103 protein-coding genes, 2 pseudogenes and 1 riboswitch (2 of these 106 cut by a window edge) are annotated in these 115343 nt (G+C 40.6%); of the genes and pseudogenes, 77 read left to right on the top strand and 28 right to left on the bottom strand.

From position 1 onward, the window contains the following. From hisS to BQ2679_RS01410, 12 genes are all read left to right on the top strand, one after another. Positions 1 to 1207, top strand: partial view of a histidine--tRNA ligase gene (gene hisS / locus BQ2679_RS01355; protein WP_075565414.1) — the 3' portion only. Its footprint begins 71 nt before the window's first position; only the last 1207 of its 1278 coding nucleotides appear in the window; its start codon lies beyond the left edge, outside the window; its stop codon occupies positions 1205 to 1207. Positions 1208 to 1482: 275 nt separating this feature from the next. Continuing rightward, positions 1483 to 7998 (top strand): G5 domain-containing protein, encoded by a 6516-nt coding sequence (locus BQ2679_RS01360; RefSeq protein ID WP_075565416.1) that lies wholly within the window; start codon positions 1483 to 1485, stop codon positions 7996 to 7998. Between the two features lie 162 nt (positions 7999 to 8160). After that, positions 8161 to 10497 (top strand): collagen binding domain-containing protein, encoded by a 2337-nt coding sequence (locus BQ2679_RS11020; protein WP_075565418.1) that lies wholly within the window; start codon positions 8161 to 8163, stop codon positions 10495 to 10497. Positions 10498 to 10707: 210 nt separating this feature from the next. Continuing rightward, positions 10708 to 13647, top strand: a complete 2940-nt coding sequence (pgfM1, locus tag BQ2679_RS01370) for a glycosyltransferase PgfM1 (protein WP_075565420.1) — start codon at positions 10708 to 10710, stop codon at positions 13645 to 13647. Positions 13648 to 13824: 177 nt separating this feature from the next. Next, complete coding sequence (locus BQ2679_RS01375; RefSeq protein WP_000916945.1) at positions 13825 to 14028, top strand: helix-turn-helix transcriptional regulator; 204 nt, start codon at positions 13825 to 13827, stop codon at positions 14026 to 14028. After that, positions 14028 to 14231 (top strand): hypothetical protein, encoded by a 204-nt coding sequence (locus tag BQ2679_RS01380; RefSeq protein WP_075565422.1) that lies wholly within the window; start codon positions 14028 to 14030, stop codon positions 14229 to 14231. Before BQ2679_RS01375 ends, BQ2679_RS01380 begins: the two co-directional genes overlap by 1 nt. Further along, a complete protein-coding gene (locus BQ2679_RS01385) occupies positions 14228 to 14578 on the top strand; it encodes a PspC domain-containing protein (RefSeq protein WP_006153140.1) in 351 nt (116 codons plus the stop codon). The genes BQ2679_RS01380 and BQ2679_RS01385 overlap by 4 nt, the downstream gene beginning before the upstream one ends. Positions 14579 to 14592: 14 nt before the next feature. After that, complete coding sequence (locus BQ2679_RS01390; RefSeq protein WP_075565424.1) at positions 14593 to 15294, top strand: DUF3169 family protein; 702 nt, start codon at positions 14593 to 14595, stop codon at positions 15292 to 15294. A 9-nt stretch (positions 15295 to 15303) separates the two neighbouring features. Continuing rightward, the gene (locus BQ2679_RS01395) at positions 15304 to 15945 is read left to right on the top strand and encodes a CPBP family intramembrane glutamic endopeptidase (protein ID WP_075565426.1); all 642 of its coding nucleotides are present in this window, start codon (positions 15304 to 15306) and stop codon (positions 15943 to 15945) included. 18 nt (positions 15946 to 15963) lie between these two features. After that, entirely contained in the window at positions 15964 to 16194 is a 231-nt protein-coding gene (locus BQ2679_RS01400; protein ID WP_075565428.1) for a hypothetical protein, read from the top strand. Positions 16195 to 16327: 133 nt separating this feature from the next. Continuing rightward, the gene (aspS, locus tag BQ2679_RS01405) at positions 16328 to 18091 is read left to right on the top strand and encodes an aspartate--tRNA ligase (RefSeq protein WP_075565430.1); all 1764 of its coding nucleotides are present in this window, start codon (positions 16328 to 16330) and stop codon (positions 18089 to 18091) included. Then, on the top strand, positions 18069 to 19010 hold the full coding sequence (locus BQ2679_RS01410; RefSeq protein WP_075565432.1) for a YitT family protein: 942 nt from the start codon (positions 18069 to 18071) through the stop codon (positions 19008 to 19010). The genes aspS and BQ2679_RS01410 overlap by 23 nt, the downstream gene beginning before the upstream one ends. 60 nt (positions 19011 to 19070) lie before the next feature. Here BQ2679_RS01410 and BQ2679_RS01415 read toward each other — a convergent pair. The 5 genes and pseudogenes from BQ2679_RS01415 to BQ2679_RS01435 all read right to left on the bottom strand — a co-directional run bounded on the left by BQ2679_RS01415 (position 19071) and on the right by BQ2679_RS01435 (position 24598). Beyond that, positions 19071 to 20057 (bottom strand): annotated as a pseudogene (locus BQ2679_RS01415) (LacI family DNA-binding transcriptional regulator). A gap of 9 nt (positions 20058 to 20066) precedes the next feature. Next, positions 20067 to 20867, bottom strand: coding sequence for a DUF1189 domain-containing protein (locus tag BQ2679_RS01420; protein ID WP_075565434.1), 801 nt, complete (start codon positions 20865 to 20867; stop codon positions 20067 to 20069). A gap of 205 nt (positions 20868 to 21072) precedes the next feature. Beyond that, complete coding sequence (locus BQ2679_RS01425; RefSeq protein ID WP_006149195.1) at positions 21073 to 21915, bottom strand: sugar ABC transporter permease; 843 nt, start codon at positions 21913 to 21915, stop codon at positions 21073 to 21075. Between the two features lies 1 nt (position 21916). Further along, the gene (locus tag BQ2679_RS01430) at positions 21917 to 23206 is read right to left on the bottom strand and encodes a carbohydrate ABC transporter permease (protein ID WP_281137565.1); all 1290 of its coding nucleotides are present in this window, start codon (positions 23204 to 23206) and stop codon (positions 21917 to 21919) included. A gap of 123 nt (positions 23207 to 23329) precedes the next feature. Then, positions 23330 to 24598, bottom strand: a complete 1269-nt coding sequence (locus BQ2679_RS01435; protein ID WP_075565438.1) for an extracellular solute-binding protein — start codon at positions 24596 to 24598, stop codon at positions 23330 to 23332. A 382-nt stretch (positions 24599 to 24980) separates the two neighbouring features. Here BQ2679_RS01435 and malQ point away from each other — a divergent pair, with 382 nt between their 5' ends. The 7 genes from malQ (at position 24981) to BQ2679_RS11180 (ending at position 32284) form a co-directional block, all read left to right on the top strand. Next, positions 24981 to 26534: a 4-alpha-glucanotransferase gene (gene malQ, locus BQ2679_RS01440; RefSeq protein WP_316244949.1), complete on the top strand. Its 1554-nt coding sequence runs from the start codon at positions 24981 to 24983 to the stop codon at positions 26532 to 26534. A gap of 23 nt (positions 26535 to 26557) precedes the next feature. After that, entirely contained in the window at positions 26558 to 28816 is a 2259-nt protein-coding gene (gene glgP, locus BQ2679_RS01445; RefSeq protein ID WP_075565442.1) for a glycogen/starch/alpha-glucan family phosphorylase, read from the top strand. A gap of 192 nt (positions 28817 to 29008) precedes the next feature. Beyond that, entirely contained in the window at positions 29009 to 29905 is an 897-nt protein-coding gene (locus BQ2679_RS01450) for a helix-turn-helix domain-containing protein (protein ID WP_075565444.1), read from the top strand. Positions 29906 to 30063: 158 nt separating this feature from the next. Next, positions 30064 to 30285, top strand: a complete 222-nt coding sequence (locus BQ2679_RS01455; protein WP_075565446.1) for a hypothetical protein — start codon at positions 30064 to 30066, stop codon at positions 30283 to 30285. A gap of 41 nt (positions 30286 to 30326) precedes the next feature. Further along, positions 30327 to 31151 (top strand): ABC transporter ATP-binding protein, encoded by an 825-nt coding sequence (locus BQ2679_RS01460; RefSeq protein WP_075565448.1) that lies wholly within the window; start codon positions 30327 to 30329, stop codon positions 31149 to 31151. Next, a complete protein-coding gene (locus tag BQ2679_RS01465; RefSeq protein WP_075565450.1) occupies positions 31144 to 31893 on the top strand; it encodes an ABC transporter permease in 750 nt (249 codons plus the stop codon). The genes BQ2679_RS01460 and BQ2679_RS01465 overlap by 8 nt, the downstream gene beginning before the upstream one ends. Before the next feature lie 184 nt (positions 31894 to 32077). Beyond that, the gene (locus BQ2679_RS11180; protein WP_075566074.1) at positions 32078 to 32284 is read left to right on the top strand and encodes a hypothetical protein; all 207 of its coding nucleotides are present in this window, start codon (positions 32078 to 32080) and stop codon (positions 32282 to 32284) included. Between the two features lie 108 nt (positions 32285 to 32392). On the opposite strand, the gene BQ2679_RS01475 is transcribed toward BQ2679_RS11180, so the two are convergent. Further along, positions 32393 to 33241 (bottom strand): putative RNA methyltransferase, encoded by an 849-nt coding sequence (locus BQ2679_RS01475; protein WP_075565452.1) that lies wholly within the window; start codon positions 33239 to 33241, stop codon positions 32393 to 32395. A gap of 151 nt (positions 33242 to 33392) precedes the next feature. On the opposite strand from BQ2679_RS01475, the gene BQ2679_RS01480 reads away from it, so the two are divergent. Continuing rightward, positions 33393 to 33671 (top strand): DUF6110 family protein, encoded by a 279-nt coding sequence (locus BQ2679_RS01480; protein WP_000910903.1) that lies wholly within the window; start codon positions 33393 to 33395, stop codon positions 33669 to 33671. A gap of 1 nt (position 33672) precedes the next feature. Further along, positions 33673 to 35733, top strand: coding sequence for a heavy metal translocating P-type ATPase (locus BQ2679_RS01485; RefSeq protein ID WP_075565454.1), 2061 nt, complete (start codon positions 33673 to 33675; stop codon positions 35731 to 35733). 78 nt (positions 35734 to 35811) lie between these two features. Here the strand turns inward: BQ2679_RS01485 and tyrS are convergent, their stop codons facing one another. Beyond that, complete coding sequence (gene tyrS, locus BQ2679_RS01490; protein WP_075565457.1) at positions 35812 to 37068, bottom strand: tyrosine--tRNA ligase; 1257 nt, start codon at positions 37066 to 37068, stop codon at positions 35812 to 35814. Positions 37069 to 37356: 288 nt separating this feature from the next. On the opposite strand from tyrS, the gene mutL reads away from it, so the two are divergent. The 4 genes from mutL to BQ2679_RS01515 all read left to right on the top strand — a co-directional run bounded on the left by mutL (position 37357) and on the right by BQ2679_RS01515 (position 41269). Further along, positions 37357 to 39306 carry a DNA mismatch repair endonuclease MutL gene (gene mutL / locus BQ2679_RS01500; RefSeq protein ID WP_075565459.1) on the top strand — a complete coding sequence of 650 codons (1950 nt, stop codon included), beginning with the start codon at positions 37357 to 37359 and terminating at the stop codon, positions 39304 to 39306. Positions 39307 to 39427: 121 nt separating this feature from the next. Further along, positions 39428 to 40021: a Holliday junction branch migration protein RuvA gene (ruvA, locus tag BQ2679_RS01505; RefSeq protein WP_075565460.1), complete on the top strand. Its 594-nt coding sequence runs from the start codon at positions 39428 to 39430 to the stop codon at positions 40019 to 40021. A 9-nt stretch (positions 40022 to 40030) separates the two neighbouring features. Next, positions 40031 to 40591 carry a DNA-3-methyladenine glycosylase I gene (locus tag BQ2679_RS01510; protein ID WP_075565462.1) on the top strand — a complete coding sequence of 187 codons (561 nt, stop codon included), beginning with the start codon at positions 40031 to 40033 and terminating at the stop codon, positions 40589 to 40591. Continuing rightward, the gene (locus BQ2679_RS01515; protein WP_075565464.1) at positions 40592 to 41269 is read left to right on the top strand and encodes a CPBP family intramembrane glutamic endopeptidase; all 678 of its coding nucleotides are present in this window, start codon (positions 40592 to 40594) and stop codon (positions 41267 to 41269) included. It begins immediately after the preceding gene. 30 nt (positions 41270 to 41299) lie between these two features. Here the strand turns inward: BQ2679_RS01515 and BQ2679_RS01520 are convergent. From BQ2679_RS01520 to BQ2679_RS01535, 4 genes and pseudogenes are all read right to left on the bottom strand, one after another. Further along, positions 41300 to 42337 (bottom strand): annotated as a pseudogene (locus BQ2679_RS01520) (S66 family peptidase). A gap of 148 nt (positions 42338 to 42485) precedes the next feature. Beyond that, a complete protein-coding gene (locus BQ2679_RS01525; RefSeq protein WP_049496815.1) occupies positions 42486 to 42749 on the bottom strand; it encodes a SemiSWEET family transporter in 264 nt (87 codons plus the stop codon). A 200-nt stretch (positions 42750 to 42949) separates the two neighbouring features. Beyond that, positions 42950 to 43624, bottom strand: a complete 675-nt coding sequence (locus BQ2679_RS01530; RefSeq protein WP_075565465.1) for a DUF1129 domain-containing protein — start codon at positions 43622 to 43624, stop codon at positions 42950 to 42952. Between the two features lie 11 nt (positions 43625 to 43635). Beyond that, positions 43636 to 44580 (bottom strand): magnesium transporter CorA family protein, encoded by a 945-nt coding sequence (locus BQ2679_RS01535; protein ID WP_075565467.1) that lies wholly within the window; start codon positions 44578 to 44580, stop codon positions 43636 to 43638. Positions 44581 to 44722: 142 nt separating this feature from the next. On the opposite strand from BQ2679_RS01535, the gene uvrA reads away from it, so the two are divergent. The 10 genes from uvrA to BQ2679_RS01585 all read left to right on the top strand — a co-directional run bounded on the left by uvrA (position 44723) and on the right by BQ2679_RS01585 (position 56026). Continuing rightward, complete coding sequence (gene uvrA, locus BQ2679_RS01540; RefSeq protein WP_075565469.1) at positions 44723 to 47554, top strand: excinuclease ABC subunit UvrA; 2832 nt, start codon at positions 44723 to 44725, stop codon at positions 47552 to 47554. Next, positions 47547 to 48608: a M24 family metallopeptidase gene (locus BQ2679_RS01545; RefSeq protein ID WP_075565471.1), complete on the top strand. Its 1062-nt coding sequence runs from the start codon at positions 47547 to 47549 to the stop codon at positions 48606 to 48608. Before uvrA ends, BQ2679_RS01545 begins: the two co-directional genes overlap by 8 nt. A gap of 53 nt (positions 48609 to 48661) precedes the next feature. Continuing rightward, a riboswitch (M-box (ykoK) riboswitch) is annotated at positions 48662 to 48815 on the top strand. A 297-nt stretch (positions 48816 to 49112) separates the two neighbouring features. Further along, entirely contained in the window at positions 49113 to 51773 is a 2661-nt protein-coding gene (gene mgtA / locus BQ2679_RS01550) for a magnesium-translocating P-type ATPase (RefSeq protein ID WP_075565479.1), read from the top strand. Between the two features lie 135 nt (positions 51774 to 51908). After that, entirely contained in the window at positions 51909 to 52307 is a 399-nt protein-coding gene (gene spx, locus BQ2679_RS01555; RefSeq protein ID WP_006149601.1) for a transcriptional regulator Spx, read from the top strand. 66 nt (positions 52308 to 52373) lie between these two features. After that, a complete protein-coding gene (locus BQ2679_RS01560; RefSeq protein ID WP_075565481.1) occupies positions 52374 to 52946 on the top strand; it encodes an SP0191 family lipoprotein in 573 nt (190 codons plus the stop codon). Positions 52947 to 53043: 97 nt separating this feature from the next. Next, entirely contained in the window at positions 53044 to 53310 is a 267-nt protein-coding gene (locus tag BQ2679_RS01565) for an IreB family regulatory phosphoprotein (protein WP_025168751.1), read from the top strand. Positions 53311 to 53313: 3 nt separating this feature from the next. Beyond that, positions 53314 to 53733, top strand: a complete 420-nt coding sequence (gene ruvX / locus BQ2679_RS01570) for a Holliday junction resolvase RuvX (RefSeq protein ID WP_075565484.1) — start codon at positions 53314 to 53316, stop codon at positions 53731 to 53733. A gap of 15 nt (positions 53734 to 53748) precedes the next feature. After that, positions 53749 to 54054 carry a DUF1292 domain-containing protein gene (locus BQ2679_RS01575; RefSeq protein WP_000017622.1) on the top strand — a complete coding sequence of 102 codons (306 nt, stop codon included), beginning with the start codon at positions 53749 to 53751 and terminating at the stop codon, positions 54052 to 54054. Between the two features lie 209 nt (positions 54055 to 54263). Beyond that, positions 54264 to 55514: a bifunctional folylpolyglutamate synthase/dihydrofolate synthase gene (locus tag BQ2679_RS01580; protein WP_075565486.1), complete on the top strand. Its 1251-nt coding sequence runs from the start codon at positions 54264 to 54266 to the stop codon at positions 55512 to 55514. A gap of 86 nt (positions 55515 to 55600) precedes the next feature. Beyond that, on the top strand, positions 55601 to 56026 hold the full coding sequence (locus BQ2679_RS01585; protein WP_075565488.1) for an SP_0198 family lipoprotein: 426 nt from the start codon (positions 55601 to 55603) through the stop codon (positions 56024 to 56026). A 133-nt stretch (positions 56027 to 56159) separates the two neighbouring features. Here the strand turns inward: BQ2679_RS01585 and BQ2679_RS01590 are convergent, their stop codons facing one another. After that, the gene (locus tag BQ2679_RS01590; protein ID WP_075565490.1) at positions 56160 to 56972 is read right to left on the bottom strand and encodes a Cof-type HAD-IIB family hydrolase; all 813 of its coding nucleotides are present in this window, start codon (positions 56970 to 56972) and stop codon (positions 56160 to 56162) included. Between the two features lie 197 nt (positions 56973 to 57169). On the opposite strand from BQ2679_RS01590, the gene BQ2679_RS01595 reads away from it, so the two are divergent. The 7 genes from BQ2679_RS01595 (at position 57170) to BQ2679_RS01625 (ending at position 63640) form a co-directional block, all read left to right on the top strand. Continuing rightward, positions 57170 to 58591 carry an NCS2 family permease gene (locus tag BQ2679_RS01595; protein ID WP_075565492.1) on the top strand — a complete coding sequence of 474 codons (1422 nt, stop codon included), beginning with the start codon at positions 57170 to 57172 and terminating at the stop codon, positions 58589 to 58591. A 91-nt stretch (positions 58592 to 58682) separates the two neighbouring features. After that, positions 58683 to 59126, top strand: coding sequence for a tRNA (adenosine(37)-N6)-threonylcarbamoyltransferase complex ATPase subunit type 1 TsaE (tsaE, locus tag BQ2679_RS01600; protein ID WP_075565494.1), 444 nt, complete (start codon positions 58683 to 58685; stop codon positions 59124 to 59126). Next, positions 59116 to 59637, top strand: coding sequence for a GNAT family N-acetyltransferase (locus BQ2679_RS01605; RefSeq protein WP_075565496.1), 522 nt, complete (start codon positions 59116 to 59118; stop codon positions 59635 to 59637). The genes tsaE and BQ2679_RS01605 overlap by 11 nt, the downstream gene beginning before the upstream one ends. 4 nt (positions 59638 to 59641) lie before the next feature. Next, positions 59642 to 60682 carry a glycopolymer--peptidoglycan transferase LytR gene (gene lytR, locus BQ2679_RS01610; RefSeq protein ID WP_075565498.1) on the top strand — a complete coding sequence of 347 codons (1041 nt, stop codon included), beginning with the start codon at positions 59642 to 59644 and terminating at the stop codon, positions 60680 to 60682. A 130-nt stretch (positions 60683 to 60812) separates the two neighbouring features. Beyond that, the gene (locus tag BQ2679_RS01615; protein WP_075565500.1) at positions 60813 to 62069 is read left to right on the top strand and encodes a competence/damage-inducible protein A; all 1257 of its coding nucleotides are present in this window, start codon (positions 60813 to 60815) and stop codon (positions 62067 to 62069) included. Positions 62070 to 62122: 53 nt separating this feature from the next. Further along, the gene (recA, locus tag BQ2679_RS01620; RefSeq protein ID WP_075565508.1) at positions 62123 to 63274 is read left to right on the top strand and encodes a recombinase RecA; all 1152 of its coding nucleotides are present in this window, start codon (positions 62123 to 62125) and stop codon (positions 63272 to 63274) included. Positions 63275 to 63445: 171 nt separating this feature from the next. Further along, positions 63446 to 63640, top strand: coding sequence for a PspC domain-containing protein (locus BQ2679_RS01625; RefSeq protein ID WP_075565518.1), 195 nt, complete (start codon positions 63446 to 63448; stop codon positions 63638 to 63640). 135 nt (positions 63641 to 63775) lie between these two features. Here the strand turns inward: BQ2679_RS01625 and BQ2679_RS01630 are convergent, their stop codons facing one another. Further along, positions 63776 to 64330 (bottom strand): GNAT family N-acetyltransferase, encoded by a 555-nt coding sequence (locus BQ2679_RS01630; RefSeq protein WP_075565519.1) that lies wholly within the window; start codon positions 64328 to 64330, stop codon positions 63776 to 63778. Between the two features lie 119 nt (positions 64331 to 64449). On the opposite strand from BQ2679_RS01630, the gene BQ2679_RS01635 reads away from it, so the two are divergent. The 15 genes from BQ2679_RS01635 (at position 64450) to BQ2679_RS01705 (ending at position 75526) form a co-directional block, all read left to right on the top strand. Next, positions 64450 to 65820 (top strand): MATE family efflux transporter, encoded by a 1371-nt coding sequence (locus tag BQ2679_RS01635; protein WP_075565521.1) that lies wholly within the window; start codon positions 64450 to 64452, stop codon positions 65818 to 65820. 97 nt (positions 65821 to 65917) lie between these two features. Next, a complete protein-coding gene (locus tag BQ2679_RS01640; protein ID WP_075565523.1) occupies positions 65918 to 66634 on the top strand; it encodes a YebC/PmpR family DNA-binding transcriptional regulator in 717 nt (238 codons plus the stop codon). A gap of 250 nt (positions 66635 to 66884) precedes the next feature. Continuing rightward, positions 66885 to 67388, top strand: a complete 504-nt coding sequence (locus BQ2679_RS01645) for a phosphatase PAP2 family protein (RefSeq protein ID WP_075565525.1) — start codon at positions 66885 to 66887, stop codon at positions 67386 to 67388. Between the two features lie 118 nt (positions 67389 to 67506). Continuing rightward, positions 67507 to 67953 carry a LytTR family DNA-binding domain-containing protein gene (locus BQ2679_RS01650; protein ID WP_075565527.1) on the top strand — a complete coding sequence of 149 codons (447 nt, stop codon included), beginning with the start codon at positions 67507 to 67509 and terminating at the stop codon, positions 67951 to 67953. A 4-nt stretch (positions 67954 to 67957) separates the two neighbouring features. Beyond that, complete coding sequence (locus tag BQ2679_RS01655) at positions 67958 to 68632, top strand: LiaF transmembrane domain-containing protein (RefSeq protein WP_075565529.1); 675 nt, start codon at positions 67958 to 67960, stop codon at positions 68630 to 68632. A gap of 105 nt (positions 68633 to 68737) precedes the next feature. Then, a complete protein-coding gene (rpmB, locus tag BQ2679_RS01660; RefSeq protein WP_001140948.1) occupies positions 68738 to 68926 on the top strand; it encodes a 50S ribosomal protein L28 in 189 nt (62 codons plus the stop codon). Between the two features lie 154 nt (positions 68927 to 69080). Then, a complete protein-coding gene (locus BQ2679_RS01665; RefSeq protein WP_075565532.1) occupies positions 69081 to 69446 on the top strand; it encodes an Asp23/Gls24 family envelope stress response protein in 366 nt (121 codons plus the stop codon). A 2-nt stretch (positions 69447 to 69448) separates the two neighbouring features. Beyond that, on the top strand, positions 69449 to 71113 hold the full coding sequence (locus BQ2679_RS01670) for a DAK2 domain-containing protein (protein ID WP_075565534.1): 1665 nt from the start codon (positions 69449 to 69451) through the stop codon (positions 71111 to 71113). Positions 71114 to 71123: 10 nt separating this feature from the next. Next, on the top strand, positions 71124 to 71669 hold the full coding sequence (locus tag BQ2679_RS01675) for an SP0191 family lipoprotein (RefSeq protein WP_075565537.1): 546 nt from the start codon (positions 71124 to 71126) through the stop codon (positions 71667 to 71669). A gap of 167 nt (positions 71670 to 71836) precedes the next feature. Beyond that, positions 71837 to 72028: a hypothetical protein gene (locus BQ2679_RS01680; protein ID WP_075565539.1), complete on the top strand. Its 192-nt coding sequence runs from the start codon at positions 71837 to 71839 to the stop codon at positions 72026 to 72028. Next, positions 72025 to 72219: a hypothetical protein gene (locus tag BQ2679_RS01685; protein ID WP_075565544.1), complete on the top strand. Its 195-nt coding sequence runs from the start codon at positions 72025 to 72027 to the stop codon at positions 72217 to 72219. Before BQ2679_RS01680 ends, BQ2679_RS01685 begins: the two co-directional genes overlap by 4 nt. Continuing rightward, positions 72206 to 73090 (top strand): ABC transporter ATP-binding protein, encoded by an 885-nt coding sequence (locus tag BQ2679_RS01690; RefSeq protein WP_075565546.1) that lies wholly within the window; start codon positions 72206 to 72208, stop codon positions 73088 to 73090. Before BQ2679_RS01685 ends, BQ2679_RS01690 begins: the two co-directional genes overlap by 14 nt. Position 73091: 1 nt before the next feature. Further along, positions 73092 to 73829, top strand: coding sequence for an ABC transporter permease (locus BQ2679_RS01695; RefSeq protein WP_075565548.1), 738 nt, complete (start codon positions 73092 to 73094; stop codon positions 73827 to 73829). Next, entirely contained in the window at positions 73829 to 74926 is a 1098-nt protein-coding gene (locus BQ2679_RS01700; RefSeq protein WP_075565551.1) for a sensor histidine kinase, read from the top strand. Before BQ2679_RS01695 ends, BQ2679_RS01700 begins: the two co-directional genes overlap by 1 nt. Beyond that, the gene (locus tag BQ2679_RS01705; protein WP_006154868.1) at positions 74927 to 75526 is read left to right on the top strand and encodes a response regulator transcription factor; all 600 of its coding nucleotides are present in this window, start codon (positions 74927 to 74929) and stop codon (positions 75524 to 75526) included. 65 nt (positions 75527 to 75591) lie between these two features. On the opposite strand, the gene BQ2679_RS01710 is transcribed toward BQ2679_RS01705, so the two are convergent. The 4 genes from BQ2679_RS01710 to BQ2679_RS01725 all read right to left on the bottom strand — a co-directional run bounded on the left by BQ2679_RS01710 (position 75592) and on the right by BQ2679_RS01725 (position 80342). Then, entirely contained in the window at positions 75592 to 76347 is a 756-nt protein-coding gene (locus BQ2679_RS01710; protein WP_075565555.1) for a protein NO VEIN domain-containing protein, read from the bottom strand. 70 nt (positions 76348 to 76417) lie between these two features. Beyond that, the gene (locus BQ2679_RS01715) at positions 76418 to 79069 is read right to left on the bottom strand and encodes a valine--tRNA ligase (protein ID WP_075565557.1); all 2652 of its coding nucleotides are present in this window, start codon (positions 79067 to 79069) and stop codon (positions 76418 to 76420) included. 30 nt (positions 79070 to 79099) lie between these two features. Continuing rightward, positions 79100 to 79663 (bottom strand): GNAT family N-acetyltransferase, encoded by a 564-nt coding sequence (locus BQ2679_RS01720; RefSeq protein WP_075565559.1) that lies wholly within the window; start codon positions 79661 to 79663, stop codon positions 79100 to 79102. A gap of 283 nt (positions 79664 to 79946) precedes the next feature. After that, positions 79947 to 80342: a helix-hairpin-helix domain-containing protein gene (locus tag BQ2679_RS01725; RefSeq protein ID WP_075565566.1), complete on the bottom strand. Its 396-nt coding sequence runs from the start codon at positions 80340 to 80342 to the stop codon at positions 79947 to 79949. Between the two features lie 212 nt (positions 80343 to 80554). Here BQ2679_RS01725 and BQ2679_RS01730 point away from each other — a divergent pair, with 212 nt between their 5' ends. The 5 genes from BQ2679_RS01730 to BQ2679_RS01750 all read left to right on the top strand — a co-directional run bounded on the left by BQ2679_RS01730 (position 80555) and on the right by BQ2679_RS01750 (position 86763). Beyond that, on the top strand, positions 80555 to 81313 hold the full coding sequence (locus tag BQ2679_RS01730; protein ID WP_075565568.1) for an undecaprenyl pyrophosphate synthase: 759 nt from the start codon (positions 80555 to 80557) through the stop codon (positions 81311 to 81313). Between the two features lie 8 nt (positions 81314 to 81321). Continuing rightward, entirely contained in the window at positions 81322 to 82125 is an 804-nt protein-coding gene (locus tag BQ2679_RS01735) for a phosphatidate cytidylyltransferase (protein WP_075565570.1), read from the top strand. Positions 82126 to 82146: 21 nt separating this feature from the next. Then, entirely contained in the window at positions 82147 to 83403 is a 1257-nt protein-coding gene (gene rseP / locus BQ2679_RS01740; protein ID WP_075565572.1) for an RIP metalloprotease RseP, read from the top strand. Between the two features lie 16 nt (positions 83404 to 83419). Then, positions 83420 to 85273, top strand: coding sequence for a proline--tRNA ligase (locus BQ2679_RS01745; RefSeq protein ID WP_075565574.1), 1854 nt, complete (start codon positions 83420 to 83422; stop codon positions 85271 to 85273). Between the two features lie 110 nt (positions 85274 to 85383). Further along, positions 85384 to 86763, top strand: coding sequence for a glycoside hydrolase family 1 protein (locus tag BQ2679_RS01750; protein ID WP_075565576.1), 1380 nt, complete (start codon positions 85384 to 85386; stop codon positions 86761 to 86763). A gap of 73 nt (positions 86764 to 86836) precedes the next feature. Here the strand turns inward: BQ2679_RS01750 and BQ2679_RS01755 are convergent, their stop codons facing one another. From BQ2679_RS01755 to BQ2679_RS01790, 8 genes are all read right to left on the bottom strand, one after another. Then, a complete protein-coding gene (locus BQ2679_RS01755; RefSeq protein ID WP_075565578.1) occupies positions 86837 to 87511 on the bottom strand; it encodes a rhomboid family intramembrane serine protease in 675 nt (224 codons plus the stop codon). After that, a complete protein-coding gene (locus BQ2679_RS01760; RefSeq protein ID WP_075565580.1) occupies positions 87495 to 88034 on the bottom strand; it encodes a 5-formyltetrahydrofolate cyclo-ligase in 540 nt (179 codons plus the stop codon). Before BQ2679_RS01760 ends, BQ2679_RS01755 begins: the two co-directional genes overlap by 17 nt. A gap of 3 nt (positions 88035 to 88037) precedes the next feature. Next, a complete protein-coding gene (locus BQ2679_RS01765) occupies positions 88038 to 89168 on the bottom strand; it encodes an N-acetyldiaminopimelate deacetylase (protein WP_075565583.1) in 1131 nt (376 codons plus the stop codon). Positions 89169 to 89225: 57 nt separating this feature from the next. Further along, positions 89226 to 89924, bottom strand: coding sequence for a 2,3,4,5-tetrahydropyridine-2,6-dicarboxylate N-acetyltransferase (gene dapD / locus BQ2679_RS01770; protein ID WP_075565585.1), 699 nt, complete (start codon positions 89922 to 89924; stop codon positions 89226 to 89228). Positions 89925 to 89995: 71 nt separating this feature from the next. Beyond that, positions 89996 to 90922 (bottom strand): DMT family transporter, encoded by a 927-nt coding sequence (locus BQ2679_RS01775; protein WP_075565587.1) that lies wholly within the window; start codon positions 90920 to 90922, stop codon positions 89996 to 89998. 88 nt (positions 90923 to 91010) lie between these two features. Beyond that, positions 91011 to 93593: a penicillin-binding protein PBP1B gene (gene pbp1b, locus BQ2679_RS01780; protein WP_075565588.1), complete on the bottom strand. Its 2583-nt coding sequence runs from the start codon at positions 93591 to 93593 to the stop codon at positions 91011 to 91013. 136 nt (positions 93594 to 93729) lie between these two features. Continuing rightward, entirely contained in the window at positions 93730 to 94629 is a 900-nt protein-coding gene (gene galU / locus BQ2679_RS01785; RefSeq protein ID WP_075565590.1) for a UTP--glucose-1-phosphate uridylyltransferase GalU, read from the bottom strand. Positions 94630 to 94651: 22 nt separating this feature from the next. Continuing rightward, complete coding sequence (locus BQ2679_RS01790; RefSeq protein ID WP_075565592.1) at positions 94652 to 95668, bottom strand: NAD(P)H-dependent glycerol-3-phosphate dehydrogenase; 1017 nt, start codon at positions 95666 to 95668, stop codon at positions 94652 to 94654. A 240-nt stretch (positions 95669 to 95908) separates the two neighbouring features. Between BQ2679_RS01790 and leuS the strand changes: the two genes are divergently transcribed. From leuS to pepC, 9 genes are all read left to right on the top strand, one after another. Then, entirely contained in the window at positions 95909 to 98410 is a 2502-nt protein-coding gene (leuS, locus tag BQ2679_RS01795; RefSeq protein WP_075565594.1) for a leucine--tRNA ligase, read from the top strand. A 110-nt stretch (positions 98411 to 98520) separates the two neighbouring features. Further along, positions 98521 to 99213 carry a GNAT family N-acetyltransferase gene (locus tag BQ2679_RS01800; protein ID WP_075565596.1) on the top strand — a complete coding sequence of 231 codons (693 nt, stop codon included), beginning with the start codon at positions 98521 to 98523 and terminating at the stop codon, positions 99211 to 99213. A gap of 12 nt (positions 99214 to 99225) precedes the next feature. Further along, entirely contained in the window at positions 99226 to 99648 is a 423-nt protein-coding gene (locus tag BQ2679_RS01805) for a GNAT family N-acetyltransferase (protein WP_075565597.1), read from the top strand. A gap of 276 nt (positions 99649 to 99924) precedes the next feature. Further along, complete coding sequence (locus tag BQ2679_RS01810) at positions 99925 to 100788, top strand: ABC transporter ATP-binding protein (protein WP_075565600.1); 864 nt, start codon at positions 99925 to 99927, stop codon at positions 100786 to 100788. Next, positions 100788 to 101642, top strand: a complete 855-nt coding sequence (locus tag BQ2679_RS01815) for an ABC transporter permease (protein ID WP_075565602.1) — start codon at positions 100788 to 100790, stop codon at positions 101640 to 101642. The genes BQ2679_RS01810 and BQ2679_RS01815 overlap by 1 nt, the downstream gene beginning before the upstream one ends. Before the next feature lie 166 nt (positions 101643 to 101808). Continuing rightward, positions 101809 to 102807 (top strand): Holliday junction branch migration DNA helicase RuvB, encoded by a 999-nt coding sequence (gene ruvB / locus BQ2679_RS01820; RefSeq protein WP_075565604.1) that lies wholly within the window; start codon positions 101809 to 101811, stop codon positions 102805 to 102807. After that, positions 102788 to 103360 (top strand): nucleotidyltransferase family protein, encoded by a 573-nt coding sequence (locus BQ2679_RS01825; protein WP_075565605.1) that lies wholly within the window; start codon positions 102788 to 102790, stop codon positions 103358 to 103360. Before ruvB ends, BQ2679_RS01825 begins: the two co-directional genes overlap by 20 nt. A gap of 164 nt (positions 103361 to 103524) precedes the next feature. Continuing rightward, positions 103525 to 104247, top strand: coding sequence for a pseudouridine synthase (locus BQ2679_RS01830; RefSeq protein WP_075565608.1), 723 nt, complete (start codon positions 103525 to 103527; stop codon positions 104245 to 104247). A 108-nt stretch (positions 104248 to 104355) separates the two neighbouring features. After that, positions 104356 to 105690: an aminopeptidase C gene (gene pepC / locus BQ2679_RS01835; protein ID WP_075565610.1), complete on the top strand. Its 1335-nt coding sequence runs from the start codon at positions 104356 to 104358 to the stop codon at positions 105688 to 105690. A 53-nt stretch (positions 105691 to 105743) separates the two neighbouring features. On the opposite strand, the gene BQ2679_RS01840 is transcribed toward pepC, so the two are convergent. From BQ2679_RS01840 to BQ2679_RS01850, 3 genes are all read right to left on the bottom strand, one after another. Further along, positions 105744 to 106655 (bottom strand): PTS system mannose/fructose/sorbose family transporter subunit IID, encoded by a 912-nt coding sequence (locus BQ2679_RS01840; protein WP_075565612.1) that lies wholly within the window; start codon positions 106653 to 106655, stop codon positions 105744 to 105746. Positions 106656 to 106669: 14 nt separating this feature from the next. After that, positions 106670 to 107482 (bottom strand): PTS mannose/fructose/sorbose transporter subunit IIC, encoded by an 813-nt coding sequence (locus BQ2679_RS01845; protein WP_075565614.1) that lies wholly within the window; start codon positions 107480 to 107482, stop codon positions 106670 to 106672. Positions 107483 to 107559: 77 nt separating this feature from the next. Then, the gene (locus BQ2679_RS01850) at positions 107560 to 108549 is read right to left on the bottom strand and encodes a PTS sugar transporter subunit IIB (protein ID WP_075565616.1); all 990 of its coding nucleotides are present in this window, start codon (positions 108547 to 108549) and stop codon (positions 107560 to 107562) included. Between the two features lie 321 nt (positions 108550 to 108870). Between BQ2679_RS01850 and BQ2679_RS01855 the strand changes: the two genes are divergently transcribed. The 6 genes from BQ2679_RS01855 to BQ2679_RS01880 form a co-directional block, all read left to right on the top strand. Further along, the gene (locus BQ2679_RS01855; RefSeq protein WP_075565618.1) at positions 108871 to 110148 is read left to right on the top strand and encodes a glutamate-cysteine ligase family protein; all 1278 of its coding nucleotides are present in this window, start codon (positions 108871 to 108873) and stop codon (positions 110146 to 110148) included. A 74-nt stretch (positions 110149 to 110222) separates the two neighbouring features. Next, a complete protein-coding gene (thrC, locus tag BQ2679_RS01860; protein ID WP_075565620.1) occupies positions 110223 to 111707 on the top strand; it encodes a threonine synthase in 1485 nt (494 codons plus the stop codon). Positions 111708 to 111767: 60 nt separating this feature from the next. After that, on the top strand, positions 111768 to 113048 hold the full coding sequence (locus BQ2679_RS01865) for an MATE family efflux transporter (RefSeq protein WP_075565622.1): 1281 nt from the start codon (positions 111768 to 111770) through the stop codon (positions 113046 to 113048). A gap of 3 nt (positions 113049 to 113051) precedes the next feature. After that, positions 113052 to 113699 carry an HAD-IA family hydrolase gene (locus BQ2679_RS01870; protein WP_075565625.1) on the top strand — a complete coding sequence of 216 codons (648 nt, stop codon included), beginning with the start codon at positions 113052 to 113054 and terminating at the stop codon, positions 113697 to 113699. Between the two features lie 143 nt (positions 113700 to 113842). Continuing rightward, the gene (locus BQ2679_RS01875; RefSeq protein ID WP_075565627.1) at positions 113843 to 114982 is read left to right on the top strand and encodes a LysM peptidoglycan-binding domain-containing protein; all 1140 of its coding nucleotides are present in this window, start codon (positions 113843 to 113845) and stop codon (positions 114980 to 114982) included. Positions 114983 to 115246: 264 nt separating this feature from the next. Continuing rightward, positions 115247 to 115343, top strand: the start of a protein-coding gene (locus tag BQ2679_RS01880) for a MarR family winged helix-turn-helix transcriptional regulator (protein WP_075565629.1). The gene runs 329 nt beyond the window's last position; 97 of the gene's 426 nt are visible here — the first part of the coding sequence; its start codon is at positions 115247 to 115249; the stop codon falls past the right edge of the window.

Below are 115343 nucleotides of genomic sequence, written 5' to 3' on the forward strand. Positions count from 1 at the left end.
AGGCTTTGCGCGTGAAATCTTCAAACGCTACAACTACGCAGAAGTACGTACCCCTATTTTCGAGCACTACGAAGTCATCAGTCGTTCTGTTGGAGACACAACCGATATCGTAACCAAGGAAATGTATGACTTTTACGACAAAGGCAATCGCCATATCACGCTACGCCCAGAAGGAACTGCTCCAGTCGTTCGTTCTTATGTGGAAAACAAACTCTTCGCACCAGAAGTTCAAAAACCAAGCAAGTTCTACTACATGGGCCCAATGTTCCGCTATGAGCGCCCACAAGCAGGTCGTTTGCGCCAATTCCACCAGATTGGTGTGGAGTGCTTTGGCTCTAGCAATCCAGCTATGGATGTGGAAACTATCGCTATGGCAGCCCACTTCTTGAAAGCAATCGGCATTCAAGGCGTCAAACTACATCTCAACACTCTTGGAAATCCTGAAAGTCGTGCGGCCTATCGTCAAGCCTTGATTGACTACTTAACACCGCTCAAAGATAGCTTGTCTAAGGATAGCCAGCGTCGTTTGGAGGAAAACCCTCTTCGTGTCTTGGATTCGAAGGAAAAAGAAGACAAGGTGGCAGTGGAGAATGCACCATCTATCTTGGATTACCTGGATGCAGAAAGCCAAGCTCACTTTGATGCTGTTCGTCAGATGTTGGAGAATCTAGGAGTAGACTATATCATCGATACCAATATGGTACGTGGTCTGGACTACTACAACCACACCATCTTTGAGTTTATCACAGAGATTGATGGCAATGACTTGACAGTTTGTGCAGGTGGTCGCTACGATGGCTTGGTTGCTTACTTCGGTGGTCCTGAAACTGCTGGATTTGGTTTTGGACTTGGTGTAGAGCGTCTTCTTCTAGTCCTTGAAAAACAAGGGGTGGCACTTCCTATTGAAAACGCCCTCGACGTCTATATTGCTGTTCTTGGTGAAGGAGCTAATCTCAAAGCCTTGGAGTTGGTACAAGCTCTCCGTCAGCAAGGCTTCAAAGCAGAGCGTGATTACCTCAATCGTAAACTTAAAGCTCAGTTTAAGTCAGCAGATGTTTTTGGAGCTAAGACTCTTATCACTCTGGGAGAGAGCGAAGTCGAAAGTGGACAAGTCAAGGTTAAGAACAACCAAACTCGAGAAGAACTAGAAGTTTCGCTTGAAGCTATTAGTAAAAATTTCTCAGAAGTATTTGAAAAATTAGTCTAAAAGAACCCAAAAAAGCTAGGATAAAATTCCTAGCTTTTTTGAATAAAAAGTACCAAAAAGACACAAATTTTAGAAATTAACTTCTTATGTAAAATATTAGTTGGATAAATAAAAATTTCGGTTAAAATTTATTGACTTTCACCTCCTGTCACTGTATTATTGTATAGTATAGAATAAATATTTTGCGCCCTAAAACAAGGATGCTAAGGATATTTATGCATAATTCAAATCTTATAAAGAGATGATAGCTAAATGAGAGTTTGGAGAAAAAGAAAATGAACATTAGAAAATCAACAAAATATTCACTGTTGACAATTGGGATTTTAACCACTTTCCAATTAGGTCAAGTGCATGTTAAAGCTGATACAACTGATTTCTCAAATAACACTGTTGTTCAAAATCAGGATGAAAAAGCAACTTCATTAAATAAGAACACAAATCAAAAGAGTGAAGCCACTGCTAATGATAAGAAAGAGCCGGTTGCTAATGAGGAAAAGCCTGCAGCTTTAACGCCGGAAAACTCTACTTCTACAACGGAAGTGGCAGAAAAGGAAGCAGACAAGTCTCCTGCTGAGAAGGAAGTTGCTGAAGAAAAACCAGCAGCAGAACAACCAAAAGCGGAACAACCTGTCCAAGAGCAATCAACAGCTGAACAGCCAAAAGCAGAACAACCTAAGGTAGAAAAACCAGCAGCTGAAACAACACCTGAAGAAGAACTGAAAAAGTTGTTAGAGACACCTCAAGAGGGGGTAACGACTCCTAAAGAGGAACCGAAAGCTCCTAAAGATGAATCAGCAGCTCCTAGAGCTCGTCGTAGAAGAGCTGCAGCTAGCAATACAAAAGTATATGAAGATGCAACATACGGTAAGTATGTAAAAGCTACGGACTTCGGACTAGATACAACTGGTAAGGTTGAAGCAAGTGATGCTCTTCAAAAAGCTCTGAAAGCAGCCAATGAGGTTGAGGGTGGAGCTGCCGTAATGGTTTCAGGGAATGTCCTCTTGAAGAAAACCTTGGTTATCGATGAGAACTATGCCAATGTAAAAGGTTTGATCGGTAGTGGTCCAAGTCGTAACAATACAAAAATCTTGTTTAACAAAAAGCAAGATGGAGAGCACGATCCTGAAACAAACTTGACGGATAACCGTTACGAGTCTGCAATCCTCATTCAAAATCAGAAGGACTTTACTGTAGGTCGCTTGACTGTTGAACATACCTATGATTCATCAGACTACACTAAGGATAATGAGTTTTACCGTAAAGGGAAATCTTACTTTGGACGTTCAAACGGGATTTACGTAAACGATTCTTCAAATGTTACGATCAATGACGTTCGTGCTATGAAATTCAACAGAGCTGGTGTCTTCTTTAGTTCAAGTAAGGCAACGGCTCAAGAGTATGATGCTAGCGGTAGACCAATCCGTTACAGCAGTATCTCTGAGAAGGTTTCAAATGAAGTCAAGTCTATCGGAGATCCAGATGTTCCTATCATGGACGGTAACAAGGTAACCAATTCTTTCCTTCATAACAACCGTGTTGCTGGTGTTATGTTCGGTTACCAACGTAATTTTGTTGTTGACAATAATATCTTGTCATACAACGGGCATGTGTTGGATGGTGGTACTGGATATGGTGCAGCCTCAATGGCAGGATCTTATAATGATGGTATTACCTATACTGGAAACTATACAAACTACAACTACCGTAAAGGTTTGGATATTCACGACGGGAATAAGATTCTCATTGAAAACAACGTCTCGCTTGGAGACCGTTTGAATGGTATCGAGGTCTATAACCGTGCCAATCCTATGACAGATGTCATTATTCGTAACAACAAGGTAACACAAGATCCAAACTCTAAGTTGGAAAACGATGATGATGATCCAGCTCGTTACCGTGGTTACACAGCCATCTCTATCCTGACAAATGAGAAAAACCATAAATGGACTAAACCTCTTGATAAAGGCCGTTACGTTATTTCAAATAATACCATTGAAGGTTTGACAAAACCATTTGAAAATGGACAACTAGGAACCTTTGGGATTCTCTTTAGAAATAACGAAAGTTCAAATGATTATAGTCTAAACATTGAAGGAAACACCATCACTGGTGATTCGACAGACTATATCATCTCTGTCAACAACAATACTGCTCAAGCATCTAGAGGTGTTGAAGGTGGCGGTTCAGGTGACATCACTATTTCAAGAAACAAGATTGAAGTAGATGACATCAAGCAGTTACCGATTTATATCAATGATGATACAACTTATGTAGCAAGTGTTATTGACCGTACTACTGGAAAACGTGTCAACAAGGTTACAAAAGTACCATTTACTAAGACTAGAGGAAGCATCAATATTGACAACAATGAGTTGACTGTATCGAAAATCAAATCAAGATGGAAGAATGCGGTCGCTATTGAAAGCACAAACGCAGCTTCTATTGATGTCAATAGTAATACCTTTAAGTATAAAGACAATGAGCCGTGGCAACGTTATGATGTTACCCGTAAAACGGACGGTAGAGTTATCAAAGACATAATGCAAGCTTTCTTTGGTATCAACCGTCTAAACGACACTGTTAAAGTAACAGCTACAGACAATAAATTCATCGCCGACACACCAAACAAGAATGGTTTCTTTAGACTATACAATGGTGATTGGGTGAACTTAAATGCCAAGAGTAATAATGTCTTCCTTGGACGTAACACTCTAGATGGTAAGCCGCTAGCTCCAGTAGATATCGTTGGTGATAAAACGGTTGAAACACTTCGTACAACAACAACGACAGAGTACATCATCGAAACTCGTGAGACAGATGAACTTCCTATCGGATTTAAAGAAACTGTACAAAAAGGTGTACCTGGTAAGAAAGTTAATGTTTATAAAATTACCAAGGTCGGGAATACAATTGTAGGTCGTCAGATTGAATCTGAGGAAGTAATTCAAGAGCCTAAGAGAGAAATCGTCTTGATTGGTACAGCTACAGAAACATTTGAAACTGTTACTGAGAAAGAAACTGTTGCATACGAAACAGAAATCAGAACTGACCCAACAAAACCAAAGACTTATCAATTTGAAAATCAAGCTGGTAAGAATGGTTCTGTTGAAAAAACTTATCAAATCAGAAAACTGAATGGTAAGGAAGCTGGTAAGACTTTGACGTCTGAGACAGTGATTGATCAACCAGTCAAACGCATTATCACAGTTGGTAGTGCAGTAGAAAAAGTTGAATACACTACTGAGGTTAAGGATGTTGACTTTGAAACTGTAGTTGAATACGACTACACGAAACCAAAAGGCTACGAAGAAGTCCGTCAAGAGGGTGAAAAAGGTCGTATTGAAAGTCAATATAAACTTACCTACCTCAATGACGAACTTGTTGATCGTACCTTGGTCAATGAAAATACCCTCAAAGAGAAGAAGAACAAAATCGTTGTTAAAGGTCTAGGTGTGGTTGTATCAATCAGATCTGTAGTTGTTGTCGAAGAAAAAGACTTCAACAAGGTTATCGAAAAAGATGAAACCCAACCAGAAGGCTACAGCAAGATTACTCAAGTCGGATCTCCTGGTACCATCACAACAACTTATGAAGTGACCTATGAGGACGATGTAGAAGTTTCTCGTAAGGAAATCTCGAAAGTGGAAGATCCAAAAGCTGTTGACGAAATTACAGTAATCGGTACTTCTAAGATGACAGAACGTACATTGGATGAGCAGATTGATGTTCCATTCAAGACGGTTTATGTCTCTGACAATACACTCCCAGCAGGAGAAAGTGTTGTTGATGTCGAAGGTACTCCAGGACAAATTGTCCGTACGTTCTTGGTAAGCTATAGAAATGGTAAAGAGATTGGTCGTACCATCATTTCTGAACACCAGATTAAAGATGTTGTCAACCGTGTCATTCGTGTTGGGAATGCGACACCTATTGTTGAAACCACTGAGCTTGTAGATGAGACAGAGTCAATCGATTACAATACTCTCAAAGAGTTTTCAGATCAACTTCCTGCAGGAACAACGAAGGTTATCCAGCCAGGTAAGAAGGGTCAGAAAACAAATCGCTACTCTGTAACCAAGGTGAACGGTGAAGAAACTTCTCGTACATTTGTAGAATCTAACATCACTATAGATCCAGTGGATGAAATCATCCAAGTCGGAACTCGTGTCAAAGAAATTAGAGAAGCAAGCGAGACAAGTCCAATTCCATTTACCGTTAAGGTTCGTAAAGACATTACTAAACCAATCGGTTATAGAGTGACTGAGGTAGAAGGTCAAGACGGTGAGAAGTCAGACCTCTATAAAGTAACCTACATCAATGGTACAGAAACAAAACGTGAACATCTCAAGACAACAGTCGTTAAAGAGGCTGTTGACAAGGTGATTGTCGAAGGTGCCGGAGTAGAACGTGCCCTCTTTGAAATTCAAGAAGATAAGATTACAAGCTCAACTGAGTATCGAAATGATGACACTCTTCCAGAGGGTGAAACTAAGATTTCTCAAGTTGGTGAAGATGGGCTCCTTCGTAAGACGATCGAAAAACGATACTTCAATGACGAATTGCGTTCTACAAAATTAGTAGACAGCAAATTGATTAAAGAAGCAACTCCAACGATCATCTTAGTAGGAACAAAACATGTACCAACTATCAAGGTAGAGCAGGATACTCAAACTGAGAAGATTGCTTATAAGACTCAAAAAATCGAAGATCCAGACCTACCAAAAGGTGAAACTAAGGTAGTTCAAGTAGGAAAAACTGGTCTCATTGAAAAAGTTTACCAACTAACCTACAAAGACGGAGTCTTGATTAAGACAGACTTGATCAGTAGCAAGGAAGTTCAAAAAGTTCAAGATGAGATCATCCATATCGGTACGCAAGTAACTGAAACTAAGGAAATCAGCGCAACAAGTCCAATTCCATACAATGTTATTATTCGTAAGGATAGAACCAAGCCAGTTGGCTACAGCCTTGTTGAAGTTGAGGGTCAAGAAGGAACTCAAACAGACTACTATCAAGTAACTTACGTCAATGGTAAGGAAACTAAGCGTGAGCACCTAAGAACGGTGATTACTGCTCAGCCTGTCAATAAGGTCCTAGTTGAAGGTTCTGGAGTTGAGCGTACAATCTACGAAATTCAAGAAGAGAGAATTACAAGTCCAACTGAGTTCCGTAACGACGATACTCTGCCAGAAGGTGAAACGAAGATCATTCAGGAAGGTCAAGAAGGACTTATCCACAAGACTATTGAGAAGCAATACTTCAATGACGAAGAACGTTCTTCAAAACTAATTGAAAGTAAGGTTGTCAGAGAAGCAGTCCCAACCATCATTTTAGTAGGAACAAAACATGTTCCAAATATTAAAGTGAAGCAAGAGAAGCGAATCGAAGAGACTAACTTTAGAACGGTTACTGTCATTGATGAAAACTTACCGAAGGGTGAACGTAAGCTTGTTCAAGAAGGTCGTCCTGGTCAAGTAGAAAAAGTTTATCAGCTAACTTATAAAGATGGAGTTTTGGTCAAGACAGATTTGATTAGCGTCAAGGAGTTGCGTCCAGCTCTAGAACAGATTATCCATATCGGTTCTCAAGTTACTGAAACTAAGGAAATCAGCACAACAAGTGCGATTCCTTACAGCATCATCGTTCGCGAGGACAAGACTAAGCCTGCTAGCTACCGTCTGGTCGAAGTAGAAGGCCAAGAAGGAACTCAAACAGACTACTATCAAGTAACCTATGTCAATGGTAAAGAAACTCAACGTGAGTATCTAAGAACTGTTATCACGACTCAACCAGTCAACCAAGTTGTTGTAGTGGGTGTTGGAGTTGAGCGTACAGTCTTAGTAACTGAGGATGAAGTCGTTACTCATCAAACAGAATATCGCAATGATGATAGCTTGCCAGAAGGTGAAACTAGAGTATTCCAAGAAGGTCAAGATGGACTGATCCACAGAACATTTGAGAAACACTACTTCAATGATGAAGAGCGTTCTTCTACCTTGGTAGATACCACGGTTATCAGAAAAGCAGTGACTCGTGTAATCTTAGTTGGAACAAAACGAGTTCCTACGATTACAACAGAAGAACTCATCCAAGTAGAAGAAGTAGCCTTTGAGAAACAAACAGTTGAAAATGCAGAACTGGCACAAGGAACTGTGAGAGTTTTACAAGAAGGTAAGGTAGGTAGACGACAAGATGTGTATCGCTTGACCCTACAGGATGGAGTTGTGATCAAGAAAGAATTGATTCGCTCAGAAATCCTAGAAAAACCACAAGCAGAGATTACTGAGATAGGAACCAAGCAAGTCTCTCCTATTATAGAAGAAAACATCCAAGTAGAAGAAATTGACTTTGAGAAACAAATAGTTGAAAATCCTAAACTTGCTAAGGGTACACAAGTTCTTCTACAAAAAGGTAAACCAGGGAAACGACAAAATATCTACCGCTTGACCCTGCAGGATGGAGTTGTGATCAAGAAAGAATTGATTCGCTCAGAAATCCTAGAAGAACCACAAGCAGAGATCGTTGAAATCGGAACACTGGTTGAACAACCAAAACAAGAACCATCAGCACCAGCTGAAATCATCCCAACAGTTCCATCTCCTAAACAGGAGGAGGAGATGAAGCCATTAGCAGTTTCAGCTCAAGAACCTCAAATGGCTGAAGCGCCAGTTGTCCAAGACCAGCTCTTACCAGAGACTGGAGAGCATTCAAACTGGTGGATTAGCCTACTTGGTATCTTGATGATGATCCTAACTTTGGTCGGAATTCGAGAGAAAAAAGACGACCGTTAAAAACATAATTCGTATAAAAACGACGATAAAAAACAAAAATAAGAACAATTCTAGCATATAAACAAAAATTTTTAAAAAAACCTTAAAAAAACCTTTAAAGGGCTTGTAAAAGGATTTAAAAAATGCTATGATATGTCTGATTAAATTAAAGGAGTTTATGTGATGAAGATTTCACAAAAGAGCGTAACACGCATCTTGGCGCTTGTAAGTATCTTTGTTCTTTCATTGACAACATTGACGACAGTCTTTGGTGCTGAAGTAACAAACTATACTAACAACACTACAATTACCCTCAATGGTAAAGCTATTACTGCTGATACAAAAGTAGGTAGAGGCCAAGCCATGGAGGCTACAAACAGCATTACTTTCCCAGATTCTCAAGCAATCAATGCAGGTGATACACTTGTTCTTGACTTGCCAAAAGAATTGAGCTGGCCTGTTAAGTCAGAATTCCCAATCAAAAATGGATCTGACATCGTTGGTAATGCAGTTGCAGACCCAGCTACTGGTAAAACAACAGTAACATTCACTGACTATTTCTCTAAAAACCCACAAAACAAGAGAATGTCATTGAAATACGATATCGTTGTAAATGCTGGTAATGTTACTGATCCTGGTAAAAAGACATTCAAGTATGGTCAAGAAACATACAACTTGACTTACGAGCCAGATTCTACTGCGATCGGTCAATACGAGTACAAGTATGGATACCAAGACCCACAAAATCCTAAACGTATCAAGTGGAAAGTTATCTTGAACGCTGCTCAAGATAAATTGAACAAGATGGTTATCACAGATGAGCTTGCTGACGGACAAGTATTGGTAGAAGGAAGCCTTCGTGCCGTTCGTTACGCAACTCAACCTAAAGCTATCGAAAGTGAAGAGCAACTTACAAAACTTAGCCCAACTGACAACTTCTCTAAGAAAGCTGTATACACTAAAAACTCTGATGGTAAAATCACTGGTTTCACGATCAACTTTGGTGACAACTGGAACTGGCCAATGTTCATGGAGTACACTACTGAGTTGACTGAAACTAAGAAAAAAGGTGATGTAGTTAACAACGTCATCAAGTGGAAAGCTGAAAACTTCCCTAACGAACGTAGCTACCCAGCTAAAACCCTAATCTACAATGCGTCTGGTGAAGGTGAAGGTGAAACTACAACCACTACAACCACTACAACCACTACAACAACTACAACCACTACAACAACAACTGAAGCTCCAACAACAACTGAAGCTCCAACAACAACTGAAGCTCCAACAACAACTGAGGCTCCAACAACAACTGAAGCCCCAACAACAACTGAAGCCCCAACAACAACTGAAGCTCCAACGACAACTGAGGCTCCAACAACAACTGAAGCTCCAACAACAACTGAGGCTCCAACAACAACTGAGGCTCCAACGACAACTGAAGCTCCAACAACTGAAGCTCCAACAACAACTGAGGCTCCAACAACAACTGAAGCCCCAACAACAACTGAAGCCCCAACAACAACTGAAGCTCCAACGACAACTGAAGCTCCAACAACAACTGAAGCTCCAACAACAACTGAGGCTCCAACAACAACTGAGGCTCCAACGACAACTGAAGCTCCAACAACAACTGAAGAAACTACAGTATCTACAACTGAAGAAACTACAGTATCTACAACTGAAGAAACTACAGTATCTACAACTGAGGAAACTACAGTATCTACAACTGAGGAAACTACAGTATCTACAACTGAGGAAACTACAGTATCTACAACTGAAGAAACTACAGTATCTACAACTGAGGAAACTACAGTATCTACAACTGAAGAAACTACAGTATCTACAACTGAGGAAACTACAGTATCTACAACTGAGGAAACTACAGTATCTACAACTGAAGAAACTACAGTATCTACAACTGAAGAAACTACAGTATCTACAACTGAAGCCCCAACAACAACTGAGGCTCCAACAACAACTGAGGCTCCAACAACAACTGAAGCCCCAACAACAACTGAAGCTCCAACAACAACTGAGGCTCCAACAACAACTGAAGCTCCAAATAACCAAGGAGATGCTTCAGGCGAAACAACTACAACAACTGAGGCTCCAACAACAACTGAAGCTCCAACAACTGAAGGACCTACAACAACACCAGAACGTCCTACAACACCAGAACGTCCTACAACGCCAGAACGTCCTACAACGCCAGAACGTCCTACAACGCCAGAACGTCCTACAACGCCAGAACGTCCTACAACACCAGAACGTCCTACAACGCCAGAACGTCCTACAACACCAGAACGTCCTACAACGCCAGAACGTCCTACAACACCAGAACGTCCTACAACAACTCCAGGTAACCCAGGAGGAGATGCAAGTGGTTCTCGTTCAACAACTACAACAGATAATGGATCAGTTCTTCCATTTACTGGTGAAGCTACTGGTGCCGTACTTGTATTGGCAGGTGTGGTAATCATGTCAGGAACTGTTGTTATGAAACGTAAATTTACTAAATAATATTAGATAAATTACTTTAGAGAGGAGAGAGCATTGCTCTCTCCTTTTTTAAATGTTAAAATGATGGAGTAGATAGATACCGATCTTTCCCCTTTCAAGGAAGAAAACAATCTATCACGAAGTTACAAAGCCAACTTTTCAATACTAGCTAGCATGGCTGGTAGCCATTAGCAAAAAGAAGTGGCTAAAAACATAGAGGAGAAATCAATAATGGAAAATTGGTTGACACATTGGCAGAAATTAAAGGAAAAATATCCGAAGGGTGTCCTTTATGTCAGTAGTGCCTTGCTACCGATGACAATCATGCTGGTTGTATGGTTTTTCATGGGGAGTTATCCTTTTGGAAATAAAAGTTTAATGGCCGTGGACTTTGATCAGCAGTACATTAGTTTTTATGGCTTACTAAAGAATGCCATTCTATCTGGTGATTTAAGTAGTCTGTCATACTCCTTTACTAAATCTATCGGTGGAGATATGATTGGAGTGTTGGGTTATTATTTGATGAGCCCTTTCAATATTATTTACGTTCTTCTGCCTTTAAACTATATAGGATTGTCTGTTTTTCTAACAATCTGGCTCAGATATGGAGCCTTTGGACTTTCCTTTGCTCATCTCTTAATTAAACGTTATAAGGGTGCAGAGTCAAAACGATGGATGGTTCCCTTGTTTGCGACAGCTTATGCCCTGTCTGGTATGTTGGTAGCCTACCAGATGAATGTCATCTTTTATGATGCTATGTTTATGCTTCCCCTCGTCATCCTATATTTAGAGCAGTTATTAGATGGCAAAGCAGCCTATCCTTATGCCTTTGTACTCGGTCTGACGATCTTCCTTCAATTTTACATGGGCTATATGATTTCGATATTTGTGGTCTTGTATGCCTGCTACTATCTATCACCCCGCCTTTCAGTAGAAGGGACATGGAAAGTAAAACTCAAACATTATGCTCAACCTTTATGGGATGTCTTTCTTTACTCAGTTTTAGGAGCTGCAGCAGCTTCTGTCTTATTTGTTCCAGTATTCTTCAATTTACTTGAAAGTAAGGGACAAGTCGGAGGGGCCATGACATTTTCTATGGCTTTCCAGATCAATCCCTTAGATATTTTGTCAAAACTAGCTATTGGGGGCTATGATGCTCAATCAGGATGGTCAGCTGGGCCAAACCTACCAAATATCTATATTGGAGCTCTCGGCTTTATCGGCTTTATCTTGTACTTTGTATCAAGAAAGATCGTCAGAGAAAGAAGATGGGCCGCCGGAGTGATGACTCTCATTTTCTTTACTTCCTTTGTAAACGAATTTGTGAGTAAGATTTGGCATATGGGACAAAACCCTGCAGGATTCTTCTTCCGCTTCTCATGGTTATTCTCTTTCTTCATGCTACTTCTAGCCTATCAAGCATTGAAAGAGCCATTTAAAATCTCTCGCCGAGGGAAATTACTGTCAGTTGTATCCCTAGTCTTATCGGCAATTTACCTCTATACTAAAGACTTTACTTATCTGCCAAAGAAACAACCTGAGGCTCTAACTCTGTTTATCAATAGCCATTTTATTGCCATTGTGACACTGCTTGTATCGGCTACAGCTACAGGATTTTATATATACTGGGAACGCTCTGCCAAGTCCCAGAAAGAAAAGGAAAGGGTATTGGTGATTGCGGCTGGATCTGTAGTGGTATTGCTGTTATTATTACAAACAGGTTATCTCTTTACTCGTGTAGTCTTAACTCTACTCACTTACTTAGCTGTATTGGCCTTGCTTCGTCCACGAATGATTCGTTTAGCTGTTATCTTGTTATCAACTCTGACAGTATTTGAGCTGGGATACAATGCCTATCTATCACAAGTGACCTTTAGTTATGCAAACGTTGATAAATTTGTCGATGGAACTATTTCTGTTAAACGTGTGACGGATAAAATCCAAGAAAATGCAGATCAGCCTTTCTATAGAATTGCGACGACCTTTGCCTATTCTCGAACAACTCCATCTCTGATAGGTTATCCAGGTTTGAGTACTTTTAGTTCGAGTTTGGAGAGGTCCACTATGAATCACTTTGCTTATATGGGTGATCAAGGAGTCAATGCAGCAACTGAATACGAAAATGGAACTCCTCTGACGGATGCCTTATATGGAATTCGCTATTACATGGATATTAAAGATATCGATCAAAAGGAGAAAGACAGCCATCCTGAGAAGATGTACTTTTACCGTTTTGCCAGCCGTTTTGACATGAATCGTTACTTCTCAGAGAAAGTCTATGAAGATGATCGCTATCTAGTTTATAAAAATTCTAATTCCTTCCCTATTGCTTTTGGAGTAAATGAATTGGTTGCAAATTTACAGCTTGACTTTAATAACGCTGTAAAAAACCAAGATAAGATCCTCAACTCTATAGAGGGTATTGAAAAAGGCCAGGAGAATTACGTAGATTACTTTAAGCCCCTAGCTTTTGGCGCAATTGAAACTGAAAATCTAGTAGCAGAAGATGTGAATAAAGAAAAGGGGACAGCAGTCTATAAACGTGAGGATACAAGTAAGGAAGCGATTGTACGTTATCGCATTACTCCTCAGACGGATTTGACCTATTATTTCTTAGCACCAGATTCACTCAATTTTGTAGATGAATATTCTGTCTTGTTGAATGGGCGTTGGTTTACTCATTCCAAGAAAAATATGCAACGTCAACTGTGGCAGATTGCAGATAAAGCAGCAGGAAAAGAATCTGTCTTAGAATTTCGCTTTAAGTCTGATAAGGTAGACATCTCGCATGCAGGGGTGTTTCGTGCAGATGTGGACCAAATCCAGAAAGTCCTAGAAAAGAGAAAAGCCCAAGGGCTACAAGTTGAGAAGTTTTCAAATACTCATATCATTGGTTCAGTTGATATCACCGATGATAGTCAGTTTATGATGACTTCGATTCCCTATAGTGCTGGTTGGAAAGTAAAAGTAGACGGGAAAGACGTCCCGACTTCAAAAGCTTGGAATAGTCTCTTGTCCTTCCCGATTACTTCTGGACAACATAAAGTTGAATTTGTATTCTCGCAAAAAGGGACCTTGCTTGGACTCATCCTAAGCTTGATAAGTGTAACAATCTTATACATAGATAGAAAATTTTATCAAAAGAAAGCTAAGCTTACCTCTCAAGATTAAAAAACGGAAGAAGGACGATTTTCTTCAAGCTTAGCTAAAAACACGGTCAGGATACCATTCCTGACCGTTTTCTTTTACAAAATGACAAAAATATTAAACTTTTTGACAAATATGCTTGTCAAAAATAAAAAGATGTGTTACAATAAAATCAAGTTAAGAACAAAGGAGAAAAAAGACATGCTAAAAAATCGTCTAAAAGAGCTTCGGGCTCGCGATGGCCTGAATCAAACAGAGCTGGCCAAACTAGCAGGCGTGTCCAGGCAAACCATCAGTTTGCTGGAACGGGATGAGTATACGCCATCCATCGTCATTGCCCTGAAGATTGCTCAGATATTCAATGAGCCAGTCGAATCAGTCTTCCGCTTAGAGGAGGATGAGTGATGAACAAGTATAAAGTGATTTATTATCTATGTATAGTTGTGTTTATCGTTAATCTTTTGGCAATGATTGGAACCCTATTTGGTTGGTTTACAATTGTTGGAAGTAAATACCTCTTCTGGGTTAACATAGTTTTACTATTAGTTTTTAGATGGGTAGAGAGAAAGATAAAGTTTAAAGAGATCGTAAAAGGAGAAGAATTATGAAAGAGTTTTTAGCGGGTTTTCAAGTCGATACAGAGAACAAAGCACTTGCAGGTGTTTGTGCAGGTTTAGGAAATTATTTTAACATTCAAGCCAATATTGTTCGTTTGGTGACAGTCTTGTTGTTTCTCTCTTCTACAGAGATTGGTATTTTAACAGTTACAGCCTATGCTTATCTAGCAGGTTGGCTTGGCAATGAACCCTTGGGGGATGGAGCAAAAAAAGCTAGAAACCAAGCTATTCTCTTACTTGCTGTTTGTTTGATTTTGGTGTCACTTGGAACAGAAGGCTTGACCGCTATCTTCGAATCAGGTAAAGCCTTTGGTCAATGGTTGTCTGGCTTGTTTTAGAAAGAGGTTGAAATATGGAAAAGAAACAAATCATTTTTGCACTGAAGATTATTATTGCAGGATTTTTATTAGGAATATTTGCTGGTTTCCTTGATGTTAATCCTTTAGGTATCACTCAAGCTCAAGTAGTCGTTGCCTTGAAATCATTCTTTCTTGGTTTAGGGATGCTTACGGTGATTCTAACCTTTTATTTCACTAGAAAAAGCCATCAGGCCTATCAGAGTTATCAAAGAGAAGAGGAGGACGAAGAAAACGAACAAGACTACCTTGCCATGTATCGTTTCTTAGATTATGGAACAGTAGCTTGGAATGTTTGCCAAATTAGTATGCTTTCCTGCCTACTGATAGATTTGGGAGCTTTAGGCCCATCAGCAGCGTCCTTACTTTTGATAGTTTTAGGTATCTGGGTGGGTGCTTACTGTCTAAAAATCACTAGCAAGATTCGTAACTACAAACTTTCTGTTACGGCGACACCTAAGGAAGTTTTGGACTACCTTGATACTTATGATGAGGGAGAAAAACAGGCTGAAATGGAAGAAGCTTACTTGATCTTGTTCAAGGTCAATCAGATCCTCATTCCTGGTATCTATGTTGTCCTAGTAGTTCTATCTTTAGTATTAGGTCAAGTACAGTTGGTTGCTCTGCTGGTGGCAGTTGTCATCCATTTGTATACCAATGTTGCACAATTGCGCAAAACAAAACGTTATTTCAAATAGGAGAATATTATGAAAATACTTAAAAATATTGGCTGGTATAGCCTTGCCTTCTTATCATTTCTTATGGTCTATAGTTTTATTCAGGGCGTAGGTTTAGCTGCCTTGATAATGGGAGCACCTAACTACGTTGCTGTCCCTGTTTATGTCTTATTAGCAGGAATTTTCACCTTCTTTACCTACAAGTGGTATAAGACAGGAACTGTTACAATAGAAAAAACGGCCCTTAACAAATACATCTGGCTGCCTGCCTTGGTATGGGTCCTTGTCATTGTTGTAGAAAATTTTTTACCAAATGATCCATCAGCCAATCAACAGATGGTAGATCAATTGGCTCAAGAACAACCTCTCTTCACTTTCTTCATGGCAGTCGTCTTTGCACCCCTGACAGAAGAGTTAACTTTTAGAGGGATGTTAGCACGCTATGTCTTCCCTCAACAAGATAACGTCAAGAAGACAGCTCTCTTTCTTCTTGTAAGTACTATTATTTTTGCGCTTGTTCATTTTCCTACTACTCCACAACAATTTCTAGTCTATAGTGCCCTTGGTCTTAGTATGGGCTTGGCTTATATCAGTAAGGGTGGTCTGGCTTATAGTATGGGATTGCATGCCTTAAATAATTTAATTTCATTTGTGATGATAATGATGCTATAATAGACTCAGGAGGAAGTCATGAAACGAGTATTATTATCAGCAGTGATACAGGCTGTGGTTATCTTCTTTATCATTGGTGGACTAGCCTATGTTTTTAAAGGAGACTTCTTTTATAAAAATATAGCGGTTGCTCTTGCACCTATCGCAGGCTTTATGCGTTTTGCGACAGCCTATGCAACAGAACTTTTTCTGTCAAAACAGGAGGCAGAGCTAGCTAAAAAAGGTAAAAAAGACAGAAAAACCAACTAAGAATGAATCCAGTAAAATGATTTACTGGATTTTTTGGTTTAGATGAGGATTCTAGCAAACTTTTCTGATGATTTTCATGAAGAGCTAGCGCTTTTATGGTAAAATAGTAACAGAATACAAGAGGAGAGAAGAAATGAAACGTAGTATGTATGCTGGTCGTGTTCGTAAGGAACACATCGGACAAGAAATTACCTTGAAAGGCTGGGTTGCCCGTCGTCGTGACTTGGGTGGATTGATCTTCATCGACCTTCGTGACCGTGAAGGGATTATGCAGTTGGTTATTAATCCTGAGAAGGTTTCTGCAGAGGTGATGGCAACGGCTGAAAGCCTTCGTAGTGAATTTGTCATCGAGGTTACTGGACAAGTTGCAGCACGTGAACAGGCCAATGATAAATTGGCGACTGGAGCGGTTGAACTGAATGTAACGGCTCTTACTGTGCTTAATACAGCCAAAACAACACCATTTGAAATCAAGAATGGCATTGAGGCTAACGATGATACGCGTCTACGTTACCGTTACCTTGACCTTCGTCGTCCAGAAATGTTGGAAAATCTTAAACTTCGTGCTAAGGTGACACATTCGATCCGCAACTACTTGGATGAGTTGGAATTTATCGATGTGGAAACACCATTCCTTTCTAAGTCAACACCAGAAGGGGCGCGTGACTATTTGGTACCATCTCGTGTCAATAAAGGGCATTTTTACGCACTTCCTCAAAGTCCGCAGATTACAAAACAGTTGTTGATGAATGCGGGATTTGATCGTTACTACCAAATCGTCAAATGTTTCCGTGACGAGGACTTGCGTGGTGACCGTCAGCCTGAATTTACTCAGGTCGACTTGGAAACTTCTTTCCTTACTGAGCAAGAAATTCAAGATATCACAGAAGGCTTGATTGTGCGCGTGATGAAGGAAACAAAAGGGATTGAAGTAACGCTGCCATTCCCTCGTATGAAGTATGATGATGCCATGGCTCTTTATGGTTCTGACAAGCCTGATACTCGTTTTGAGATGTTGCTTCAGGACTTGACAGATCTTGTCAAGGGAGTTGATTTCAAAGTCTTCTCAGAAGCACCTGCTGTTAAAGCCATTGTGGTCAAAGGTGCAGCAGACAACTACTCACGTAAAGACATCGACAAAATGACAGAAGTAGCCAAACAGTATGGTGCTAAAGGTCTTGCTTGGGTCAAGATTGTTGATGGAGAATTGAACGGACCTGTTGCTAAATTTTTGACAGCTATTCAAGGAGATTTGACAGCAGCTCTTGGCCTTGAAGATAAAGACTTGATTCTCTTTGTAGCTGATACGCTTGACGTAGCAAATGTAACACTTGGGGCTCTTCGTGGACGTATTGCTAAAGAGCTTGGCTTGATTGATAATGACAAATTTAACTTCCTCTGGGTAGTTGACTGGCCAATGTTTGAATGGTCAGAAGAAGAGGGGCGCTATATGAGTGCCCACCATCCATTTACGCTTCCTCAGGCAGACACTGTTCATGAACTCGAAGGTGAATTGGCTAATGTCCGTGCCATTGCTTATGATATCGTCTTGAACGGTTATGAACTAGGTGGTGGGAGCCTTCGTATCAACCAAAAAGAGCTTCAAGAACGTATGTTCAAGGCTCTTGGATTCTCAGCAGAAGAAGCAAATGACCAGTTTGGTTTCCTATTGGAAGCTATGGACTATGGATTCCCACCACACGGTGGATTGGCTATCGGACTTGACCGCTTTGTAATGCTCTTAGCAGGCGAAGAAAACATCCGTGAAGTCATTGCCTTTCCTAAGAACAACAAGGCGACAGATCCAATGACCCAAGCGCCATCAACAGTAGCTCTTAAACAACTAGAAGAACTCAATCTACAAGTAGAACAAGATGAAACAAACGAAACTAACTAAAAAGTGGCACTATTATTTGCGCCGCTTTGCTCACCGGGTGAAGATTTTGCGTGTTTTGCAAAATATCTCCCGAGAAAAATACGATGAAAAAATTTCAGCTTCTCTAGTATATGGTTTTCTATCAGCAGTAGCTGTCAATTTTTTCTTCCAACCAGGACATGTTTATTCAAGTGGAGCAACAGGTTTGGCTCAGATCATTTCTGCGCTTAGTAATCACTGGTTTGGCTTTCATTTGCCAATCTCTGTAGCTTTCTATTGTATCAATATTCCCTTAATGATTTTGGCCTGGCGTCAAATTGGTCGGAAGTTTACCATCTTTACCTTTATTACGGTATCTATGAGTTCACTCTTTATCCAGTTTGTGCCAGCGGTAACTCTAACGGAGGATCCCATTATCAATGCTCTATTTGGAGGCGTAGTGATGGGACTTGGGATTGGTTTTGCTCTACGTCACAATATTTCCAGTGGTGGAACGGATATTGTCAGTCTCACTATTCGTAAGAAAACAGGGAAAAACGTCGGTAGCATTTCCTTCCTAGTCAATGGGACTATTATGTTGATTGCAGGTTTGACCTTCGGTTGGAAATACGCCCTCTACTCTATGATTACCATTTTCGTATCAAGTCGTGTTACAGATGCCGTCTTCACCAAGCAGAAAAAGATGCAGGCGACGATTGTAACCAGCAATCCCGATGCCGTGATTGAAAAAATCCACAATAAATTGCATCGTGGAGCAACGATCATTCATGATGCAGAAGGGACTTATAACCACGAGCGCAAAGCTGTTTTGATTACAGTCATCACGCGTGCTGAGTTTAATGATTTTAAACTCATCATGAAACAAGTCGATCCAACAGCCTTTGTATCTGTCTCAGAAAATGTTCATATCCTCGGACGATTTGTAGAAACTGAAAGTTAAGACTTTCTATAGCAAATAAAAAAAACCAACTCTTGAATTAGATTCAGAGTTGGTTCTTTTTTATTTTTCAATAATTTCATGTGCAATCAATTGACGATAGCAGATTTGTCGATTTTCTTTGGTATCAGTAATGATTTGAAGAATGGTTTCAAATGAAGTACGGCCAAGAGCCAGACTATTGATATCAACATAGGCAGCTAGATTCAATCTTGGATTGACTGAGTCAAAGCTGAGAACAGGAACATTTAGCTTGTGTTCGTTGATATAGTCGCAAACTCCCTCAGCTAAGAGGCTATCGGTTGTGATAATAGCGTCTGTTTGAGGATCGTGATTAAAGAGTTTCTTGCTAAATTTATAGCCCTTTTCTTCTAAAAATTCATCTGCAAAGAAGGTACGTTGGTTATCGAAAGGCAATTGATGTTCTTCAAGCGCTTGTTCATAACCTGTCAAGCGGTCTTTGGTAACGAATAGTTTCTTGGTACCACCGATGAAGGCAATGCGTGAACAACCTTTTTTAATGAAATATTCTGTCGCATCAAAACCAGCTTGAACATTATCATTATCAACAAGTGGTATGAAAGGCGAAAGTGACTTTCATAGAATGAGGAAAGGGAATTGTTCTTCAACGACTAGATTGACCAAAGGATCATCTTCTTGAGCATAGAGGAAGATAAGTCCATCCACGCGTTTACCATAAACCATTTGGGAAATGGCATTTAAACGCTCCTTTTCGTCCTTTCCAGTTGCGATTTGAATGGCATAATGGTTTTCTGAAGCCACTTGTGCAATTCCTCTAAGGACTGAGGGGAAGAAAGGATTTTGATAAAAGGCATCTGAGTCGTCTGGAAGGACCAATCCTATAACTTGTGAATAGCTACTAACGAGACTTCGAGCGTTCAGATTAGGATGGTAGTTGAGATCCTTCATTGCTTTTCGCACTCGTTTTTTAGTTTGATCACTAATGGTTGATTTATTCTGAATAACACGGGTTACGGTTGAAGGCGAAACGCCCGCAACCTTGGCCACGTCTTTAATCGTAACTGGCATAAGAATCTCCTACTTATGATAGTCTGGGTCACGGAAATGTGTTTTGTAAAAGATAGTGACTAGATATAAAACAAAGAAAATATTTTGAACGGTAATCAGGGTCGGCATATTTTGACCTAAGAGACCTAAAATCATGGCTATCAAGGTTGGTACTCCTAAACAGTTCAATATAAAATGATAGCATTCTTTGTAGGTCTTAAATGAGAAGAGACGAGATTTTTTCGTGAAGTAGAGCAAAAGGCTAGCACCTAGAGCTACAATGAAAAAATTAAGTCCAAAGAGGAAACTAGCACCTAAGACCAGGAAGAGGCTGATGTAGACACGATTCTGTTGATACCAGTCTTTTGAAATAGCCTGAGTCAAACTTTCCTTGCTTTGGAAACTATCAGTTGTGATAGCATGATAGCGAATGCTGGTTAACTCTTTTCCTTGCTTGCTGATGACGAGTTGCTCGGGTTCAAAGCTAAGAAGTAATTCTTCAGGGAAACTTGAACTAGCAGTAGCCCCGATTTGTACAGAAGCTTGATGAGGAGTCGAACCAGTATAGCTTAGTTTTCCATCTACAATCTGAGCATTGGTAGCTAGATCCTGAACGACTTCGTCCGTCAATGGAGCATAGACATCATCGATGAACGTCTCTAAAGGATAGGTTTCCTGAGAACTGTTCTGGATAGCAATAGGCACCATGGATAAGCTAATCAAGAAAATACTGGTAAAAATCAGTTGAAACCAGTTTAGACCAAAACGATGAGAGAGGGGCTTACGAAATCCCCAAATACTATTAAAATAAGAAAATGGATATGGTAACATAAATCTCTTTCTATAGGCATTTTTCTATACGAGTATTATATAGAGAAATGTTTTTTATTTCAAGTGGGGATAGTAGAATCCTTGGTAAAAGTGAATGTTTGTTATGATTTGTCCACTAACTAACAAGGTAATCTCAGCAAGCTCTTATTTCTCACCAGACAATCGATGTACAAGATCAAAAATGAAAAAGGGTGGCGGGGGTATATTACCCCTTGTCGCCACCGCTTGTAAGTCCTGAAACGAAGTTCTTTTGCAAGAAGAAGAAAAGTGTACAGATTGGAAGAGCGATGAGGATAGCACCTGCTGAGAAGTAGGCGATCTTCAAGTTCTTCGCATTGCTGACGAAGGTTTGTAGACCAACGGCAACTGTATAGTATTCTTTTTCACGAAGCAAGAAACTAGAGAGGATATAGTCTCCGAAAGGTCCCATGAAGGCCCAGAGTGCTTGTACAGCAACCATTGGGCGAACAAGAGGGAGAACGATTTGCCAGAAGCGGCGGAAATGTCCTGCACCATCAAGTTTTGCAGACTCATCAAGAGACATTGGCACGGTGTCAAAGTAACCTTTCATCAACCAAGCATTCATCGGGATACCTCCACCAACGTAGAGGAAGATGAGGAACCAGCTTTGGTTAAGGGCGTTCAACATGAGGGCCATAACGAAGAAGGCAGTCAAAGCGGCCATTGTTGGCACCATTTGGATAATCAAGAAGAAGACCAAACTTTGTTTACGAGCCAAGAAGTTGTAACGGCTATAGGCATAACCAGCAAGTACGATAATACTTGTCTGAACAACCATAGTGATCAAAGCGATGATCAAAGTGTTGAGATACCATGTGCCGTACAAGGTTTCTGTAAAGAGCCCTTTGAAGTTATCAAGACTGAAATTGACATTGCTGTCGAGCTTGAAGGCCACAACGTTACCGGCCTTAAAAGCTGACATAATCGTGATTAAAAGAGGATAGATAATAACGATTGAAAGTCCAATTAAGTAAAGATAAGTAAGGGTTTGAGTCAGTCTACGTTTGATTCTGATTGAGTTATTCATCTTAGACGTCCTCCATATCAAATGCGTGTAGTTTCTTGAATGCAATCATAGAAATAGAGATGACAATGATTGAAATAATCAAGGTAACGGCAGCTGCCATAGAGTATTGAGGAGCTGTACCAGTTGTCAAACGGTAGATCCATGAGATCAAGATATCGGTTGAACCAGCTCCACCACCGACGCTACCAGGACCACCGCCATTGAAGAGGTACATGATAGAGAAGTTGTTGAAGTTGAAGGTGTATTGGCTGATCAAAGTAGGTGCCGCAACGGCCAAAATCATTGGGAAAGTGATGTTGCGGAATTTTTGCCAAGCGTTTGCACCGTCGATATAAGCTGCTTCATACAAGTCATTTGGAATAGACTGTAGGATACCGAGAGTCAAGACGTAGATATAAGGGAAACCAAGCCATCCTTGCATCATAATCAAGGCAATTTTAGTCCAAGTTGGATTTGTCTTCCAAGGGATAAGAACGCCATCTAAGAAAGGAAGAACCTTAGCAAAAAGTGGTAAAACTTGAGTATTGATAGCACCAACACTATCGTTGAACATGTTTGAGAATGTCAAGATAGTGATGAAGGCTGGAACCGCCCAAGGTAGAAGGAAGATAACACCAAAGATACGTTTACCCTTGATGAATGGTTGGTTAGCAATAATAGCTGTAAAGATACCGAGTACGATTTGCAAAGTAGACGCAGATAAAGCCCAGATAATAGTCCAAGAAAGAACAGAACCGAAGGCTGAACGGAAGGTACTCAAGCTCCAGATATTTGTGAAGTTAGTCAATCCAACCCAATCCAATAATTTATTTGGTGGTAAGTGTTGGAAATCGTAGTTAGTAAAGGCAATCATCAAGGTTACAATAACCGGGAAGATGATGGCAAATGTCATGGCAACGTAAGATGGAATGATAAGCAAGTAAGGGAATCCATTTTCATAGATACCTTTAATCATATCCTTAAGTGTCGATGGGACAGGGATGCCATTATTGATACGTTTTGCAATAGTGTGAGCGTCTTTAATATTGAGAATATAAAAGGCTAGATAAACAATTACAAAAATAGAGTGGAATGCACCACGAATCAACATGAAGAGAGAGTTGTCACGGCCAGGTTTTTCACCAAGCGTGATTAAGTTGCTCAATTCAGGTGCTGCAAGTACTATAAAATAGAGGACAAAAGCCACTGTTACAGCAAGGAAGATAAAACCTTTAGCTTTTTGTTTGTTGTAGATTTGTCCCAACCCAGGAATCAATGAAAGCAAGGCTGCTTTTTTTGGTTGTTGTTCCATGAGTGCTCCTTTCATAAGATACGAGCATTGAGCTCGATGCTAATCAGCAAAATCGCTGAAAACATTGTCAATATATCTAAAAATCAAGGGAGATGTTTAAATTATCTCCCTTGAATCAATCAATTAGTTACCAAATTTTTGTTGGATTGTTTCTTTGATCAATGTTACAGCATCATTAGCAGCTGTTTTAGCATCTTTCTTACCGCTTACAGCGTCAAAGAGCATTGTTTTAGCTGGGTCCCAAACTGTTGACATTTGAGAGATGTTTGGCATTGGTTGTGCGTTCTTGAACTGCTCGATAACAGCTGTAGTCAACTCATCTTTTTTACCTTCAGCGTAAGCACGGGCTTCAGTGTTAGCTGGGATTTCGTTAGTAGCATCGTAGAATGCTTTTTGTTGTTCAGTTGAAACAAGGAAGTCTACAAATTTTTGAGCGCCTTCAAGGTTCTTAGTACTTGATGGGATGACCCAAGCTTTACCACCACCAAAGGCTGCGTAGTTTTTACCGTTTGGAAGAGTTGGGATAGTTGCAACACCGTAGTTTACTTTAGCATCTTTGAATGCTTGAGCTTTCCAAGGACCATCGATGATCGCAGCTGTTTTACCTTCTTGGAATTGAGTTTGGATCAAGTTTCCAGCACCTTCAGTGTCTTGCATACCTTTAGGCCATTTATCGTACCAAGTTTTAGCGTATTCGATACCTGCGATAGCACCATCGTTAGCAAGACCGATATCTTTAGGATTTTTACCATTGTCACCAAATACGTAAGCTCCGTTACCAGCAAGAAGTCCGTATGCGTAGTAGAAGTTAGTCCAGTCAGCTAGGAAAGCAGTAGTTTTTCCATCTTCACCAGCGAAGGCATATTTGCTATCTTTAGCAAGATTTTCTAAGTCAGCAAATGTTTTTGGAGCTTCTTTGATCAAGTCTTTGTTGTAGTACAGAACAAGTGACTCGATAACAGCTGGAGCACCGTAAACTTTTCCACCAACAGTCACAAGAGATTTAGTAGTATCGTCTGTTTTAGCACCGTCGCTTAGTTTAACTTCTGAAAGTTGTCCATCAGTACCAAGGCTACCTACACGGTCGTATGGTGCCATCATAACGTCAGCAGCTTGACCTGATTGGTTGTCAAGTGAAAGTTTGTCAAGTCCGCCAAGTTGGTCACCAGATTTGATGTTAACTTTTGTTCCTGATTCTTTTTCATAAGCAGCAGCAACTTTCTCAGCGTAAGCTTTATATTGGTCTTCAACGTAGAAAGTGATTTCTTTTGCTTCAGATGAGCTAGTATCAGCAGCTTTATCAGCAGTTTTGCTTCCGCAAGCTACCAAAAGTAAGCTAGCAAGAGTAGCAGTTCCAAGCACAGCAGCGCTCTTCATGAATTTAGATGACATAGTGTATTCCTCCTAAAGAATAACAAGTTTTATAGTCTAGGGAACGCAAACGTTTTCCCTTATGACCTTAGTATAACACAAATAGAAAACGGTTGCAATAGTTTTTTTTAAAAAAAGTAAAAAAAGTTACAATCTCAACATCTTTGATTGGAATTATATAATAAGAAGAAAGTTCATGATTTATAAACTTTATTCTAAAAAGTAAAGAATAGGCAAACGATTGCATCAAAATAAGCCGAATGAAAATCATTTCAAAAATTAAAATATAGGGAATTTCAAAATTTAACCAGAAAAAAGTTGGAAAAAGTTTTTTTACAAACGCTTGCAATTATTTTAGAAATGGGTTATACTTTAGTTGACGCAAACGTTTGCGCATATAAATATGAAACTCTTAACTACAAACACGCGAGGTGCTATTATGAAAAAACGTCAAAGTGGTGTGTTAATGCACATCTCATCTCTTCCTGGAGCATACGGGATTGGATCGTTTGGTAAAAGTGCGTACGACTTTGTTGATTTCTTAGTTCGTACCAAACAACGTTACTGGCAAATCCTTCCATTAGGAACAACTAGTTACGGTGATTCTCCTTACCAATCATTCTCAGCTTTTGCAGGGAATACTCACTTTATCGATCTTGATATCTTGGTTGAGCAAGGTTTACTAGATGCTAGTGATCTTGAAGGGATTGACTTTGGTAGCAACCCAGAAGAAGTAGACTACGCGAAGATTTATTATGCGCGTCGTCCTCTTCTTGAAAAAGCAGTTAAACGTTTCTTTGAAATCGGGGATGTCAAAGACTTCGAAAAATTTGCTCAAGAAAATCAATCATGGCTTGAACTATTTGCAGAGTATATGGCAATCAAGGAGCATTTTGATAATCTTGCTTGGACAGAATGGCCAGATGCAGATGCTCGTGCTCGTAAAGCTTCAACTCTTGAAAGCTACCGTGAGAAATTAGCTGACAAGCTTGTTTATCACCGCGTAACCCAATACCTTTTCTTCCAACAATGGTTGAAGTTGAAAGCATACGCTAACGAAAACCACATCGAGATTGTGGGTGATATGCCTATCTATGTAGCGGAAGATTCAAGCGACATGTGGGCAAATCCACATCTTTTCAAGACAGATGTCAACGGTAAGGCGACTTGCATCGCAGGATGCCCACCAGATGAATTTTCTGCAACTGGTCAGCTTTGGGGTAACCCAATCTATGACTGGGAAGCAATGGACAAAGACGGCTACAAATGGTGGATTGAACGCTTGCGTGAAAGCTTCAAAATCTACGACATCGTTCGTATCGACCACTTCCGTGGATTTGAATCATACTGGGAAATCCCAGCTGGTTCAGAGACTGCAGCGCCTGGTAAATGGGTGAAAGGTCCAGACTATAAACTCTTTGCAGCTGTTAAGGAAGAACTCGGTGACTTGAATATCATCGCAGAAGACCTTGGATTTATGACTGACGAAGTTATTGAACTACGTGAGCGCACTGGATTCCCAGGAATGAAGGTTCTTCAATTTGCCTTCAACCCAGAGCACGAAAGTATCGACAGCCCACACTTGGCACCAGCCAACTCAGTTATGTACACAGGAACACACGATAACAACACTGTTCTTGGTTGGTATCGTAATGAAATCGACGATCCAACTCGTGAGTACATGGCACGTTATACAAACCGCAAGGAATATGAAACAGTAGTACATGCTATGCTTCGTACAGCCTTCTCATCAGTAAGCTTTATGACTATCGCTACTATGCAAGATTTGCTAGAGTTGGATGGTTCAGCTCGTATGAACTTCCCATCTACTCTTGGTGGAAACTGGTCATGGCGTATGACAGAGGATCAATTGACTCCTGCTGTCGAAGAAACTTTGCTTGACTTGACTACAATTTATCGCCGAATCAATGAAAATTTGGTAGAATTAAAGAAATAAAACATTATCAGGAGACACAAAAAATGTTACCATTACAAGAATTTGTACAAAATCGTTACAATAAATCTATCGCAGAATGTAGTAACGAAGAGCTTTACCTTGCTCTTCTTAACTACAGCAAAATTGCTAGCAGTCAAAAACCAGTCAACACTGGTAAGAAAAAAGTTTACTACATCTCAGCTGAGTTCCTTATCGGGAAACTCTTATCAAACAACTTGATTAACCTTGGTCTTTATGACGATGTTAAGAAAGAACTTGCTGACGCAGGTAAAGAGTTGATCGAAATCGAAGAAGTAGAATTGGAACCATCACTTGGTAACGGTGGTTTGGGACGTTTGGCAGCCTGCTTTATCGACTCAATCGCTACACTTGGTTTGAACGGTGACGGTGTTGGTTTGAACTACCACTTTGGTCTTTTCCAACAAGTGCTTAAAAACAACCAACAAGAAACAATTCCTAACGCTTGGTTGACTGACCAAAACTGGTTGGTTCGCTCAAGCCGTAGCTACCAAGTACCATTTGCGCACTTCACATTGACATCTACTCTTTACGATATCGATGTACCTGGTTACAAAACAGCTACTAAAAACCGTTTGCGTTTGTTTGACTTGGATTCAGTTGACTCTTCTATCATCGAAGATGGTATCAACTTTGACAAGACAGATATCGCTCGCAACTTGACTCTTTTCCTTTACCCAGACGATAGCGACAAACAAGGTGAATTGCTCCGTATCTTCCAACAATACTTCATGGTTTCAAACGGTGCTCAATTAATCATCGATGAAGCAATCGAAAAAGGAAGCAACTTGCATGACCTTGCTGACTACGCAGTTGTACAAATCAACGATACTCACCCATCAATGGTGATTCCTGAATTGATCCGTCTTTTGACTGAACGTGGTATCGAACTTGATGAAGCAATTTCTATCGTTCGTAGCATGACTGCCTACACAAACCACACAATCCTTGCTGAAGCCCTTGAAAAATGGCCTCTTGAATTCTTTGAAGAAGTGGTTCCTCACTTGGTACCAATCATCAAAGAATTGGACCGTCGTGTTAAAGCAGAATACAAAGACCCAGCTGTTCAAATCATCGATGAGAGCGGACGTGTTCATATGGCTCACATGGATATCCACTACGGATACAGTGTTAACGGGGTTGCGGCTCTTCACACTGAAATCTTGAAGAACTCAGAGTTGAAAGCTTTCTACGACATTTACCCAGAAAAATTCAACAACAAAACAAACGGTATTACTTTCCGTCGTTGGCTCATGCATGCTAACCCAAGATTGTCTCACTACTTGGATGAGATTCTTGGACACGAATGGCACCATGAAGCTTCTAAATTGGAAGACCTTCTTTCATACGAAGACAAGGCTGCTGTCAAAGAAAAATTGGAAAGCATCAAAGCTCACAACAAACGTAAATTGGCTCGTCACTTGAAAGAGCACCAAGGTGTGGAAATCAATACAAACTCTATCTTTGATATCCAAATCAAGCGTCTTCACGAGTACAAACGTCAACAAATGAACGCTTTGTATGTGATTCACAAATACTTGGACATCAAGGCTGGTAATATCCCTGCTCGTCCAATCACAGTATTCTTTGGTGGTAAAGCAGCTCCTGCCTACACAATCGCCCAAGACATCATCCACTTGATCCTTTGCTTGTCAGAAGTGATTGCAAACGACCCAGCAGTAGCTCCACACTTGCAAGTGGTAATGGTTGAAAACTACAACGTTACTGCAGCAAGCTTCCTCATCCCAGCATGTGATATCTCAGAACAAATCTCACTTGCTTCTAAAGAAGCTTCAGGTACTGGTAACATGAAATTCATGTTGAACGGAGCTTTGACTCTTGGTACTATGGACGGTGCTAACGTGGAAATCGCTGAGTTGGTTGGCGATGAAAACATCTACATCTTCGGTGAAGATTCAGAAACTGTTATCGACCTTTACGCAAAATCAGCTTACAAATCAAGCGAATTCTACGCTCGTGAAGCGATCAAACCTTTGGTTGACTTTATCGTGAGCGACGCTGTTCTTGCAGTTGGTAAGAAAGAACGCTTGGAACGTCTTTACAATGAATTAATCAACAAAGACTGGTTCATGACTCTTCTTGACTTAGAAGACTACATCAAAGTGAAAGAGCAAATGCTTGCTGATTACGAAAACCGTGATGCATGGTTGGATAAAGTGATCGTCAACATTGCTAAAGCAGGATTCTTCTCATCTGACCGTACAATCGCTCAGTATAACGAAGATATCTGGCACTTGAACTAAGATATAAAATTTAATAGTTATTACACTATCTAGCAAAAAAGCGAGTTTCAATTGAAATTCGCTTTTTTATTTGAACAATTTATAGTAGAAATAGTATAGATAATCACTAATATAAAGAATCATTTTTAAAATAAAATATGTTAAAATAAATACATATAATTAGTTTATACCTAATATTTACAGAGGGATGCTATGAAAAATTTAGAGATTGGGAAACGAATTCGTACATTACGGACTGAAAAAGGATTGAGTAGGGAAACCTTTTGTGGAGATGAAAAAGAACTTACTGTTCGTCAGTTGGGCCGAATTGAAACGGGAAATAACTTGCCCAGTTTAGCGAAACTAGACTATATAGCCAAAGTATTAGGAGTTTCAATATCTCAGCTAATTGACGAGGGCTTGTTAATTGTTCCTAAAGAGTATTTAAAACTAAAAACGAAATTGATTCGTCAATCTATTCATGGAGATGAAGAAAAAATTCTTCAACGTGAGGAAATCTTTGAGGAAATTCAGGAACGCTTTTATGACCAACTGCCTGAAGATGAGCAAGTAGCAGTTGAAGTCCTACAAGCCATTGATGATGTATATGTTTCTGAAAACGCTGAATTTGGGGAAGGTTTAATTGAGGAGTATTTTGAGCAAACAATGCTGCGAACAGAATATTCGACAAATGATCTACTACTATTGTACTTGTATTTTTTATCTTTAGCGGTTAATGCAGAACGAGATGAAATAACTTTAAAAAAAGTTTGTCTAAATATTGTATCTCAAACAAATTATGATGATACAAACTATATTCACTTGCTTCAAAGGGTGCTAATAGGTTTAGTACTTTATCAGCTTGACATCGATTATCATGAATTTATACCTGAAATATTGAGCATTTTAAGAGAAATTATGATTGACATCGGAGATACTAGTTTAAAACCAACTGTAGACTTCATTGAAGCAAAATATTACTTATACGGAGAAAAAGATAAAGAAAAAGCCCTGCAATACTATGAAAAAGCTATCAATGGGGCAGAATTTTTGAATGACATGAATTTTAAAAATCGAGTGATAGAAGAAAAAAATAAGGACTTTCCATAATTTCAATTTAAAAACAGGACATAAATGTCAGTGGACATAAATGTCCTGTTTTTTTACTCTCGTAAGGTATATACTGTTATTGTAAATAAGTTAAGAAGAGCGCAATGCTAGAAACATTTCTATTTAACGGGATGTAGATTAGCAGGCGGGAGAAAAATATGGTAAAAACAATTGACTATTATATGGATGAAAAGTTTGTCAAAAAGGATTATCTGATTATCAAAAATAGTCTAGATAGCAGACGACTATGTAAAGTAACACTTGATGAGAAGCTACTAAAGTTAGTTCTCTTGCTTCCAAATGAAGTGAAAGAAATCAAAATGGACTCCAACTTAAATCCGAGAATTAGAGTTGATGACATAACCGATGGGAGTGAGTGAAGTTTCTAAAATAGAAATTAAAATTAGAAAGAGGTAATAAAATGATTAAGGTAGAAAGAGTTATAAAGCGATTTGGAAATAATATTGCTTTAAATCAAATTAGTTTTTCAATAAACGAAGGAGAAATTTTTGGATTTCTAGGTCCATCTGGTTCAGGGAAGACAACAATGATCAATATTCTGACAGGACAGCTACAGGCTAACAGCGGAAAGACAGAATTATTAGGGAAAGATTCTCAAAAATTACTTCCGTCAGATTTTGAAGAGTTAGGTTTAGTAGGTGACACAAGTGGTTATTACGAAAAATTAAGTTTGTACAATAACTTGTTGCTATTTGCAAGACTATACGGAGTTTCAAAATCTCGAATTGAAGAAATTCTAAAACAAGTTGGTCTGTATGATAGTAAAGACACTCCAGCTGAGAAACTTTCTACAGGAATGCGTCAACGAATGCTTTTAGCTCGTGCTTTAATCAATTATCCTAAAGTTCTATTTTTAGATGAACCTACAAGTGGGTTAGATCCCACCACCTCAAAGAAGATTCACAAATTACTACAGGAGTTAAAAGAAAGAGGAACAACCATTTTCTTAACTACTCATGATATGAATGAGGCGACTTTATTATGTGATAACCTAGCTCTTTTGAATAAAGGCGATCTTATTGAACAAGGAAGCCCAAGCGAAATTATCCAAAAATACAACATGGAAAAAAAGGTTACAGTAACCTATAGTGACTATACTAAAAAAGTAGTGCGCTTCGAAGACTTGCAGCAAGAAGATTATAAAAAAATGATGACGATTCACTCATGTGAACCAACTTTAGAAGATATTTTTATTAAATTGACAGGAGAAAAATTAGATGTTTAAGAGAATTTTAGCCCTTATCTGGTTGAGGACACAAGTATTATTAACAAACAAAAACACTTTGGTACAAGTAGTATTCCCATTCTTTCTTGTTCTACTCTTCCAAAATTTTATGAATACAGATGGCACTCAAGGGAAAACACTATTGTTCAGTTCTTTAACAATGGCATTCTCATTTTCTTCTGGATCAATGATTTCAAACTCTATTGCAGAGGAAAAAGAAAAAAGAATTTTTAAAACTCTTATCTTAAGCGGAGTTCGCCGTGGAGAATATCTTGTTTCCGTTTTGTTTTATCCTGTAATCTTTGCCTTGGCTTCAGTTATTTCCTTCCCTATTATGGTTGAAGTGGATTTCGCAAAAGATTATCCTGTATACTTTGTAGTAGCTTCTCTGGTAGCATTATGTACATTTCTCTTAAATCTAGTGATTGGAGCTATTTCAGAAACACAAACTCAGGCTCAGGTTTATGGTTTGATTCCAATGCTTGGTCTTTCATTCTTACCGATGTTTTCTCAAGTTAGCTCAGAGGTTAAGAAATTTATGGATACAAGCTTCTTAGGAGTTTATGTAGATTTCTTTAATAAACCAGATTTCAAGTTGGATTTTGACAGTTTAGGGATCACTTTTGCTTGGGTTGTAGCATTACTTGCCCTTAGTTATTGGGGTTTAAAAAATAAAAATAGAGTACAGTTTGGGAAATTAACAATCGCTAAACTTCATAAACTAACTTTTTTTAAAGCTTAGTGTTCAGTCCCCATAACCTAGTCTTTTGGATGGGGTATAGCGTCAGACAAAAAACCAGCACTTAACAATGCTGGTTTTCACTACATTTAAGCCTCGGAACTTACTTAGAAATCACCTCAAGTTTCTTAGACTCGTTTACAAACAGTATTATAATAGTAATGTGGTAAAGAAAGAGGGTGTTTTTATGTGGAAAAAATATTTTTCAAAATATAAATGGACTAATTTGTTTTGGATTCTTTTTGTAATTTGGTCATGCCTTTATAGGGGTAATAGTTCTTCGTTTCCGCTCACTCATCAAGAAATCTCCTTTCATGGATGTTGTTATGGGGCAGCACTTGCCTTATATCACTTGCTATTTATTGATAAATTTGTCATTTCGAATCGAAAATAAATGGAGAGGTCAAAATTTTTTATACTTTTCGGAAAGACAGTTAAAAATCGTGTTTTAAACCCGCATCTCAAGAAGAGGTGTGGGTTTTGTATTATTTCAAAAATTTATTTACAGTGCTTTCCCAACGAGAATCTCTGCTTCGATGGTGATCTCTGTCAGTTGGCTCCAATCAATCTTGCTTTGGTCAACGTGAAAAAGGAGGGGTGTCATGCTGAGCAGTGCTTGGCGTTGCTCTGCTGTGATAGACTTGGTCAAGGAAGCAATCTGACTAGATTGGATGCTGAAGTGTTCTTGGAAGTGTTCTTTGATATCTTGGTTTGAATAATCCTTCTTAGTCAGCTGATCCTGTACCATCTGACGGATTTCCTTGAGGTGGTTTTCAGTAGGAATGACCTTGATTAAGATGCCGTCCTTTGATAAGACTCGTCGGAATTCTCCGTAGTTGGCAGGTGAGAAGATATCAAGTAGGATATCCATGCTGGCATCTTTTATAGGAAGACGAGCCAGGTCACCGACAAACCAATTGACCGCCCAGTTGGGTTCGCTTTTGGCAGCAATCTGGATCGAGTCTTTCGAGATGTCAAAGGCGTAAAAGGTTTTTTCAGGGTGCACTTCTTGGAGTTTGCGAGAGTAGAAGCCTTCGCCACAGCCAATGTCCAAGATGGTTTTTGCGGATGGATTAGTGGCTAGTATGTCTGAGATACCTTCTAAGATAGCCTGATAAAAGCCAGCTTCTAGGATTTGCTGGCGATTCTGAAAGTTTTCCTTGTCGTAGTTGGCAGATTGCTTGATTTGCGGAGCTAGATTGACATAGCCGAATTTTGCCAGGTCAAAAGAATGGCGATGATCACACTTGAGACTAGACTCTACCAAGGTCAGATTTTCTTGGCAGATAGGGCAGGCAAAGGCACTAGCAGAAGCAAAGCGCTGGAGTTTGGGTTTGAGGTTTGTATTCATAGTTTAAGTGTATCAAAAGAGGCAAATGAAAGCAACTTTAGGAATAAGTAGATGGGAGATTCAGTAGAAATGAAACTAATTCTCCAATTTATAGAATGAAATTGCTTTTATATCTAAATTGCTTTATAATAATGATAAGGAGGAAATAAGTATGTTAAAAGAAGTATTAAGCGTCGCAAAAGTTGCGAAAAAATCATCACTCTTTTTGGGTGGTGTCGCATTTGGTACCCTTGGTTTGAAAATCTTGGCAAGTAAGGAAGCTAAAAAAGGTTATTCTAAAGCTTTGGCTAAGGCTTACAAGTTGAAAGACGAACTAGATGCATCTGTTTCTGTTGTGAAGCAACATGGAGACGATGTCTTGCAAGATGCCAAATATTTGTACGAGCAAGAGAAAAAAGAAGAGCAATTAGATAGCCTTATAGGTGAATAATATGTCTTTTAAAGTGCTACATAGAGGATACCAACATATCCGACTATCATCTTCTTTTTCACTCACCTTGGATATTCAAGACTATCTTCGTTCCTTGGCGAGAGATGAAAAGGGGATTGAGTCTATCCAGTTTTACATGGATCAACAGCACTTTACTCTACGTATAAAAGAAGGCTTTTCTGTATTAGATAATGCAGAAGCCTTTTTAAAAAGAATTGATAAAGGAAAAGTTTCTGAGTTGATGACTCTTCCCATTCGTAGAGAAGAGAGTGCTTATTCTATTGTTTCAGGTGCAGCGATTAAGCGTATGATTTTTCGTAGTTTTGTGCCATATCCTATTCGCTATATATGGACTTGTTATCAGGCTTTGGGTTATATCAGAGAAGCCTATCAAACACTAGCGCGTAAGGAACTAACGATGGAAGTCTTGGACTGTTCGGCGATTTTATTGTCCTTGTTTATGAGCCAATCCAAGACAGCTAGCAATATCATGTTTATGCTTGATTTGGGGAATCATTTAGATCAGTGGTCTTTGAAAAAAACTGCAACAGATTTAGAACAAAGCCTTCTTGCAAAAGAGAGCGACGTATTCTTAGTACAGGGGGATACGGTTGTTAGTATCAAGAGTTCCGATGTTCAAATAGGAGATGTCTTGATCTTATCTCAAGGAAATGAAATTCTGTTTGATGGACAAGTAGTTTCAGGTTTAGGTATGGTCAACGAAAGTTCCTTGACGGGAGAGAGTTTTCCAGTTGAAAAAAGAGAGTCTGATTTGGTTTGTGCAAATACAGTATTAGAAACTGGAGAGTTGCACATTCGTGTAACCGATAATCAGATGAACAGCCGTATTTTACAGCTGATTGAGTTGATGAAGAAATCTGAAGAAAACAAGAAAACGAAACAACGCTATTTCATCAAGATGGCGGATAAGGTCGTCAAATATAATTTCTTGGGGGCTGGGCTGACTTACCTATTGACAGGTTCTTTTTCTAAGGCTATTTCTTTCCTATTGGTCGATTTCTCCTGCGCTTTGAAAATCTCTACTCCTGTAGCTTATTTGACAGCTATCAAGGAGGGGTTGAACCGTGAAATGGTGATTAAGGATGGAGATGTTCTGGAGAAATACCTGGAAGTTGATACCTTCTTATTTGATAAGACTGGAACAATCACAACTAGCTATCCTATAGTTGAAAAGGTGTTACCTTTTGGAGATTATAGTGAGGAAGAAATCTTAAGAATCAGTGCCTGTCTTGAGGAACACATCTATCATCCTATCGCTAATGCCATCGTCAATCAAGCTGAGATAGAGGGGATTGAACATGAGGAAATGCATGGGAAACTCCAATATATCACAAGTAAGGGGATCAAATCTCATATAGATGGGCAACCAGTTCTTATTGGGAATTATGTTTTGATGCAGGATGAGCAAATTCATATCAGTTCAGAACAAAATGCTTTAATTGAAGAGTACAAGAGTCACTACAATCTCTTATTCTTGGCTTATCAGAATGAATTGATTGGAATGTTCTGCATTCATACTCCTTTGAGAAAAGAAGCAAAAGCAGCCTTGGAAAAACTTAAGGCACAAGGGAAAAAATTGATTCTGGCAACAGGGGACACCTTGGTTAGAACAGAGGAATTAGTCAAAGATTTGCCCTTTGATCAGGTCTATACAAACTTGAAACCTGATGGAAAATTTGAGTTAGTAGAGGAACTGCAGAAAGCAGGTCACACTATTTTGATGGTTGGAGATGGCTTGAATGACTCAGCGGCTCTAACCCTATCAGATATCGGTGTGGTGATGAATGAGAGTGCAGATATTTCTAAGCAGATGAGCGATATCTTATTGTTAGATAATCGTTTGGATTTCTTCCAAGAGTTGGATTCGCTATCATCATCTTTGCAAACACTCATCAAGAAGAATATTCAAGATACCGTTGTCGTAAATAGTAGTTTGATTGGCTTTGGCTTGTTTAATTGGCTCAGTCCTTCAAATCTCTCTATCTTACATAATCTAACAACCTTACGTATTGTACTGCGTAGCCTGTCTATTAAGGGATAGGTGGGGGACTATTAACAGCAAAAAGGAGTTACCTTTCTCGAGGTTAACTCCTTTTTTCATAGGTAAATGTTGAACAGTTTAGTAAGTCAATACAAAATATTTTTTCTTACCACGTCGGATAACAGTGAGTTCGTTCTCTAACTTATCTGCATCTCCTAAGACATAGTCCAGGTCTTGGATACGGTCACCGTTGACGTAGATAGCTCCGTTTTGTACGTCTTCACGGGCTTGGCGTTTTGAGTTAACCACGCCAGAAGATACAAGAAGTTCAACGATGTTGTGATTTTCGTCTGCTTGTACTTGGTAGTTTGGCACGCCACGAAGTCCTTGTTTGAGTTCTTTGACAGAAAGGTTTTTGATATTTCCAGCAAAGAGTTGCTCAGTGATGTTAAGGGCTTCTTTGTAGGCTTCTTCTCCGTGTACAAGAGTCACAACTTCACGAGCGAGGACTTTTTGAGCCAAGCGTTCGTGTGGTGCTGCTTCGAATTGTTTACGGATGTCTTCAATCTCATCCAGTGACAAGAAAGTAAAAATCTTCAAGAAGCGAACAGCGTCAGCGTCCATGACGTTCATCCAGAATTGGTACATTTCGTATGGAGAAGTCTTTTCAGGGTTGAGCCAAACAGCATTCCCTTCAGATTTACCAAATTTCTTACCAGTTGCGTCTGTAATCAGTGGAACAGTGATTACGTGACCAGTCTTATCAGCCTTACGGCGCATCAACTCAGTACCAGCTGTCATGTTTCCCCATTGGTCAGATCCACCGATTTGCAGGGTAACATTGTGATCTTGGTTAAGGACAAAGAAGTCGTATCCTTGCATGATTTGGTAGGCAAACTCAGTGTAAGAAATCCCTGTTTCAATACGTTTCTTCACAGACTCCTTGCTCATCATGTAGTTGACAGTGAAGTATTTTCCGATATCACGGAGGAAGTCAATGAAGCTGATGCTGCCAAACCAGTCGTAGTTGTTGACCATGACAGCTTTATTTTCACCATTTTCAAAGTCAAGAAAGCGAGAAAGTTGTCCTTGGATAGACTTGACCCAGCCATCTACTGTGTCTTTTGTTTGGAGACTACGCTCAGCATCTTTGAAGGACGGATCTCCGATGAGACCTGTAGCACCGCCAACGAGCGCATATGGTTTGTGACCTGCTAACTGCAAGCGACGACTTGTCAAGATTGCGACAAGGTGACCTAGGTGAAGGCTGTCAGCAGTTGGATCGTAGCCAGTATAATAAGAAACTTGACCTTCTTCTAGGGCTTTACGCAAAGCTTCTTCATCAGTCGTTTGAAAAATCAAACCACGCTCTTTTAGCTCATCAAAAATGTGCATGTGTCTTTTCTCCTTTTTAAAATATTGTTTCTACCTATTGTACCACAAAGTCAGGAAATAGCCTAGTATCTTAGGGGAGAAAGTTGCTGCTTGGACTTTTTTGGAAACGAGTGAAATATGGTATAATAGCACTAGCTTATAATCAATGAAAATCAAAGAGCAAGCGAGGAAGCTAGCCGAAGGCTGTACTTGAGTACGGCAAGGCGAGACTGACGTGGTTTGAAGAGATTTTTGAAGAGTATTGTTTTCAGAGAAATAGATAAAAATAGTTAAGAAAGGGGCTGAAAGATGTCTCATATTATTGAATTGCCAGAAGTCTTGGCCAATCAAATCGCGGCAGGAGAAGTAATAGAACGTCCTGCTAGTGTGGTTAAGGAGCTAGTTGAAAATGCCATTGATGCTGGCTCTAGCCAGATTATCGTAGAGATTGAAGAAGCTGGACTTAAGAAGATCCAAATCACAGATAATGGACATGGAATCCCCCACGATGAAGTCGAGTTGGCTCTCCGTCGTCATGCGACCAGTAAGATTAAGAATCAAGCGGATCTTTTTCGGATTCGGACCCTCGGTTTTCGTGGTGAAGCCCTGCCCTCTATCGCATCTGTCAGTGTTTTGACTTTGTTGACAGCGGTGGACGGTGCCAGTCACGGGACCAAGCTAGTGGCTCGTGGGGGAGAAGTTGAGGAAATCATTCCAGCGACCAGTCCTGTGGGGACTAAGGTTTGTGTGGAAGACCTCTTTTTCAATACACCGGCTCGTCTCAAGTATATGAAGAGCCAGCAGGCAGAGTTGTCTCATATCATTGACATTGTCAATCGTCTAGGGCTAGCCCATCCTGAGATTTCCTTTAGTTTGATTAGTGATGGCAAGGAAATGACACGAACAGCTGGCACGGGTCAACTGCGTCAAGCTATTGCTGGGATTTATGGTTTAGCTAGTGCCAAAAAAATGGTTGAAATTGAGAATGCTGACCTAGATTTTGAAATTTCTGGTTTTGTCTCATTGCCTGAATTGACACGGGCTAATCGTAACTACATCAGCCTCTTCATCAATGGCCGTTATATCAAAAACTTCCTGCTTAATCGTGCTATTCTTGACGGTTACGGCAGCAAGCTCATGGTGGGGCGTTTTCCACTGGCTGTGATTCACATCCATATCGACCCTTATTTAGCAGATGTCAATGTGCACCCAACCAAGCAAGAGGTGCGGATTTCCAAGGAAAGAGAACTGATGGCGCTGGTTTCAGAAGCTATTGCAAAGAGTCTCAAGGAACAGACCTTGATTCCATATGCCTTGGAAAATCTGGCAAAATCTACTGTTCGCAATCGTGAAAAGGTAGAGCAAACGACTTTGCCACTGAGAGAAAATACGCTCTATTATGAAAAAAATGAGCCGACCAGACTAGCTCAAGCTGAGGTGGCAGACCATCAGGTGAATCTGACGGAAGAAAGACAGGATTTGAATCTGTTTGCTAAGGAAACTTTAGACCAGATAACCAAACCAGCTAAACTGCATTTTGCAGAGAGAAAGCCAGCTAGCTATGACCAACTAGACCATCCAGAGTTAGACCTAGCTAGTCTGGATAAGGCTTATGATAAGCTGGAGCGAGAAGAATCTTCAAGCTTCCCAGAATTGGAATTTTTCGGTCAGATGCATGGAACCTATCTCTTTGCCCAAGGGCGAGATGGGCTCTATATCATAGACCAGCATGCGGCCCAGGAGCGAGTCAAGTACGAAGAGTACCGCGAAAGCATTGGCAATGTTGACCAGAGCCAGCAGCAACTCCTAGTGCCTTATATCTTTGAATTTCCTGCGGATGATGCCCTTCGTCTCAAGGAAAGAATGCCTCTCTTAGAGGAAGTAGGTGTCTTTCTAGCAGAGTACGGGGAGAATCAATTTATATTGCGCGAACATCCTATTTGGATGGCAGAGGAGGAAATCGAGTCAGGTATCTATGAGATGTGTGATATGCTCCTCTTGACCAAGGAAGTTTCAATCAAGAAATACCGAGCAGAGCTGGCCATTATGATGTCTTGCAAGCGGTCTATCAAGGCCAATCATCGTATCGATGACCACTCAGCTAGACAACTCCTCTATCAGCTCTCTAAATGCGACAACCCATACAACTGTCCCCATGGACGCCCTGTTTTGGTACACTTTACCAAGTCAGACATGGAAAAGATGTTCCGTCGCATTCAGGAAAATCACACTAGCCTACGAGAACTAGGCAAATACTAATACTCTTCAAAAATCAAATTTAAACTGCATCAGCCTTACCTTGCCTAACTCAAGTTATGCCTACGGTTAGCTTCCTAGTTTACTCTTTGATTTTCATTGAGTATAAATTGAAGGGAAAATTATGTACGAATATCTAAAGGGTATTATTACCAAAATTACTGCTAAATATATCGTCCTAGAAGCTAACGGTATTGGCTACATTTTGCATGTAGCTAACCCTTATGCATACTCAGGGCAAGTTAACCAAGAAGCACAAATCTATGTGCATCAAGTTGTACGTGAAGATGCTCATCTACTTTACGGTTTTCGTTCAGAAGACGAGAAAAAGCTCTTTCTCAGCTTGATTTCTGTATCAGGCATTGGTCCTGTTTCCGCTCTTGCCATCATCGCAGCTGATGACAATGCAGGCCTCGTTCAAGCTATTGAGACTAAGAACATCACCTATTTGACCAAGTTCCCTAAAATCGGTAAGAAAACAGCCCAACAGATGGTATTGGATCTAGAAGGTAAGGTGGTTGTGGCAGGGGACGACCTCCCTGCTAAGGCTGCAGTTCCATCTAGCAGTGACAACCAAGAATTGGAAGAGGCTATGGAAGCCATGTTGGCACTGGGCTACAAGGCAACGGAACTCAAGAAAATCAAGAAATTCTTTGAAGGAACGACTGATACAGCAGAGAACTATATCAAGTCGGCCCTTAAGATGTTGGTCAAATAGGAGATTTCTATGCCAAAACGTTGTGGCTGGGTTAAAATGAACAACCCTCTGTATATAGCTTACCATGATGAGGAGTGGGGACAACCTCTCCACGATGACCAGGCCCTTTTTGAGTTGCTCTGTATGGAGACATATCAGGCTGGTCTTTCTTGGGAAACAGTGCTTAACAAACGCCAATCCTTCCGAGAGGTTTTTCATGGTTACCAAATTCAAGCAGTCGCAGAGATGTCGGATGAAGAATTGGAAGCTTTGATGGATAATCCAGCCATCATCCGCAATCGTGCTAAGATATTTGCGACGCGCACAAACGCTCAAGTATTTCTACAAGTACAGGCAGAATTCGGAACTTTTGATGCTTATCTTTGGAATTTTGTAGATGGGGAAACCATGGTCAATGATGTCCCTGACTATGCTCAAGCACCAGCTAAAACGCCATTATCTGAGAAAATATCCAAAGATCTCAAAAAACGAGGTTTCAAGTTCACAGGTCCAGTCGCTGTCTTGTCTTTTTTACAAGCAGCAGGGCTAGTTGATGACCATGAGAATGATTGTGAATGGAAAGGGATATAAATTATGTCAAGACATCATAAGGGAGTCCTTGGTTTTTCGATTCTCTATACAGTTCTCTTTGTGTTTGATGGCGTTAGATGGTTGTCTTTCTTGATACCATCTGCCATTGCAAGTTATCTAGTTTATGTAGTATTAGCTTTGTACGGCTTTTTCTTGTTCAAGGACAGATTAATCCAACAATGGAATGAAATTAGAAAGACTAAAAGAAAATTTTTCTTTGAAGTTTTAAAAGGCTGGCTTCTTCTCTTTTTAATAACCATCCTTTTTGCTCTCCTTTCGGAAATATTGAAACAAGTTTTGGGATTGAGTGGTCAAGGGCAAAATGAGGCTAGTATACAAAGTGCTTTTAAAGAACACCCCCTACTGATAGCAGTTTTTGCTTGTGTCATAGGTCCTGTGGTAGAAGAAGTCTTCTTCCGACAGATTTTTTTGAAGTATCTGAGAAAGTACCTATCAAGCTGGTTGAGTATCTTTATAGTCGGACTTGCCTTTGCCCTAACCCATATGCACAGTTTGGATTTATCCGAGTGGATCAATGCAATTTATTACTTGGGTGGAGGCTTAGCCTTTTCTATCATCTATGTGAAAGAAAAAGAAAATATCTACTATCCCTTGGTCGTCCATATGATAGTGAACAGCCTCTCCTTTATCATTTTAGCTATCAGTAGTATCCAGTAATGATAATGAGAAAAAGCTGAGAAATTCATCTCAGCTTTCTTTGTTATAGTCAAAGCGAATGACTTGCTCCGTTGCATCTACATACGCGTGGACTCCAAAGGGAACAATTGCTCTTGGTGTGGCATGGCCAACGTTTAGATTATAGATAATCGGGATATTGCTATCAATGGTGTCCATTAAAGTCTCCTTATAGTCGTCATAGAAGGTTTCATCCATAGGTTTTCCGACCAAGAGTCCACTGACGACCTCAAATATCCCCGTTTCTTTTAAAGCCTGCAACATTTTTTTGAAATCATCAGGTTCAGGCTTTTCTTGACTTGTTTCTAGCAATAGAATCTTTCCTTCCCAGTCGGATAAGTCAGGGAAAAGTTTGTATTTTTGGCAGAGGTCTGTGCTATCTGCGTGTAGAGAGTTGTCAAAAATATCATAGAGAGACTCAAGACAACCACCGAGGATTTCTCCCTCAAACTGAGCATTGCCTTGTAACAAGTCAAAACCTGTATTTGCATGGCTGACACGAGGTGTTCCCAAGGCTTTGGGACTAAAATCAGTCCGTTCCTCATACCAAACGTCACTAGGCCGAATTTCTGAGATTCTTCCCGTCTCAATCAATTCTTTGAAGTAGTGGAGGCTATATGACAACATTTCTTTGTCTAATTCACAAATGTCTGCTAGAAAGGATTAGCCGTAAAAAGTCTTGATTCCTAGTTTATGCAACATGAGATGGTTCATGGTCGTATCCGAGAAACCGAGAAAAATCTTTGGTTTGATAACCTTTTGTAGTTGGTCATTTTCAAAAAGATAGGGTAGCAGGCGATAGGTATCGTTTCCACCAATGGCGCATAGGATCATGTCGATACTATCATCAGAAAAGGCCTGAATCAAATCCTCTGCACGAGCTTCAGGATGTTCTTTGATAAAATCTAAGCCTTTTAGCGAATGATGTAAAAAGATAGGATTGAGTCCGAGGTCCTTGAGACGTTGAATACCCAAGTCCACTTCGTGCTTGACAAAGTCTTCACCCATAGTCCTACTAGATAAACTTATAATACCAATAGTAGAAGTCATATATTATCCTCCTAGAAAAAATTGATGCTATTGTATCACAAAAGATGAGGGAAAACAACAAGAATTAGAGTCAGAAGAAGACTTTTAGACCAAGAAAGTAGTAAAAAAGCAACCAATGATGTGGTTGCTTTTTATAGTAGTTGCATTCTTATAGAGCAGTAAGGAAGGTCAGTCCGCCAAGAACAACCCCAGCCGAGTTTGGAATGATTAGAATCCAGTCTTTCTTAGGCTCTTTTGTCCATCCATAAATGACCCAGATTAAGCAAGAGACTGCTGCTGATAAAGGTTGAAATGGTTGAGCTTTGTTTCCTTGTAAATTGGCAAAAATTTGAGGGATGTAGGCTATAAATACAATAATTCCGATAAAGGCACCAATTGAACCAACAATTTGATTAATTCTCTGTTTAGTCATATATATTTCTCCTTATTACTTTATTAGTATAACAGAAAAACAACTTGGATTCAAGGATAAAACCTCGGGATTCTAAGGGAGGCCTTTATATTAGAACGTTTTTAGAAAATGTAGCTACTTTTCTTTGGAGAATCGAAAAATGCTTTGGAGCCATAATAAAAGTAGTCTGTCTACAAAACACACTACTTTTATTGTTTATCTTAATATCTAGCAGGTCCTGCACTTGCGCTCTTGATGTTGAAGCGTTTTTTGAGGTAGAAACGTAGGGCAAGAAGAACTCCTCCGATAACCATCAAAACAAGAGGTGGTAGACTGATGTTAATAGCTTGTGGAAGGAAGTTACTGAAGAAGAGGATGATGACCCAAGCAAACATGGTTGCTAGCATGACCAAAAGTGATTTCCAAAATGGAGGACGTTGGCTACGGTCAACATCTGGACTATAGTAGCGGTAGATGAAGTGGTAGAGGAGATAGAAGGCTACTCCACCAAAAGCCCCTACACAGAGGAGTGTTACCAAACCGTAGGCTACTGGTTGGTTTGAAAAGAGACTCATTAAGGCACTGACTACGGCAAACAATCCTGTGATGAAGAGAGCTGAATCCATGATCATGAGTTTTGGATCCTCATTCTCTTTTGGGTGCTCTTTTTCATATTGCTCTTTCTCAGTGTAGCTGTGAGCCCAGTGAGTTGGTGCTCCGTAGAGAGAACGAGCCGTCAATCCCTTTGGTTGTTCTTCAAGGATACGAGGAATGACTTCTTCAAGGATGGCCTTGATTTCAGCATCTGTCTTTCCGTCCTTTAGAAATTGCTGGGTTGCAATATGGATAAATTCCTGGTTTTTCTTTGTTAATTCTTTTAAATCAATCTGTGACATAGTAACTCCTGTTAGAACCATTTTTTATGGATGAGATAGAGAGTGAGAGAAACACTCAGAGCGAAGGCGATGAAGACGATAAGCCAGAAAGCGTTTGGTTCCCCGTTTAGAGGGATTTCATTGTCTTTAAAGTTCATACCGTAAGCCGAGAAGATCATGGTTGGGATAGACATAACGATGGTCACAAGGGCCAAGGTTTTCATGATATTATTCTGATTGTTTGAAATAATTGATGCAAAGGTATCTGTCATTGAGTGCAAGATATTTCCATAAATGTCTGCCATCTCAATGGCCTGTTGGGTTTCAATCAAGGTATCTTCCAGCAGGTCTTCGTCCTCAAGGTATTTTTTAATATTACTAGTTGCGCTGGTCAACTTTTTAATCACGCGCTCATTTGTTTTAAGAGAGGCTTTAAAGTAGACGATGGTCTTTTCCAACTCCATGAGTTCAATCAATTCTTCGTTTCGAGTGGATTGATGTAGCTGGCTTTCAATCTGGTCACTCTTACGTTCAATCGAACGAAGGGCTGTCAGATAAATTTCAGCGTTTCGGTAGAGGATTTGAAAGATAAAGCGAGAACGCATAAAGGTGTAGAAATTCCGAAGTCTCCGGTTGATGAAGATATCTAGAAGCGGTAGAGGTTCCAAACAAGTGGTAATAATGGCCTCTTCTGTGATGATAATCCCTAAGGGGATGGTCACATAGTAGGTACGGTTATTTCTCTCTTCAGTAATGGGAACGTCCACGATGATCAGTGTGTATTCATCTTCAATCGTGATACGAGACATTTCTTCCGCATCGAGTGGTGCACGGAGGTCCGCGATATCAATATCAAATGCAGAAGCAATTTCCATCGATTCGCTTTGGGTAGGATTGACGAGATTGATCCAAGTGCCCGGCTGGAGCGTATCGATCTCTTTAAATTCTGTTGTTGTTGAGAGAAAGACTTGTTTCATATCTCCTATCCTTTCCTAATCTATTCTGTGTTTAAGTGATTTTTAGCACCGTACTATTATACTACAAATTCGGCTTTTTTGGTAATAGAATTTCACTTTTTTTGGTATAATGGAAAGCAACAATGGACTAGAAAGAAGTAACATGCAAGATAAGATTGTCATCCATGGGGCACGCGCCCATAATTTAAAAAATATTGACGTGGAAATTCCACGTGACAAGCTAGTTGTGGTGACGGGGCTGTCGGGTTCGGGCAAGTCCAGTCTTGCCTTTGATACCCTGTATGCAGAAGGGCAACGTCGCTATGTTGAGAGTCTATCAGCCTACGCTCGTCAGTTCTTAGGGAATATGGAGAAACCAGATGTGGACTCTATCGATGGTCTTAGTCCTGCTATTTCCATTGACCAGAAAACGACTAGTAAAAACCCTCGCTCAACTGTAGGAACTACGACGGAAATCAACGACTATCTCCGTCTCCTCTATGCTCGTGTAGGAACACCCTACTGTATCAACGGACATGGGGCTATCAAGGCTTCGTCTGTAGAGCAGATTGTCGACAAGGTTTTGGAATTGCCAGAGCGCCAGCGTCTGCAGATTTTGGCTCCTGTTATTCGTAAGAAAAAAGGGCAACACAAGACGTTGATTGAAAAGATTCAAAAGGATGGCTATGTTCGTGTCCGTATCGATGGGGTTGTCTATGATGTGACCGAAGTTCCTGACCTTGAAAAGAATAAACAACATATCATCGATGTGGTGGTAGACCGTATTATCATTAAAGAAGGTATCCGTAGTCGTCTCTTTGATTCCATCGAAGCAGCCCTTCGTATCGCAGAAGGTTATGTGGTTATCGATACTATGGATGATTCGGAGTTACTCTTTTCAGAACATTATGCCTGCCCAGTCTGTGGTTTTACAGTTCCAGAACTAGAACCTCGTCTCTTCTCCTTCAATGCACCATTTGGTTCTTGTAGCGAGTGTGATGGTTTGGGGATCAAGCTAGAGGTTGATACGGACTTAGTCGTACCAGATGCTAGCAAAACCCTTCGTGAGGGGGCCTTAGCACCTTGGAATCCTATCTCTTCTAACTATTATCCAAATATGCTAGAACAAGCCATGACAGCCTTTGGAGTGGATATGGATACTCCTTTTGAGGACTTGTCTGAGGAGGAGAAACTTCTCATTTTCTATGGTTCAGATGGTAAGGAATTCCATTTCCACTATGAAAATGAATTCGGTGGAGTTCGCGACATCGACATTCCTTTTGAAGGTGTTATAGGGAATATCAAGCGTCGCTATCATGAAACCAATAGCGACTATACCCGCACACAAATGCGTCTTTATATGAATGAGCTAACTTGTGGCACGTGTCACGGATATCGTCTCAATGACCAGGCCTTATCTGTTCGAGTAGGAGGAGAAAAAGGACTCCATATCGGAGAAGTTTCAGACCTCTCTATCGCAGACCATTTGGAGGTTATTGATCAACTAAGCCTATCTGAAAATGAAGCTATCATCGCTCGTCCGATTCTAAAGGAAATAAAGGACCGCTTGACCTTCCTCAATAATGTCGGTCTCAACTATCTGACCCTTTCTCGTTCTGCAGGAACATTATCAGGTGGGGAGAGCCAACGTATTCGCTTAGCGACCCAGATTGGTTCCAATCTCTCAGGAGTCCTCTATATCTTAGATGAGCCGTCTATCGGTCTTCACCAGAGGGACAATGACCGTCTGATTGCCAGTCTGAAAAAGATGCGTGATATAGGGAATACTCTCATTGTAGTAGAACATGATGAAGATACCATGCGAGAGGCAGATTATCTAATTGACGTCGGTCCTGGTGCAGGGGTCTTTGGTGGAGAGATTGTTGCGGCAGGAACTCCTAGACAGGTGGCTCGCAACAGTAAGTCAATTACAGGTCAGTACTTGTCAGGCAAACGTGCCATTCCAGTGCCGTCAGAACGTCGTGTAGGAAATGGTCGCTTTATTGAGGTGACAGGTGCGCGTGAGAATAACTTGCAAAATATCACCGCTCGCTTCCCACTCGGGAAATTTATCGCGGTGACAGGTGTCTCTGGTTCAGGGAAGTCGACACTTATTAACAGCATTCTCAAAAAAGCCATTGCTCAAAAGCTTAACCGCAATTCAGATAAGCCTGGAAAGTTTAAGACTATCTCAGGGATTGAGCATGTAGATCGTTTGATTGACATCGACCAGAGTCCTATCGGACGAACTCCAAGGTCCAATCCTGCAACCTATACAGGTGTCTTTGATGACATTCGGGACCTCTTCGCTCAGACAAATGAAGCCAAAATTCGAGGCTACAAGAAGGGTCGTTTCAGTTTCAATGTTAAGGGTGGTCGCTGTGAGGCCTGCTCAGGTGACGGGATTATCAAGATTGAAATGCACTTCTTGCCAGACGTATACGTAGCTTGTGAAGTCTGCCACGGGACCCGTTATAACAGTGAGACCCTAGAAGTTCATTATAAGGAAAAGAATATCTCGCAAGTTTTAGATATGACCGTTAACGATGCGGTAGAATTTTTCAAACACATTCCGAAAATTCAACGCAAACTCCAAACGATCAAAGATGTTGGTCTAGGCTATGTGACCTTGGGACAACCAGCCACGACACTTTCTGGTGGAGAAGCGCAGCGTATGAAGCTGGCTAGCGAGCTCCATAAACGCTCGACCGGTAAATCTTTCTACATTCTAGATGAACCGACAACTGGTCTTCATACCGAGGATATCGCGCGTCTACTGAAGGTCTTGTCTCGCTTTGTAGATGATGGTAATACAGTTCTCGTGATTGAGCACAATCTAGATGTCATCAAAACAGCAGACCATATCATTGATTTAGGTCCAGAAGGCGGTGTTGGTGGTGGTACCATCATTGCAACAGGAACTCCAGAGGAAGTAGCTGCTAATGAAGCTAGCTATACAGGACAGTATTTGAAAGGAAAGTTACATCATGAATAAACGTGTGCAAGCATTTCTCGATAAAATGCAAGAAAAAGAATTAGATGGGATTATTATCAACAACCTTAAAAATGTCTACTATTTGACAGGATTTTGGGGTTCAAATGGAACAGTCTTTATCAGTCGTGACCGTCAAATTTTGGTGACGGATGCCCGCTATATCATCGCTGCTAAGCAGGAAGTTACTGGTTTTGAGATTTTTGCAGAACGTGACGAGTTGACTACTATCGCAAAAATTGCTAAAGACATGGGTCTTTCTCGTATCGGGTTTGAAGATGAAATCTCGGTTTCTTATTACCACCGCATGCAAGCCGCTTTTGAAGGTTTGGAATTAATTCCTCAGACACAGTTTGTTGAAGCTCTTCGTATGATAAAGGACGAGACAGAGATTGCGACTATTCGCAAGGCTTGTTCAATATCAGACCAAGCTTTCCACGATGCCCTTGAATTTATCAAGCCAGGGAAGACTGAAATTGAAATTGCCAACTTCCTTGATTTCCGTATGCGTGAGCTGGGAGCGGCAGGTTTGTCTTTTGACACAATCTTAGCGAGTGGTATCAACTCTTCTAAACCCCATGCCCACCCAATGCACAAGCCAGTAGAACTAGGCGAAGCTATCACTATGGACTTTGGGTGCCTTTACGAGCATTATGTAAGTGATATGACTCGTACCATCTACCTAGGCCATGTCAGCGACGAACAAGCAGTAATCTACAACACTGTTTTAAAGGCTAACCAAGCATTGATTGACCAAGCTAAGGCTGGCTTAGGTTTCCGTGACTTTGACAAAATCCCTCGTGATATCATTGTGGAAGCAGGCTATGGACAATACTTTACACACGGTATCGGACACGGTATTGGACTTGATATCCACGAAGAGCCTTACTTTAGCCAAACTTCCAAAGAAGTTATCAAAACTGGTATGGTCTTGACTGATGAACCCGGTATTTATATCGAAGGTAAATATGGAGTTCGTATCGAAGATGATATCTTGATTACAGATACCGGTTGCGAATTATTAACCCTTGCTCCAAAAGAATTAATCGTAATCTAAGAAAAATGAGATAAATCGTTGACTTTTACTAGTTAAAGGTTTATACTGAAAGGCGAAAACGGTAGGTGAGGCTACCATAGGGATACGGATGACTACCGCAAAGCAGTGGAGACACTACTCGTTGGTCAACAGTCCTGGTCGCGAAGGTCAAGACTAAGCTCATTACATCGCCCTATGGAGTTAAAGCTTGAACGAAAACAGATAATAAGTTTTTAGTCCTGCCATTTTATGGCAGGGCTTTCTGCTGTTTCAAAACAAAGAAAGGAGACAAACGATGCAAATTGACGATCATCCAGAACCGCACATACACAGCCAATCGCTGATTTGTGTCGTTTTGTCCCTATAAAGTGATTGGTCTCTGTGTATGATACTCTTCGAAAATCAAATTCAAACCACGTCAACGTCGCCTTGCTGTACTCAAGTACAGCCTGTGGCTAGTTTCCTAGTTTGCTCTTTGATTTTCATTGAGTATGAAATCACTATTCATACAGATAGGAGAAACCAATGAAAACTACAAAAGAAAGATTAGCAGCAGCTATTCAAACTCCATTAAAAGATAGTTTAGCTTTTTACCATACAAGTCTAAAAGGCTTAGACCAAGAACAAGTCGAAGAAAACCGTGACCTATATGGTGGAAACACCATCACAAAAGGTCAAGAGGATTCCATCTTTAAAAAGATTTATGAGTCCATTATCAATCCTTTCACAATCATTTTGCTTGTGATTGCCTTTATATCTCTCGTTACAAACGTCTGGCTTGCCAAACCTGGTCAAGAGGATCCAACTACCTCTATCATTATTGTTGTCTTAGTCTTGATATCAGGAGGCATCCGTTTTGTCCAAGAGTTGCGGAGCGACAAGGCGACAACCAATCTTTCAAAAATGATTGTCAACACTGCAACTGTTATTCGCGATGGTCTTGAGCAAGAGTTGCCAATCGATGAGTTGGTTGTGGGAGATCTCGTGAAATTGAGCGCTGGAGATATGATTCCAGCAGACGTCATCTTGTTCGAATCCCGCGACTTTTTCGTTCAACAGTCAGGCTTGACTGGAGAAAGTGATGCCATTGAAAAGTTAGCTTTAAATAAAGCCACTGGTCAAAATATAGATAGCCTCTTAGAAGCAGAATCTTTGGCCTTCATGGGAACAAACGTTATCTCAGGAAGTGCTACAGCTATGGTCCTAGCAGTTGGGGATGATACCATGATGGGAGCTATCGAGCAAACTCTTAATACTTACGATGAACCAACTTCTTTTGAGCGTGAAATGAATAGCATTTCCTGGCTCTTGATCCGCTTGATGCTTGTCATGGTTCCAATCGTGTTTTTCGCAAATGGTTTGACCGATGGAGACTGGCTAGAGGCTGGAGTATTTGCCTTGAGCGTGGGTGTCGGACTGACACCAGAAATGCTTCCGATGATTATTACAGCCAGCTTAGCAAAAGGTTCCATTATCATGGCCAAGGAAAAGGTAGTCATCAAAAAACTCAATGCTATCCAAGACTTAGGAGCAATCGATATCCTTTGTACGGATAAAACTGGAACTCTAACGCAAGATGAGATTGTCTTAGAATACCCTTTGGATATCCATGGTGATTTGGATATGGCAGTCTTAAGAAGAGCTTATCTAAATTCACATTTTCAAACAGGCTTGAAAAACTTGATGGACCGTGCCATCATCAGTAGAACTGAAAAAGAAGCCAAGGAACATGTTATCCTACAAAATCTAGACACCAGCTTCCAAAAAATCGACGAACTACCATTTGATTTTGAACGTAGACGCATGAGTGTTATCGTCAAAGATGATAGCAATGTTGTTAGTATGGTGACCAAAGGCGCCTTGGAAGAAATGTTGACCATTTCGACACATGTGGAATATCGTGGAGAAATAATCCCTATTACGGAAGGTATTCGCCAAGAAGTACTGGCAGAAGTTAGTCAATTAAACCGTCAAGGTTTACGTGTATTAGGTGTTGGTTACAAGTCAGGTCTACGTGAAGATTATGCCTATGCTGTGACTGATGAAAGTGACATGATCCTTACAGGTTACCTTGCCTTCTTGGATCCACCAAAACCATCTGCAGCACCCGCTATCCAAGCTTTGCTTGAGCATGGTGTCAGAACAAAGATTTTAACTGGGGATAATGAAAAAGTAACTCAAGCCATCTGTGAAAAGGTTGGTTTGGATGTTGAGCTGATGCTTTTGGGAGCTGATATCGACCAAATGACAGACCAAGAATTAGCAGAAGCGGTTGAAAGTGTAACAGTCTTTGCCAAATTGTCTCCTGACCAAAAAGCTCGAATTATTCTACAATTGAAGAAAAATGGTCATGCCGTTGGTTATATGGGTGACGGTATTAATGATGCCCCATCTATGAAGGTGGCAGATGTTGGAATTTCCGTTGATACAGCAGTAGATATCGCAAAGGAAACAGCTGATGTTATTTTGCTGGACAAGGATCTCATGGTTCTTGAAACAGGTATCGTTGAAGGCCGGAAGGTCTACGCCAACATGACCAAATATATTAAGATGACAGTTAGTTCAAACTTTGGGAATATCTTCTCACTATTGGTTGCAAGTATCTTCTTGCCATTTTTACCAATGGCTCCTGTTCATCTCATTGTCCTAAACCTAGTCTACGATTTATCTTGTGTGGCATTGCCGTTTGATAACGTGGATCAAGACTTCCTAAAACAACCCCATACATGGGAAGCAAAATCTATTACTAGATTTATGGTTTGGATGGGTCCAATCTCATCTGTCTTTGATATTTTGACCTTTATCTTCCTATACTTTATCATTGTACCTTTGGTGACAGGCCACCATTATGTTCACGGGGCTGAATCTGCCCTTCAGTTTATTATCTTATTCCAAACAGGATGGTTCATTGAATCTATGTGGTCTCAAACCATGGTTATTCATATGCTCCGTTCTGCTAAAATTCCTTTTGTACAGAGTCGTCCAGCTTGGGTTGTGGTATTTATGACTTTACTTGCTGCAATTTTTGTTACTAGTCTGCCTTATGGAGCATTAGCTGGCGTCCTTCGCTTAGCACCATTGGGAATTCCTTACTTCTTATTCCTAGTCCTCATTATTTTCTTGTATATGATAAGTGTCACAACAATCAAGAATTTTTATATAAAAAAATATAAAGAATGGTTATAGTTCGTAATTTGTCAAGAAAAAAGTTCGAAAATCTCAAAAAAAGTTAATTTTTTTCAAAAATAGGTCGCAAGTCGGATGTTTTTTATGGTATAATAGATTATACTGATAGAAACATGTAGCGAAAGGGGTAGGTACATGATCAAAATTTATACAGTCTCAAGTTGTACTAGCTGTAAAAAAGCTAAAACCTGGCTCAATGCCCACCAGTTAAGTTATAAAGAACAAAACCTTGGAAAAGAAGGAATTTCGCGAGAAGAACTACTTGATATTTTAACCAAGACTGATAATGGAATTGCTAGCATCGTATCATCGAAAAATCGCTATGCTAAAGCCCTAGGTGTTGACATCGAAGATTTGAGTGTCAATGAGGTGCTCACCTTAATCATGGAGACACCACGTATCCTAAAAAGCCCAATTCTGGTTGACGAGAAACGTTTGCAAGTTGGCTATAAAGAAGATGACATTCGTGCCTTCTTGCCACGCTCTGTCCGTAATGTAGAAAACGCTGAAGCACGTTTACGTGCCGCACTATAAAACATGAAGGCTGGGATAATTCCTAGCCTTCTCTGCTATTTAAACAAGGATAAAATGTGAGGAATCATGAATAAAATTCTTATTGGGACATTAGCCTTCCTATTTTTACTGGTTGGATGTGGCCAGAAAAAAGATTCTGGAACATCGACTACTGAAAATAGTCAAGAGGCTCTCCAGTCTACCTTACCAGTTCTAGAAAATGCGACTAAAAACACAGTGGTCACCAAGACATTGGTATTGCCAGTTGATGAAAATGGAGTTCAACAGACTCAGACAATTACCTATAAGGGAAAACAATTTTTGTCGATGACCATTCAACTAAAACGTCCAGTTTCACAAGAGTTGAAAGATTACATTGCTGAACATGGATTGGAAGAGGCGAAAAAAGCACTGAAAGAAGCTGAAGATAAGGACGAGTCGGTTCAAGAGACTCGAAAATTCACTGGATTTAGTCTAGAGTCCAATCTCTTAAGTGAAACGGAGATGGAAACAAAGACAAGTTATGACTTCCAAGTGATGGATATTAAAAAAGCTAGTGAAGACGAATATTTTAAAAATATCGGCCTTGAAAACCTGCTAAAATACGAACCAGAGGAATATATTGAAAATCGGGTTGCAAGTGGCGCAACTGTCCAGTAAGAAAAAGGCAGAAAATCAAGCAAATCAGGTTGTGTCATTTGTAGAAAGACTGGGAATATGCTATAATAGTAGTATTCTAAGGAAAGAGGGTGTTAGAATGGGATTTACTGAAGAAACCGTACGTTTTAGATTGGACGATTCCAATAAAAAAGAGATCAGTGAAACATTGACAGATGTCTATGCTTCATTGAATGAAAAAGGGTATAACCCTATTAATCAAATTGTGGGCTATGTTCTCAGTGGAGACCCAGCTTACGTTCCTCGTTATAACAATGCACGAAATCAAATTCGTAAGTATGAACGCGATGAAATTGTTGAAGAGTTGGTTCGCTACTACCTTAAGGGACAAGGAGTCGATCTATAATCTATGAGAATTATGGGATTGGACGTTGGTTCAAAAACGGTAGGTGTAGCAATTAGCGATCCGCTAGGTTTTACAGCACAAGGGCTTGAAATTATCCAAATCAATGAAGAACAAGGTCAATTTGGCTTTGATAGACTTAAGGAGTTGGTTGATACATATAAGGTGGAGCGTTTTGTTGTTGGATTACCTAAAAACATGAACAATACCAGTGGACCACGAGTGGAAGCTAGTCAAGCCTATGGTGCAAAGCTAGAAGAACTTTTTGGTTTGCCAGTAGAGTATCAAGATGAACGCTTGACTACGGTTGCTGCAGAGCGTATGTTGATTGAGCAAGCTGACATTAGTCGCAATAAGCGAAAAAAGGTTATTGATAAATTAGCGGCTCAGTTGATTTTGCAAAATTATTTAGATAGAAAATTTTAAGACAGAGGAGAAACTATGTCACACGATCACAACCACGATCACGAAGAACGTGAACTTATTACACTTGTAGATGAGCAAGGAAACGAAACTTTATTTGAAATCCTATTGACTATTGACGGAAAAGAGGAATTTGGTAAAAACTATGTTCTTCTTGTACCAGTTAATGCAGAGGAAGACGAAGATGGACAAGTGGAAATCCAAGCTTACTCATTCACTGAAAATGAAGATGGGACAGAAGGCGAATTACAACCAATCCCTGAAGATTCAGAAGATGAATGGAACATGATTGAAGAAGTCTTCAACAGCTTTATGGAGGAGTAAAAACATCCGGGGGATGTTTTTAGCCCTGCGCTAGAAAATAGAAACGCAGGTAGTCTGGGAGACTGTATCACCCCAACTCCCAGAAACTGGAGAGAGTTGGAACGTCCAGTGGACGTTTTTAGCCCCCACTAAAAATAAAGTTTAGCTAGTATCTAGCAAAATCAGTAAAAAGCGAAGAGAATCTTCGCTTTTTTATTAAGGAGATCAGCATGTTTGAAGTTGAAAAATGGCTTCATAGTCGGATTGGCTTGAATTTTAGATCAGGATTGGGACGGATGCAAAGAGCAGTAGATTTACTGGGAAACCCTGAGCAAACCTATCCGATCATCCATGTAACGGGTACTAATGGCAAGGGTTCTACTATTGCCTTTATGAGGGAACTCTTTGTTTCTCATGGCAAAAAGGTTGGCACCTTTACTTCGCCCCACATTGTTAGTATCCATGATCGCATCTGTATCAATGGTGAACCCATATCGGACGAAGATTTTATTCGTTTAGCAGATCAAGTCAAAGCAATGGAGCAAAGACTTCTAGAAACTCACGATCAGCTATCTTTTTTTGAGTTGCTGACCTTGATTGCTTTGCTTTATTTTAAAGAGCAAAAAGTAGATTTGGTCCTACTGGAAGTTGGGATAGGTGGACTTCTTGATACTACCAATGTCGTGACAGGAGAAATTGCAATCATCACATCAATCGGCCTCGATCACCAGGAGACCTTGGGCGATAGTCTGGTAGCAATTGCAGAGCAGAAAGCAGGAATTTTTAAGCCCGGGAACTCAGCTGTGATTGCAAATTTAGCACCGGAAGCCCAACTCGTTTGTAAAAAAACTGCTACTAATTTGGGTGTAAGTCTCTACCAAGCTAATAAAGATTTTTCTTTCCGAAGTGGGAACTTCTATTCTTCTCTAGCTGACTTTAATCACCTAATATTGGGATTAGAGGGAGCCTATCAGGAGGAAAATGCAGCTCTTGCCTTGCAGGCTTTTCTACTATTTATGGCACAAAGAAACGAGAAAGTAGATCAAGAAGCGGTACGTGCTGCCTTGCAAGCTACTAAATGGGCTGGAAGGCTAGAAGCTGTCACTGAGCACATCTATTTGGACGGCGCTCACAATTTACCAGCTCTAGAGCGTTTGGTTGAGTTTATCCAAGAAAAAATCCAGCAAGGGTATCAGCCTCAAATTCTTTTTGGTGCGCTAAAGCGGAAAGATTACAGTGGGATGCTTGCTTATTTAACAGAGCATTTACCTGACGCGGATCTCTATGTTACGAGTTTTAACTATCAGGGCTCCTTAGGCGAGCAAGACTTGAGTGGTTATAGAATAGTTAGTTCCTATCAAGAATTTATAGATACTTTTGAAGCTTCTGCAGGAGATAAAGCCCTGCTATTTGTGACAGGATCTCTCTACTTTATATCTGAGGTTCGCGCTTGTATTATGAAACAAAAGTCATTTGATTGACCCTCCTATCTTTATTTGTTATAGTAAAGGTGTGGTGGCTCAGCAGGGTTATTCTGATTTTAAGCCACTAAAAGAAAGGAGACATTATGTCACTAAAAAAATTCACACTTTCTCTTGCTTCTTTGGCAAGTCTTAGTCTCTTAGTTGCATGTTCGCCAAAAGAGCAGGCAACTCCTTCAACTCAAGCAAGCACCAGTACGGAAGTAACAACTGGTCAGCAAGCGGAAACGACTATTTCTAGTTCGACGGCTAGTTCAGTAACTAACATTGATGGAACCTATAAAGGGCAAGATGAGGGAGACAGCATTACTCTCGTTGTTACTGGTAATACTGGAACATGGACGGAAGTAGAGCCTGATGGTGATCAGGAAATTAAGAAGGTAACTTTCGAACCAGAAAACCAGAGAGTCTATATTGGAGATGACATCAAAGTTTATGTAGCAGATGGTAATCAAATGATCATTGATGATATGGATCGTGAAATTTCTGATCGTATTGTTTTAAAGAAGTAGAACATTAAGTAAACTATTTTTTAAAAATCTTGAATCTGTATTCGCAGGTTCAAGATTTTTGTTTGTAGCAAAAAAAATCCATACTTTTATGCTAGAATTTATCTAGCTCAAAAGTATGGAAGGTATTTAATAGTTAAAGAAATAATTCCCTTAAGAAGTGAGCAACTCCGTCTTCCTCGTTGGTCAATGGAAGCTGTTCATCGGCGAAAGGAAGTAGAGCTGGATTGGCGTTTTTCATGGCATATCCGGTGCCTGCAAAGGCTAGCATTTCTGTGTCATTATGTTCGTCACCAAAAGCAATCAAATTCTTTCTATCCACATTCATGACATCAATAAGATATTCAAGGGCAAAGGCTTTATGAACTCCTTTCGGTGTACACTCGAGGATATTCAAGGGACCACCCCAAGTATTGATATTAAGCTGGTGCTTGTAAAAACTGTTCATTTCTTCTGCCAGAGCATACTTGTCGCTTACTCGAGTCTGCAATAAAATACAGTTGGGATCCTTGGTAACCAGGTCAGAATTAAATTGGTTTTCAGGCTGGAAGTTCTTAACACCAAATAGTCTAGGGTCTGCAATTTCTTGGTCAGGCGCTGTAATATAGAATTTTTTACGGTACTCTCCAGCTATAAAGTCTGCTTCAATTTCTTCTGTACGTTCAACCATATCTAGGAGATACTTTTTATCAACAGTCAGACATTTTTCGTATTTCCAGACCTTACCAGGTAGATGAGTCAGAGATCCATTGAAGTTAATCATAGGTGTTTCTAACTCTAATTCACGATAAAAATCTTTAGCCATGCGGTAAGGGCGTCCGGTTGCAATGATGATCTGATGCCCTTTTTTTGAAATTTCTTTGATAGTTTTTTTTGTGAAATCAGATAGTTTACTCTCCCCATTGAGTAAGGTTCCATCTAAGTCAACGGCAATTATTTTTTTAGTCATAAGATCCTCCCGAATCTAGTTTCAGATAAGATGTTTTCTATTATATCAAAAATACACAAGAAAAGCAGACTATAAATGGAAATAGAAAGAACTGATTCTAGTAATAGTCTTCAAATTATTTTAAAAACAGCTTGAAAAACTGAATGATTAATGATATAATTTTATCATTGTTCGTAAAAAACAAAAGGAGATTAAACATGGACAAACTATTTAAACTCAAAGAGCACGGGACAGATGTCCGTACAGAAGTGCTTGCTGGTTTAACAACATTCTTTGCAATGAGTTACATTCTCTTTGTAAACCCTCAAATGCTTTCACAAACTGGAATGCCAGTTCAAGGGGTATTCCTTGCTACGATTATTGGTTCTGTTGTCGGAACTTTAATGATGGCTTTCTATGCAAACTTGCCATATGCACAGGCTCCAGGTATGGGACTTAATGCCTTCTTTACCTTTACGGTTGTATTTGGTATGGGCTATAAATGGCAGGAAGCTTTAGGTATGGTCTTCATTTGTGGTATCATTTCTTTGATTATTACATTAACCAATGTTCGTAAAATGATTATTGAGTCTATTCCTACGACACTTCGTTCAGCAATTTCTGCTGGTATTGGGGTATTCCTTGCTTACGTTGGTATTAAGAATGCAGGTCTCTTGAAATTCTCTATCGATCCAGGTAGTTATACAGTAGCAGGGGAAGGTGCAGATAAGGCTCAAGCAGCAATCACTGCTAATTCAGGAGCTGTTCCTGGATTGGTTGATTTTAACAGTCCGGCTGTTCTAGTAGCTCTTGCAGGCCTTGCCATTACGATTTTCTTTGTTGTTAAAGGAATCAAAGGTGGAATCATCCTTTCAATCTTAACAACTACAGTTCTTGCCATTGCAGTTGGTGTTGTTGATTTGTCTAGCATTGATTTCGCAAGCAACAACCTTTCAGCAGCGATTAACGATTTAGGAACTTTGTTTGGTGCAGGTCTTGGATCAGAAGGTTTAGGGTCTTTGATTTCAAATACTTCTCGTTTGCCTGAAACTTTGATGGCTATTCTTGCCTTCTCGTTGACAGACATTTTTGACACAATCGGTACTCTTATTGGTACAGGTGAAAAAGTTGGTATCGTTGCAACAAATGGTGAAAACCATGAATCAGACAAATTGGATAAAGCACTTTACTCTGACTTAGTAGCGACTTCAGTTGGTGCCATTGCAGGTACTTCAAACGTTACGACTTATATTGAGTCAGCAGCAGGTATTGGTGCTGGTGGACGTACAGGTTTGACAGCTCTAGTAGTTGCTATCTGTTTTGCCCTATCTAGCTTCTTTAGCCCACTTCTTGCTATTGTTCCTTCAGCTGCAACAGCACCAATTTTGATTATTGTCGGAATTATGATGCTGTCTAATCTTAAAAATATTCCTTGGGATGATATGTCAGAAGCAGTTCCTGCCTTCTTTACTTCTATCTTTATGGGATTCAGCTACTCAATTACTCAGGGTATTGCTATTGGTTTCCTCACTTATACTTTAACGAAAATTGTTAAAGGTCAAATTAAAGATGTCCATGCAATGATTTGGATTTTAGATGCTTTATTTATCTTGAACTACATTAGTATGGCTCTAAATTAATGAGAAATTTTTTCAAAAAAGAGGGAGGGTTTCCCTCCTTTTTTGTTGTTAGGAATGTCACAATCGAAAAAATTTTTGGTATAATGGATGCATGCGCACAAAAAATGAAGATGAGCTTATGGCTTTTGGAAAAAAGTTGGGCAATATACTAGAAAAAAATGATGTTTTAATTTTAACTGGTGAATTAGGTGCTGGAAAAACCACACTTACAAAGGGTCTAGCCAAGGGTCTAGGAATTAATCAGATGATTAAAAGTCCCACTTATACCATCGTTCGAGAATATGAAGGGCGTTTGCCTTTGTATCATTTAGATGTCTATCGCATCGGAGGAGATGCCGACTCTATTGATTTAGATGAGTTTCTGTTCGGAGATGGTGTTACTGTCATTGAGTGGGGACATTTACTGGGTGAAGATCTTCCTTCAGACTATCTAGAATTAGAAATTCTCAAAAAAGATGAGGGACGAGAAATTAGTTGTCATGCCCATGGTCAAAGAGCAAGTCGCCTACTAGAGAGGTTGACGAATGGAGTATGAACTTTTAATCCGCGAGGCAGAAGTTGAGGATGCTCAAGTTCTGCTAGCTCTTTTAGATCAGATAGGACAAGAGTCTACGTTTACGAGTTTGGATGAAAATGGCATTTCAATCAGTCAGTCTGAAATGGAAATGTTTATCGACAAGCAGGCTCAGTCTGATAACCAGATTACTTTGCTCGCTTTTTTGAATGATGAGTTAGCAGGAGTTATTAATATTACAGCTGATCATCGACCAAGAATCAGACATATCGGAGATATTTTTTTGGGTATAAAAAAATCCTTTTGGGGATTTGGTTTAGGCAGTGTTTTAATGGAAGAGAGCATAGAATGGGCTAAATCTAGTGGAGTCATTCGACGCTTGCAATTGACCGTACAAAAACGAAATACTGCTGCTATCCATTTATATAAAAAAATGGGTTTTATCACAGAAGGGCTACAGGAACGTGGTGCTTGTACAGAAAGAGGAGAGTTTCTTGACGTTTACCTAATGGGATTACTGATAGACGAATGAGTGTATGATAAAAAAAATATTAAAAATGTTTTTAGGCTTCCTTCTTGTATCTATTTTAGGTGTGGGAACATATGCCTATACGATTTATAATCAAGGAACAAGTTCCTTGGCAAAAACTTATAAAAAAATAGGGGAAGAAACAAAGGTTATTGAAGCAACACAACCATTGACAATCTTGCTTATGGGAGTGGATACGGGGAATATCGAACGTACAGATCCCTGGGAAGGTAACAGTGACTCAATGATATTGTTGACAGTCAATCCCAAGACCAAGAAAACAACAATGATTAGTTTGGAACGGGACATTTTGACAAAAATTCAACACAAAGATGGTACTGTTACTGAGGAAAAACTGAATGCCGCCTATGCGGGTGGTGGAGCCGAACTAGCTATCTCGACGATTCAGGATATGATGAATATCCACATTGACCGCTATGTTATGGTAAATATGCATGGCCTTCAAAGAATGGTTGATGCTGTAGGTGGTATTACGGTCAACAATACTTTAGGTTTTCCAATCTCCATTCAAGACCAGGAACCTTTTAACAAGATTTCCGTCGGAGTCGGACAGCAACACCTAAATGGTGAAGAAGCTCTAGTTTATTCACGCATGCGTTATCAGGATCCAGAAGGAGATTATGGTCGTCAGAAACGACAACGTGAAGTTATCCAAAGAGTGATTGAAAAGATTTTAAGCTTAAATAGTGTAACCCACTACCAAGATATCTTGAAAGCTCTTAGCGACAATATGCAGACAAATATTGAGATTACGACTTCTACTATTCCACAATTGCTAGGCTATCAAGAATCCTTTAAAAATATTGAAACTCATCAGTTACGAGGTGAAGATACCACGATTGAGGGAGGCTCCTACCAAATTGTTACTTCAGAACATATGTTAGAGATTCAGAATTTATTACGTACTTCATTGGGCCAACCTAAAGTAACTGAGTTAAAAACAAATGTGGTCTTGTACGAAGAAATCAATAATCAAAATCCAGGAGTCCTCTCAGAAGCAACAATTATTGAAGAAGAACAAGAATGAGTGATGATGACTCAATAGAGTATAGTTACAAAAGAAGCCAAATCGTCTGGCTTGCCATAGATTTATCGAATCGTAGGATTTTTCCTGCGGTTTTTTCAAAGAAATTCGAATTGATAAGTAGGAGGGAGAAATGAAAGCGGAAATTATTGCTGTTGGGACTGAGATTTTGACAGGGCAAATTCTTAATACTAATGCTCAGTTTTTATCTGAAAAACTAGCTGAAATAGGTGTGGATGTCTATATTCAAACTGCTGTTGGAGATAATGAGGCTCGTCTTTTGTCCGTGCTAGAGATAGCTCGAGAACGGAGTGAGTTAGTGATACTAACAGGAGGATTGGGACCTACAGAAGACGACTTGACCAAACAAACGGTGGCAAAGTTCTTAGGAAAAAATTTAGTTTTTGATGCACAAGCACAGGCGAAATTAGATGACTTTTTTGCCCAGAGACCTGATTATGCCCGGACTCCAAATAATGAGCGTCAAGCTCAGATTATTCAAGGAGCAACCCCTCTAGCCAATGAGACGGGTTTAGCAGTGGGTGGCATGATTGAGGTGGAAGGGGTAACTTATGTTGTTTTACCTGGACCACCTAGTGAATTGAAACCGATGGTTCTAAATGAGTTGTTGCCAAGATTGATGACAGGCGCTAAATTATACTCAAGGGTCCTGCGATTCTTTGGGATAGGAGAGAGTCAGCTAGTCACGATCTTAGCAGATTTAATTGAACAACAAACGGATCCAACCTTGGCGCCCTATGCAAAAACTGGGGAAGTTACCTTGCGTTTGTCGACTAAGGCTAAGAGCAAAGAGGAGGCTGATGCGGCCTTGAATACTTTAGAGGAGCAGATCTTAAGTCGAGATACTTTCGAAGGTACTTCCCTTCGAGAGCTTTGCTATGGCTATGGGGATGAGACAAGTCTAGCTAGTCTTGTAGTGGAAGAGTTAAAAAAGAGACAAATAAGTATTACCGCTGCAGAAAGTTTGACAGCAGGTCTCTTTCAAGCAAGCATAGCAGATTTTTCAGGAGTATCTGCTATCTTTAAAGGTGGTTTTGTGACTTATAGTCTGGAAGAAAAGGCTAAAATGCTAGATATTCCACAAGCAGAATTAGAAATCCATGGTGTTGTTTCAACCTATACAGCAGAGAAAATGGCTGAGCAGGCACGAGAAAAAACTGCATCCGATATTGGGATTAGTTTGACAGGAGTGGCAGGACCTGAAAGTTTAGAAGGTCATCCGGCAGGTACAGTTTTTATAGGACTGTCTCAAGAATCGGGTACAGAAGTCATACGTGTCAATATAGGAGGACGGAGTCGAACAGATGTTCGTAAAATTGCTGTTATGCATGCCTTTAACTTAGTTCTCAAAGCTTTATTAAGTAAGTGACTTTTGATATAATAGAATAAGGTCTAGGGACCATTAAAATACAGGAGAATAAAATGGCAAAAAAACCAACAAAAAAATTAGATGAAATTGGTAAAAAATTTGGTGCTGATCGTGAAAAAGCTTTGAATGATGCTCTTAAATTGATTGAAAAAGATTTTGGTAAGGGCTCAATCATGCGCTTGGGTGAACGAGCAGAACAAAAAGTACAAGTCATGAGTTCAGGTTCTTTGGCACTTGATATTGCACTCGGTTCGGGTGGTTATCCAAAGGGACGTATCATCGAAATCTACGGTCCAGAGTCATCAGGTAAGACAACAGTTGCCCTTCACGCTGTAGCGCAAGCTCAAAAAGAAGGTGGAATTGCAGCCTTTATCGATGCTGAACATGCTCTAGACCCAGCTTATGCAGCAGCTCTTGGCGTTAATATCGATGAATTGCTCTTGTCACAACCAGACTCAGGTGAGCAAGGTCTTGAAATTGCAGGGAAATTGATCGACTCAGGTGCGGTTGACCTTGTCGTTATCGACTCTGTTGCAGCCCTTGTTCCTCGTGCGGAAATCGATGGAGATATCGGAGATAGCCACGTTGGTCTTCAAGCTCGTATGATGAGCCAAGCTATGCGTAAACTCGGTGCTTCTATCAACAAGACAAAGACTATCGCTATTTTTATCAACCAATTGCGTGAAAAAGTAGGAGTTATGTTTGGAAATCCAGAAACAACTCCTGGTGGACGCGCCCTTAAATTCTATGCTTCAGTCCGTTTGGATGTTCGCGGAAGCACACAAATCAAGGGGACTGGTGACCAAAAAGATACCAATGTAGGTAAGGAAACCAAGATTAAGGTTGTGAAAAATAAGGTGGCTCCACCATTCAAAGAAGCTCTTGTCGAAATCATGTATGGAGAAGGAATTTCTAGAACTGGTGAACTCTTGAAGATTGCAAGTGATCTTGATATTATCAAAAAAGCTGGAGCTTGGTACTCATATAATGATGAGAAGATTGGTCAAGGTTCAGAAAATGCTAAGAAATACTTGGCAGATCATCCAGAGGTATTTGACGAGATTGATCATCAAGTGCGTGTTCACTTTGGCTTGATTGAAGAAGAAGCAGGATCTAAAAAAGCAGCATCAACTGAGAAAGAAGCTGCTAATCAAGAAGTGACACTTGATCTTGGCGATGATCTTGGAATCGAAATCGAAGAATAAACAGTAAAAGTGGAGTTTCTCCACTTTTTTTAATTTTTAATCATTTGAAATTTAATCTTTCTGAAAAGCGAATAAAAGGCCTATTTTCTTAGAAAAAACCAGGAAACTATTGCTTTTTGATTAATTTGATGATAGAATAAACGGGAATAACAAAAAAAGGAGATTTCTAAAATGGAAAAACGTTTAGTTCGTAACGTTCAAGATAAAAAAATCGGTGGTGTTTGTGCAGGTCTTGCTGACTACTTTAACATGGACCCAATGTTAGTTCGTGTTCTTTGGATCTTGTTCACTTTAGCTGGTGGATCAGGTTTACTTGCTTACGCTATTCTTTACTTCATTCTTCCAGAAGGCGGAGCAGAAGCTTAAGCTACATTGTAACTAAGAATAAAAACATGCATGTAATCTTATAGATTGCATGCATTTTTTGTATGTTAAAAATCGGTAGAGTTTTAAAGCTCACCAGCTTAAAAATGACTGTCAGTGTATATGGAATTAACTTGTTTAATGGTCACTGAAACGACGGTATTCGATGTGGAAGTCGAAGTAATTCTCGTCTTGCAATTTTTGAAAGATATTACGATAGGCTTCTTCGTCAAAGTGTTCCCCGCGATAGAGAATTTCGAAACTAAGACCCTCATACTCTAAAAAAGCGTTGGCTGTTTTGAAACCATTTTGTTTATAGAACTCCATTCGGGCTTTTCTCTGTTCTAGGTTATCGCAGTCTTCATCCAGTCTTTCCACTTCAAGAATCATGGTCCGCTGATAAAAGTCAATCAACTTTTCAATAATTTCTTTTCCATAACCATGGCTACGTAAATGAGGCATGATAGCGAAAAAACTGATGTAGAAAGCTTTTTGATTAGAAATGGCAAAAGCAAAGCCAACAAACTCCTCCTCATTATAAAAGGCGAAAAAGTGAGCTTCATCCCTATCTTGATACAGTAAAAATTCGTCTAAGGGCACCCTTTCTTCCTCAGGGAAGGCCTCCTTGTTTAATTGTTCCACTTTCTCAAGGTCTGGGAATATATCTGTAATTAACTGGCTTGTTAAGCTCATACATAGCCTCCTTTTCAGTCATGATTATATCAAATTGGTTATTAGAAGGCAATCGCTTTCTTAGAAGAGATACCGTTCTTGACCTTGTTCAAGCTCTTGAAAGCTGATATAATAGCCTTATGAATAAAAAATCAACGGTGGACCTAATTCATGGTCCCATCCTTCCTTCACTGATTAGTTTCGCATTACCGATTCTATTGTCCAACATCTTTCAGCAACTATACAATACAGCTGATATTTTGATTGTTGGGCGTTTTTTAGGACAGAATTCCTTGGCGGCAGTCGGAGCTACGACAGCTATTTTTGATTTGATTATTGGCTTTGCTCTCGGAGTCGGAAATGGGATGGGAGTTGTTATTGCTCGGCTTTATGGTGCTCGTAATTTTACAAAGATTAAAGAGGCTGTCGCAGCGACTTGGATTTTAGGTGCAATCCTGAGTGGTCTTGTGATGCTGATGGGTTTCTTCGGCCTCTATCCACTCTTACAGTACCTAGAAACTCCCATAGAAATTCTCCCCCAATCTTATGAATACATCTCTATGATTGTCAGCTGTGTGGGAGTTAGCTTTGCTTATAATCTCTTTGCAGGATTACTACGCTCGATTGGTGATAGCCTTGCGGCGCTTGCCTTTCTTATCTTTTCAGCCATTGTTAATGTCATTCTAGATTTATATTTTATTACACAACTGCAGTTGGGTGTTCAGTCTGCAGGTCTTGCAACCATCATCTCGCAAGGTTTGTCCGCTATTCTCTGTTATTTCTATATCCGAAAAAGTGTTCCAGAGCTTCTTCCAGAACTTAAACACTTCAGATGGAATAAGGATCTCTATGTTGATCTCTTGGAGCAGGGGCTAGCCATGGGGCTGATGGGTTCAATCGTCTCTGTCGGAAGTGTCGTCTTACAATCCTCTGTTAATGGCTTTGGAGCAGTTATTATCAGTGCCCAAACGGCAGCACGTAGAATCATGGCCTTTGCCTTATTGCCAATGACGGCAATTTCGGCTTCTATGACGACTTTTATCTCTCAAAACTTTGGGGCAAAACGTCCAGATCGTATCGTCCAAGGTCTTCGTTTAGGTAGCTATTTGAGTATGGCTTGGGCAACCTTTGCTTGTGTGTTCCTATTTTTTTCAAGTCCTAGCCTAGTTTCTTTCTTAGCGAGTTCAACAGATGGTTACTTGATTGAAAATGGAACCTTGTACCTACGTATTAGTTCTGTTTTCTATCCATTTTTGAGTCTTTTATTGATTTATAGAAATAGTTTGCAGGGACTCGGTCAAAAACTCTTACCCCTCATATCTAGTTTTATCGAGTTTATCGGGAAAATTGTTTTCGTCGCTTGGATTATTCCATGGGCAGGTTATACAGGTGTGATTCTATGTGAACCGCTACTTTGGCTTGTTATGACTGCACAGCTTTATATCTCACTCTCTCAGCACCCTTGGATAAAAGAAGGCAAGAAAATCTTGGCTGTCGGCGGACAATCCTAGCTTCATTTATAAAAGAAAAATCCATTTCCTCTAGTGAAAATCGACTAGACTTGTGTTATAATAAGAAAGATCAAAATGTGAAAAAAGGAGATTCCTAATGGGACGTAAATGGGCCAATATCGTAGCCAAGAAAACGGCTAAAGATGGAGCTAACTCTAAAGTATATGCAAAATTTGGTGTAGAAATCTATGTAGCGGCTAAAAAAGGTGATCCAGATCCAGAATCAAACTCAGCTTTGAAATTCGTTATCGACCGTGCTAAACAAGCGCAAGTGCCAAAACACGTTATTGATAAGGCAATCGATAAAGCAAAAGGAAATACAGACGAAACCTTTACAGAAGGACGTTACGAAGGCTTTGGGCCAAATGGTTCAATGCTCATCGTAGATACCTTGACTTCAAACGTTAACCGTACAGCTGCCAATGTACGTGCTGCCTTTGGTAAAAACGGCGGAAACATGGGAGCTTCAGGTTCAGTATCTTACCTCTTTGACAACAAGGGTGTCATCGTATTTTCTGGTGACGACGCTGATGCTATCTTTGAACTCTTGCTTGAAGCAGATGTCGATGTAGACGATGTAGAAGCAGAAGAAGGAACAATCACTGTTTACACAGCTCCAACTGACCTTCACAAGGCTATCGTTGCTTTGCGTGAGTCTGGTATCGAAGAATTCCAAGTAACAGAACTTGAGATGATTCCTCAATCAGAAGTGGAATTGTCAGGTGATGATCTTGCAAGCTTTGAAAAACTCTACGGCGTTCTTGAAGATGACGAAGACGTACAAAAAATCTATACCAACGTTGATGGATTTTAATTAGAACAGTTGATTTTCATCCTGAGGAGTCACTCGGGATGATTTTTTATCTCAAATATCATCGCCCAAGGCTTGTCAACTATCCATAATGCAGATCTCTACAATAGTCAATTTACAGAAGACCAAGCAGAAGAATAAATCTCAGAAGGCTTGACGGCCTTCTTTTTCTGCACTATACTAGAGTAGGAGATGCTAGCAGACTCGTTCTGTCAGGCTTCTTGTGTAAAATCTAGAAACAACGAGAAAACAGATGAAAAACTATCAAGAGTGGTACGATAAGAGGAAATCAGGTCTTCTTCGACATCCACAATTATTGCAATTGATGCGAGTCTTTAATCGTATGATGACAGTTCTGATGCCCTTAGCTTACTTGACCTTGTTGGGAACAAACTTTGTAAGTAAAGGGGTTGGGAAAGAACTTTCTGCTTATATTTTAGTTCCAGCTTTAGGCTTTCTCCTATTGACGCTAGTTCGTAAGTGGATCAATCAACCCCGTCCCTATGAAACTTGGGAAATTGTCCCGCTTCTAGACAAGGATAGTTCCGGTAATTCAATGCCTAGTCGCCATGTCTTTTCAGCAACCATCATTTCCATTGCTTGCTTGCATGCAAATCTCCCTGTGGGGTTGGTTTTGTTGATCTTATCAGCTTTTCTGGGCTTTGTGCGGGTTTTAGGTGGTGTTCATTATCCCAAGGATGTTTTAGTTGGCTACGCCTGTGGCCTCCTCTTGGGAATCCTTTTCTTTATTTTGTAAGAAGCAAAGCAAGTGGGCTTGGCCTCGTAACCACTTACGGGTCAAAAGTGACCACTTGCTTTTTTGCCCTTGTAAAGTCTTCTGGCCTTTGGTATAGTAGATGCAGAAAGGAGATAGGATGAAGTTACGAATCGAGATTGATAGTGAATTAGCTGAGACAGAGATTGTCATCAAGGCTGCAGCCCTGACAGATGAGATAGCTGACTTGCAACGACTCTTGCAAGAAACCAAGGCTCCTAGGTTGATCTTTTACAAGGGGACGGGTGAGTATTACTTAGACTTGGCAGAAATTCTCTTTTTTGAGACAGAAGGTAGCAAGATTTACGCCCACACCCAGAAAGAGGCCTACGAGGTTCGACTCAAGCTTTATGAGTTAGAGTCCATCCTGCCCCGCTATTTCAGTCGGGTATCCAAGTCGACCATAGCCAATCTTCGGCAGGTCTACTCGGTGGACAAGTCCTTCTCAGGGACAGGAACTATTTCCTTTTATCAGACCCACAAGGAGGTGCACGTGTCACGACACTACCAATCCCTCCTAAAAGAAAATCTAAGAAACATGAGGTAAGAACATGAAAAAGAAAGTATTTGGTATTGTGTTGCTAGTATTGGCAGCTTTAGTATTGTTACAGGGAAATTTTGGTATTCCTTCACTTGAAGGGGAAATTTGGCCCTTGATCGGTATTGGATTTTTTGCCTATCAATCAGTTGAGGCAATCCTTCGTCGTCATTTCACTTCAGCCACCGTTACAGCCCTAGTGGCCCTCATGATTGCTAATCATTTTTATGATATTTTACCGATTCCCAATCAGTCATTGTTCTGGGCTAGTATATTAATCGTAATGGGTGTCAGCGCACTCACTCATTCTAACAGAACTTGGAATGGGAAAAAATGGTGGTATGATGGTGAAAAGACCATCCTTACAGATAAGGAAGTTGCATTTGGTAGCGGGACTTTCTACAAGCAAGATCAAGAATTGGTAGAAGACGAGTTTGAAGTCGGTTTCGGAAATGCCAAGATCTATTATGATAATGCAGAGATGTTAGGTGATACCGCAACCTTAAAAATAGAAGTTGGATTTGGGAATGCAGTCATATATGTTCCTCAACACTGGAGAGTCGATCTAAAGGTAGAAACTTTTTGTGGTGCAGCTAAGGCAGATGCTTCAGTAGCTCCTACAAGTAAGACCCTGATTGTCCGTGGAGAGGTGGCTTTTGGAAAACTAGAAGTTGTCTATGCTAAATAAAAAAATCTTCCAATTCCCTTGCCAAAATGGAGAAAGTGTGATAACATAGTACGGTATGTGGTGCTAGCACATCCGCTATATTAGATCTAATAGGAGGAAAACACAATGGCTAAAGTATGTTACTTTACAGGTCGTAAGACTGTATCAGGAAACAACCGTTCACACGCGATGAACCAAACTAAACGTGCCGTAAAACCAAACCTTCAAAAAGTTACTGTTCTTATCGATGGTAAACCTAAAAAAGTTTGGGCTTCAGCTCGTGCATTGAAATCAGGAAAAGTAGAACGCGTTTAATAAACATGAAAAGACCTACAGGGTCTTTTTTGTTTTACTCGACAGCTGAAATCATTTGAAAAATCAAGCAAATATCCGATGATACATCATTCTGCTTTTACAGTTGGGCTGAAATATGATAAAATAGAGTATCAACTAGTTGAGGTAAAAAAAGATGACTGTAAAAATTAATACAAAAGATGGTCAAATCGAACTAACAGATGATGTGATTGCTACTGTTGTAGGCGGAGCAGCAACTGAGATTTTTGGTGTGGTCGGTATGGCTAGTAAAAATGCCCTCAAAGATAATTTCCAAGCCCTTCTTGGTAAGGAAAACTATTCTAAAGGTGTAGTCGTTAAAGCGGCTGAAGATGGTAGCATTGCAGTTGATGTATACACTGTCTTGAGCTACGGAACAAAAATCAGCGAAGTATCAAAAAACATCCAAGAGCGTGTACGTTTTAGTTTGGAAAATCAACTTGGAATCACTGCTCAGACTGTGAATGTCTTCATTCAAAATATCAAAGTTGCAGGAGAATAATCGTGTCAAATATTACTACAAGCCTATTTCAAGAAATGGTCCAGGCTGCTTCTACTCGATTAAATAAGCAAGCCGAATATGTCAATTCATTAAACGTCTTCCCAGTTCCAGACGGAGATACAGGAACAAACATGGGAATGACGATCGAAAATGGTGCCAAAGAAGTAGCAGACAAACCAGCTTCAACTGTTGGTGAGGCTGCAAGTATCTTGGCTAAAGGTCTTTTGATGGGTGCGCGTGGGAACTCTGGAGTTATCACTTCTCAGCTTTTCCGTGGATTTTCGCAAGCTATCAAGACAAAAGAAGAGTTAACAGGAAAAGACCTAGCTCTTGCCTTCCAATCTGGTGTTGAAGTAGCCTATAAGGCTGTTATGAAACCTGTTGAAGGAACTATCTTAACTGTATCACGTGGTGCTGCCATCGGTGCTAAGAAAAAAGCAGAGCAGACAGATGATGCCGTTGAGGTTATGCGTGCAGCCTTGGAAGGAGCTAAAGCGGCCCTTGCTAAAACTCCAGAAATGCTTCCAGTCTTGAAGGAAGTTGGCGTTGTGGACTCAGGTGGTCAAGGTTTAGTCTTCATCTATGAAGGATTCCTTTCAGCTCTTACTGGTGAATACAGTGCGTCTGAGGACTTTGTAGCGACTCCAGCTAATATGGGTGAAATGATCAATGCAGAACACCATAAGTCTGTTGCTGGACATGTGGCAACAGAAGATATCACTTTTGGTTACTGTACGGAAATCATGGTTGCCCTTAAGCAAGGTCCAACCTATGCTAAAGAGTTTAACTACGATGAATTCCGTAACTATTTGAACGACCTTGGGGATTCATTACTCGTTGTTAACGATGATGAAATCGTTAAAGTTCACGTCCATACAGAAGATCCAGGACTTGTTATGCAAGAAGGTCTCAAATATGGTAGCTTGGTCAAGGTTAAAGTCGATAACATGCGTAACCAACACGAAGCACAAGTAGAAAAAGAAGCTCAAGTCAGCAAGCCAGCTGAAGAAAAAGAATATGCCCTTATCGCAGTAGTAGCTGGTCAAGGATTGGCAGATATCTTCCGTGCTCAAGGTGTGGACTATGTCATCGAAGGTGGACAAACCATGAACCCTTCGACAGAAGACTTTGTCAAGGCTGTTGAGAAAGTTAATGCTCGTAACATCATCTTCTTGCCGAACAACAAAAACATCTTCATGGCAGCTCAATCTGCAGCGGAAGTATTGGAACAACCAGCTGTTGTGGTAGAAGCTCGTACCCTTCCTCAAGGATTGACTAGCCTTCTAGCATTTGACCCAAGCAAGACTATCGAAGAGAATAAAGAACGTATGACTGCAGCTCTTGGTGATGTGGTCAGCGGTAGTGTAACAACAGCCGTTCGTGACACGACTATCGATGGTCTAGAAATTCACGAAAATGACAATCTTGGTATGGTAGATGGTAAGATCCTCGTATCAAACCCTGACATGCACCAAACCCTGACTGAAACCTTGAAACATATGTTGGATGAAGATAGTGAAATCGTAACCTTCTATGTTGGAGAAGACGGAAGCGAAGAATTGGCTAACCAAATCGCCCAAGAAATCGCAGAAGAATTCGAAGATGTCGAAGTAGAAATCCACCACGGTCAACAACCGGTTTATCCATATCTCTTCAGTGTGGAATAGGAGATTCAAATTGAAGAAGATCTTTGGATTAACGCTTGTTTCGGTAACTCTACTTGTGGGTTGCAGTAAATTGTTGCCTCACCGCTCAAATGACAAGAGTAAAGCGAGTGATACAGCTACAAGTCAAACGACAACCAAACAAGCAAAAGAAGAAAAAACTAAAGTTCTTAAAGGGAAATGGGATGATTTTGATATCACCATGACCTTTGTTTATACAGATGTTGTTAAGCAGTTCAATATGGAGATGCTCGGGAAAATGAACGAGGAGATTCCTGGTGGAGTTACTCCAAAAGAATTCCAAGAAATTTTCCGTGAAGCTATGGAAGATAGTCCAGAATATGCTGAAATTAAGGATGAGCCAGGTGTTAATGTAGAATATTTTATCACCGAGGACAAAAAGATGAGAGTCGTTACGGAACTCGATCTTGAAAAAGCAGATTTGAATAAAGTAAAAAATACATATTTCTTTAAGCCACTTGCGGATAGTATAGAAGACTTTAAAAAGCCTAATACACTAATCGCTGCACTAAAATTACATGGATTTAAGGAAGAATAAAAAAGAGAGGCCGGGATTTTCCCGACCTCTTTTTGATTTTCAGAGAATTCTATTTTCATAGCGATTAGACTTTTTGTGACATTTGTCATATTACCTCATGACAGAAGCTTCTAGTGGTTCTACCTTCAAAGAATTATACTAGATGTATCAAATGGAGGAAGAAAAAAATGAAACATAAAGTAATTGTCGCAATGAGTTTATTAGCAGCAGGAGTCATGACTTATCTCATGTTTTCAGGATTGGATGAAAGCTTCTATCATTTTCCTTGGGAGCTATTTGCAGGATTTGGCATGATGTCTTGGCTTATCCGAGAAGGTTTGAAATTGGTCTCAGATGTGAAAAAGGAGTTTGAAAAATGAAAAAAGCGATTCTCTATCTTTTTATTGGACTATCACTAGTGGTATGGTTGGTAGAAATGTTTACAGGTTGGTTTGATCAAGCCTTCCTGCACCAAGCCATTCGCGGTGCCTGGGGTATAGTATTTATGATTTTTATCGCCTTTCCGATGGGAAAGGAGTGGCTGAAAGGAGAGTATCATGAACATGATTAAGGTAGAAAGCCTAAATAAAAACATCAAGGGCAAGGCTATTTTGAAGGGTATTTCCTTTGAGGTAGCTGAAGGTGAATGCGTCGCCTTGATTGGGCCCAATGGTGCTGGGAAGACCACACTCTTGGACTGTTTGCTAGGAGATAAACTGGTTACAAGCGGTCAAGTATCTATCCAAGACTTGCCAGTGACGAGTTCTCAGTTAGACTATATCAGAGGTTACTTGCCTCAAGAAAATGTCATCGTTCAGAAATTAAAGGTCAAAGAGCTGATTGCTTTCTTTCAAAGTATTTATCCAAACCCCTTGAGCAACCAGGAAATCGATCAACTATTGCAGTTTGACCAGCAACAGAAAGAGCAATTTGCAGAAAAATTGTCAGGTGGGCAAAAGCGTCTATTCTCTTTTGTCTTGACCTTGATTGGCCGACCAAAACTTGTCTTTTTAGATGAACCGACTGCGGCCATGGATACCTCAACCCGCCAACGCTTTTGGGAAATTGTTCAGGAGCTAAAAGCTAAGGGAGTTACCATTCTCTATTCGTCCCATTATATCGAAGAAGTAGAGCATACAGCTGACCGGATTTTGGTCTTGAATAAGGGAGAGTTGATTCGCGATACAACACCTCTAGCCATGCGCAGTGAGGAGATTGAAAAGCACTTTATCCTTCCTCTAGCATACAAGGAAGTCATTGAGCAGTCTAACTTGGTTGAAAACTGGTCACAAAAACAAGATGCCCTGCAAGTAGTCACACGAGAGGCAAATGCTTTTTGGGAACTGTTAGTTCAAGCAGGATGTAGCATACAAGAAATCGAAGTTAATAACCGTAGTTTGCTAGATACAATCTTTGAAGAAACACAAAAGGGAGATGACTAAGATGAAACGATGGATCGCACTAAACAAGATAGAATTTCTATTGACTAAACGACAATTAGTCTATTATCTATTATCCGTAGGGATGCCGACAGCCTTCTATTTATTCTTTTCAGGCATGTACCAGGACACACCAGGTGGGCCCGCGAATTTTATGCGCGACTACCTCATCTCCATGACGGCTTTTTCCATGATGTCGACAGCTATGTTTTCATTCCCAGCTGTCTTACATACCGATAAAATCAACAACTGGCAGAAAACATTGCGCCATACCCCTGTAAATATGGTAGAATATTATCTATCAAAGATAACAAGTATGATGGTTGATTATTTGGTCTCAATTCTGGTTGTTTTCTCAGTTGGGCATTTTGTAAGAGGTGTGGATATGTCTCTTGGAAACTGGATTGGGGCTGCGTTCTTGCTGATAGTAGGAAGTGTTGCCTTTGTAGCACTTGGCTTAACCCTGACTCTCTTACCGTCCAGTCAGCTGATGTCTGTCGTGGGCAATCTTCTTTACTTTGGCTTGGCTGTTTTAGGCGGACTCTGGATGCCTGTCTCTTTATTTCCAGACTGGATGCAAGCAATCGGGAAGCGCCTACCAAGCTATCAGTTGATGGAGTTGCTCAAGACCTTCTTAAACGAGGGTGGCATCAATTTATCAGCCACAGTTTATCTACTTGTTTTTTCAGCAGTTTTGTTTGGTTTGACCATTTACCTTCAAGGTCATAAGGAGAATGCTTAATGCTTGAAAGACTAAAAAGCATACACTATATGTTTTGGGCCAGTTTGATTTTTATGGTTTTCCCTATCCTACCTGTAGTGACTGGGTGGCTTTCTGCCTGGCATTTATTGATTGATATTCTATTTGTAGTGGCGTATTTGGGTGTTTTAACAACTAAGAATCAGCGCCTATCTTGGCTATATTGGGGCTTCATGCTGGTCTATGTAGCTGGGAATACCGCCTTTGTTGCTGTAAATTATATCTGGTTCTTCTTTTTCCTTTCCAATCTCTTAATTTATCATTTTGGTGTACGTAGTTTAAAGTCTTTACATGTCTGGACTTTTCTCCTTACTCAAGTGCTTGTTGTGGGCCAACTTTTGATTATTCAGAGAATCGAAGTTGAGTTTCTATTCTATCTACTTGTAATTCTTACTTTTGTCGATTTAATGACATTTGGTATGGTTCGGATTCGGATTGTGGAGGATTTGAAAGAAGCTCAGGCTAAGCAAAATGCCCAGATAAATCTATTGCTTGCTGAAAATGAACGCAGTCGTATCGGTCAGGATTTGCATGATAGCTTGGGACACACCTTTGCTATGCTGAGTGTCAAGACAGATTTAGCCTTGCAGTTATTTCAGATGGAGGCTTATCCACAGGTGGAAAAGGAATTAAAAGAAATTCACCAGATCAGCAAGGATTCCATGAATGAGGTGCGAACCATTGTGGAAAATCTGAAATCACGGACCCTAGCTTCAGAGCTTGAGACTGTTAAGAAGATGCTAGAAATTGCTGGGATTGAGGTTGAGGTTGATAATCAATTAGACAAGGCTAGTTTGACCCAGGATGTAGAGTCGACGGCTGCTATGATTTTGTTAGAACTGGCGACCAATATCATCAAGCATGCCAGAGCTGCAAAAGCCTATCTAAAACTGGAACGTACAGATCAGGAGTTGGTCCTGACAGTTAGAGATGACGGGAAAGGATTTGCAACTGTAAAAGGAAATGAATTCCATACAGTCCGTGACCGTGCAGCAGCCTTCTCTGGTCAAGTAGAGCTGGTCAGTTTGAAAGATCCCACAGAAGTGCGCGTGCATCTGCCTTATAAGGAGAGAAAGTAGATGAAAGTATTAGTCGCAGAAGATCAAAGTATGCTTAGAGATGCCATGTGCCAGCTCTTAAGCTTTCAACCAGATGTGGAGACCGTCTTGCAGGCGAAAAATGGAGCTGAAGCTATTGAGGTTTTGGGGAAAGAAGCAGTAGATATTGCCATCCTTGACGTCGAAATGCCAGTCAAGACAGGACTAGAAGCGCTCGAGTGGATCAAACAAGAAGTGCCTGAAACAAAGGTGGTTATCGTTACAACCTTTAAACGTCCAGGTTATTTTGAACGAGCGGTCAAAGCAGGAGTCGACGCCTATGTCTTGAAAGAGCGGAGCATCGCCGAGCTCATGCAAACCCTGCATACGGTGTTAGAGGGACGCAAGGAATATTCTCCAGAGCTGATGGAAGTCATGATGACCCATCCCAATCCCTTGACCGAGCAAGAAGTCGCTGTTTTGCATGGAGTTGCACAGGGGCTGTCCAACCAAGAAATTGCGGATAAGCTCTACCTCTCAAACGGCACCGTCCGTAATTACATGACCAATATCCTCTCCAAACTAGGCGCAAGCAACCGAACCGAAGCAGCCAAAACTGCCGAGGAAGAAGGCTGGTTGTGAGGAAATAAATAAAAACCTCCTGAATAAATCAGGAGGTTTTTCAGGAGTAGGAAAATTGTAAAATTCTAATATAAATCTTCAAGACTTCTGTATTCTATGACTTCGTTTTTTATGATACTCTTTTTGAATTCAAAATGATTCAAAGGATTATCGATTAACACTAGCTTTGGAATGTCATCTAGGTTAGTGACCAAGGATAAAATAAAATCTGATTGAAACTCTTTTGCTTTCTCAAATTCTCTGGCAGTCAAACGAATCCGTCCTTTAGGTTTTCGAATACCTTTAACTTCAGCAAGGTAAGAATGTTCTTGAACATCTACTTGGAAATCATATCCATCGCCATAAAGGCGGGCATCGGTTAATTGTCCACCTTGAAATTTTTCTTCTTTATCAAAATGGAGTATAAAGTAATTTTCTGCTTCCATTCCAGTTTCTTGTAGACGTTTAAATTTAGTTCGGACTATTGGCTTTTCAATGACTGCTATGCCTGTTTTCTTCCCTTCGCTTGCAAGTAGCATTTTAACGATTTCTGCAAAATTATGAACATCTTCATTTCCAAACATCATGTCAATTAAATCTTTTCTAAAACGGTAGACCTCAGCTTTTTGCCACCAGCCTTTTCTATTGTTATCAAAATAAGGGTCGAATAAATCCATTCTATTTTTAACTACCCCAGTTGTTTCTGCGATACCCAAAGAGACTATATAACGATAAAACTCAGATTTACTAGAGCATTGAAACTCTTTTATAAATAACTTATCAAATTTGGCAAGACCATAGCCAATTAAATTTAACAATTCATAATGAGGGTGTTTGGACATAACTTTCTCCATCAATAGATATTGATTTCATTATACCAAAAAAACACGGCTTGCCACCGTGTTTCTGTGTTTATTTCACCAACTTCTTCATCTCATCAATACGTGCGACTGTCGCATCGTATTTCGCTTGGTAGTCGGCTTGTTTGTCGCGTTCTTTTTGGACGACTTCTGGTTTAGCATTGGCTACGAAGCGTTCGTTAGAGAGCTTCTTACCGACCATATCCAGTTCTTTTTGCCATTTAGCCAGTTCCTTGTCGAGACGAGCCAGTTCTTCTTCGACATTGAGGAGGTCTGCCAGTGGCAAGTAGATTTCTGCTCCTGTGATGACGCTTGACATAGCGAGTTCAGGTGCAGGGATGTTTGATGCGATTTTCAGGTGTTCTGGATTTGTGAAGCGTTTGATGTAGTTGACATTGCTATTAAAGAAGGCATCCAAGTTGCTATCGCTTGTCTTAATAAGAATCGTGATTGGCTTACTTGGTGCTACGTTTACTTCAGCACGCGCATTACGAACAGCACGGATCAAGTCTTTAAGACTTTCCACACCTGTGTGAGCCGTAAGGTCTTCAAAGGCTGGGTTGACAGTTGGATACTCTGCTGTAACGATAGAACCTTCTGAGATTTGTCCAAAGATTTCCTCTGTCACGAATGGCATGATTGGGTGAAGGAGACGAAGGATCTTGTCCAAAGTATAAATGAGAACAGAACGTGTGATGACTTTCTCTTCTTCGTTATCGCTATAAAGCACTTCCTTGGTCAACTCAACGTACCAGTCCGCAAACTCATCCCAGATGAAGTTATAGAGAATGTGCCCAGCTACACCAAACTCAAACTTGTCAAAGTTAGCAGTAGCTTTTCCGATGGTTTCATTGAGGTTGTGGAGAATCCAGCGGTCTGTAACATTTCCAGCTTCCTTGTTGGTAACTTTTTCGACATTGGCAGTAGCTTGCTCTAGGGTCAAACCTTCATTGTTCATGAGGATGTAGCGAGAGATGTTCCAGATCTTGTTAATGAAGTTCCATGAAGCATCCATTTTCTCGTAAGAGAAGCGCACGTCTTGCCCTGGTGCAGATCCGTTTGAAAGGAACCAACGAAGGGCATCGGCACCGTATTTCTCAATAACATCCATTGGGTCGATTCCGTTACCGAGAGATTTAGACATCTTGCGTCCTTGTTCGTCACGAATGAGACCGTGAATCAGAACGTTTTGGAATGGCTGACGGCCAGTGAATTCCAAGGATTGGAAGATCATACGAGACACCCAGAAGAAGATGATGTCGTAACCTGTAACCAAGGTTGAAGTTGGGAAGTAACGTTTGAAGTCTTCTGAGTCGACATCAGGCCAGCCCATAGTTGAGAATGGCCAAAGGGCAGAACTGAACCAAGTATCCAAGACGTCTTCGTCCTGAGTCCATCCGTCACCTTCAGGAGCTTCTTCACCGACGTACATTTCACCCTCAGTATTGTACCAAGCAGGGATTTGGTGACCCCACCAGAGCTGACGAGAGATTACCCAGTCGTGGACATTTTCCATCCATTGAAGGAAGGTATCGTTGAAACGAGGTGGGTAGAATTCTACCTTATCATCTGTGTCTTGGTTGGCAATAGCATTTTTGGCCAATTGGTCCATCTTGACGAACCATTGTGTAGACAAACGTGGCTCAACCACTACACCTGTACGCTCTGAGTGACCAACACTGTGGACACGTTTTTCGATTTTAACGAGGGCACCGATTTCTTCCAACTTAGCAACGACTACCTTACGAGCTTCGAAACGGTCCATGCCTGCAAATTCGAAGGCCAAGTCATTCATGGTTCCGTCGTCGTTCATAACATTGACTTGTGGCAAGTTGTGACGTTGACCAACTAAGAAGTCGTTTGGATCGTGGGCAGGAGTGATTTTCACGACACCAGTACCAAATTCAGGATCTGCGTGTTCATCTCCAACGATTGGGATGAGTTTATTAGCGATTGGAAGGACGACGTTTTTACCGATCAAGTCCTTGTAGCGTGGGTCTTCTGGATTGACCGCAACGGCAACGTCCCCAAACATAGTCTCAGGACGAGTTGTCGCCACTTCAAGAGCGCGTGAACCATCTTCCAGCATGTAGTTCATGTGGTAGAAGGCACCTTCAACGTCCTTGTGGATTACCTCGATATCAGAAAGGGCTGTGCGAGCTGCTGGGTCCCAGTTGATAATAAACTCACCACGGTAGATCCAACCTTTCTTGTATAGGTCCACAAAGACCTTACGAACGGCTTTTGACAAACCTTCGTCAAGAGTGAAACGCTCACGAGAGTAGTCTACAGAGAGCCCCATCTTGCCCCATTGTTCCTTGATGGTAGTGGCATATTCGTCTTTCCATTCCCAGACTTTCTCGAGGAATTTCTCACGACCGAGGTCATAACGCGTAATGCCCTCACCACGCAAGCGCTCCTCAACCTTAGCCTGAGTGGCAATACCTGCGTGGTCCATCCCTGGGAGCCAAAGTGTATCAAAACCTTGCATGCGTTTTTGACGGATGATGATATCCTGTAAAGTCGTATCCCAAGCGTGACCAAGGTGAAGTTTCCCAGTCACGTTTGGTGGTGGAATCACGATTGAATAAGGCTTAGCCTTTTGATCGCCTGAAGGCTTGAAAACATCCGCATCAAGCCATTTTTGATAACGACCAGCCTCAACCTCGGCTGGATTGTATTTAGGTGAAAGTTCTTTAGACATGTGTGTGTCCTTTCTAGTTATTTCTATTCTTTAGTGTTGAGCTTCCCACTCACTCTTCAGCAAGCCATATATCAGACTGTCACATCGGTTACCTTGAGCATCTTTGCGGTCTCTTATGCGAGCTTCAAGAGTGAAACTGAGTTTTTCAGCGACGCGTTGACTTTGGACATTGTATCCAAAGCAAGCCAGTTCTATCTTGTGAAGTCCTAAATCTTTAAAACCTAGATCAATCAAGGCACGCGCTGCTTCTGGAACATAGCCTCGTCCCCAATAGTCTGGGTGCAAGGTATAGCCAATCTCCAGCACATCGTCTTCGTGGCGATGGTTGAAATCAATAGAGCCGATAATCTTATCAGTCTCTTTGACCACAATCCCATAACCATCTGGGAGATTGTCCTTTTGATTGCGCTCGGGAAGGATATGCTCTAGGTAATAAATCTCATCTTCCAAGGTCTTGACGGGTGGAAAGCCAGCTGGGTAAGAAACCTCTGGACGACTCGCATAGTCAAAGATAACCTCGGCATCCGCCACGGTACGGACTCGTAAGACCAGACGCTCCGTTTCGATTTGTTCTGGCAACTCTGCTCTTGTCATCTTCCTACCTCGCTTTCTACAAAAAATCGCCCCTGTCATTAATTTGACAGGGACGAATGTGTTTATCCGCGGTACCACCCAATTTCGGGCAGAGCCCGCAACTTTAATCTTTATAGGAAACAAAAAGATTATTCTAATATTCCATTTTCATCCATTAGCAACCAGTTTTGACACATTTGTGGACTTCTCAGCTCCGCCACTTTCTGTAAAATGTGGGACTCAAAACACCTCTAATGGCTTTATTTTAACAAGTTTTTCACGGAAATGCAAGGGACAAGAAAGATTACTTGAACTTGATGCCGTTTTCTTTTAACTTCTTGATAGTAGCTGGACCGATTCCTTTCAAAGCAAGGAGTTCATTTTCTGTCCAGTTTTTGAAGTCAGCAGCAGACTTGATCCCTTCATCGTAGAAAGTTTTAGCACGGTCAAGTGGAAGTCCGCCTAGGTCAGCTGCGAAATCTTCAACAGAAGTTGTAAGCTTGTGGGCTTGCTCTTTAGTTGCTTCTACAGCTTTTTCTACTTGCTTAGAGACAGCTTTTCCAGCCTCGCTTGCTGCATGCTCTGCCTGTTTAACAACTTTCTTTGTCTCTTCGACAACCTTGTTTATAGCATTTGAGAATGCACCTGAACGACGAAGGCTGTTTCTTAATTGTTTTTTACGTTGTAGTTTCTTTGACATGGTAAAATCCTTTCAATAAAAAACCCCTGTGATTGAACAAGGATAAATCTTTATGTTTTATTGTATCAACTTTCTTTTGAAAATGCAAGGTTTGAAATGATGCTCTTATTTGTAAACTATAGTAAATACCCTCTAGAATAAGCTATGAAGATAGAAGAAAAGCGAAAAATATGGTATAATGAAACGATAGATTTTTGAATAGGAATACAAGCATGTTTGGATTTTTAAAAAAAGATAAACCAATAGAGACTCCAGTACCAACAATGGTACCGTCTCATATCGGTGTTATCATGGATGGAAATGGTCGTTGGGCTAAAAAACGAATGCAACCTAGAGTTTTTGGACATAAGGCTGGGATGGATGCTTTGAAAAAAATTGCAATTGCAGCTAGTGATATGGGAGTTAAGGCCCTGACTGTTTATGCCTTTTCGACCGAAAACTGGGCTCGTCCAGACCAAGAAGTTAAATTTATCATGAACTTGCCAGTTGAGTTTTATGACAAATATGTGCCTGAATTGCATGAGAGAAACATGAAGATTCAGATGATAGGTGAAACCAATCGCTTACCTAAAGAGACTTTTGAAGCTTTGAAAAAAGCGGAGGAATTAACGCAGTCAAATACAGGATTGATTCTTAATTTTGCCCTCAACTATGGAGGAAGAGCTGAAATTACACAGGCTCTCAAGTTGATTGCAGAGGAAGTTTCAGAAGGTAAGATAAGTTCTGCAGACATTGACGAAGAATTGATTGGAGACTATCTTTTTACAGGTCATTTACCTAAAGATTTTCGTGATCCAGATTTGATTATTCGAACTAGTGGTGAGCTTCGTTTGAGTAACTTCTTGCCTTGGCAGGCTGCCTATAGTGAGCTTTATTTCACAGATGTCTTGTGGCCGGATTTCGACGAGCAAGCTTTGAAGGAGGCTATTGCAGAGTTCAATCGTCGTAACCGTCGATTTGGAGGAGTTTAGGAGAAATTATGAAAAAGGATTTACTAAAGAGAACCATCTTTGCCGCTTTGGCTTTGGCTATCTTTATACCGCTCTTAATCTTGGGTGGCCTATGGTTACAGATTGCCATGGGATTGATTGCTATGTTAGGGGTTCATGAACTACTTCGTATGAGAGGTTTAAATACCATGACACCCGAAGGACTCTTGACCTTATTAGCGACATTTGCTCTTACTATTCCCTTGGAAAATTATTTGACCTTCTTACCAGTAGATGGGAATGTTGTTGCCTATAGCGTCTTGATTTTTATCATGTTAGGTTGCACAGTATTTAGTAAGAATTACACGATTGAAGATGCGGTCTTTCCAATTGCCATGAGTTTTTACGTCGGCTTTGGATTTAATGCCTTAGTCGATGCTCGTGTAGCAGGTCTAGATAAAGCCCTTTTGGGACTTTGTATAGTTTGGGCAACAGATAGTGGTGCCTACCTAGTAGGAATGAATTTTGGTAAGAAAAAGCTAGCTCCGAGAGTCTCTCCAAATAAAACAATTGAGGGATCATTGGGTGGAGTTGTCGCTGCTATGATAACAACAGCCATCTTTATGATGGTAGATAGTACCGTCGCCCTACCTTATGGGATTTACAAAATGACTGTTTTTGCTATCTTCTTTAGCTTGGCAGGTCAGTTGGGTGACTTGATTGAGAGTGCCATGAAACGCCACTTTGGTGTTAAGGACTCAGGAAAGTTCATCCCTGGACATGGTGGTGTATTGGACCGCTTTGACTCTATGTTAGCTATTTTCCCTATTATGCACCTATTCGGCTTATTTTAAGGAAAGGGAATCAGAAACTAAATGATTGGATTATTAACGTTTATCCTGGTTTTTGGAATTATCGTGGTGGTCCACGAGTTCGGGCATTTTTACTTTGCCAAGAAATCCGGGATTTTGGTTCGTGAGTTTGCCATTGGTATGGGACCAAAAATTTTTGCCCATATCGGGAAAGATGGTACTGCCTATACGATTCGTCTCTTGCCACTAGGTGGCTATGTCCGTATGGCAGGTTGGAGCGAGGATGCTACAGAGATTAAGACAGGAACTCCTGTTAGCTTGACTCTTGATCAAGATGGCAAGGTTAAGCGGATTAATCTCTCTGGTAAGAAAATTGATCAGACAGCTCTTCCTATGCAGGTAACTCAATTTGATTTTGAAGACAAGCTCTTTATCACAGGTTTGGTCTTGGAAGAGGAGAAGACCTTCTCAGTGGACCATGATGCGACCATTGTGGAAGCTGATGGAACGGAAGTTCGTATAGCTCCGCTGGACGTCCAATATCAAAATGCGACTGTCTGGGGTAAATTGATTACGAACTTTGCTGGACCGATGAACAACTTCATTTTGGGAGTCATTGTGTTCTGGATTTTGATTTTCATGCAAGGTGGCGTTCGTGATACGCAAACGAATAACTTCAGTATCATCCCTGATAGCGTGATTGCTAAGGCCGGTGTTGAGCATACTGCTCAGATTACCAAGGTAGGAAATTATGAGATTTCAAACTGGTCTGATTTGATTCAGGCGGTTGAGGCGGAGACAAAGGATAAGACTGCCCCTGTTTTGGATGTGACTATTTCAGAAAATGGGACTGAAAAGCAAATAACTGTGACACCGGAGGAGAATCAAGGACGCTATATTCTAGGTGTTCAGCCTAGTCTCAAGTCTGATATCTGGTCTATGTTTATGGGTGGATTTACCAGTGCTGCTGATTCAGCCTTGCGCATTCTCAATGCCTTGAAAAGTTTGATTTTCCAGCCTGATCTAAATAAACTGGGTGGCCCCGTTGCTATCTTTAAGGCAAGTAGCGATGCTGCTAAAAATGGTCTTGAGAATGTCTTATTCTTTTTGGCTATGATTTCTATCAATATCGGGATTTTCAATTTGATTCCTATCCCGGCATTAGATGGTGGTAAAATTGTGCTCAACATCATTGAAGCCATTCGCCGCAAACCACTAAAACAAGAAATTGAAACCTATGTGACTCTAGTTGGAGTTGTGATTATGGTTGTCTTGATGCTCGCCGTAACCTGGAACGACATCATGCGTACCTTCTTTTAAGAAATAGGGGAAAAATATGAAACAAAGTAAAATGCTTATTCCAACGCTTCGCGAAATGCCAAGCGATGCTCAAGTTATTAGTCACGCACTTATGTTGCGTGCTGGATATGTTCGCCAAGTATCAGCAGGAGTATACTCTTACCTGCCACTTGCCAACCGTGTTATTGAAAAAGCCAAGAATATCATGCGTCAAGAGTTTGACAAGATTGGTGCCGTTGAGATGTTGGCTCCTGCCCTTCTCAGTGCTGACCTTTGGCGTGAATCAGGACGTTATGAGACCTACGGTGAAGATTTGTACAAATTGAAGAATCGTGAAAAATCTGACTTTATCTTGGGTCCGACTCACGAAGAAACGTTCACAGCAATTGTCCGTGATTCTGTCAAGTCTTACAAGCAATTGCCTTTGAATTTGTACCAAATCCAGCCTAAGTATCGTGATGAAAAACGTCCACGTAATGGCCTTCTTCGTACGCGTGAATTTATCATGAAAGATGGTTATAGCTTCCACGCTAACTATGATAGTTTGGATCTTACTTATGATGAATACAAGACAGCTTACGAACGTATTTTCACTCGTAGTGGCTTGGACTTTAAAGCCATCATCGGTGACGGTGGAGCCATGGGTGGTAAGGATAGCCAAGAGTTTATGGCCATCACACCTGCTCGTACAGACCTGAATCGTTGGGTAGTCTTGGATAAATCTGTCGCGTCGTTTGATGAAATCCCTGCAGAAGTGCAAGAAGAAATCAAGGCAGAATTGCTTAAATGGATGGTTTCTGGTGAAGATACTATTGCCTACTCAAGTGAGTCAAGCTATGCAGCTAACTTGGAAATGGCAACTAACGCCTACAAACCAAGCAACCGTGTTGTGACTGAAGATCAAGTAGCTCGTGTGGAAACACCAGGTGTCAAATCGATTGATGAAGTTGCTGCTTTCTTGAATGTCTCTGAAGAGCAAACAATCAAGACCTTGGTTTATATCGCAGACGAGGAGCCAGTTGTTGCCCTACTCGTTGGCAATGACCAACTCAATGAAGTCAAATTGAAAAACTACCTTGGAGCAGACTTCTTAGAACCTGCAACCGAGGCGGAAGTGAAAGAATTGTTGGGAGCGGACTTTGGTTCACTTGGACCAGTCAATCTTCCAGAAAATGTCAAGATTATCGCAGACCGCAAGGTGCAAGATAGTCGTAATGCTGTTGCTGGTGCCAACCAAGATGGCTACCACTTGACTGGTGTGAATCCAGGTCGTGATTTCACTGCTGAGTATGTAGATATCCGTGAAGTGCGTGAGGGCGAAATTTCACCAGATGGAAAAGGTGTTCTCAACTTTGCGCGCGGGATTGAAATTGGTCACATTTTCAAACTGGGAACTCGCTACTCAGCAAGTATGGGAGCAGATGTCTTGGATGAAAATGGTCGTGCGATCCCAATTATCATGGGATGCTATGGTATCGGTGTTAGTCGCCTCCTTTCAGCGATTATGGAGCAACACGCTCGCCTCTTTGTTAACAAAACTCCAAAAGGCGAATATCGTTATGCTTGGGGAATCAACTTCCCTAAAGAATTGGCGCCATTTGATGTGCACTTGATTCCGGTTAATGTCAAGGATGAAGAAAGTCTTGCATTGACAGAACGTATCGAAGAAGCTTTGGTAAATAAAGGCTACGAAGTCTTGACGGATGATCGTAACGAACGTGTCGGTGTTAAATTCAGTGATAGCGACTTGATTGGTCTTCCAATCCGTATCACTGTCGGTAAAAAAGCAGCTGACGGCATCGTAGAAGTCAAGATCAAGGCGACAGGGGATACAATCGAAGTTCACGCAGATAGCTTGCTTGAAACCCTTGAAATCCTAACAAATAAATAAAATCTATAATCAGAAGAAAAACAAGACAAAAATGTAACTAGTTTTTGCCTTGTTTTTTCTTTATAATGAGGTAAAATAAACATAAAAAGAGTAAATAAAGAGGTAGTGCTATGCTAAAATTTCCAAAGGATTTTGTCTGGGGTTCCTCAACTTCTGGGCCACAGACAGAAGGGCGAGTGCCTGGTGACGGCAAGGGAGATAATCTCTGGGATTATTGGTACCAAGTAGAGCCAAATCGCTACTACAATGGGATTGGACCAGATAAGACATCGACCTTCTATGAAAATTGGGAAAAAGATATCGAACTATTGTTAGAAACAGGTCATACAGCCTTTCGGACCTCTATCCAATGGTCTCGTATTTTCCCACAGGGTCGTGGAGAGGTCAATCCTCAAGGTGTGGCTTTCTACCGTCAGGTCTTTGAAGCTATTAAGGCCAAGGGAATCCGTCTCTTAGTCAATCTTTATCATTTTGATCTGCCTTTTGCCCTTCAAGAGGATGGCGATGGTTGGGAAAACAAAGCGACCATTAAAGCCTACGAAGAATATGCGCGTTTCTGTTTTGAGAACTATGGAGACTTGGTAGACCAATGGATTACCTTCAATGAGCCTATCGTTCCTGTTGAGTTTGGCTATTTCTATGATGCCCATTATCCTCATAAGGTAGATGCCAAAGCAGCAGTTAAGGTTGCCTATCATACCCAGCTAGCCAGTACTCTTGCGGTGAAGGCTTGTCACGAAATATTGCCGGGTTCTAAGATTGGGATTGTCCTAAACTTGACACCAGCTTATCCACGTAGTCAACATCCTGCGGATGTCAAAGCTGCACGCATTGCTGATCTATTCCAGGCTCAATCTTTCCTAAATCCATCTGTCTTGGGAACTTATCCAGAAGAATTGGTGGAGATTTTAACTGAGCATGATTTGCTGCCAGATTCTTCAGCAGAGGAATTGGAACTGATTCGCCAACATACAGTAGATTTCCTTGGAGTCAACTACTACCAACCTTTGCGTGTCATGGCGCCACGTTTTGCTAAGCATCCTGACAGTCCGCTCTTGCCAGAACATTTCTATGAACCTTATGTCATGCCTGGTCGTAAAATCAATCCCCACCGCGGTTGGGAAATCTATGAGCAAGGGATCTATCATATTGCTCAAAATATCAAGGAAAACTATGGCAATATCGAGTGGATGTTGACAGAGAATGGGATGGGCGTTGAAGGTGAAGACAAATTCCGTGAGAATGGCATGATTCAGGATGATTACCGAATCGACTTTGTCAAAGGGCATCTGGCTGAACTTCATCGTGCCATCGAAGATGGCGCTAACTGTAAAGGCTACTTGATCTGGACATTTATCGATTGCTGGTCATGGCTCAACAGCTATAAAAACCGCTATGGTTTGGTCGAGCTTGACTTAGAAACACAAGAACGCCGTTTGAAAAAATCAGGCCACTGGTTCAAAGAACTCAGTGACAATAATGGATTTTAAACTACTTTTCAAATAGATTCAAAAAACTATTGAAACTTCTCAATTTGAGAACTTCCAATGGTTTTTCTTATTCTTAGAATAGTCCGCTAAAAAGTAGTAGAGCTGATAAAGCAATAAAGGCTAGGGTTGCTAGACCACGTTGGCCTGGGCTGTAAATCTTTCGTTCGCCTCGAACTGGGAAGACGATAGCCAGCAATGCACCACCGACAGCTCCACCTAGATGTCCAGCAAGGCTGATACCAGGCATTAAGACACTACCTACTAGGTTGATGACTAAGAGGGAGAGATAGGATTGACCAAGCTGTTGGAGGTAGGGATTGCGTGTAGCATACCGAAGTACGACAATAGATGCGAACATTCCGTAGAGGGCAGTTGAAGCACCTGCGGTAATGGCATCAGGGCTAAAAACTAGGACAAAGAGATTCCCCATCATACCTGATAAGAGGTAGATAAAGAAAAACTGCTTGGAGCCAAAGATTTGCTCCATCTGACGCCCCAAAAAGTAGAGGGATAGCATGTTGACTAAAAAATGCTCTAAGCCAATATGAACAAAGGTTGCTGAGAATAAACGCCATATCTGTTCAGGCATGGCTTTAATAGCAGGAGGATAAATAGCTCCAAACTGATATAAGGTTGCTGCGCTTGTGTAGTTGAAACCACTGGTTAGAAACATGAGTATGAAAACCAGGGTTGTCACAAGAAGAAAGAAGCTTGTGACTGGATAACGACGATCAAAAATCTCTTTCATACATGATTACCTCCTTAACGGGAACATCGTGTGGTTCAGGATGGAAGTCCTGAATCTGACATGGATAAAGTGTGCTAATGGAGTTGCCAGAATAATTGCTCAAATATCTGTCATAGTAGCCTCCACCATACCCAATCCGATAACCAGAAGGATTGAAAGCTAAACCAGGGACATGAATCAGGTCAATCTGAGAGGGTTCAAGGATTGTGAAGTCTCCTTGAGGTTCAAGAAGTCCAAAAGAATTCCTCTCAAGTTGTTCTGGTTTATAGACGACAAAGTCCATTTTTCCATGTGAATAAGTCTTTGGAATAACAATCTCTTTGCCATCTTTTAGAGCTTCTTCGATGAATTTAAGAGTTTGAAATTCATGGGGAAAAGACAGATAGGTAGCGATGGTTTTTGCTTCCTTGTAGAAGGGATGTAGAAGTAGTTGCTCAGTCAACCAAGCGTCCATGACTTCCTTTTCTTCGGCTGACAGAGATTTGAGTTCTTGCAAGGTCTGCTTGCGTAGGGCTTTTTTCATCGTTTACTCCACAGCTTTCTTTGCTAAAAAGCTTGATACAGCCTCGACTCCAATTGCCAGAGCTTCTTCTTTAGGACTCATCTGAGGATGGTGAAGAGCATAGGGACTATCAATTCCAAGCCAGAACATGACACCAGGAACCTTGGAGAGAAGATAACCAAAGTCTTCTCCTGTCATGGCAGGTTCGATGTCGATTAGTTCAATTCCCGCTTTTTCATCAAAGAAGGCCATCAATTCCTGGGCTATTTCAGGGTTGTTTTCGACTGGTAAATAACCTCCCTGCTTGAGTTCAACTTCTACCTCCATATCAAAAGCAGCTGCTACACTTTCTGCAATGGCTTTGATACGTTTTTGAACTAAGAGGCTCATACTATGTGTGAGAGCTCGAATGGTTCCATGCAAAAAGGCCTTATCAGTGATAACATTATTGGCAGTGCCGGCTTGAAAGACACCAAAAGTTACAACCGCTCCCTCGATAGGATTAACATTACGGCTGACGACTGATTGGACTTGAGTTACAAAATAGCTCGCAGCAACTAAGGCATCTTTGGTTTCATGAGGAAAGGCTGCGTGTCCACCTTTTCCCTTAAAATGAATCTTGACCTCGCAAGTTCCTGCAAACAAAGTGCCTGTATTGGTAGCAATCTGTCCAACTTTTAAGTCTGGTCGAACGTGAAGAGCGTAAAATTGGTCAGGCAACCAGTCTCCAAAAGCATCATCTTCATACATGAGCATACCACCTGCTTCGTTTTCCTCGGCAGGCTGGAAGAGAAAGAGAAGGTTATTTTTGGGTTGTTTTTCTAAGGCACGCTCCAAGCTTCCGAGAGCAATTGTCATGTGGAAATCATGTCCGCAGGCATGCATTCTTCCTTGGTGTTTAGAAGCAAAGGTTAATCCAGTTTCTTCAATGATGGGAAGACCGTCAATATCTGTCCGCCATCCTATAGTGCGTTCTGGCTGACTTCCTTGCAAATAAACCAAGATACCGGTTTGCCAAGTTCGAACATGGGCAAAATCCTTACCTGCAATCAAGTCTTCTATAACTTTTAAGAGGTAGGCTTGGGTTTTATATTCTTCTAACCCAATCTCAGGGATTTGGTGAAGATCTCGTCGAATCTGAATCAAATCTAACATACTTAGATCCTTTCTACTAGACAATAAAGAGGCAGGAAATTCCGCCTCTGTTCACTTTTACAAGGTACGAAGCGCATCTTCAAGCGCTGTTTTTTGTTGAGTTTGGCTATCAATTTTCTTAATAATACGGGCTGGAACTCCAGCGACAACAACATTTTCAGGAACATCTTGAATCACGATAGACCCTGCAGCAACGACAGATCCGCTACCGATTTGAACACCTTCGATAACAACTGCATTGGCTCCAATCATGACATTGTCTCCAACACGGACAGGCTCTGCACTTGCCGGTTCAATGACACCCGCAAGGACTGCGCCTGCACCAACGTGGCTATTTTTACCAACAATAGCACGTCCCCCAAGAATAGCGCCCATGTCAATCATAGTACCAGTACCGATTTCAGCACCAATATTAATGACGGCCCCCATCATGATAACAGCGTTGTCACCAATTTCAACCTGGTCACGAATGATAGCACCTGGCTCGATACGAGCATTAATAGCACGTTTATCAAGGAGAGGAACAGCAGAGTTACGGGCATCTTGCTCGACAACATAGTCTTTGTTTTCAGTTAAATTTTCGAGGAGGGGAGCGATGTCTTTCCAGTCTCCGAAGAGGACATTTCCAAGTTTAACAACTGAAGCAGGAATAACTCCAGTCAATGGACCTTCAAAAGTTACCTTAACACTTGTCTTTTTCTCAGCATTTGCGATAAATTGGATAATTTCTTGTGCATTCATTTTTGTAGCGGTCATGGGGCCTCTCCTCACTCTTTGTAATGCTTACTATTCTACCAAAAAAGACTTCAAAATAGAAGTCTAAACTATTAAAAGGAGGAAGATTCATTTCCTTCTTTCGCTTTTTCAACAGATAGAAAAATCATAGGAATAATAATTAAAATCATGGATATCACTAAAAAACTATCCAAAACAAGGCCTAGAAATAGGACGCTGAGAATTGCAGATGACAAGGGTTCACTGGCGCTGACAACAGAGACTACTAGCGGAGAAACCATTGATACAGCTTTCATAGATAGGAAAAAGGCAAAGGCAGTTCCTAAAAATGCAATCGTTAAACAGATAGCGATACTAATCCAATCAAGTTGAAAGCTTATTTGATAGACAGGATAGAGAAAATTACTAAAAGTACCAGCAACAATCATTCCCCAACCGACAGTCGGAACAAATCCATATTCTTTGGCAAATTTTTGTGGCAAAATCACATTAAACATGACTCCTAGAGCACTGAGTAGCCCGGTGACTAAGGCTAAGGGTGTGATTGATAAAGTTGACAAGTCCCCTTTTGTCGTCATCAAGAAGACTCCGACCATGGCAATTAAAACATATAGGATTGCATTCCTAGAAGCCTTCTTTTTATGGATAATCCAATCATAAACTAAGATAAAAATAGGACTAATGAATTGGAGGATAGTAGCAGTCGTTGCATTTGAGTATTCGACGCAGAGATAAAAGAAAAACTGAACAGAGAAAATTCCCAATATAGCATAAGCAAGAAAAGAAAGATAATTCTTTTTTTTACGCCAAATATCGAATAAGTGAAATTTAAGCTTGTAAAATGCCAAAATGAGTACAGAGCTACCAGCTATTAGAAGCCTCATAGAAGTAATCCAGCCTGAAGAAACCTGATAATGTGTAAAAAAGTATTCCCCTAAAATACCACATATTCCCCAAATTAAGCCAGATAAGAGAGAATAGATGGTTCCCTTAAAGATATTCTTTTGATATTTATTCATGAAGCTATTGTACCATGAATAAGAAAAAGAAAAAAGAGAGCGAGAATTATCATTTCTCGCTCTCCTATCGGTAAGAAACTTAGCGTTGTTAGTTATTTCTGTTATTACTATTATTATTGTTCCTATTGTTATTACCGTTATTGTTGTTACTTCTATTATCGTTATTATTGCTGTTTCTGTTATTATCGTTGTTTCTGTTATTATCGTTATTATCGTTATTATTGCTGTTATTGTTATTGTTATTGTTACCGTTATTGTTGTTATTATTTTTATCTTTATTATTTTGTTCAATTAGATTTCCAATAATAACGTTCCAAGCATGTCGATAGTCAGCATCAGTACCACCAATTGCAAAGCGGAAGGTCGTAGTTGGAGCTCCAGCTTTATTGGCCCAGTAACTTGTAACAGTTTCCCCACCGACTTCATAATCTTTTCCGTTGAGGTTAACTCGTCCAGGTTTTTGACCAGTTGATCTAAGAACTTGGGAAGAGGTTACACTAGGATCAAGGCTAAACCTCTCGGTTCCCCAAGCTGATGGGGAAGCTTGCTGGATAGCATTTACTAGGTAGGCCATATATTTAGAGTTACGGTAATATCCTGCTAAATTTTCTAATGATCGATTATCGTCGTGCCCCATCCAGCCTCCTAGAGTTAGTCTTGGAGTAGAAAGCATCAACCACATGTCACCATTTTCATTAGTTGTACCAGTTTTCCCAATCCAGTCAGCACTTGCTAAACTTGGGTTAATAGCTGCAAGGTTGTTTGCAAATGTTGTTGTGGCACGTGATGAAATAACATCTCGCAACAAACTTTGCATGATAGTTGCAGTTGCTTTAGAGTATACCTGAACAGGCTCGTCTTTATGCTCATAAATGACATCGCCATTGGCTTTTTCGATTTTTGAAATCATATGCTTCTTATGGTAAACTCCATTATTAGCAATTGTTTGGTAACCATTTGTATGTTGAGCTACAGTAACATCAATTCCTCCCCCCATAGGAAGACTTTCGATATCATACTCTGGGATATCATAGCCCATCTTTTCCATATAGGAACGAACATCAACCCCTTTTTCTCGAAGCATACGGTAAGTCCAGTAGGCTGGGATATTCCAAGAGTAATTGAGAGCTTCTCTCAGACTCATCATACCTGTACCAGGACTATTGACATACATGATTGGATTTCCATTAGCAAATTTGGTTGGATAGTTGGACAAAACGCTAGCACTACCCATTAATCCTTGGTCAATGGCAATACTGTAAGCCAAAATCGGTTTCGTAGTCGAAGCAGGAGAACGCTTAGTATCAAAGGCATGGTTATTTTGGTTACTTTGATAATCTCGACCGCCTACAAATCCCAGAATAGCACCAGTTTGGTTATCCATTAAGACATTTCCAACTTCTGGTTGTCCTGTACTATCATTTAGTACGTAACCATAATCTGCAACTGCTTTTTGCATAGCTGCATGGATATTCTTATCAATAGTTGTAGTGATAAGATAGCCACCATTCTTAATTTCTTTTTCTGCTAATTCACGGTAGGATTTTTGAATGGATTCATTTTGTAGTTCTTGCGTAGATACATTATCTTTTTGAACTAGATAATCATACATGAGGTTAGTGGCCTCATTAAGTGAAGCAAAGTAGAGGAAGCCTTTTGAAGCGACATCCACATTTTCTGCAGGCAAGAAATCCTGTTTGATATCATAGTCTCTATAGGATTCGTAGTCTTCCTTGCTTAGAAGACCAGTTCTATACATATTGTAGAGGACATCTTTAGAACGTTTAACACCTATAGCCATATCTTCCTCGCTCTTTTGTTCACCAGTAGATTCATATGGAGAGTAAACGATAGGGCTTTGAGGTAATCCGGCAATGAAAGCGGCTTGGGGAACACTAAGTTGGCTAGCATCAACTCCAAAGATACCCATTGCTGCTTGTTGAGCTCCTGCGATGTTTTGCCCCTTATTATTACGACCAAAAGGTGCCACGTTAAGATAAGTTGTTAAGATTTCATCCTTGCTCATAGCACGTTCGAGTGCTAAAGCATTAACGATTTCATTAGCTTTACGGGCTAAAGTAGGAGCGTCTCCAACAACTTGCTGTTTGATAAGCTGTTGGGTTAGAGTAGATCCACCACTTGATGATCCAAGCCCGATAAAGTTACCTAGACTAGCACGAATGATAGCCTTTGGAACAACTCCATTATGTTCAGTGAAATGTTCATCCTCTGTAGCAATAACTGCATTTTTAAGGTTGTCGGAAATACCTTCTGATGTAACTGATGTTCTTAGGAGGTCACTTTCGATAGAAGCAATCAAGGAACCATCTGCATAGTGAATTTCAGATATGGATGAAATATTATTAACTTGTTTGATCAAATCTTCCGTCTGAGGGACGCTAACTTTATCAAAAAGCGAAACGGCATAACCAAAAACAATACCTGTACCTAAAAGGCCACCAATAAAAGCTATAATGAATAAGGTATTGAAGGTAGCTTTTATCCCAAATAAAATTTTAGACAAAATAGTCCAGATATTGGAACTAGTATTGGAGTTTTCATTTGAGGCTTGGTTAGAATCCTTCGCTTGAATTTTATCAGTAATTTTTGATTTTAGAGACTGGAGTAAGGCCAGTCCTTTTTCTTTGAATTCAATTAATTTATTCTTCATTTCTTTCCTCACTCTTTTTATTATACCATAAAAGCTTTTATTGCAAGAAATTAGGCTTATAATAGGACTATATAGCAGTTTGTATCTAAGATTTCAAAAAAGTCAGATTCTATTAGAATCTGACTTTTCACATAACTTACTTTTCTCCTGACAGTTCTTTTCCGAGATCAATCAAGTAGTCTTTCAAGTGGTCTTTAACTTGTGGATGTTTCAGTGCGTATTCAATTGAAGTCTTCATAAATCCAAATTTATCACCGACATCATAACGTGCCCCAGTAAATTCACGTGCAAACACTCTCTGGGTTTTATTGAGTGTATCGATTGCATCTGTTAATTGAATTTCATTTCCTGCACCTGGTTTTTGAGTTTCTAAGATATTAAAAATCTCAGGTGTTAGGAGGTAACGACCGATGATTGCTAGATCGCTTGGAGCATCTTCGGGTGCTGGTTTTTCAACAAAGGTTTCTACACTGTATAGGCCATCGATGCCTTCTCCTTGTGGAGCAATCACTCCGTAGGAGGAAACTTCTTCGTGTGGTACAGGCATAACAGCAATAGTAGATGCATGAGTTTTCTCATAATCATTCATGAGCTGTTTAGTCAATGGGATAGCCTTGTCATCGTTGATATCCATGAGATCGTCTCCAAGCATAACAACAAAAGGTTCATTCCCAACAAATGCTTTAGCTTGTAAGACGGCATCTCCAAGACCACGTGGATGCGTTTGACGAATGAAGTGTAGACGCATACCAGTTGTTTCGTCTACTAGTTTCAAGAGATCATTTTTCCCTTTTTCTTTGAGGTTATATTCTAGTTCAAAGTTTGAGTCGAAATGGTCTTCAATAGAGCGTTTCGATTTACCAGTGACAACGAGAATGTCTTCGATACCAGACTTAAGGGCTTCTTCAACGATAAATTGAATTGTTGGCTTATCTACGATTGGCAACATTTCTTTTGCCAATGCTTTGGTTGCAGGAAGGAAGCGAGTTCCAAGTCCTGCAGCAGGAATGACTGCTTTTCTGACTTTCTGTGTCATATATTTCCTTTCTAACAATGGCTTAAGACCACTCGTTTTCCGCTTTAAATTCATTACTCATGAGTTCAGCTACAGCTTCTTTGATATCGACATTTTCATAAATAACTTTATAGATTGCTTGAGTGATTGGCATATAGACATCAAGTTCTTTTGCCAATTCAAAAGCTGCCTTGGTTGTTGAAATACCTTCGATAACCATTCCCATATTAGCTTCGATATCCGCTAAAGCTTCGCCCCGACCGAGGGCATCTCCTGCTCGCCAGTTGCGTGAATGGACAGATGTTCCTGTAACAATCAAATCCCCAACTCCTGAGAGACCGCTATAGGTAAGTGGATTTGCTCCAAGTTGAACACCTAGACGTGTAATTTCTGCAAGACCGCGCGTGATAATCGCAGCTTTTGCGTTATCTCCAAAACCAAGACCGTGAAGAGCCCCTGCCCCAACAGCGATGATATTTTTTAGGGCTCCAGCTGTTTCAACTCCAATAACATCCGTATTTGTATATAGACGGAAGTAGTTGTTGCTAAAGAGAGATTGAACATACTGTGCTGTCTGGAGATCTTTTGAAGCTGCCGTAATCAGGGTAATGTCACGGACAATGGTTTCCTCAGCATGGCTAGGTCCAGAGACGACGACAATATCACTTCTTAATTCAGCAGGAATTTCTTCTTCCAAAACAGTAGAGAGACGTTTGTGGCTATCTGGTTCAAGCCCTTTGGAGGCATGCATAACAACCACTTTATGATTGAGAACTGCAGCGACTTGCTGAGCTACCAATCTGGTTACCTTAGTTGGCACCACAAACAAGATAGCATCAACACCAGTCAAAGTTTCTGCCAAATCGTGATAGGCAACAATTTTTTCGTCTAATATAGCTTCCTTAAAATAACGTTTGTTAGTATGTTGTGTATTGATTTCATCAATTTGATCAGGAATATTTCCCCAGATACGCACTTGGTGTCCGTTGTCATTGAGGACTTGTGACAAGGCAGTACCCCAAGAACCAGGACCTAAAACAGCGATGGTTTGTTTTTTCATATTTTCCTCCTTTGAGAAAGCACTTTCCTATATTTTACCATAAAAAAACCCATGATGCACCTATATAACAGACTAAGTTCTTTTTGAAAATTTGATAGGAATATTTGTCGTCATAGATTTAATAAGAGAATTGATAAAAGCAATGATTTTAAGACTTTCATCATCAAATTAAAGAAAAGAAGAGCCTAATTTCTCTCAAAAATGGTATAATAAGAACATCACGAAAATTGGAGAGATACCATGAGTTTTTACAATCATAAAGAAATCGAGTCTAAGTGGCAAAAACACTGGGCTGACTATCACACTTTTAAGACAGGAACAGATGCCTCAAAACCTAAGTTTTATGCATTGGACATGTTCCCTTATCCATCTGGAGCAGGTCTTCACGTAGGACACCCAGAAGGTTATACAGCGACAGATATCCTCAGTCGTTACAAACGTGCCCAAGGCTACAATGTCCTTCACCCAATGGGATGGGATGCTTTTGGTTTGCCTGCAGAGCAATACGCTATGGATACGGGGAATGACCCAGCAGAATTCACCGCTGAAAACATTGCCAACTTCAAACGCCAAATTAATGCGCTTGGATTCTCTTACGACTGGGATCGTGAAGTCAACACAACAGATCCAAACTATTACAAGTGGACGCAATGGATCTTCACCAAGCTTTACGAAAAAGGCTTGGCCTATGAAGCGGAAGTGCCAGTAAACTGGGTGGAAGAATTAGGAACAGCCATTGCCAACGAAGAAGTTCTTCCAGATGGAACATCTGAGCGTGGTGGCTATCCAGTTGTCCGCAAACCAATGCGACAATGGATGCTTAAAATTACTGCCTATGCGGAGCGCTTGCTCAATGACTTGGATGACCTGGACTGGCCAGAGTCTATCAAGGACATGCAACGCAACTGGATTGGTAAATCAACTGGTGCCAATGTCACTTTCAAAGTGAAAGGAACAGACAAGGAATTCACCGTCTTTACGACACGTCCAGATACTCTTTTCGGGGCGACCTTCACTGTTTTGGCGCCTGAGCATGAGCTAGTAGATGCCATCACAAGTCCAGAACAATCAGAGGCTGTTGCTGAATACAAACACCAAGCCAGCCTCAAATCAGACTTGGCTCGTACAGACCTTGCCAAGGAAAAAACAGGGGTTTGGACTGGTGCTTATGCTATTAACCCTGTCAATGGTAAAGAAATTCCAATCTGGATTGCGGACTATGTTCTTGCTAGTTACGGAACAGGTGCCGTTATGGCCGTACCTGCCCATGACCAACGTGACTGGGAATTTGCCAAACAATTTGACCTTCCAATCGTAGAAGTTCTTGAAGGTGGAAACGTTGAAGAGGCTGCTTACACAGAAGACGGTCTTCACGTCAACTCTGATTTCCTAGATGGACTGAACAAAGAAGAAGCGATTGCTAAAATTGTAGCTTGGTTGGAAGAAAAAGGTTGTGGTCAAGAGAAGGTTACCTACCGTCTCCGCGACTGGCTCTTTAGTCGTCAACGATACTGGGGTGAACCAATCCCAATCATTCATTGGGAAGATGGAACTTCGACAGCCGTTCCAGAAAGTGACTTGCCACTTGTCTTGCCAGTCACCAAAGACATCCGCCCTTCAGGTACTGGTGAAAGCCCACTAGCTAACTTAACAGACTGGCTAGAAGTGACTCGTGAAGATGGGGTCAAAGGTCGTCGTGAAACCAACACTATGCCACAATGGGCTGGTTCAAGCTGGTACTACCTCCGTTATATCGATCCACATAACACTGAGAAATTGGCCGATGAGGACCTCCTTAAACAATGGTTGCCAGTCGATATCTACGTGGGTGGTGCAGAGCATGCCGTGCTTCACTTGCTTTACGCTCGTTTCTGGCATAAATTCCTCTATGATATCGGTGTTGTTCCAACTAAAGAACCGTTCCAAAAACTCTTTAACCAGGGAATGATCTTGGGAACTAGCTACCGTGACCATCGCGGTGCTCTTGTAGCAACTGACAAGGTTGAAAAACGTGACGGTTCCTTCTTCCACGTGGAAACAGGAGAAGAATTGGAGCAAGCACCAGCTAAGATGTCTAAATCCCTCAAGAACGTGGTGAACCCAGACGATGTGGTGGAACAATACGGTGCTGATACCCTTCGTGTCTATGAAATGTTTATGGGACCACTCGATGCTTCTATCGCTTGGTCAGAAGAAGGTCTGGAAGGAAGCCGTAAGTTCCTTGACCGTGTGTACCGTTTGATTACAAGTAAAGAAATCGTTGCGGAAAACAATGGTGCTCTAGACAAGGTTTATAACGAAACCGTTAAAGCTGTCACAGAGCAAATCGAGTCCATGAAATTCAACACAGCCATTGCCCAACTTATGGTCTTTGTCAATGCGGCGAACAAGGAAGACAAACTTTATGTGGATTACGCCAAAGGCTTTATCCAATTGATTGCCCCATTTGCGCCTCACTTGGCAGAAGAACTCTGGCAAACAGTGGCAGCAACAGGCGAGTCTATCTCTTATGTAGCTTGGCCAACATGGGACGAAAGCAAATTGGTTGAAGATGAAATTGAAATCGTCGTCCAAATCAAAGGAAAAGTCCGCGCCAAACTCATGGTCGCTAAAGACCTGTCACGCGAGGAATTGCAAGAAGTTGCTCTCTCTGACGAAAAAGTCAAAGCAGAGATCGAAGGTAAAGAAATCGTGAAAGTAATTAGTGTACCTAATAAGCTTGTAAATATCGTAACGAAATAAATTTAAAAGTCCTTCAGAGTAGAATCTGGAGGATTTTTTGTAGATTACCTGTGAGATGTGATATACTATTCACATCTTTAAACTTATAAGTGGGAGACAAGGAGAAAGTTATGCCAGTAAATGAATACGGTCAGATGATTGGTGAACCTGTAGATGATACACTTGGAGTTTTGCCTTCACTTATACGGATAGAAGGGCGATATACGATTATAGAAGCTCTATCGGTGGAAAAGCATGCAGAGGATTTATTAGCTGTCTATGGCCCAGATAGTCCTCGTGAGATGTGGACCTACCTTTTTCAACCACCTGTGGCTAATCTAGAAGAGTTAATGGTAGCTTTAAAGCAGATGATTGAGCAAAAGGATCACTTTTACTACGCGATTATCGATAAAGCGACTGGTAAAGCACTGGGTACTTTTTCGCTCATGCGTATTGACCAAACCAATCGCACCATTGAAGTTGGCGCGGTGACTTTTTCTCCGGCTCTCAAACAGACCAGGATGGGAACAGAAGCTCACTATTTGCTAGCCCGTTATGTCTTTGAAGAACTCAACTATCGACGCTATGAGTGGAAGTGCGACGCCCTCAATCTTCCATCTAGAAAAGCAGCAGAACGTTTGGGCTTTGTCTATGAAGGCACCTTCCGCCAAGCTGTTATCTATAAAGGTCGCACCAGAGATACGGATTGGTTGTCCATGATCGATAAGGACTGGCCACAAGTCAAAGCTCGTTTGGAAGCATGGTTGCATCCTAAAAACTTTGATAAAAATGGGCAGCAGATAAAATCGCTTAGGCAATATTAGAAAGGTTCTACTATGATAAAATTTACAAAAGAATCCTCTGTTTCAATTGATGACGTTTTACATCTCTATCAGGCAGTTGGTTGGACAAACTATACCAATCAGCCACAGATGTTGGAGCAGGCCTTGTCTCATTCGCTAACGACTTATCTTGCACGTGATGGTGAGGAAATCGTTGGTTTAGTGCGTCTGGTTGGAGATGGTTTTTCATCCGTTTTTGTCCAGGATTTGATTGTTTTGCCTAGCTATCAGCGCCAAGGAATTGGTAGTAGCTTGATGAAAGAAGCCTTAGCTGACTATAAGGATGCCTACCAAATACAACTAGCGACTGAACAGACAGAAAAAAACTTGGGTTTTTACTGTTCTCTGGGGTTTGAAACCTTATCTATTTATGATTGTACAGGAATGATTTGGGTAGATCGAAAAAAATTTAAATAATTCTTTTATCTTAAGTTAACTTTAAGTTTACTCATGTATCATGTAATCATTAAGTAAAGACCTCCTAACTTTATTTAATAGAAATCCTAAACTTTTCTTTTTCATAATAATCTCCCTAAAGAAGCCACCAAATCAGGTGGCTTTTTTTATGTTCAAATGCAGAAGTTTTAAGGTAGAATTGACCACATAATCATCCATTTCGACCACATAGCACCAAACTATATTTTTTCTTTTTCCTTTTTGTTAAACTGAAGGTGTAAAAAGGAGGAAGGAAATATGATTTTACAAGCAAAAGGCCTCACTAAGAACTATGGAAACCATACAGCAGTAAAAGATATAAATTTAGAGTTTAAAAAAGGAAGTTTTAACGCAATCTTAGGACCTAATGGGGCTGGCAAATCGACCACGATTTCAATGTTAATCGGACTTAAACGAGCAACTAATGGTCAAATCATCTATGCTCCCAATACTAGGATTGGAGTTGTTTTTCAAGCAAGTGTATTGGATGAAAAGTTGACGGTCAAAGAAAACCTAGCCATTCGTGCTCAGCAGTATAAGGGGATTAAGGGTGGTCGTGTGGAAGATTTAATCAATCAACTAGGGTTGACTGCTTTTCAGAAACAACTTTATGGAACTTTATCAGGAGGACAGAGACGTCGAGTTGACATTGCTCGGGCTCTCCTATCCAATCCCGATATTTTATTTCTAGATGAGCCTACGACTGGACTAGATATTCAGACTCGCAAATCCATTTGGGATTTATTGTATCGTCTACAAAGAGATGAAGGGATGACCATTATCTTAACGACTCATTATCTGGATGAAGCAGATGAGGCAGATCAACTTTATATTATAGATCATGGAAAGGTTATTGCCCAAGGTTCTGCTGCTGAAATTAAAAGTGAGTACGCTTCCAATCTTTTAAAAATTTGTTTTAAAGACAAGCAGATGGAGAAATTCTTACCTAAAAATATGCCTGTGGAAAAGGAAAATGAGTTTGAGTATAGTCTTTATCCTAAGAGTCAATTGGAAGCTATTGATTATTTGACCCAAGTTCGTGAGAAGATTGCTAGTTTTGAATTTCGTCCAGGAACTATGGATGATGCCTTCATAGCCCTTACAGGAAGAGAGGTGCGCTAATGTTAGCCTTATTAAAACGTGATTTTTTGTTGTATTTTCGTAATCGTTCAGGAGTGTTTTTCTCATTACTGGGAGCTTTGATTTCCTTTCTACTGTATATCATTTTTTTGCAGAAAAATTTGATGGATGCCTGGTCCCAACTTCCTGATAATAAGAGTCTATTAAATAACTGGCTGATGGGTGGAACCTTGGCTGTGACTGGGATTACAACCAGTTTTACAGCTTTGACTCAGATGGTACAAGACCGTGAAAATCAAGTGGATCAGGATCTCTTTTTGACAGACTTAGGGAGCTGGGGCTTGCAACTGTCTTATCTTATTAGTAGCCTTATCATTTCCTTTGTTATGCAAGCCTTTATGCTTATTGTTATGAGTCTTTATTTTCAAGAAATTCCAGCTATGAATAAGCTATTTGAAATAAGTTTAATCATGCTGCTAAGTAGTCTCCTTTCAACATTGGTAAATGTACTCTTGATTTATCATTTCCAGTCAGTAGATAGTCTGGGTAAATTGGCTACAATTGTAGGTACAGCTTCAGGATTTTTAGTAGGAACTTATGTACCAATGGGAATTCTTCCTAACTTCGCTCAAGTTCTCATGAAATGCACACCAGCTACCTATCTTGCTTCTCTCTATAGACAGGTCTTAATGAAGGAGCAATTAGAAACTACATTTATGGGGAATAGTAGCTTATTAGAAGAGTTCCAAGAAAAATTAGGAATCCGGCTTAATTGGCAGAACCTTTTAACAAAGGAAGAAACATACTTAATAGTGGTGAGTATCTGCCTCCTAACTTTTCTGCTTTGGCTGGTAGTAGTTAAAATCTCTAGCAAAAAAATAAAAATTATAGGTTAAGTTAACTTTAAGTCTTCTCTTGTATCATATAATTATTAAGTAAAGGCCTCCTAACTTTATTTAATAGAAATCCTAAACTTTTCTTTTTCATAATAATCTCCCTAAAGAAGCCACCAAATCAGGTGGCTTTTTTGTTTGTAGGCTGGATTTTTGCTATAATAGGAACATGAGTAGAATTTTAGATAATGAAATCATGGGTGATGAGGAGTTGGTAGAGCGTACCCTCCGTCCCCAATATTTACGTGAATATATCGGACAAGACAAGGTCAAGGATCAGCTTCAAATCTTTATCGAGGCAGCAAAAATGCGTGATGAGGCGCTGGATCATGTTCTTTTGTTTGGTCCTCCAGGTCTCGGGAAAACAACTATGGCTTTTGTCATTGCTAATGAATTGGGAGTTAATCTCAAGCAGACGTCTGGTCCCGTTATCGAAAAAGCCGGTGATTTGGTAGCAATTTTGAATGACTTGGAACCAGGAGATGTACTCTTTATAGACGAGATTCATCGCTTGCCCATGGCTGTTGAGGAAGTTTTATATAGTGCCATGGAAGATTTTTATATCGATATTATGATCGGTGCTGGTGAAACCAGTCGCAGCGTTCATCTGGAATTGCCACCATTTACCTTGATTGGGGCAACGACACGAGCAGGGATGCTGTCCAATCCTCTTCGTGCCCGTTTTGGGATTACAGGTCACATGGAATATTACGAACATGCTGACTTGACAGAGATTGTCGAGCGGACGGCAGATATCTTTGAGATGGAAATCACCCATGAGGCTGCTTCAGAGTTAGCTTTACGCAGTCGTGGAACTCCTCGTATCGCCAATCGACTCCTCAAGCGCGTGCGTGACTTTGCCCAAATTATGGGCGATGGCTTGATTGATGATGTCATTACGGATAAGGCCTTGACCATGCTGGATGTAGACCATGAAGGATTGGACTATGTGGACCAGAAAATCCTTCGCACCATGATTGAGATGTACGGTGGGGGTCCTGTCGGTCTAGGAACTCTTTCGGTCAATATCGCCGAAGAGCGTGAAACGGTAGAAGATATGTATGAACCTTACCTAATCCAGAAAGGCTTTATCATGCGAACTCGTTCAGGACGGGTCGCGACAGCCAAGGCTTATGATCATTTGGGGTATGAATATATTGAAAAATGAGACTGAAATTTTAGACTCTTTTAGGGAAAATTCTGAAATGATGGCTATTTTGACCATCATCCGTGACCTGGAGTTGAAAGATTCCTGGTTAGCAGCTGGTTCGGTTCGAAATTTTATCTGGAATCTTTTGTCAGAGAAACCAGCCTTTGACCGTGAAACGGATGTGGACGTCATTTTCTTTGACCCAGAGGTGAGTTATGAAGAAACGCTGGCAATAGAAAACAAGTTGAGAGAGGACTTCCCCCAGTATCAGTGGGAGTTGAAAAACCAAGCCTATATGCATCAGCATAGTCCCCATACGGAACCGTATGTGAATTCCTGTGACGCTATGAGTAAATATCCTGAACGTTGTACGGCGATAGGACTTCGCTTGCATTCTGACGCAACTTTAGAGCTCTTTGCTCCTTATGGTTTAGAGGATATTTTGAACTTTCAGGTTTCTCCAACTCCCCATTTTTTAGAAAATGACGACCGGATGAAGCTTTATCAACAGCGTTTATCTAAGAAAAACTGGCAAGAAAAATGGAAAAATCTCACATTTAAAATAACTTAAGGAAACTTTAAGTTAGGAGTTGTATACTTATCTCATAAGTTAAGAAGACCTTAACTTAAACTCCTAAAACTTTTTCATAATAATCTCCCTATAAAAAATCAAGTCGCCCAATCAGGCGGCTTTTTTTGTTCTAAGGCCAAGAAATTTCATGATATAATAGTTTTATGAGATTAGATAAATTTTTAGTAGCCTGCGCTGTCGGGAGTAGGACTGAGGTTAAAAACTTTCTCAAGTCAGGGCGCGTGACGGTCAATGGCAAGAAAGAAAAATCTGCCAAGCTACAAATTGATGAAGAGACAGATGAGATTTGCTTTGACGGGCAAAAGCTAGACTACGAGGAGTTTGTCTACTATATGATGAACAAGCCCAAAGGAGTTATCTCAGCGACTGAAGACCCCAATCACAAGACAGTCTTGGATTTGTTGGATGACTATGCACGTGCCAAGGAAGTTTTCCCAGTAGGGCGCTTGGATATTGATACGCATGGACTCTTGCTCTTAACCAATGATGGCAAGCTGGCTCATGCTCTACTTTCACCAAAACGTCATGTGGATAAAATCTATCTAGCGCGGATCAATGGAGTGATGACAGATGCAGATGTTGAGACATTTGCGCAAGGTGTTCCGCTCAAGGACTTTACCTGTCAGCCTGCCAAGTTGGAGCTTGTGTCGGTGGATACGGAAAAGGATCAAAGCCTGCTCCGAGTGAGCATTGCAGAAGGGAAATTCCACCAGGTCAAACGGATGGTGGGCTACTGTGGTAAGGAAGTGGTGGACTTGCAACGTCTGACCATGGGAACTTTGACCTTGGATGAGGATTTGAAACGTGGAGAATGGCGTCGTTTAACCAAGGAAGAACTAGAAGGCTTGCTTGAAAGTGTTCAATAAACTGGATAATCGGAAAAAGTAGGGTAAATATCCCTACCTTTTTCGATTTTTGGTTGCTTCCTTTGTGAAAAGCGTTATAATAGACTGTAGAATAAAAAGGAGGATTTTATGAACGCGATTCAAGAATCATTTACAGATAAATTATTTGCTAATTATGAAGCAAATGTAAAATACCAAGCTATCGAAAATGCTGCCAGTCACAATGGAATTTTTGCAGCCTTAGAGCGTCGTCAAAGCCATGTAGACAATACACCTGTTTTCTCGCTTGATTTGACAAAGGACAAGGTCACTAACCAGAAGGCTTCTGGTCGTTGCTGGATGTTTGCAGCCCTCAATACTTTCCGCCACAAACTCATTTCTCAATACAAACTTGAAAACTTTGAATTGTCACAAGCTCACACCTTCTTCTGGGACAAGTATGAAAAATCTAACTGGTTCTTGGAGCAAGTGATTGCGACTGCTGACCAAGAATTGACTAGTCGTAAGGTTAGCTTCCTGCTCCAAACTCCACAACAAGATGGTGGTCAGTGGGATATGGTAGTTTCTCTCTTTGAGAAATACGGTGTCGTACCTAAGTCTGTTTATCCAGAGTCTGTTTCATCTAGTAGCAGCCGTGAGCTCAATGCAATTCTAAACAAATTGCTTCGTCAAGATGCTCAAATCTTGCGTGACCTCTTGGCTTCTGGCGCTGACCAAGCGACTGTTCAAGCCAAGAAAGAAGATCTCTTGCAAGAAATATTTAATTTCCTTGCCATGTCACTAGGGCTTCCACCACGTAAATTTGACTTTGCTTATCGTGACAAGGACAACAACTACCAAAGCGAAAAAGGTATCACACCACAAGAATTTTACAAGAAATATGTCGACCTTCCACTAGAAGACTATGTTTCTGTGATCAATGCTCCAACTGCTGATAAACCTTACGGTAAATCTTACACAGTTGAGATGTTGGGAAATGTTGTTGGTAGCCGTGCAGTTCGCTACATCAACGTACCGATGGAACGCTTGAAAGAATTGGCCATTGCCCAAATGCAAACAGGAGAAACTGTTTGGTTTGGTTCAGATGTCGGCCAACTCAGCAACCGTAAAGCAGGGATTCTTGCGACAGATGTTTATGACTTTAAATCAAGCATGGATATCCAACTCACTCAAGACAAGGCAGGACGTTTGGACTACAGCGAAAGCTTGATGACTCACGCTATGGTCTTGACAGGTGTTGATTTGGACGAAAATGGCCAATCAGTCAAGTGGAAAGTTGAAAACTCATGGGGAGACAAGGTCGGTACAGATGGTTACTTTGTTGCTTCAGATGCCTGGATGGACGAATACACTTACCAAATTGTTGTTCGTAAGGAATTACTAACAGCAGAAGAGCGAGTTGCTTACGAAGCAGAACCAATCGTACTCGCACCATGGGATCCAATGGGTGCCTTGGCAGAATAAAAGAATACAAAAAGAATCAGGATTATCACCTGATTCTTTTTTGTTTGTACAGATTACATGATACCGAAGAAACGAGCTGCGATACCAACTGCAAAGAGGGCAAGGATGATTGTGATTGGAGATACTTTTTTCTTAAGCAACCACATGCAAAGGAAAGTAAGGAGAAGTCCCATCAATCCTGGAATCAATGAGTTCAACTGACCTTGAAGAGTTTGAGGTTGAACACTATCCAAACTCAATCCTCCAAGTGCTTGACCAAGGATACCCTTCAACTCAGCTCCTGTAACAGGACCTTCTGGGAAGTTGATATAAGCACCCTCTGCCAACTGTTTACCTGGAAGGTTAACAGTAAAGTTGATAGATACCCAACGTTGTACAAGAACGGCAAGGATGAACATACCAAGGATAGAAGCACCTTTAGTGATGTCTTTCAAGATACCACCAGACATGTCTTTAGTGATTTCAGATCCAGCCTTGTAACCAAACTCTTGTGTGTACCATAGGAAAGACATACGGATTGCATTCCATCCAAAGAAGAAGAGAAGTGGTCCAACGATATTACCAGTTGCAGCAAGTGATGCACCAAGGGCACCAAGGATCGGACGAACTGTAAACCAGAAGACTGGGTCACCGATACCAGCAAGAGGTCCCATCATACCGATTTTAACACCTTGGATAGCAGCGTCATCGATTTCAGTACCGTTAGCGCGTTCTTCTTCAAGTGCAAGAGTAACCCCCATGATTGGAGCAGCTACGTATGGGTGAGTGTTGAAGAATTCAAGGTGACGCTCAAGAGCAGCTGCTTGGTCTTCTTTTTTAGTGTAAAGTTTCTTGATAGCTGGGATCAAAGAGTAAGCCCAACCCAAGTTTTGCATACGTTCGTAGTTCCAAGAACCTTGAAGGAATTGTGAACGCCACCAAACTTTTTGGCGATCTGATTTTGATAATTGAATTTTTTCAGCCATGATTGTTCTCCTTTCTAGTAGTCTTCTAGGATATCACCGATTGGATCGTTAGAAGTTGCAGCTCCTCCGCCACCGTTTCCACCTTGTTTAGAAAGGTTGAGGTAGATGAAGGCAAGGGCAACACCGATGACACCAAGGGCAATCAGAGTTAATTGAGAGATTGCTGCAAGAGCAAAACCGATAGCAAAGAATGGCCATACTTCACGAGTTGCCATCATGTTGATAACCAAAGCGTAACCAACGGCAACGACCATGGCACCACCAACAGCCATACCACCGTTCAACCAATCTGGCATTAAACCAAGAGCGTCTTGAACAGTAGAAGCTGGGATAGCGATAAGGAAGGCAGCAGGAACAGCGATACGAAGACCTTGAAGAATAAGGGCAAAGTAGTGAGCGCGCTCAACAGCTGCAATGTTACCTTCTTTAGCGGCAGCATCAGCAGTGTGAACCAAGGCAACTGAAATTGTACGAACGATCATAGTCAAGAAAAGTCCAGCTACGGCAAGAGGGATTGCAGTTGCAGTTGCCACTGCTATACCTTCAGTAGTAAAGTTACCACCTTTAATCATGATGATTGCAGCGGCAACAGAGGCAAGGGCAGCGTCAGGAGCTACGGCAGCACCGATGTTTGCCCAACCTAGAGCAATCATTTGAAGTGATCCACCAAGCATAACCCCTGCTTCGAGGTTACCAGTTACAAGACCGATAAGGGTACATGCGACGATTGGTTGGTGGAATTGGAATTGGTCGAGGATACCTTCAAGACCTGCAAGGAAGGCAACAAATACGACCAAGATAGCAGAAATAATTGAAATATCTGACATGGTTTTATTCCTTTTCTATTTAATTATAATGAAGAGTATTATCATTCTTCTAATGATTCCTTAGAAGTAGATTTTGATTATTGAACGTTAGCTTTTTTGATTAAATCAAACAAATCTTTTTTAGTGTCGTTTGGTACTTTACGTACGTCAAATTCAACACCGAGGTCACGCATTTTTTCAAATGTAGCAACGTCGTCTTTGTCCATTGACAATACGTTGTTGACCATTGTTTTACCAGTTGAGTGAGCCATTGATCCAACGTTAAGAGTCTTGATAGGCACACCGCCTTCGATAGCACGAAGAGCATCTTGAGGTGTTTCAAATAAGATAAGGGCGTGTGTTTCACCAAAACGAGGGTCTTTTGCAACTTCAATCAATTTTTGGATTGGAACAACGTTAGCCTTCACTCCGTTTGGAGCTGCTTGTTTGATCAATTCTTTACGAAGGTCATCTTTAGCAACGTTATCTGAAGCAACGATGATACGGTTAGCTTTTGAATCTGGTGTCCAAGCAGTTGCAACTTGTCCGTGAAGGAGACGAGTGTCAAGACGTGCAAGATTGATCTTAAGTTTTCCGTCTCCGATGACAGTTCCTTCTGGAATAGCAGCTTGGGCTACAGGCGCAGCTGCAGCAGTTGCAACTTCCTCAGCTGGATTTAACTCTTCTGGAAGAGCCTTGATGCCATCTTTGGACTCTTTAATAATATTTGCAGCGACTTTATCCACGCCAGCCGCAGCATCCATGAGGCGCTCTGTGTAGGCTTGGATTAACATCGGTAAGTTAAGTCCAGTGATGATGGCAAATTTACGTTCAGGGTTTTCTCCCATCACGCGACTAGCTTGGTTAAATGGAGATCCACTCCAAAGGTCAGCCAAGACTAGAACCTCATCTTCTGCGTCAAATGCAGCCACAGCATTATTGAACTTCGCGTATAAATCATCTGGACCTTCGTTTGGCATAAAGGTTACAACTTGAACCTTTTCTTGTTCACCAAAGATCATAGATCCTGACTGATGAATACCAGCGGCAAATTCACCGTGGCTCGCAATAATGATTCCGATACTCATTATTGTCATTCCTCCTTATAAAATGTTTGACTCGTAGTTTAAGAAAACTTTAAGACTATTTAAGTATAAATCGTTTTCATAAAAAAATCAACTACTTATACTAAACTTTCAAGAATTTGTGAAAATGTTTACTTTTAAAACATTGATATATCAATGTATTTAAATATAACATAAAAATAATAGTATAAAAATTAGTATAAAAGTTTTAAATGTCTTATTAAAATTAGGAAAGACATTTTTCAAGATGCTTCTGATTCAGTTTTTGATATAATAGATAGTAATTTATTTTTCTGGTTAGAGAATTTAGAGTGAGAGGTGTTTATGTCCCCTTCAATTCAGTTATTAAAAGACCGCTATTTAAAAAATATCAAAAAAAATCCAGATCTCTACATCGGTATTGAGTTGGAGTTTCCTATCGTTCATACGAAAGGCCAACCTACAGATATTGAAGTCAGCAAGGACTTGATGCGCTTTTTGGTGGATGCTCTCAGTCTGAAAGTTGAAAAGGTAGACCAGGAGGGCAATCCGATTCAACTTGTAGAATCGACGAGTCAAGATCGAATTCTGTTTGAAGTTTCTTATACAACCTTGGAATTTGCCTTTGGTAGGGCTCAGAATATCCAAGAGGTTGAAGGACGTTTTCAGGCCTATATGAAGGTAATCCAAGAAAAGCTAGGCGAAAAGAATCATGCTATCCAGGGTTGGGGGATTCACCCAAATTGGAATCAAAATGACAACCGACCTGTGGCTTATTCACGCTATCAGATGCTGATGGATTATCTGAGTATGGGGAGTCACCAAGAAAGTGCGCATTTACATGACTTTCCACAATACGGAGCTTTCATCTGCGGGAGTCAAGTCCAGTTGGATGTTTCGACCGCTAACTACCTACGTGTCATCAATGCTTTCACTCAGATTGAGTCAGCCAAAGCTTTCTTATTTGCTAATTCTGAGTTTTCTGGAGCAGACTGGGACACCCAGATTTCACGAGATATCTTTTGGGAAGACTCCATGCATGGGATTTATCCAGAGAATGTTGGAGTCAATACCAGACTCTTTAAAGATGAAGATGATTTCTTTGATTATTTAGACCATTCTGCGATTTTCACAGCAGAACGAGATGGAGAAACCTATTATTTTTCTCCAATTCAAGCTAGAGATTACCTAGCTATTGATGAAATTCCTGCCTATACTCTAAATGGGAAAGAAGCCCTGCTTGTTCCTCTAGAAAAGGATTTCCAAACGCACCGTAGCTATCAATTTCAAGATTTGACAACAAGAGGGACTGTTGAATTTCGTAGTGTTTGTACACAGCCGCTAGACCGCACCTTTGCTTCAGCAGCCTTTCATCTAGGTTTGTTGGTGAATCTTGACAAGCTTGAAACTTACCTAGAAACAGCTCCTTTCTTTGAGAGATTTGGTCGTGACTACAAGTCTTTGAGAAGACAATTTTCTAAGAAACACCTCACAGATGAAGAAACAGCTGGGATTGCCCAGTTCTCCAAAGACTTGCTAGCGATAGCAGAGCAAGGACTTGAGATGAGAGGTCAGAGTGAAACGACTTATTTAGAACCTTTGAAAGAAGAATTGGACGTATAATTTTCTTATAAAGGAAGAATTTTCTGAAAAATCATGTTATAATGAATAAGACTATAGATAAAGGATAGAGATTTATGACATTAGTTTATCAATCAACGCGTGACGCGAACAATACAGTAACAGCCAGCCAAGCGATTTTGCAAGGTTTGGCAACAGATGGAGGCTTGTTTACTCCAGTTAGCTATCCAAAGGTTGATTTGGATTTTGAAACATTGAAAGACGCTTCTTACCAAGAAGTGGCTAAGCTTGTCTTGTCAGCCTTCTTGGATGATTTTACAGCAGAAGAGTTGGACTATTGTATCACCAACGCCTATGACAGCAAGTTTGATACACCAGCTATTGCCCCTCTTGTCAAACTCGATGGCCAATACAACTTGGAACTTTTCCACGGTTCAACCATTGCTTTTAAAGATATGGCCTTGTCCATCTTGCCATACTTTATGACAACGGCAGCTAAAAAACACGGTTTGGAAAACAAGATTGTCATCTTGACAGCAACATCTGGAGATACTGGGAAAGCTGCTATGGCAGGATTCGCGGATGTACCAGGAACTGAAATTATCGTTTTTTATCCAAAAGACGGTGTCAGCAAGGTACAAGAGTTGCAAATGACCACTCAAACGGGCGAAAATACCCATGTTATCGCTATTGATGGAAACTTTGACGATGCTCAGACTAATGTGAAGCATATGTTCAACGATGTGGCCCTTCGTGAAAAATTAGCAGCTAACAAGCTCCAGTTCTCATCAGCTAACTCTATGAATATTGGTCGTTTGGTCCCACAGATTGTCTATTATGTTTATGCCTACGCTCAGCTTGTTAAAACTGGCGAAATTAATGCAGGTGATAAGGTTAACTTCACCGTACCGACAGGAAACTTTGGAAATATCTTGGCTGCCTTTTACGCCAAACAAATCGGCCTACCAGTCGGTAAGCTAATCTGTGCTTCAAATGACAACAATGTCTTGACAGACTTCTTCAAAACTCGTGTTTATGACAAGAAGCGTGAGTTTAAAGTGACCACTAGCCCATCTATGGATATCTTAGTGTCTTCAAACTTGGAGCGTTTGATTTTCCATCTTTTGGGAAATGATGCGGTTAAGACAGCTGAACTTATGAATGCTTTGAACACTAAAGGTCAGTATGAGTTGGCTGATTTTGATGCAGAAATCCTTGGCCTTTTTGCAGCTGAGTATGCGACAGAAGCAGAAACCGCAGCAGAAATTAAGCGTGTTTATGAGGCAAATGCTTATATTGAAGACCCTCATACAGCAGTTGCTTCGGCCGTATATAAAAAATACCAAGCGGGGACAGGCGATGTGGCTAAGACCGTGATTGCTTCAACAGCTAGTCCATATAAATTCCCAGTAGTTGCAGTAGAAGCTGTAACAGGGAAATCAGGCTTGACCGACTTTGAAGCTTTGGCTCAGTTGCACGAAATTTCAGGAGTGGCAGTGCCACCAGCAGTTGATGGTCTCGAAACAGCTCCAGTTCGTCACAAGACAACTGTTGCAGCGGCAGATATGCAGGCAGCAGTAGAATCTTATTTAGGACTTTAAAAGAGAGGAAGTAAACTCGGTTGGGAAACTAACTGAGTTTCTTTTCATCAGGAGGAAGGATTGTTTAAAAAAAATAAGGATATTCTCAACATAGCTTTACCTGCCATGGGTGAAAATTTCTTGCAGATGCTCATGGGGATGGTAGATAGCTACTTGGTAGCTAATCTGGGGTTGATCGCCATTTCGGGTGTGTCTGTAGCTGGAAATATAATCACCATTTATCAGGCTATTTTTATTGCCTTGGGAGCAGCAATTTCTAGTGTCATTTCAAAAAGTGTGGGACAGAAAGATCAGTCTAGACTAGCCTACCATGTGACAGAAGCTCTCAAGATAACCTTGCTATTGAGTTTAATTTTAGGTGTCTTGTCCATCTTTGCAGGTCAAGAGATGATTGGTCTTTTGGGTACTGAACAGGCTGTGGCTGAAAGTGGTGGCTTATACCTATCTTTAGTTGGTGGGACAATCGTTCTCCTGGGCTTGATGACTAGTCTAGGAGCCTTGATTCGCGCTACCCACAATCCTCGACTTCCGCTTTATGTTAGTTTTTTATCCAATGCTTTAAATATTGTTTTTTCAAGTGTCGCCATTTTTATCCTTGATATGGGGATAGCTGGTGTAGCTTGGGGGACTATTTTGTCTCGTTTAATCGGGGTTGTAATTTTGTGGTCACAATTAAAACTTCCATATATGAGACCGACGTTTGGACTGGATAAAGACCTGCTAACTTTGGCTTTGCCTGCGGCGGGAGAACGTCTCATGATGAGGGCTGGAGATGTAGTCATTATTACTTTGGTTGTTTCCTTTGGGACGGAGGCAGTCGCGGGAAATGCTATCGGTGAAGTTTTGACTCAGTTCAACTACATGCCTGCTTTTGGTGTTGCGACAGCAACAGTCATGCAGGTAGCTAGAGCAGTTGGGGAGGATGATTGGGCAAGGGTGGACAAACTAAGTAAGCAAACTTTTTGGCTATCTTTCTTTCTCATGTTGCCCTTAACGCTTAGTATCTATGCTCTCGGGACACCACTAAGCTATCTCTACACCAGCGATCCTGTGGCTATCAAAGCCAGTGTTTTAGTGACTCTTTTTTCACTTTTAGGGACTCCTATGACAACGGGAACGGTCATTTATACAGCTGTCTGGCAAGGTTTGGGAAATGCCCGACTTCCCTTTTATGCGACAAGTATTGGAATGTGGTGCATCCGTATTGGGACTGGTTACCTGATGGGAATTGTTCTTGGATGGGGTTTGCCTGGTATCTGGGCAGGAACGCTTTTGGATAATGGTTTCCGTTGGATTTTTCTACGCTATCGTTACAAATCTTATATGACATTGAAAGGATAAAAAATGCAAGAAACGGCTTTTATTTGGGATTTAGACGGGACCTTATTGGACTCCTATGAAGCTATTTTGTCAGGAATTGAGGAGACCTATGCACAGTTTTCCATTCCTTTTGACAAGGAAAAAGTTCGAGCTTTTATCTTGAAATACTCTGTCCAGGATTTACTAATGCAAGTGGCAGAAGAAAGAGGCTTGGATGTTGATAGGCTAAATCAAGTCCGTGCTCAGAGCTTGTCTGAAAAGAATGCCCAGGTCATCTTGATGCCGGGGGCGCGCGAGGTTTTAGCCTGGGCAAATCAGCAAGGAATTCAGCAATTTGTTTACACCCACAAAGGCGATAATGCCTTGACTATTTTACGAGATTTGGGCTTGGATGTTTGTTTCACAGAAATTTTGACAAGCCAGAGCGGTTTTGCTCGTAAACCAAGTCCAGAAGCAGCGACCTACCTTATCAGCAAGTACCATTTAAAACCAGAGCGCACCTATTACATAGGAGATCGCCTTTTGGATATAGAATTTGCACTAAATAGTGGAATAAAGAGTCTGAATTTTTTAAGTTGTAATAAAGAAGGAAACCAACAAATAAGAGCATTAGAGGATATTATCACTCTCTTGAGCAATAATGATGTCTGGAGCAATATGTCAGCTTTATGACAAAAATCTAACAAACTATTTCAATTAATGTGGTTTGTTACAGAGTCTAAACAGTTTTGTTAAATAGCCTCAAAAGGGCTTTTTTTCTCTTTTCTTTATGTTATGATAGACATGTACTACATTGAAAAAGGAGTTTGAATAGTATGAAGAAACGAATTATTTTGGCATCAACGGTAGCTTTATCAATTGCCCCTGCCTTGGCAGCTCAAGCAGAAGAAGTTGTATGGTCACCACGTGCAGTTGAGCAAATTCAAAACGATGTTGCTAAAAGCGAAAATAAAACAAGTTATACAATTAAGTATGGAGACACCTTAAGCACGATTGCAGAAGCTTTGGGAGTAGACTTAAATGTCCTTGCAAACTTAAACAAAATTACGAATATTGACTTGATTTTCCCAGACACTGTACTGACTACAATTGTCAATGAACAAGAAGAAGTAACAGGGGTTGAGGTATATACACCAGAAGAAGTAGGTTCTGATGTAGCAAGTGCAACAGCAGATTTGAAAACTAACCAAGTAGTCGTAGATGACCAAACTTTACAAGTTGAAGATTTGACTAAACCAGTGGCAGAAACAGAAACTGTAGTTGAAGCAACACCACAAGCTGATGTAGAAGCTGAAGCTGAAGCTGAAGTGACTCCAGCTGTAGCAGCTGAAGTTGCAGCTCCAGTAGAAGAAACAGTTCCTGCAGCAACGACAGAAGCTGCTCCAGTAACTGAAACACCAGTTGTGGAAGAAACAACAGTTCAACCGGTAACTGAAACAACGACTGTTGCGGAAGAACCAGTAGCGAAAACAACTACTGTAGCTGAGCCAGCAACAACAGAAGCTGAACCAGTAAAAACAACTTATCAGGCAGAACCAAGCCAAGCTTCATCACCAACTTATGCAGCACCGGCGGCGCCTGATTATGCAACTATTGCAGCTACAAAATCTGAAAATGCAGGTCTACAACCACAAACAGCTGCCTTCAAAGAGGAAGTTGCCAAGTTATACGGTATCACATCATTTAGCGGTTACCGTCCAGGAGATCCAGGTGACCACGGAAAAGGTCTAGCGATTGACTTCATGGTCCCAGTTAGCTCAGCTCTTGGCGACCAGGTTGCTGAGTATGCTATTCAGAATATGGCTAGCCGTGGAATCAGTTATGTTATTTGGAAACAGCGTTTCTACGCACCATTCCCAAGCAAATACGGACCAGCCTACACTTGGAATCCAATGCCAGATCGTGGTAGCGTAACAGAAAACCACTATGATCACGTTCACGTATCTATGAACTAATAAGATAAGAGAAGTAGGGGACTAATTCAGTTTCCTCTTCTTTTTTGTTTTCAATTTTTTATCCAATAGAAATCCTTTTATAAAGATAAAAAACAGTTAAGCATAAGGTTTGCTCGAAAATATAAATGTTGAATAAAATGGGACAGAGTTAAGAAACAGGAAACCAAGTTTATGAAGTGAGCAAAAAACTTGCATCATCAATTTATTTATACTATACTTGATAAATCAACAGTTGATTAATCAAATACGAATAAAGGAATAGAAATGCTAGAAATAAATGAATTACTCTACCAGCTCCATATAGTAGATCAGACGATTACTCAACTTTTTGAGAAACAATTGGGAATTAGTTTGACTCGCT

The organism is Streptococcus timonensis, from assembly GCF_900095845.1.
Classification (GTDB): Bacteria; Bacillota; Bacilli; order Lactobacillales; family Streptococcaceae; genus Streptococcus; species Streptococcus timonensis.

Coding starts and splice junctions, on each gene's coding strand:
- BQ2679_RS01360 (WP_075565416.1), top strand. CDS start 1,483: ATGAACATTAGAAAATCAACAAAATATTCACTGTTGACAATTGGGATT.
- BQ2679_RS11020 (WP_075565418.1), top strand. CDS start 8,161: ATGAAGATTTCACAAAAGAGCGTAACACGCATCTTGGCGCTTGTAAGT.
- pgfM1 (WP_075565420.1), top strand. CDS start 10,708: ATGGAAAATTGGTTGACACATTGGCAGAAATTAAAGGAAAAATATCCG.
- BQ2679_RS01375 (WP_000916945.1), top strand. CDS start 13,825: ATGCTAAAAAATCGTCTAAAAGAGCTTCGGGCTCGCGATGGCCTGAAT.
- BQ2679_RS01380 (WP_075565422.1), top strand. CDS start 14,028: ATGAACAAGTATAAAGTGATTTATTATCTATGTATAGTTGTGTTTATC.
- BQ2679_RS01385 (WP_006153140.1), top strand. CDS start 14,228: ATGAAAGAGTTTTTAGCGGGTTTTCAAGTCGATACAGAGAACAAAGCA.
- BQ2679_RS01390 (WP_075565424.1), top strand. CDS start 14,593: ATGGAAAAGAAACAAATCATTTTTGCACTGAAGATTATTATTGCAGGA.
- BQ2679_RS01395 (WP_075565426.1), top strand. CDS start 15,304: ATGAAAATACTTAAAAATATTGGCTGGTATAGCCTTGCCTTCTTATCA.
- BQ2679_RS01400 (WP_075565428.1), top strand. CDS start 15,964: ATGAAACGAGTATTATTATCAGCAGTGATACAGGCTGTGGTTATCTTC.
- aspS (WP_075565430.1), top strand. CDS start 16,328: ATGAAACGTAGTATGTATGCTGGTCGTGTTCGTAAGGAACACATCGGA.
- BQ2679_RS01410 (WP_075565432.1), top strand. CDS start 18,069: ATGAAACAAACGAAACTAACTAAAAAGTGGCACTATTATTTGCGCCGC.
- BQ2679_RS01420 (WP_075565434.1), bottom strand. CDS start 20,867: ATGTTACCATATCCATTTTCTTATTTTAATAGTATTTGGGGATTTCGT.
- BQ2679_RS01425 (WP_006149195.1), bottom strand. CDS start 21,915: ATGAATAACTCAATCAGAATCAAACGTAGACTGACTCAAACCCTTACT.
- BQ2679_RS01430 (WP_281137565.1), bottom strand. CDS start 23,206: ATGGAACAACAACCAAAAAAAGCAGCCTTGCTTTCATTGATTCCTGGG.
- BQ2679_RS01435 (WP_075565438.1), bottom strand. CDS start 24,598: ATGTCATCTAAATTCATGAAGAGCGCTGCTGTGCTTGGAACTGCTACT.
- malQ (WP_316244949.1), top strand. CDS start 24,981: ATGAAACTCTTAACTACAAACACGCGAGGTGCTATTATGAAAAAACGT.
- glgP (WP_075565442.1), top strand. CDS start 26,558: ATGTTACCATTACAAGAATTTGTACAAAATCGTTACAATAAATCTATC.
- BQ2679_RS01450 (WP_075565444.1), top strand. CDS start 29,009: ATGAAAAATTTAGAGATTGGGAAACGAATTCGTACATTACGGACTGAA.
- BQ2679_RS01455 (WP_075565446.1), top strand. CDS start 30,064: ATGGTAAAAACAATTGACTATTATATGGATGAAAAGTTTGTCAAAAAG.
- BQ2679_RS01460 (WP_075565448.1), top strand. CDS start 30,327: ATGATTAAGGTAGAAAGAGTTATAAAGCGATTTGGAAATAATATTGCT.
- BQ2679_RS01465 (WP_075565450.1), top strand. CDS start 31,144: ATGTTTAAGAGAATTTTAGCCCTTATCTGGTTGAGGACACAAGTATTA.
- BQ2679_RS11180 (WP_075566074.1), top strand. CDS start 32,078: ATGTGGAAAAAATATTTTTCAAAATATAAATGGACTAATTTGTTTTGG.
- BQ2679_RS01475 (WP_075565452.1), bottom strand. CDS start 33,241: ATGAATACAAACCTCAAACCCAAACTCCAGCGCTTTGCTTCTGCTAGT.
- BQ2679_RS01480 (WP_000910903.1), top strand. CDS start 33,393: ATGTTAAAAGAAGTATTAAGCGTCGCAAAAGTTGCGAAAAAATCATCA.
- BQ2679_RS01485 (WP_075565454.1), top strand. CDS start 33,673: ATGTCTTTTAAAGTGCTACATAGAGGATACCAACATATCCGACTATCA.
- tyrS (WP_075565457.1), bottom strand. CDS start 37,068: ATGCACATTTTTGATGAGCTAAAAGAGCGTGGTTTGATTTTTCAAACG.
- mutL (WP_075565459.1), top strand. CDS start 37,357: ATGTCTCATATTATTGAATTGCCAGAAGTCTTGGCCAATCAAATCGCG.
- ruvA (WP_075565460.1), top strand. CDS start 39,428: ATGTACGAATATCTAAAGGGTATTATTACCAAAATTACTGCTAAATAT.
- BQ2679_RS01510 (WP_075565462.1), top strand. CDS start 40,031: ATGCCAAAACGTTGTGGCTGGGTTAAAATGAACAACCCTCTGTATATA.
- BQ2679_RS01525 (WP_049496815.1), bottom strand. CDS start 42,749: ATGACTAAACAGAGAATTAATCAAATTGTTGGTTCAATTGGTGCCTTT.
- BQ2679_RS01530 (WP_075565465.1), bottom strand. CDS start 43,624: ATGTCACAGATTGATTTAAAAGAATTAACAAAGAAAAACCAGGAATTT.
- BQ2679_RS01535 (WP_075565467.1), bottom strand. CDS start 44,580: ATGAAACAAGTCTTTCTCTCAACAACAACAGAATTTAAAGAGATCGAT.
- uvrA (WP_075565469.1), top strand. CDS start 44,723: ATGCAAGATAAGATTGTCATCCATGGGGCACGCGCCCATAATTTAAAA.
- BQ2679_RS01545 (WP_075565471.1), top strand. CDS start 47,547: ATGAATAAACGTGTGCAAGCATTTCTCGATAAAATGCAAGAAAAAGAA.
- mgtA (WP_075565479.1), top strand. CDS start 49,113: ATGAAAACTACAAAAGAAAGATTAGCAGCAGCTATTCAAACTCCATTA.
- spx (WP_006149601.1), top strand. CDS start 51,909: ATGATCAAAATTTATACAGTCTCAAGTTGTACTAGCTGTAAAAAAGCT.
- BQ2679_RS01560 (WP_075565481.1), top strand. CDS start 52,374: ATGAATAAAATTCTTATTGGGACATTAGCCTTCCTATTTTTACTGGTT.
- BQ2679_RS01565 (WP_025168751.1), top strand. CDS start 53,044: ATGGGATTTACTGAAGAAACCGTACGTTTTAGATTGGACGATTCCAAT.
- ruvX (WP_075565484.1), top strand. CDS start 53,314: ATGAGAATTATGGGATTGGACGTTGGTTCAAAAACGGTAGGTGTAGCA.
- BQ2679_RS01575 (WP_000017622.1), top strand. CDS start 53,749: ATGTCACACGATCACAACCACGATCACGAAGAACGTGAACTTATTACA.
- BQ2679_RS01580 (WP_075565486.1), top strand. CDS start 54,264: ATGTTTGAAGTTGAAAAATGGCTTCATAGTCGGATTGGCTTGAATTTT.
- BQ2679_RS01585 (WP_075565488.1), top strand. CDS start 55,601: ATGTCACTAAAAAAATTCACACTTTCTCTTGCTTCTTTGGCAAGTCTT.
- BQ2679_RS01590 (WP_075565490.1), bottom strand. CDS start 56,972: ATGACTAAAAAAATAATTGCCGTTGACTTAGATGGAACCTTACTCAAT.
- BQ2679_RS01595 (WP_075565492.1), top strand. CDS start 57,170: ATGGACAAACTATTTAAACTCAAAGAGCACGGGACAGATGTCCGTACA.
- tsaE (WP_075565494.1), top strand. CDS start 58,683: ATGCGCACAAAAAATGAAGATGAGCTTATGGCTTTTGGAAAAAAGTTG.
- BQ2679_RS01605 (WP_075565496.1), top strand. CDS start 59,116: ATGGAGTATGAACTTTTAATCCGCGAGGCAGAAGTTGAGGATGCTCAA.
- lytR (WP_075565498.1), top strand. CDS start 59,642: ATGATAAAAAAAATATTAAAAATGTTTTTAGGCTTCCTTCTTGTATCT.
- BQ2679_RS01615 (WP_075565500.1), top strand. CDS start 60,813: ATGAAAGCGGAAATTATTGCTGTTGGGACTGAGATTTTGACAGGGCAA.
- recA (WP_075565508.1), top strand. CDS start 62,123: ATGGCAAAAAAACCAACAAAAAAATTAGATGAAATTGGTAAAAAATTT.
- BQ2679_RS01625 (WP_075565518.1), top strand. CDS start 63,446: ATGGAAAAACGTTTAGTTCGTAACGTTCAAGATAAAAAAATCGGTGGT.
- BQ2679_RS01630 (WP_075565519.1), bottom strand. CDS start 64,330: ATGAGCTTAACAAGCCAGTTAATTACAGATATATTCCCAGACCTTGAG.
- BQ2679_RS01635 (WP_075565521.1), top strand. CDS start 64,450: ATGAATAAAAAATCAACGGTGGACCTAATTCATGGTCCCATCCTTCCT.
- BQ2679_RS01640 (WP_075565523.1), top strand. CDS start 65,918: ATGGGACGTAAATGGGCCAATATCGTAGCCAAGAAAACGGCTAAAGAT.
- BQ2679_RS01645 (WP_075565525.1), top strand. CDS start 66,885: ATGAAAAACTATCAAGAGTGGTACGATAAGAGGAAATCAGGTCTTCTT.
- BQ2679_RS01650 (WP_075565527.1), top strand. CDS start 67,507: ATGAAGTTACGAATCGAGATTGATAGTGAATTAGCTGAGACAGAGATT.
- BQ2679_RS01655 (WP_075565529.1), top strand. CDS start 67,958: ATGAAAAAGAAAGTATTTGGTATTGTGTTGCTAGTATTGGCAGCTTTA.
- rpmB (WP_001140948.1), top strand. CDS start 68,738: ATGGCTAAAGTATGTTACTTTACAGGTCGTAAGACTGTATCAGGAAAC.
- BQ2679_RS01665 (WP_075565532.1), top strand. CDS start 69,081: ATGACTGTAAAAATTAATACAAAAGATGGTCAAATCGAACTAACAGAT.
- BQ2679_RS01680 (WP_075565539.1), top strand. CDS start 71,837: ATGAAACATAAAGTAATTGTCGCAATGAGTTTATTAGCAGCAGGAGTC.
- BQ2679_RS01685 (WP_075565544.1), top strand. CDS start 72,025: ATGAAAAAAGCGATTCTCTATCTTTTTATTGGACTATCACTAGTGGTA.
- BQ2679_RS01690 (WP_075565546.1), top strand. CDS start 72,206: ATGAACATGATTAAGGTAGAAAGCCTAAATAAAAACATCAAGGGCAAG.
- BQ2679_RS01695 (WP_075565548.1), top strand. CDS start 73,092: ATGAAACGATGGATCGCACTAAACAAGATAGAATTTCTATTGACTAAA.
- BQ2679_RS01700 (WP_075565551.1), top strand. CDS start 73,829: ATGCTTGAAAGACTAAAAAGCATACACTATATGTTTTGGGCCAGTTTG.
- BQ2679_RS01705 (WP_006154868.1), top strand. CDS start 74,927: ATGAAAGTATTAGTCGCAGAAGATCAAAGTATGCTTAGAGATGCCATG.
- BQ2679_RS01710 (WP_075565555.1), bottom strand. CDS start 76,347: ATGTCCAAACACCCTCATTATGAATTGTTAAATTTAATTGGCTATGGT.
- BQ2679_RS01715 (WP_075565557.1), bottom strand. CDS start 79,069: ATGTCTAAAGAACTTTCACCTAAATACAATCCAGCCGAGGTTGAGGCT.
- BQ2679_RS01720 (WP_075565559.1), bottom strand. CDS start 79,663: ATGACAAGAGCAGAGTTGCCAGAACAAATCGAAACGGAGCGTCTGGTC.
- BQ2679_RS01725 (WP_075565566.1), bottom strand. CDS start 80,342: ATGTCAAAGAAACTACAACGTAAAAAACAATTAAGAAACAGCCTTCGT.
- BQ2679_RS01730 (WP_075565568.1), top strand. CDS start 80,555: ATGTTTGGATTTTTAAAAAAAGATAAACCAATAGAGACTCCAGTACCA.
- BQ2679_RS01735 (WP_075565570.1), top strand. CDS start 81,322: ATGAAAAAGGATTTACTAAAGAGAACCATCTTTGCCGCTTTGGCTTTG.
- rseP (WP_075565572.1), top strand. CDS start 82,147: ATGATTGGATTATTAACGTTTATCCTGGTTTTTGGAATTATCGTGGTG.
- BQ2679_RS01745 (WP_075565574.1), top strand. CDS start 83,420: ATGAAACAAAGTAAAATGCTTATTCCAACGCTTCGCGAAATGCCAAGC.
- BQ2679_RS01750 (WP_075565576.1), top strand. CDS start 85,384: ATGCTAAAATTTCCAAAGGATTTTGTCTGGGGTTCCTCAACTTCTGGG.
- BQ2679_RS01755 (WP_075565578.1), bottom strand. CDS start 87,511: ATGAAAGAGATTTTTGATCGTCGTTATCCAGTCACAAGCTTCTTTCTT.
- BQ2679_RS01760 (WP_075565580.1), bottom strand. CDS start 88,034: ATGAAAAAAGCCCTACGCAAGCAGACCTTGCAAGAACTCAAATCTCTG.
- BQ2679_RS01765 (WP_075565583.1), bottom strand. CDS start 89,168: ATGTTAGATTTGATTCAGATTCGACGAGATCTTCACCAAATCCCTGAG.
- dapD (WP_075565585.1), bottom strand. CDS start 89,924: ATGACCGCTACAAAAATGAATGCACAAGAAATTATCCAATTTATCGCA.
- BQ2679_RS01775 (WP_075565587.1), bottom strand. CDS start 90,922: ATGAATAAATATCAAAAGAATATCTTTAAGGGAACCATCTATTCTCTC.
- pbp1b (WP_075565588.1), bottom strand. CDS start 93,593: ATGAAGAATAAATTAATTGAATTCAAAGAAAAAGGACTGGCCTTACTC.
- galU (WP_075565590.1), bottom strand. CDS start 94,629: ATGACACAGAAAGTCAGAAAAGCAGTCATTCCTGCTGCAGGACTTGGA.
- BQ2679_RS01790 (WP_075565592.1), bottom strand. CDS start 95,668: ATGAAAAAACAAACCATCGCTGTTTTAGGTCCTGGTTCTTGGGGTACT.
- leuS (WP_075565594.1), top strand. CDS start 95,909: ATGAGTTTTTACAATCATAAAGAAATCGAGTCTAAGTGGCAAAAACAC.
- BQ2679_RS01800 (WP_075565596.1), top strand. CDS start 98,521: ATGCCAGTAAATGAATACGGTCAGATGATTGGTGAACCTGTAGATGAT.
- BQ2679_RS01805 (WP_075565597.1), top strand. CDS start 99,226: ATGATAAAATTTACAAAAGAATCCTCTGTTTCAATTGATGACGTTTTA.
- BQ2679_RS01810 (WP_075565600.1), top strand. CDS start 99,925: ATGATTTTACAAGCAAAAGGCCTCACTAAGAACTATGGAAACCATACA.
- BQ2679_RS01815 (WP_075565602.1), top strand. CDS start 100,788: ATGTTAGCCTTATTAAAACGTGATTTTTTGTTGTATTTTCGTAATCGT.
- ruvB (WP_075565604.1), top strand. CDS start 101,809: ATGAGTAGAATTTTAGATAATGAAATCATGGGTGATGAGGAGTTGGTA.
- BQ2679_RS01825 (WP_075565605.1), top strand. CDS start 102,788: ATGAATATATTGAAAAATGAGACTGAAATTTTAGACTCTTTTAGGGAA.
- BQ2679_RS01830 (WP_075565608.1), top strand. CDS start 103,525: ATGAGATTAGATAAATTTTTAGTAGCCTGCGCTGTCGGGAGTAGGACT.
- pepC (WP_075565610.1), top strand. CDS start 104,356: ATGAACGCGATTCAAGAATCATTTACAGATAAATTATTTGCTAATTAT.
- BQ2679_RS01840 (WP_075565612.1), bottom strand. CDS start 106,655: ATGGCTGAAAAAATTCAATTATCAAAATCAGATCGCCAAAAAGTTTGG.
- BQ2679_RS01845 (WP_075565614.1), bottom strand. CDS start 107,482: ATGTCAGATATTTCAATTATTTCTGCTATCTTGGTCGTATTTGTTGCC.
- BQ2679_RS01850 (WP_075565616.1), bottom strand. CDS start 108,549: ATGAGTATCGGAATCATTATTGCGAGCCACGGTGAATTTGCCGCTGGT.
- BQ2679_RS01855 (WP_075565618.1), top strand. CDS start 108,871: ATGTCCCCTTCAATTCAGTTATTAAAAGACCGCTATTTAAAAAATATC.
- thrC (WP_075565620.1), top strand. CDS start 110,223: ATGACATTAGTTTATCAATCAACGCGTGACGCGAACAATACAGTAACA.
- BQ2679_RS01870 (WP_075565625.1), top strand. CDS start 113,052: ATGCAAGAAACGGCTTTTATTTGGGATTTAGACGGGACCTTATTGGAC.
- BQ2679_RS01875 (WP_075565627.1), top strand. CDS start 113,843: ATGAAGAAACGAATTATTTTGGCATCAACGGTAGCTTTATCAATTGCC.